This window comes from Streptomyces sp. NPDC050418 (assembly GCF_044458745.1).
Taxonomy (GTDB): domain Bacteria; phylum Actinomycetota; class Actinomycetes; order Streptomycetales; family Streptomycetaceae; genus Streptomyces.
Genome location: NZ_JBITIG010000003.1, coordinates 393,641 through 505,948 on the forward strand (window position 1 = coordinate 393,641; position 112,308 = coordinate 505,948).

Here is a 112,308-nt window from a genome sequence, read left to right on the forward strand (position 1 = left end):
TATGGCTCGCGCTCCTGACCGGCCTCCTCTACCTCAACCAAGTCCTCTTCACCGTCTACGTGTTGCGCGAACACGGCGGCGACCCGGGCTTCGTGGCGCGCCACCTCCCCGCGGGCTGGTTCGACCTGGCAACGGAGAACCCCGTCCTCCGGTCCCTGGCCGACCGGTTCCCGGCCCCCTGGCTGCTCGCACCGACCGCGCTCCGCGTCCAGGCCTTCCTGGAACTCCCCTTCGTCCTGCTGATGTTCATGACGGTGGTGCGGTGGCTGGACGCGGACCTGTACCGCCGGGTCGCCGCTTCGGCCCTGCTCCCGCTCGCGGCGGTCTCGTACACGACGGTGTTCTGCCTGGTCGAATGGGACCTGCACAACCCGTACACGACCGACGACATCGTCATCCGCGCGGCCTCGGCCCTGGTGACACCCCTTCTCCTCCGGCACCTCGCCCGACGCGACACGAGCACGGCGCGACTCCCGGCCACGGTGCCCGGCCTGCTGCTCCTGATCGCCCGGCTGGGCGCGCTCGGCGTCCTCGTCCTGGTCGTCTACGACACCGCGCTCCTCTACAACCTCGGCCGCCTCGACGACCGCCTCCCCCTCGCCCTGACGGCCACGGCCACCCTGCTCGCCCTCCACGCGGCAACCCCCCGCCTGCGCCCGGCCCGCACCCCAACCCCCCTCCTCTCCTTCGTCCTCGGCACCCTCACCCACTGGCTCCCGCTCTTCTTCCTCCCGGCCCTGGCCATCCGCTACGGCCTCCTCTTCGGAACCCCCGCACTGTCCCTGTCAGCGGGCGCCTTGACGGCCGCACTCGCCTTGCTCCGGTCCGCACGCGAGGCGCCGCCGAACACCCACTCGTCGACCACCCTGCGCGCCGGCCTCGCATGCGCAACGCTCACCGGGGCCGCCACAGCCGCCATGGCGGTCCGCCTGACACCCCCGTCGTACGAGGAGGCCGCCCTCCTGTCGGGACTGCTCGCGTTTCTGGTGGCGGGAGTCGGGGTGTGCGGGCTGATCGACAGAAGGCTCGGCACCACCCGCAACCAGGGGCGGTCATGCGCACCCGGCACCGGTGGTTGACACCGGAACCACCGGACGCGAACCTCACGCCCGAGGAGGTGACATGGGATTCTCAGGCCATCTGGTCTTCGCACGCAGTGAACGTCCGCTGCTGGCCGCGCCCGTATTCGACGGCATACGTCGGGAACAGCAGGACACCGCGCAGGAGTGGGAGCCGCGCCCAGGTGGATGGCGGACGCTTCAATTCGGCAGACGCTGCCCCTGGCAGGACGACTGGCTGGCCGCTCTGGTCGGCTGGACGCGAGCGCCGGCCTGTGTCGCAGAAGTCTCCGACAGCGACACGGCACTCGTGACCGGGATGACCCCCGACGGCCGGAGTTCGAGGAGGCGGCGCGCGACAAGCGCCGTGAGCTTGAGCGGGATGTACGGACCGACGCGGAGGGCGCGATGGCCTGGGCCGCCACCGCCGGTGTGACCACCACGGCGCGGTTGTCCCGGATCGAAGAGCTTCTGTGCTCGCACGAGACCTTCGTCGAGGAACTCTTCGATGCGCTGCTGGACGAGTTGGGGTTTCCCGCGTGCGCCACGATCGAGCCCTCGCTCCGCCGGACCTGGGGGTCTGCGTGAGAGCGTGACGTTTCCGTACGGTCTGGCGCAGTACCCACTGGGGAACACGGGCACGGTGTGCGGTGTCGCAGGGGTGGGTTGGGACCGTTTTGGGGCAGGCGGCGCGGGTCGGGGACGAGGAGCTGGGGGCTGCCGTCCTGCGGGCGCAAGGCGGGGACGAGGTCGCCTTCGCCGAGGTGTACCGGATGGTGCAGCCCGGACTGCTCGGGTACGTGCGCGGGCTCGTCGGTGACGATGCCGAGGACGTGGCCGGTGAGGCGTGGCTGGAGATCGCGCGGGATCTCGGGCGGTTCAAGGGCGATGGTGCCGGGTTTCGCGGGTGGACCGCGGTCATAGCGCGCCACCGCGCGCTCGACCTGCTGCGCCGCCGCAAGACGCGTCCACAGCAGGTGGCGTACGAGGGCGATGTGCTCCTGGAGATGCCGGGACCTGGCGACACGGCCGGCGAAGCGTTCGAGGTGCTCTCCACGCGGCGGGCGCTCGCGCTGATCGGTGAGTTGCCGCGGGAGCAGGCCGAGGTCGTCCTGCTGCGGGTCGTCGTCGGGCTCGACGGTCCGTCCGTGGCACGGGTGTTGGGCAAACGGCCGGGAGCGGTGCGGACGGCCGCGTACCGAGGGTTGAAGCGGCTGGCAGCGCGGCTGGCCGAACAAGGTGTGACGGATGGGGCGGCGGACGCGGCGCCCCGCACGCTTGGGGATGGGTGATGAAGGCGGCGGCCGGTTCCCCCGGTGATGGGGAGTTCGAGGGGCAGTACCCCTTCGGGGGCAGCGGTGAGGGCGCGTACGACGGTGAGTTCGCGCGGGGCGAGCAGGACGCTCTCGGGGCGCTCTTCCGCGGCGCGCGGCCTGATGCCGACGCGGCGGGTGAGCGCAGGGCCGTCGAGGCGTTCCGGGCCGCCCGCGAGGGCGGGGCGCACCGCAAGGCGCGGACCCGGCGGCGGGACGACTGGCGTCCGCGCGGCGCCGTGCGGCGGTTCGCCTGGCGCGCCGCGCTCGGGACGGTGCTCGCCGGGCTGACCGTCGGCGGGGTGGCCGTCGCCGTGGGCGGCGGGTCCGGTGGGAAGTCCGGTGCCGCGTCCGGTCCCTCGGTGAGCGGCCCGGAGGCGGGAGGGGACTCGGCGGTCCCGACGGACCCCGCCGATGCCTCCGGCCCGGGCGAAGAGCCGGGCGGACCGTCCGCACCGCCCGGCGGACCGTCCGTACCGCCCGGATCCGAGCAGAGCGAGCGCTCTCTTTGCCGGACCCTCCTGGAGGGGCAGGACCGCGTGGACGGGAGCGGTAAGTCCGTTGCGTCCGCCTCGCGGCGGCGGCTGGCCGAGGCCGCCGGCGGTGAGGGCGGTGTGCAGGACTACTGCGCGCGGGTGTTGAAGCGCGAGGGCCAGGATCATGATCAGGGCCGGGGTGAGCCCGGAGTCCCGGGCGAGCCGGGCGACAAGAGCGCCAAGGGGCAGAACGGGAACGGCAACGGCTGACCCGGCCCCGTACCCCCGAAAGCCCACCTCACAAGCGAACAGCCGAAGGCCGCCACCCCCCACAGGAGAGGCCTTCGGCTGTCGCCGTGTGCGGGCGGTCCTTGGGGGGAGCCGCCCACATTCAGTACAGCGCCGCGCATGCGCTTTCTGTCACACCGCACTGTGTGAGTCATTGGTTGCACGCTGTACAAACATGGACGGGGCACGGGTTGACGTCGTAGCGTGCTGGATCGCACGGGGCTGCTACATGGGCAGGATGAGGCATTGCTGGGGGATGACGCGGAGCTGACCGCCGCGGTGCTCGCGGCGCAGGGTGGGGACGAGACCGCGTTCCGCGCCGTGTACCGCGCGGTGCATCCGCGGCTGCTCGGCTATGTCCGCACCCTGGTCGGCGAGCTGGAGGCCGAGGACATCACGTCCGAGGCCTGGCTGCAGATCGCGCGCGACCTCGACCGGTTCGAGGGGGACGCGGACCGGTTCCGCGGCTGGACGGCGCGGATCGCCCGCAATCGCGCGCTCGATCACATACGGATGCGGGGGCGCCGGCCCGTCATCGGCGGCGACGAAACCGAACTCACCGGCACACCGGGCGAGTCGGACACCGCCGACGAGGCGATGGAAGCCCTCGCGACCGGGCAGACGATGGCGCTGATAGCCCAGCTTCCGCAGGACCAGGCCGAGGCCGTGGTGCTGCGCGTCGTCGTCGGGCTCGACGCCAAGAGCGCGGCGAAGACGCTGGGCAAGCGCCCCGGCGCCGTCCGCACGGCGGCGCACCGCGGCCTGAAGCGGCTGGCCGAAATGCTCGGAGCGGACGAGCAGCCGGAGGGCCACGCGGCGGGCCGGCCCGCGGGCCGCGGGGCGGCACGGTCCGGCTCCGCGCTCGACGCCGTGCCCGGCCAGCGCACCGGACACCCCACCCGGGCCCCGCGCGGGCACGACCGGGTCACGCACGAACGTCCCGACGATGCGGAGCACGGCCGGTCCGGCGGTGTGACGCATTCGCGGATGCGGACGCAGAAGGACATGTGATGGCGGACGAGTACGACCGGTGGCTGACGAAGGACGCCGCGGAGCGATTGCTTCGTGGCGAGCCTCTCGATGCCGTCGACGACGCCCGCCGCGCGCACGGCAACCGGAACGCGAACCGGAACGCCGACGGCTCCCGGACCGACGGCTCCCGGAGCAACGCCGGCCCGAACGGCTCCCCGGCAGACGGCGCCCACCCGGGCGACGACCCGGCCACCCGCCTCGCCCGCGCCCTCGACGCCGTACGCCCGTCCACGGCACCGGCCCCCGGCGAACTGCCCGGCGAGGCCGCCGCCTTGGCCGCCTTCCGCGCGGCCGGTCACGGCAGCGCGGCCAGGGCGCCGCAGGGCGTCCGCGCGGGGGACGGCACCCGCGAACTCTCCGCCGTCAGCTTCTCGCCCGAGCCGGGCCTCTCGTCCGGCACACCGGGCCGTACGGGCCGGGGCGGCGCCCATGCCGCCCCCGGCCGCACAATCTGGGGCCGCCCGCTGCGCTTCGGCGTGGCGGCCGCGCTCGCCGTGTGCACCATCGGCGGTGTCGCCGTGGCCGCGGGCACCGGAGTGCTGCCGACCCCTTTCGGGGGCGGTGATCCTTCGCCCGCCACGTCGGTCTCCGCCGAGGCGAGCGCACAGCCCGCGTCGCCGCTGCCCGACATCACCTCGCCGGACGGCTCCGACGCTCCGTCCACGACGCCGGGCGAGCCGGACGAGTCCGGTGACGGCCGCGGCGCGGACTCCGGTGGCGGCAGCGAGGGCGGACGGGACGAGGACAAGGACGACGACCGCGGCGAGGACAGGCAGGGCGACTGGTCCAAGGGCGACTGGTACGTCCGCATGGTCCAGAGCTGCCGCGACCACCAGGCCGGGCGCCCGCTCGACGGAGACCGGCGCAAGCGGCTGGTGAGCGCGGCGAAGGGCTCCGAGCGCGTGGCCAAGTTCTGCGCGGATCTGCTCGAGCAGGACGAGGACCGCGGCAGCGGCGGCAGCAGTGGTGAGTACGGCGGCAGCGGCAGTGGCAGCGGCGGCGGTTCGGGTGACGAGGACGGCGACGGTTCCGGCGAGGAGGGGGGCTCCTCGGGCGGCGACGGGGAGGGCGAGATACCCCCGCCCGAGTCGTCGGGCGCTCCCGAGGCACCCGACCCCACCCCGACCACGATGACGAACGACCCGTCCCCGACCGCGACGGACGACGCCTCCGCGAGCTGAGCGCCCCACGGGCCGAGCAGCACCCCACGGGTTCCCAAACCTGCCCTGACCTGCGCGTTCACCCCACTCCGCAAGCCCGCGAAAAAAGTTCTCCCCAGGGTGTGACACTTTTCCGCGACCCGGCGCAGTTAGAAGTGAGCCGACTGGTCATCGGCGTGCACGAGCCGGGGTTCCCCCCGTACCCCAGGACTCGGTGCAGATAGGCGCGGGTGGGACACGTTCCCCCGGTCCCACCCGCGCCCCTCAAAACGACCCGGCCTCACCAGTAGACGACGACCTTGTCGCCGGCCTTCACCTGCTCGAACAGCGACGCGATCTTCGCCTCGTCGCGCACGTTCACACAGCCGTGGGACGCCCCCGTGTAGCCGCGGGCCTTGAAGTCCGACGAGTAGTGCACCGCCTGGCCGCGGCTGAAGAACATCGCGTACGGCATCGGGGTGTCGTAGAGCGTCGAGTGGTGGTTGCGGGACTTGAAGTCGACCTTGAAGACACCCTCACGCGTGGGCGTCATCTCCGAGCCGAAGCGGACGTCGACCGTGAGCTCGGCCTTCCCGTCGATCATCCACACCAGCGTGCGGCTGGTCTTGCTGATGCACAGCACCCGGCCCTTCAGACACCGCGGGTCCGGCTTCGCGGCGGGCTGGTCGCCGCCCGCGTACAGCTCGAAGTGGCCCGGCTTCGAGGTCATCCCGAGCAGCTTCTTCCAGGTGACCGGGTCGACCTCGCCGGTCTTCGGCAGCCCGCGCTTGCCCTGGAAACCCTTGACCGCCTTCACGGTCGAGTCCCCGTACACACCGTCGGGGTACTCGAAGAGCCACGCCACCTGCCGCAGCCGCGCCTGCAGTTCGCGCACCTTCTTGCCCTTGTCGCCCGGGCTGAGCACCGCGCTCTGCGCCTCGGGGCCCTTCGGCTCCTCCTTGCCCGAAGGCGTCGACGACGGCTTGTCGTCCGCGGGCTTCGACGGCTTCGCGGCAGGCTTCGAAGGAGCGGAGCCCGCCGGACCCGAGACCGAGCATCCCGCACTCACGCCCACCACCACGGCGGCGGCGAGAACTCTCCGTATGACGGCGTTCCGCTTCATCTGTGTCCCCCCAGAGTCGGACCACACCAGGCCCCGTACCTGCCGCGTGTCCGTGTAGATGATTCCCGCGCATGATTGGTTGCGAACGCCCTGCGGGATCCGTGATGCGTTACCGAAGGGAGACAAGGCCATGGCACGGGAGTCGGAATCGGGGCTGCCGATCGATCCGGTCTACGGCCCGGACGCGCTCGCGGGCTGGGATCCGGCCGAGCGCCTCGGGGTGCCGGGCGGGCCTCCGTACACGCGGGGCGTCTATCCGTCGATGTACACGGAGCGGCCCTGGACGATGCGCCAGTACGCGGGCTTCGGCACGGCCGCCGAGTCCAACGCCCGCTACCGGCAGCTGATCGCCGCGGGCACCACGGGCCTGTCCGTCGCCTTCGACCTGCCCACCCAGATGGGCCACGACAGCGACGCCCCGCTCGCGCACGGCGAGGTCGGCAAGGTCGGCGTGGCGATCGACTCGCTCGACGACATGCGGGTCCTCTTCGACGGGATCCCGCTCGGCGAGGTGTCGACGTCGATGACGATCAACGCACCCGCCGCCGTGCTGCTGCTCCTCTACCAGCTGGCCGCCGAGGAACAGGGCGTCCCCGCGGCCGCGTTGACGGGCACCGTCCAGAACGACGTGCTCAAGGAGTACATCGCTCGCGGCACGTACATCTTCCCGCCGGAGCCGTCCCTGCGCCTGGTCGCCGACACCTTCCGCTACTGCCGCGCGGAGCTGCCGCGCTGGAACACCATCTCGATCTCCGGCTACCACATGGCCGAGGCCGGTGCCTCGCCCGCGCAGGAGATCGCGTTCACGCTCGCGGACGGCATCGCGTACGTACGGACGGCGCTCGCGGCCGGGATGGCGGTGGACGAGTTCGCGCCCCGGCTCTCCTTCTTCTTCGTGGCGCGTACGACGCTCCTGGAGGAGGTCGCCAAATTCCGCGCCGCGCGACGGATCTGGGCGCGCGTGATGACGGACGGCTTCGGCGCGCGCGAGCCCAGGTCACGGATGCTGCGCTTCCACACGCAGACGGCCGGGGTGCAGCTGACCGCGCAGCAGCCGGAGGTCAATCTCGTACGGGTCGCGGTGCAGGGCCTCGCGGCGGTGCTCGGCGGCACGCAGTCGCTGCACACCAACGCGTACGACGAGGCCATCGCGCTGCCCACCGAGAAGGCGGCCCGGCTCGCCCTGCGCACCCAGCAGGTCCTCGCGTACGAGACCGATGTGACCGCGACCGTCGACCCCTTCGCGGGCTCGTACGCGGTCGAGGCGATGACCGACGCGATCGAGGCGGAGACCGTGCGGCTCATGGACCGCATCGAGGAGCTGGGCGGTGCGGTCGCGGCGATCGGGCAGGGGTTCCAGAAGGCCGAGATCGAGCGCAACGCGTACCGGATCGCACGCGAGACGGAGGACGGCGAGCGGGTCGTGGTCGGCGTCAACAGGTTCCGCACCGAGTCCGAGGAGCCGTACGAACCGCTGCGCGTGGACCCGGAGATCGAGGCGCGGCAGCGGGAGCGGCTCGGGCGGCTGCGGTCCGTACGCGACGGGTCCGCGGTGGAGCGGACGCTGCGGGCGCTCGGCGAAGCGGCCCGCTCGGCGGACGCCAACGTCCTGTACCCGATGAAGGACGCGCTGGCCGCGCGGGCCACCGTGGGGGAGGTGTGCGGGGTGCTGCGGGAGGTGTGGGGGACGTACGTGCCGGCCGAGGTGTTCTGAGCCCTCCGTAGGGTGTCTTCCGAGCCCTCGGGAGGGTGGCCGTCACCGCTCACGGAGGCCATGATTCCGGTATCCGGAACGCCCGTGACCCGTATCCCCCTTTCGTGCGACACTCCGGCCATGCTGGGTGTCATAGATCTGCCGACCTACCTCGCGGGACTGATCGTCATCGTCCTGCTGCCGGGTCCGAATTCGCTGTACGTCCTGTCGGTCGCCGCCCGCCGGGGCGTGCGCGCGGGCTATACCGCCGCGGCCGGTGTGTGGGCGGGGGACACGGTCCTCATGACGCTCTCGGCGGCCGGTGTGGCCACGCTGCTGCAGGCCAACGCGATCCTGTTCTCGATCGTCAAGTTCGCCGGCGCCGGCTATCTGACCTGGCTCGCGATCGGCATGCTGCGGGCCGCCTGGTCGATGTGGCGCACCCGGCGCGAACGCCTGGAGCGCGCGGCCGAGGAGGCGCCGGCGGAGAAGGCCGAACGGCCCTTCCGCCGCGCGTTCGTGGTCAGCCTGCTCAACCCGAAGGCGATTCTGTTCTTCATCGCCTTCTTCGTTCAGTTCGTTGATCCTTCGTACGCCTACCCGGCCCTGTCCTTCGTGGTCCTCGGCGCCTTCGCGCAGCTCGCGAGCGCGCTCTACCTGTCGGTGCTGATCTTCAGCGGCACCCGCCTCGCGGCCGCGTTCCACCGGCGGCGTGCGCTGTCGGCGGGGGCGACCTCGGCGGCGGGTGCGCTGTTCATCGGGTTCGCGGTGAAGCTGTCCGTCAGCAGCGTGTGAGGTAGCCGGGGAGGCCGTCCGGTGCCGGGGCGGCCCAGCTCGGGGCGGCCCAGCCGATGTAGCCGTCCGGGCGGACCAGGAACAGGCCGTCGCCGTACGCCTCGTACGAGCCGACGCGGGCCGTCCGCAGCCCCTCCCGCCCCGCGTCGGCGGGCAGTTCCACGCCCACCGCGAGCAGCGTGAAGTGCGGGCCGCGGAACAGGTCGAAGAGGCGGACGCCGTCGAGGACGCCGTCCGGGGCGCGGTCGCCCGCGTGCAGCGCGCCCGCCGCGCCCGCGGAGAGGGAGGCCTCCCGGTAGCCGAGGCCCAGTTGCTGGGTCGCGCGGCCGCGGGCCTGTTCGCCGCGGTGGATGCGGGTGGAGAGGCCGAGCATCTCGGCGGCGAGCGGGCGGCGTTCCTCCTCGTAGGTGTCGAGGAGTGCGGCGGGCGCGCCGCCGCGCAGGACCCGGCCGAGCTTCCAGCTCAGGTTGTACGCGTCCTGGACGCTGGTGTTGAGTCCCTGGCCGCCCGCGGGCGAGTGGACATGGGCCGCGTCCCCGATGAGGAACACCCGGCCGGCGCGGAAGCGGTCGGCGAGGGCCGCGCGCGGGCGGAAGTCGGAGGACCAGCGGACCTCGGTGACGTCCTCGGCCGCCAGCTGCGTCCGCTCGGCGATCAGCTTGCGGACCGCGTCCGGTGCGGTGTCCGGGGTGCCCTCCTGGAACTGGGCCATCAGCTGGAAGTCCGCTGTCCCGGGCAGCGGGCACAGGGCGAGCATCCCGGCGGGTGAGCCCGGGAAGAAGTGCCAGTTGTCGCGGTCGAGCGCGGGGATCCGGACGTCCGCGACGAGCGTCGGTGACGGGTCCACCTCCTCGCCCGTCATCGAGATGCCGAGCAGCCGCCGCATGGTGGAGCGGCCGCCGTCCGCGGCGACGGCGTATCGCGCGCGCAGCTCCGTACCGTCGTCGAGCGTCACCGTCACCGCGTCCGCGTCCTGCCGCAGGCCCGTGACGCCCCGCCCGAAGTCCACGTCACCGCCGAGCGCGCGCAGCCGCGCCAGGAGGATCTCCTGGGTGCGCCACTGCGGCAGCATGCAGGGCCGTCCCGCGTACGGCTCGGCGGGCGTCGGCTCGATCGTCTCGTCCGCGAACATGTCGTGCTCGCCCTGTCGTACGCCGTCGGCCCAGACCATGCCGACCGGCGCGGGCCCGGCTGCCGCGAGCACCTCGTCGAGGACGCCGAGGTCATGGAAGACCTCGAGGGTGCGCGGCTGCAGTCCCTTGCCGCGCGAACCGGGGAACAGGCCGTCCGCCTGCTCCACGACCCTCGCGGAGATCCCGCGCCGGGCCAGGTCGAGCGCCGCCGTCAGACCGGCCGGGCCCGCTCCCACCACCAGGACGTCGAGCATCGCCACCACTCTCCTTAACGCTGTTAAGTAAGCTGTTGTGCCGATGATGCACTTAACGGCGTTAAGGAGTCAACCCTTAACACCGTTAGAGACAGGCGGGGCACAATGACCCTGTGCCTCCCGCCAAGATCGACCGCCAGCGCGTCGCCGACACCGCCCTGCGGCTCCTGAACGACGTCGGCCTCGACGGCCTGTCCCTGCGCGTCATCGCCAAGGAGCTCGACGTCAAGGCGCCGGCGCTCTACTGGCACTTCAAGGACAAGCAGGCGCTCCTCGACGAGATGGCCACCGAGATGCTGCGCCGGATGACGGCCGACATGACGGCCGCGGCCACCTCCGGCGACTGGCACGCGGTCCTCACCGGCGCGATGCGCGGCCTGCGCACGCATCTGCTGCGCTACCGCGACGGCGCGAAGGTCTACAGCGGTACGCGCTTCACCGACACCTCGTACGCCGAGCCGATGGAACGGATGCTCGCGGCCCTGGCCGTCGCGGGCTTCACCCCGCGCACCGCCGCGCGCGCCTGGTTCACCGCGTACAGCTACACGATCGGGTACGTCATCGAGGAGCAGGCCATGGGTCCCGGCCCGGGCGGCGGCGAGGGCTACGACCTGGAGGCACGCGCCGAGCGCCTCGCCTCGTACCCGCACGCTTCCGCGGCGGGCGACGCGATGTTCCGCGAGCACGACGCGGGCTTCGAGGAAGGGCTCGCGGCGGTGGTGACCGGGATCGGGGCGGTGCTGCTCACCGACGGGTGAGACCAACGATTGTCCGGCCGTCCCCGGCCAGTTCACCCTCGCGTCGCTTTCGCTTCCTACGTTCGTCGGCACCCCCCACGCGCTGAACGACACCGGGAGAACCATGACGAGGGCCCTCACCAAGCGTGCACGGGGCGGGGAGCTGGAGGACTGTCTGCGGGCCTGTGCCGCGCACAGCACCAAGCTGGTCGCCAGCGAAGACCGCCGCCGGACCGAACTCGCCGAGCAGTTGCGCAGACTGCTCGTCCTGTGGAGCACCGCGCCCGTCGCCGAACCGGCCCCCGCCGCCGTCGGCGCGACCGCGAAGCTCAAGCGGGCCGTCAAGGGCGCCGCCCCGTCCTCCCCGCTGGACAGCGGGCTGCTCGACGCGCTCCTCGCCGTCGCCGACCGCGCGCTGCGCTGCGGATACGGCGACGAGCTGGAGCTCGCCGCCACCATCGCCGACACCGTGCTCGGCCTGCGCAAGAACTCCCGCGCGGGCTGGCGCCTGCGCGGCCGCGTCCTGGAGGCACAGGGCCGGCCGGCCGAGGCCGTCGAGGCGTACGAACGCCATCTGGAGCTCGTCACCGAGGACGGCTACGGCGTGCGCGCCCGCGTCGCCGGGATCAACGCCGCCACCGGCGCCCGCGCCGGACTCCTCGCGCTGCTCCGCACGTCGGTCGACGGGGCGGACGCGCACAGCACGGGCCCGGCCACCGGCACCTGGGCCGAGGGCCTCGCCGCGTACGACGCCGGTGACCACGCGGGCGGCCGCGCCCGGATGGCGGGCGCGCTGCTCGCGATGGACCGCACGGGCGCCCCCGACCACGAGGTGCAGGAGGCGCTCGGCCACTACCTGGACCTGACCACCGGTCCCGGCACCCGCCCCACTCCCGAGCACACCGAGATCCTCGCCCTGTACGCCGAGGCCCGCCGCAACCGCATGCGCGGCCCCGTGCCCGACCCGCTCTTCGGCGGGGTGCAGTGGCTGAGCCTCGGCGAGTTCCGCAACCGGATCGCGGGCAAGTCCGTCTGCCTGATCGCCAATTCGGGCCGCGTCGGCGAGAGCCGGATGGGTGCGGCGATCGACGCGTACGACCTGGTGGTGCGCTTCAACTCGTACCGCATCGACGCGCAGCACACCGGTTCGCGCACGGACGTGCACGTCACGATCCACAAGCACGCCTTCAACTGGGACCAGCGCGTGGACACCCGGCTCGTCTTCGGCGGCAACTCCGCGGACTGGAAGTGGTCCGTGCGCAACAAGCTCGTGCCCGGCGCCCAGGACTGTGTGAACGACGAGTCGCTGCGCTGGCCCGTGCGCGGCATCGGCGCCGCGTCCACCGAGCATCTGCCCGGCATCCCCACGTCCGGCTTCAACATGGCCTGGCTGCTCGACTTCCTCGACGTCAGCCCCGCCATCGACCTGATCGGCTTCGACTTCTACGAGAGCGGCGCCTACCGCCTCCAGGAGGCCATGAAGCTCGCGATCACCAATGTGCACGCATACGGCAGCGAGAAGGCCTGGGTCATGGAGCGGGCCCAGAGCGTCTCCGGCGACGGCATGAGGATCTCCCTGCGATGACCATCCTGAACCCCTCGATCACCACGGCAGCCCCGGCCACCACGGCAACCCCGTCCGCGGGACCCGACGCCGCCGCGCTCACAGGCAAGCGCCGGATCGCCTTCGCGAGCTTCGTCGACGAGAACTACCTGCCGGGCTTCCTCGCGCTCCTGCGCTCCCTGGCCCTGTCCAACCCGGGCGTCTGCGAGGACTTCATCGTCCTGCACGACGGACTGCGCCCGGCCTCCGTCGCACAGATCCGCGCCCTGCACCCGCGCGTCACGTTCCGCCCGGTCGACGCCGCGCGCTACGACACGTACGCCAAGGGCGACCAGGACAACTACCTGGTCCGCAAGGCGTACTTCATCCTCGACGTGTTCCGCATCCGCGACTACGACACGGTGATCACCCTCGACACCGACATGGTCGTCCTCGGCCCGATCGGCGAACTTCTCACGCTGCGCCGCGGTCTCGCGGCCGTCCCGCAGTTCTTCTACGGGGACACCACCCGCAAGCTCAACAGCGGACTCCTCGTGATCCAGCAGGAGTTCCTCACCGACGCGTTCTGCGCGCGGATCGACGAGACAGGGCGCAGCGGCGCGTACGAGCTGGACAAGCACGACCAGGGCATCCTCAACGCCGTCCTGGACGGGGACTTCGTCGACCTCGACTCGACGTACAACTACGTCAAGCGGCGCCTCTCCGGCGATCTGCCGGTGCCCGACGACGTGTCCGTCCTGCACTTCACCGGCCGCCACAAGCCCTGGCAGGGCGGCGAGGCAGGCTACGGGCAGGCACAGGAGCGGTGGGCCGAGTACGACCTCGACGACGCCGCGCTGCACTCGGCCTACCTGGAGTCCGACGGTGAACTCCACCGCGACCTCCTGGTCCACTTCGGCACCCCGCACGTGCGCCGCACCCGCGACGCCGTCACCGCCCGCAAGGTCGCCCTCGCCCGGATCGGCGCCGGCGACTACCAGGCCGCCGTCGACGTCCTGGAGGCGGCGGACCTGCCGGTCGACGACGCCTGGGTGCACGAGGTGTACGGGCACGCGCTGATGAGCGTCTCGCGCTACGACGAGGCCCGCGCCCAGCTGCTGCTCGCCACCGCCGCACCCAACCGGGCCGCGACGGCCTTCGGCCGGCTCGCCCAGATCGCCTGGGTGCACGGCGACGACACCACCGCCGCCGGGTACGCGCGCGACGGTCTGACCACCGACCCGACCCACCGCGCGAGCCGCCTGTGGCACCAGCGCACCGCGGGCCACGCACTGCCCGCGCAGCAGACGGGCAGCCCGGCGGACCAACTCGCGCACGTCGCCTTCTACATGGACCGCCAGGGCAACGCGGGCGACAAGCTGCTGCCCGAGAGCGTGCGGCGCGCGGTCGGCGGCGCCTTCACCGGCGCGCCGAGGGACACGGGCGCCCGCGACTGGCACTCCGTCCACGCCCACCGCCTCTTCGACGAGGCGGCGCTCGCGCGCGTCAACGCGCGGCGCGGCCTGGTGATCGGCGGCGGCGGACTGTTCATCCCGGACACCATGCCCAACGGCAACAGTGCCTGGCAGTGGAACGTCCCGGACGAGCTGCTCTCCCGGATCGACGTGCCGGTCGCGGTCTTCGCCGTCGGCTTCAACGCCTTCGACGGCCAGTCCTACCGGGCCGGACGCTTCCGCGAGTCGCTGCGGCTCCTCGTCGAGAAGTCCGCGTTCTTCGGGCTGCGCAACCACGGCTCGATCGAGAAGGTCCGCGCGATGCTCCCCGCGCACCTGCACGACAAGGTGCGCTTCCAGCCCTGCCCGACGACCGTCACCCGGCAGCTGACCCCCGGCTGGCGGGACCCGGCGTCCCGCGAGGACACCATCCTGCTCAACGCCGCGTACGACCGCGCGGGGCTGCGCTTCGGCCATGACTACGGCTACTTCCTGGCCCAGATGGCAGCGTCCGTACGGGAGTTGGGGCGCCTGGCCGAGGTGCGGTGCGTCGCGCACTCCCTCGACGACGAGAAGCTCGCCTTCGACCTGCGGCGCGAACACGGCGTCTCGCTGCCCGTGATCCCGATGTACGACTTCGACAACGAGCAGATCCTCGACACGTACAAGCGGACCAAGCTGGTCATCGGGATGCGCGGGCACGCGGGCATGATCCCCTTCGGCTGCGGCACGCCCGTGATCTCGCTGATCTCGCACCCGAAGATGGCGTACTTCCTGCGGGACATCGAACGCCCCGAGTGGGGCGTCTCGGTGCACGACCGCGACCTCGCGGCGCGCCTCGTGGAGCAGGCCGGCGCGCTGCTCTCCGACCACGCGGCGACGGTCGCGGACGTGCACGGCAGGCAGCAGGAGCTGTGGAAGGTCACGGAGGCCAACCGGGCCGAGCTGCGGGAGATCTTCGGCGGCTGAGCGGCTGAGCGGCTGAGCGGCCCGCGCGAAGCGGAAGGGGGGCGGAGTACGAACTCCACCCCCCTTCCCGTTGCCCAGCCGCTACCTGCGCACGGCCCGCTTCAACCGCCGCGCCTGCCGCACCACCCGCCGGGCGGCAGGATTACGGGACAGCGAGCTCAGCCGCGACGGAAGACCGCCCGGCAGCCCGAGCGAGGTGAGCCGCTTGCGCTTGAAGTACTTCCACGTCGCGTCGTCGAGATGCCGCGCCAGATGCGCCTCGGCGGCCGGCCGCAGCTGCGGGTAGATCTGCGGCTGCATCGCGAAGCCGATCGCCGTGAGCAGCCCCGTCAGCTCCGCCCCGGCCGCGTCGGTCTTCTGCGCCTCGACGCCCGCCGCGTCCGTCACGTCCGGGAGCAGGGCGTGCACGATCGACAGCGGGATGCGGTTGCTGTTCTGGAACGGGGCGAGCCTGTCGAGCAGCCGCTCCGTGCCGACCCGGGCGACCGGGATCCCGTAGAACGTGGCGGCGGTGAGCAGCGCGGTCGAGAAGCAGCCGACGACCAGCGCGGGCCGCATCCGCTCGTACACCACCTCGGCGAGCACGGGGGAGTCGAGCACGGTCAGCTCGACGCCCAGCCGCTCCGCCTCCGCCTCGATCAGCTGCACCTGACGCTCGGGCGCCGACGGGTGCGGCTTGAAGACGATCGCGCGATGGCCGAGGTCGTACGCGCCCTTGACCATCTGGACGTGCAGCTTCTCCTCCTCCTCGGCGGAGAGGATCCTCAGCGCGGACAGGTACTGGCCGAGCAGCAGCGCCGGGTTGCCCTCCGGCAGCCTCAACTCGTCGTCCAGAGCACTGAGTTCGCCGAGGACCCGGACGAAGTCATCCGAGGGGATGAGCTCCGGCTCGACGCCGAACTCGGAGAGCAGCAGCGGCTTCAGACCGGCGACCAGGTCGAGATGGAGCAGCCGCCGCACCCGCGTCCCGGTCAGCGGGTCCAGTTTGTTGCGGGTGGGCCCGTAACTCATCAGGCCGTCCGCGTACACATGGATCGGCGCGCCGTGGAAGATCTGGCAGAACGCGAGCGCCGGGTTGACCTGGATGGACTCCACGGCCAGCTCTATACGGTCGTCCCCGAGGTCCCACAGCAGCCGGAAGTACCGCTCCCACATGGGGACGTCGTCCGCGCGCGGCGCCCAGTCGCCCGGGTGGAAGGGGCGGATCGCCTCGTTGTACGAGACCACCCGGTCGAAGCGGGTGCGCAGGAGCGCGAAGCCGGGCATCGCGTCCAGCGGCGTCGAGGTCTCGGGCGTCATCGTGTTGTTGAGGACGACGAGCACCCGCCGGTCCGCCGGCGTGAAGCAGCCCGCGTCGAGCGCGGCGGCCAGGGTCGCGGCCCCGTACAGCGTGGAGGCGCAGAAGAGCTGGGTGGTTCTCGGACGGGCCGATGGTGCGGTGGACATCAGACAGCTGCCTCCCCGGCGGGCACCGGCCGCTTGCGCAGCCGGCGGAGTTGAGTGGACCGCTCGTGGTCCATGGAGTCGAGTACGTCGTCGAGCAGCGGCTGCGGCATCCGCTTGAGCGCCGCCGCCGCGAGCGCCCGCAGCCGCTTGGCCACCTGGGGCTCGAACTTGTCGATGGTGCCGAGGTGATGGGCGATGATCGCGCAGTACGTACGGACGGCCTTGGGCAGATAGCGGTCGGCCTCGCGGTCCTGCGCGGTGTCCGCGAGCACCTGGTCGAAGGAGCGGATGAAGTCGAGCTGGCGGGTGTCGCCGATCTGCGTGAGCGAGGTGGCGACCCCACGCCGGTAGAACACCCCGAGCAGCCCGGTGACCGCGAACGACGCGGCCTCGCGGTGCAGCTTCCAGATCCACGGCCGGTCCTCGGCGGTGCGCAGCCCGTCCATGAAGTGCAGGACGCCCTGGTCGAGGAGGCGTCGGTGGTAGATCCCCGCCCACGCGTACGCGTAGTCGACGGAGGTGGAGCGGTGCGCGGGCAGGATCACCTCGCGCGGATCCATCACCACATCGCGCAGGCCGTGCGGGACGCGGTGGATGGTGCGGCCGCGGCCGGTGAACTGGACATGGTCGGTCCGGACGAAATCGCAGTCCAGCTGCTCGATGGAGGCGACGAGCTGCTCGAAGTAGCCGGGGGCGACCCAGTCGTCGCCGTCCAGGAAGGTCAGATACGTGCCGCGCGCCGCGTCGAGCCCGGTGTTCCGTGCGGTCGCCAGGCCCCCGTTCTCCTCGTGCCGCAGATACACGGCACCCGGGATCTCCTTCGCCGCGCGCTCCAATAGCTCGGGTGTCCCATCTCTGGAGCAGTCGTCCACGAGAAGGAATTCAACATCGGAACGCGCGTTCGCCATAAGGCTTCTGAGGGTCTCGGGCGCGTATTGCTGGACGTTGTAGAACGGCACGATGACGGAGAGCTTAACCACGCGGGGGACATTAGGTGTCCGGATCTCATGCGGACTTGCCCGCATGGAAATGCCGGATGAACGAAGCGTGGCAATCATGTGAACCAGCCCGCGACCTGGGCTGATTCGCCATTCGTCGTCGTTCTGTTAACCCGCTGTTGTTTTTCGATTAGGCCCGAGTCCCGAATGGCTTCCTAGCGTCTGCGACGTGCCAAGCAAGAAGCAGACGCAGCGAGTTGCCGTACTCGCGGATTCCGACACCCGCTGGAAATGGGGTGCCCTCACCGCTCAGCGCATCGTAGCCGCAGGTGGTCCCGATACCCGGTTTGACGGATTTCTCCTGCGCGGCCGCTCCACCCCCACCGCGCGCCAGCTGCGGGAAGTGGGCGTCCGTGCGGACGAGCTCCGCGAGGTCACCGGCGCGGAGTTCCTGCACGCGATGGAGCCCAGCGGTGCGCCGGGCGAGTCCGAGGGGTACGACGTGGTCGTCCTCGCCCTCGTGGGCGGGGCCGTCCAGGCCATGCTGCACGGACTCGCCCGCGTGTGGGAGGGCCGCGCCGAGCGTCCCGTCGTCGTCACCGGCTACGTCGGTGTCGTCTACGAGAAGCTCGCCGACGGACTCCTCCTGCGGCACGGCGCCGACGTGGTGCTCGCCAACTCCCGCCAGGACGCGGAGCGTTTCCGCGCCGTGTACGAGGGCGTGGGCGCGGACGCCGGCGCGGTCACCGAGTGCGCGCTGCCGTTCCTCGGCGGTGCTCCCTACCGGCCCGGCACGGACCCGTACACCGTCTGCTTCGCCGCGCAGCCCTCCGTGCCGGAGAGCCGTGCGGACCGTACGTACCTGCTCAAGCGCATGGTCCGGCACGCCGAGCTGCACCCGGAGCGCGAGGTCCTGATCAAGCTCCGCTCCAAGCCCGGTGAGCACACCACGCACATCGAGGAACTCCCGTACCAGAAGCTCGCCAAGGCCCTGGAGCTCCCGCCCAACTGCCGCCTCGTGTACGGGCACATGGGCGAGGTCCTCGACCGCACCGACCTGCTCGTCACCATCAGCTCCACCGCGGCGCTCGAAGCGCTGCACCGGCGCATCCCCACCGCGGTCCTCACCGACCTCGGGGTCCGCGAGGCGCTCGGCAACCACCACTTCACCGGCTCCGGCTGCCTCGCGTCCTGGACCCACCTCGACGAGGGGCACGTCCCCGAACCCGACGAGGAGTGGCTGGCCCGCCAGGGCGTCGCCGCCGACGGCTCGTACGCCACCGCCTTCGACACGGCACGCGACCGCATCGCCGCACTGCGCGCCAAGCCCCACCTCCCGCCGCTCACCCCCTACTACACGCTCGCGACGGCCCCCGGGTATCTGCCGGGCATCCTCGCCCGCCACCACCTCGCCCCCGACGGCCGGCCGCTGCCCGGCGCACCGGCCACCGCCAAGGAGCCGGGGCCTGTACGGCAGATCGTGCGCCAGGCCGCGCGCGGCGCGTACCGGCACGGCGTCCAGCGCGTCGCGCCCGTCATCCGGCGGATGGGGGAGCTGTGACCTCCGGCCCTTCGCCTTCGCGTTCCGCCTCCCCAGCCCCCCAAGGAGACCAGCCCATGACAGCCACGGACCCAGCCCTGGACCCGGCCATGGACCCTGCCCTGGACCCGGCCATGGACCCTGCCCTGGCAGGTGTTTCGGCCCTGCGTCGCGTACTCGCCGTGATCCCGGCGCGCGGCGGCTCCAAGGGTGTTCCCGGCAAGAACCTGGAGTCCGTCGGCGGGGTGCCCCTCGTGGTGCGCGCCGCCCGCGAGTGCCTGGCGGCCCGCCACATCACCGACGTCGTGGTCTCCACGGACGACGAGGCCATCGCCGAGGCCGCCCGCGGCGCCGGTGCCGAGGTCGTGCTGCGTCCGGCGGACATCGCCGGGGACACCGCGACCTCCGAGACCGCCGTCCTGCACGCCCTCGACGCACACGAGGCGCTCCACGGCACGCGGGTCGACGTGGTCCTGCTCGTGCAGTGCACCAGCCCGTTCCTCACCCGCGAGGACCTCGACGGTGTCGCGTACGCGGTCCTCGGACAGGGCGCCGACTCCGCCGTGACCGTCGCCCCCTTCCACGGCTTCGTCTGGCGCGACGCCACGGACGTCCTGGACCCGGCCGAAGGCACCGTCGCAGCCGCGGAACGCACCCTGACCGAGGGCGGTGCCACCACCACGGCCGTGCGCGAGCGCACCGGCGGCGGCCACGGCGTCAACCACGACAAGTCCTTCCGGCCCCGCCGCCAGGACCGCCCCCAGGACTACCTGGAGACCGGCGCCGCGTACGCCATGGAAACCGCGGGCTTCCGCGCCTGCGGCCACCGCTTCTTCGGCCGTACGGACCTCGTGCGCACCGACCCCGCACGCGTCCTGGAGATCGACGACCCGCACGACCTCGCCCGCGCCCGCGCGCTCGCCCCGCTCCTCGACGCGGGCCGTCCCGGCGCTTCCCCAAGTCCTTCGGACAGGGGAGGCCCCATGCCGTGCCGCGACGACGTGGACGCGGTCGTCCTCGACTTCGACGGCACCCAGACCGACGACCGGGTGCTGATCGACTCCGACGGAAAGGAGTTCGTCACCGTGCACCGCGGCGACGGACTCGGCATCGCGGCGCTCCGCAACTCCGGAATCCCGCTGCTGATCCTCTCCACGGAACAGAACCCTGTGGTCGCCGCCCGCGCCCGGAAGCTCAAGCTCCCCGTGCTGCACGGCATCGACCGCAAGGACCTCGCGCTCAAGCAGTGGTGCGAGGAGCAGGGCATCGCGCCCGAGCGCGTGCTCTACGTCGGCAACGACGTCAACGACCTGCCCTGCTTCGGCCTCGTCGGCTGGCCCGTGGCCGTCGCGAGCGCCCACGACGTCGTACGCGACGCCGCCCGCGCGGTCACCGCGCACGACGGCGGCGACGGCGCGATCCGCGAGATCGCGACCTGGCTCCTGGGCCCGTCCCTGCGACCGGACCCCGCCCTCTGAACGAGGCCGCCGCACCTACCCGGCGGCCCATGAACTCCCTTACACCGCACACCAGTTAGGAACGACCTGCCATGAGCTCCAACTCCAGCACCTCCCGTCTGCGCACCCTCGGCAAGAAGACCGCGGGCCCCGGCCGCCCCGTCTACGTCACCGGCGAGATCGGCATCAACCACAACGGTGACCTCGAGAACGCCTTCAAGCTGATCGACGTCGCCGCCGACGCCGGCTGCGACGCGGTCAAGTTCCAGAAGCGCACCCCCGAGATCTGCACGCCGCGCGACCAGTGGGACATCGAGCGCGACACCCCCTGGGGCCGGATGACGTACATCGACTACCGCCACCGCGTCGAGTTCGACGAGACCGACTACCGGGCCATCGACGAGCACTGCAAGAAGCGCGGCATCGACTGGTTCGCCTCCCCGTGGGACACCGAGGCCGTCGCCTTCCTGGAGAAGTTCGACCTCCCCGCCCACAAGGTGGCGAGCGCGTCGTTGACGGACGACGAACTCCTGCGCGCGCTCCGTTCGACCGGCCGCACGATCATCCTCTCGACCGGCATGTCCACTCCCCGCCAGATCCGCCACGCCGTGGAGGTCCTCGGCTCGGACAACATCCTGCTCTGCCACGCCACGTCGACGTACCCGGCGAAGGCCGAGGAGCTCAACCTCCGCGTCATCAACACCCTGCAGGCCGAGTACCCGAACGTCCCGATCGGCTACTCCGGCCACGAGACGGGCCTGCAGACCACCCTCGCCGCAGTCGCCCTCGGCGCCACCTTCGTCGAGCGCCACATCACCCTCGACCGCGCGATGTGGGGCTCCGACCAGGCCGCCTCCGTGGAGCCGCAGGGCCTGAGCCGCCTCGTCCGTGACATCCGCACCATCGAGGCCTCCCTCGGCGACGGCATCAAGAAGGTCTACGAGTCCGAGCTCGGCCCGATGAAGAAGCTGCGCCGGGTCTCCGGCGTCGTCGCCGACGCGGGCGACCGTGAGCCGGTCGCGGTCTGACCCTCTGATGCCCACCCCGAACGGGCCCGCCGCACCCACCACCCCGGGTGCGGCGGCCCCGGCCCCCACACCGGACTCGACGCTCGCGTTCGTCGAGAGCCCGGTCCAGCTCCTGAACGTCCTGGAGTGGGCCCACACCTGTGCGCACTCCGCTCCTCTCACCGTCATCGTGCTGTCCCCGACCGACCCGATGACCCGCGGCCAACTGCGCCGCATGGCCGAACTCGCCCGCGACGAGGGGCACTCGGTCCGCTGGGAGGAGGCCCGCGGCGGATCCACGGCCCCCCTGCGCACGATCGGCGGCCTGACGTCCCTCCTGCGCGCCTCGCACCGCATCGTCATCGGCGACCCGTTCTCGCGCTACGTCCAGCTGCTCCTGACCCTGACCCGGGCCCGCGAGTACGTGGTCGTGGACGACGGCACCGCCACGATGGAGTTCCTCGCCCAACTCGCGGGCGGCGAACGCCTGGTGCGCTGGCACCGCAAGGGCGGCCGCCGCGGCCCCCGCGACCTGGCCTTCGCCCCGTTCGCCTCGGCCACCCGCCACCGCCTGACCCCGTCCCGCGCCCGCAAGGTCTCGATCTTCTCCTCCATGCCACTATCGGAGGCCCCCGAGGGCATCACGCTCGTACCGAACGACTTCCTCTTCACCCGCACCCGCTTCGGCCCGCCCCGCATCACGAAGGGCGCGGACCTCGTCGGCACGTCCCTGGTCGAAACGGGTGTCGTGGACCCCGGCCACTACCTGACCGCGGTCCGCACCCTCGCCAGGACCCACGGCGTGACCCGCTACTTCGCCCACCGCCGCGAATCCGTCGAAAAACTCCACGAGCTGGCGACGGTCACAGGCCTGGAAATCGTCCGCCCGGACCTCCCCCTCGAACTCATCGCCCGCAGAGGCCCGATAGGCCACCGCATCCTGAGCTTCCCTTCGACGGTGGTCCACACCCTTCCCCTCGCCCTGGCGGGCACGGGCGTGGAGGTCGCGGTCTGCGACATCGACCCGACGTGGCTGACATCGCACGCGTCGCCGCGGGCGGAGGGATTCCTGGCGGGGGTGACGGGGACGGCGCGGGATGTCCACCGGTTGCGGTCGGTGGGGACGGCCTGAGGCTCAGGCCGGCTCGGGACCGCCGCACAACACCCGCGTCAGCGCCATCACTTGCCGCCGCACCTCCCTGTCGTACGCCTGCTCATGAGCCCGGACGTCCGAGAACTGGTCGAAGTAGCGGCCGGTGGTGGAACCCAGACCGGGGTCGACGAGCAGGCGCACGGTCGGCCGCATCCCCTCCTCGACCGTCGTCGCAGGAGTCAGGCCATAGGCACGCACCGCGGCCGTGTCCATCAGATGCGCGGGATGCAGGGCGTTCACGGTGACACCCGTCCCCTCCAGCTCCTCGGCCAGCTCGAACGTGGCCATGATCAGCGCGAGTTTGCTCCTGCAGTAGGCACTCAGCCCTTCGTACTCCCGCTCCCGCATGACATCGCCCAGATCGATGGCCTCCTGCCCGATCGAGGCCACATTGACGACGCGCGCCGGCGCCGACGCGGTCAGCAGCGGCAGCAGGCCGCGGACCAGCGCGTACGGGGCAAGGTGGTTGACGGCGAAGCGCAGCTCGTGTCCCTGTCGGCTGAGCTGCCGGACATACGGCTCGGGACCGCCCCCGACAACGGCATTGTTCACCAGCCCGTCAAGCCGCGGCTCGTCCGCGCGCACCCGGTCGGCGAGCGCGTGGACCTGATCGAGGTCGGCGAGATCCGCGAGGTAGGTACGGACGGTCGCCCCCGGCGCTCCCGCCCGGATCTCTCCCGCAACGGCATCCAGACGGCGCTGATCGCGCCCGTGCAACAGAACGGTCTGCCCGCGGGCGGCGAGGTCGAGCGCGATGGCGCGGCCCAGGCCCTGGGTGGCTCCGGTGATCAAGGTTGTGCGTGAGTCCATGGTGACCATGCTGGCGGGAAATGGCCGGCGTACGGGGGAGTGCATCGACCCTGGTGTTCCCACCACCAGGAAAGCTGCTCCGCGAACGCGATCTCCACGTCTCAGCGGTTCACTGTCCGCGCTCGTACTTGTACCGGTTGGGGTGCCCGTCCAGCATCGGCGTACTTCCGTCCAGGCATCCCGTCCTATACGCCTCGCGCTCCGCCCCGAAGTAGTCCGCCTCCCGGACCCACTGGCCGCACGCGTACTCGGCCACCCTCCGGTCAGCCTGCACCGCACCCAGGGCGCTGTCGTCGGAGGCCGTCCCGTCGAACCCGGGCGGAACCTCGATCCGCTCGCCGCTCTTCAACGCCTCCTCACCCCGGGCGAAACCCTCGTCGTACGCCTCGCACTCGGACGTCGTACACGGGGGCGGGGGCGTGCTGGACGCGGCGTCAGCGTCAGTGCCGCTGCTCGTCGAGCAGCCGGTGAGCAGCGCTGCCGCGAACAAAACGGCTATGCACGGGCGTCCGACCACGGTGAAATGCCCCTCCAGGAGCGGCCACGGATCCTTGTCTGCCGGCACGCCGTGTGCCTGCCGACGGGTAGGCAGACCCTACCCGTGACCGCGAACGGGCCGGGTCTTCGCTGCATGGCCCGCCTCGATCGAGTCGTGCCCGTGTCGGCGAAGCGGACGCTCCCGAGTACTGGCACCGCCTGCGCGAGATGGCTCAACTGGTCGCGGACTCCCCGTATTTAGCGTTGTTGGACAAGAACAACTGGCCTGAAGGATTCAAGACCGTGTGAGAAGTCATCCGACGGACCAGCAGTCTTGACGCTGCATACGGGTGTCGCTACGGTCGCCGATCAGCGTCCCTGAGCAGGGAAGTTACTCAGGACGGGACGGTGAAGTCAGTTGTCGGTGTGGCGACGTTCCAGGTGGCTGATCAGCGTCTCTGTCGTGCCGCTCATGCTCAGTGCATGCCACGCGCAGGCCGAACGCATCGACTTCGGGTATCGCCTGAAAGGTGACGGCACGATCGAGGTGGCGTACCCGGTGTGCCCGGACTCCGAAGTGCTGAGTGCGGAGATCATCAAGATGACCAAGGCCGAAGGAAAGCTGACGTACACAAGCTTGTGGAAGGCAGATCGCCCCTCCAGCAAGCGCGCGGCGGACGGCGTGTTCACCATTGGCGGGCGCCAGAGCTTCGAGCGTGAGGTCACGATGCTGCGGGAGGATATTCCGCAGAGCTTCTATCTGCACGTCCGGGAGGGTGGAGGTCCGGAATCAGGCAGAGAGCGAGAGGCCTCGGTCAGCTTGGACCTTCTGAAGTCCAGGAAACTTGAAGCGGGCGAGTTCATGACTAGTAGCGGGAAGGTGATGGGGCGCCGCGAAATCAACGAACAGGTGGCCTGCTGACCGTCTCGCGCTGTCGACCGACCTCTCGGTAGCCTCGCCCGATGCTCACCGTCCAGATCCTCAGTGAGAGCGGCGTGATCCAGGTCCGCGCGCGGCACGGCGTGGAATGGAGCCCGGAGCTGGGCGGACTCGATCAGTCGGCCTTCCCGATGTTCGGACATCTCCTGCCGTACGCGGACACCATGTTCAACTCCCGGCAAGTGGCGACGCTGTTGAACGAGATTCCGCGCCTGCCACCAAGTGTGCTGACGGACGAGTGCGCACAAGAACTCACCGGACTGGCGCTGACCGTTCTCGATGGGCAGGGCTTATACCTGTGGTTCTTCGGCGACTGAGGTCGCGATCGTGGGCTCCCCGTCGCCGGAATCCCTGAACTCGTGGAGCGGATAGTGGACCGGTTGGAGAGCACCCTCTTGTGGCTCGGCGTCGAGGACTACACCGGGCTCTGGGAGGCTGCCCTGGAAGCAAGTGCCGTTGGCGGTCCCTGCTCGCCTCCCGAAGTGCAGGAGCGTGCGCGGCGCACCATCGAGTCTCTCCTGGTCAGCGGGTTCATCGAACTGTTCGCGTGCCGGGAACCGATGAACAACGACGGCGTACGCATCGTGTCGCCGGACCACTGGGCCGAGATCCTGGGACGAGAGACCTGCTGGACGTCTCCCGAGCCGGGAGGGGAATCGATCCGATTCGCCTCCACGGATCGAGGCTTCGCCGCGTACCGGGAGGTGACGGGCTGGTCGGTCACCTGACGCGGGTGCGCCGACAAGCCTTCTCACTCCGAGAGTTGGGCGAATGGTCGCCCTCCACGATCAGGCTGCACGGAGATCCCGGTTACGCCCCTCGACGGAAAGTAGACCGCTAGCATTCCGCCCGAGATAGCGGCCGTTTCGCCACCGGCCGGGGTGTACCGGAGGGAGAGCGGTGGACCAGCGTGTGCTGCCTCAGCAGGACTTCTCGGTGTTCGCCGATTCCGTGCGGAAATCCGGCCCGGAGCGGCTGCGGGTGACGGAGGCGATGACGCGCCTGGAGGCCGAACGGCTGCGGATCGTACGGGCGATGGAGCGTGGGCAGCCGGTCGCCGCGCGTGTCCTCGGACGAGGCGGCGAGGAGATCAACCGGAACCTCATCCGCGAGGTCCCGGACTGGTGCACCCTCGACTCCGTCAACATCAGCGGTTCCGTGGAGCGACTCGCCGTAAGCCTCCCGAACAACACGTTCGCGATGGACTCCGGTCTCCGGATGATCAGCGTGTGGCACCGCGACGCGCTGAGCCCGGAAGTGCGGCTCGTATTGTCCGGCGAGGACCCGGAGGTCTACTTCTTCGGCTACGGGCCGTTGCAGATGAAGATCGTCGATGGGGCGGAGGTGCTCCTCGAAGGGCCCGTCGTCCGCAATCAGACGACCGTCGTCGTCGTGCGGGACGCCGCGTGCATGGCCGCAGCGCGCCACTACTGGGATGCGGTGCGCGCGACGACGTACCCGTGCGCCGAAGAGGTGCCTCTCGCGGACGGCCTCACCGATCGCCAGCGCCGCGTCGTCGCGCTCATGCTCACGTGCTCGTCGGACGAGCAGATCGCCCGCCGTCTCGACTTGAGCGTCCGTACGGTACGGACGGAGGTGGCTGTGATCCTCGACCTCCTCGACGCCCCGACCCGTTTCGTGGCGGGCGTCCGCCTCCGCGAGCGCCTGACGAGTGCCTCCTAGCCGGAGAGGGCATCGAATCGGTCGCGTGCCGGGAGGCGAAACAGAGCGCTAGCATTCCGCCCGAGATGACGGCCGTTTCGCCACCGGCCGGGGTGTACCGGAGGGGGAGCGGTGGACCAGCGCGCGCTGCCTGAGCAGGACTTCTCGGCGTTCGCCGATGGGGGGCGGTTCTCCGGACCGTCGCGGCTGCGGGTGACGGAGGCGGTGACGCGGCTGGAGGTCGAACGGCTGCGGGTGGTACGGGCGTTGGAGCGTGGGCAGCCGGTCGCCGCACGGATGCTCGGGCGGGGCGGGCAGGAGATCAACCGGAACATCGCCCGTGAGGTCCCGTCCTGGCGCACCCTCGACTCCGTCAGACCCACCGGTTCCGTGGCGCAGCTCGCCGTGACCCTCCCGAACAATACGTTCGCGATGGAGGCGGGCCTGCGGATGGTCAGCGTGTGGCACCGCGACGGGCTGAGCCCGGAGGTACGGCTCGTGCTGTCCGGCGAGGACCCGGAGGTCTACTTCTTCGGGCACGCGCCGGTGGAGATGAAGATTGTCGACGGGGTCGAGGTGCTCCTCGAAGGCCCCACCGTCCGCAATCAGACGACCGTCATCGTCGTACGGGACGCCGCGTGCATGGCCGCCGCCCGCCACTACTGGGATGCGGTGCGCGCGACGACGTACCCGTGCGCCGAAGAGGTGCCACTCGCGGACGGCCTCACCGATCGCCAGCGCCGCGTTGTCGCGCTCATGCTCACGTGCTCGTCGGACGAGCAGATCGCCCGCCGTCTCGACTTGAGCGTCCGTACGGTACGGACGGAGGTGGCTGTGATCCTCGACCTCCTCGACGCCCCGACCCGCTTCGTGGCGGGGGTCCGTCTCCGCGAACGCCTGAGCGGGACCACCGCCTGACCTGCCCGCAACCGCCTGCGGCTGCAGGTTGCTGCAACTTTCCACCGACGCCGCCCGCCACTCTCCTGCCATGCGAAAGAACGGAAAGTTCATGAGCGGCCTGACGGCCGTCGTCGGCTCCGCGCTCGGGGTCACCATGCTGTCTGCGGCACCGGCGTCCGCCACCCAGATCGAGCACGAGTGCGTGGGCAGCGAGGTCGTCCGCTGCGCCAACCTCGAGATGGGTTCCACCGGCGTCTTCAACGCGCACGCCCGGGTGACCGACACCGCCAACGGGGGCAGCTACCAGGTCCGAGTCCTCGACGTGCTGCTGGAGCAGAACTGGGGTGCCGGCTGGGAAACCCTCCGCTCCGCGCCCACGGATTCGTCCTGGGAGCCCTACCAGGATGTCGACCGCAGTGACACGTTCTCGTGCGGTTCATCGCCTCGAAGGACCGTCCGCGCGACGGTCCGCGTGCAGTGGATGAACACCAACGGGGTCATCAGCAGCGACTGGATCTCGACACCGTCGGCGTACATCTGCCCCCGCGCCTGACCGCAAGCCCCGCCACGTCCCCACCACACGGGCACCCGCTCTCCAGGAGCGGGTGCCCGCAGTCGCCCCCTCCCCGCGTGCCGCCCCCTGCACACCCACCCCGTACGCGAGGATCACCCCGGTGACCGCAGGGCGTAACCGTGGAGAGTGGGCGTCGCAATGACCGGCATGTCCGACCGGGGCTGGCACTGGTACCTGACCCGCAGGCGGCTGCGGCTGCTCCCGGTCTGGCGGATCCCGCTCGTGATGCTGGTGCTGGCCCTCTTCCTCTCCTGGCTGCTTCCTTTCATCGACCGCCACCTCGTCCTCGGGGACGGCGACGTCGGCGGCGTGCTCTTCGTCGAGATCGACGACAGCGCGATGTCCAACCTGCTGAGCGCCATCGCGGGCGGCATGATCACGCTCACCGGCCTCGTCTTCACCGCGCTGACCCTGGCCATGCAGTTCGGCGCGGCCCAGCTCTCCGTGCGGATCGTGCCGATCCTCCGCCAGGACCCGGTGATGCGCTGGTCCATCGGCCTCTTCCTCGCCACGTTCGTCTACACCCTGCTCGTCTCCGTACGCCTCGCCGTACGCGAGGAGGACTACCGCCCGCTCCTGTCCGTCCTCTGCGCGATCGGCCTCTCGGTCTGCTGCGCGGTCCTCTTCCTCGCGCTGGTCACGCGGGTGACGGGAGTTCTCAACTCGGGTTATTTGCTGCGGTCGTTGGCGGCTCAGGGGCGGCAGGCGGTTCTGCGCAACTTCCCCGACGTAGCACCGGAAGCATCGGTGGGGCCAGGCGGGCCGGAAGCCCCTGAGGCATCCTCACCGGCCACCCGCACCGAACTACCGCACACCACCCTCCGCCTGGGCACCCCGCCCTACAGCGGCCAGGTCCTCCTCGCCTTCGACAGCGACCGCCTGGCCTCCCACGCCCGCAGCTGGGGCGTGGAACTCGAACTCGTCCCGGTCACGGGCGACTTCATCGCTCTCGAAGCCCCGCTCTTCCACGTGTACGGACCCGCCGACAAGGTCGACCGCGACACCCTCGTACGCTGCCTCCTCTTCGGCGAGACCCCGAGCGCGGCCACCGACCCCGCCGGCGCCCTCCGCGCCCTGGTCGACATCGCCCTCAAAGCCCTCTCACCCGCGATCAACGACCCGGGCCGCGCCGTCCAGGCCCTCGACCACATCGAGGACCTCCTGGTCCTCCTCGCTCCACGACTCGCGGCCACACCCCCACCCACGACCGGCGCTTTCACCTGCCGCACCCGCTCCTGGACGGACTACGTCTGCATCGGCACGGACGAAATCCGCCACTTCGGCACGACGTCCCTCCAGGTCCAACGCCGCCTACGCGCCTTGTACGCCACAGTCGCCTTGGTCTGCACCCCCGCCCAAACCCCACCGTTGGCAGCCCGCACCGCCACCATGGACGCCGACCTCCCCACCCACTGGCCCCAGCCCCTGGACCGGGAGCTGGCTCGCCAGGCAGATCCGCAGGGGCTGGGGACGGAGCAGGGGAGCGGTGTGCAGGGGGTGTGACCACCCTGGGCGGCACACCCGCCGAGTGCCGCTGTGCAAGCGACATGGGTGTCAGGACCCATGGACACTTGTGGCGTGCAATGGTCAAGCTGTTGCCCGCTACTCGCTGACCTGCGGGTTCGAGGGGTGGGTTGCTTGACTCTCTTGCGTGACGGCCTGTTCGCAGTCGCCTGCCTTGTTGTGGTTTTCAACGTGCGCGATGCGGCTTACAGAATCCATGAGTTCGCCATGAATCGCGGCCCCTTCGCTCCTGGCCGAGGCTTCAGTCCGGCCCTGATAAGGGGTGCATGTGGATTCCTGGGGGCCGCAGCAATAGTGGACATGATCTCGACTGTGAGTTGATATTTCCCCATTGGGTCATAACTGCTGGTGGCTGCGTCGTGGCATTCCGCAGAGTGTGACCGCCCGCCGCCCTCTTGGTCGGGTCCTCGAAGCAGAGGGGTATCAGCAGCCCTGCGGCGCCGCCCGCACCGCTGCAGCCCCGCGCAGCGTCACGCCCTCCGGAGCGCGACCGGTCCCGCACCGGACAGGACCCCGGCCCAAGGTCCCCCAACCCCCGCGTAGGCAATCCCTCAGGGCTCCTGCGGGAACCGCTGGCATATAACACCTAAGCTATATAGCATCGAAGGTATGACCGGTGAGCGGTACACCATCGAGATCGAGCCCGAGGTCCGCCTCTGGCTGGAGAACCTACCCGCCCACCACTACGTGATAGCCGAACAGAAGGTCGACCGCCTCGCCGAGAACGCGACCACCCTCGGCGAGCCCTATAGCCGTCATCTCGGTGGCAAGGTCCGCGAGTTGCGATTCGATCTCGGTGAGAATGCGCAGCGCGTCACCTACTGGCTCGCACCCGGTCGACGTGTCGTCCTGCTGACCGTCTTCCGCAAGACGAAGATGCGTGAGAAGGCCGAGGTCGACCGGGCCCGCGCGGTCCAGGCCGCATGCGAGGCCAGCCATGCGCCGGCCTCCGAGCACAACATCTACAGTCGCCCGATCAAGGAGGAACTGCTGTGAACCACGCCGAGTGGAAGACCCGCCGCCACCGCAAGCTCCTTGGCGAGTCCGTGGAGGAGAACACCGAGTACGACCGCCTGTACGAGGAGGCCGAACTGGCCCACGACCTCGGCCAGCTCGTCTACGACCGGCGGACGGCCCTGGGCTTGTCCCAGACCGAGCTCGCCGAACGCTGCGGGATGAAGCAGCCCCAGATCTCCCGGATCGAAGGCGGCGGCACCGTGCCCACCATCCCGCTCTTGCGCCGCCTGGCGCGCGCCCTCGATGCAGAGCTGACGATCGAACTCACTCCGCACCACCAAGCAGCCTGAGTGTCCGCCCGACGGCTGGCAGTCCGAGGAATCTCCTGATCCGGGAATCCATCCGAGTCCGTGGAGGAAGCGGAGCCGCTACGCGGCCCGTTCCTCGAAACGGAATTCCGGGGTGTGTCCCGGATCAATGCGTGCGCCGGATTCCAGTGCGGCCGCGAGTCGCTCGATCAGTTCGAGGGTGGGTTCTACCCCGCTCTCCTCGATGGACTCGATCTCGGCCTCCGTCATGCCGGCGCGCCGAGCAAGCTCCGCCACATCCCACCCGAGGACCGCCCGCCGCTCGTACGCGGCCTGAGCGAAGTCCATGCGTCGTCCGGTAGCCCGGTAGGCAGGGTCCTCGCGGTGTTCGGGCGGGACCTTCCAGCTGGTTCGGTATCCGCGGCTCATCAGTAGCCCCGCAACGCTGCCCGCACCGCAAGCGCACCGAGTTGCGGGCCGTTGGTGTCAGGGAGCTGAGTTGTGGCTTGGGCAGTGCGGCATGCCCCGCAGTGGGTCTCGTCGGCGATAGGGCGGAAGAGCAAGGGCTGGACGTGGGTACTGCTCGCGCATTCGCGCATCGAGGCCACCCGGGGCTCGGCCCGTACGCGCACCGGTGACACATCCCTGAGGAGGTAGCGGAGGAGGCCGCCGGGGCGGAGGACTGGGCGGCCGGTGGAGGGGAGGCTGAGGGTGATGTGTTCGCGTACGGCGTCCGGGGTGTGGCCCGCGGTGAGCCACGCGGCGAGGTGTGCGGTGAGTTCGTCCTGTATGCCGCGTGGGATTCGGGCCAGGCGTCTGTCCAAGTCGCCGAGGGTGGAAAGGAGTTCGGCGGCTGCTGCGCGCGGAGGGTTGGAGGTGTTGTCCGGTAGGTCTTCGCTTGGATGACTGCCGACGGACCGGGCAGTCGGCTCACCGACGGTCGGGGACAGCGCAGTCGGTGGGAGGGCGGTCGGATGTACGTCGGCGGGGGCGACGTGCTCGTGGGTGCCGGGCTCGCCGCCGCCGTCCCGTAAGCCCGCAGCCTCCGTCGCGCTCAGCGGCACGTTCGAGACCAGCTGGCGGGTCCCCCAGCGGCCGCGTCCGCACTGCTCGCGCCACTCGTGGAGGTAGCCCTCCGCCTTCAACTCCCGCTTGGCGCGGGCGAAGGAGGCGCGCCCGATGCCGGCCTGGGCGGCGGTTTTCGAGAGGGGGGAGTTGTCGCCCTCCGGGAGGGAGAGTTGCCAGGTCAGGAGGCGTACCGCGTCCGACGAGAGCCGTGGATGGCGGAGGATTTCGTTCGGGACCTGGGAGAAGAAGCGGGCAGGCGGGATAGCATGACGAAGCATTTCGGGTGCTCCTAGGGATAGCCACTCGAGGTGAAGGCCCTCGCCGCTGGTGCCAGCCAGCACGGGGGCCGATTTGCGATCACCGTACAGCAACTTCCGTATGCGGATGGCTACTTCGAGTAGTCGGGTGGGCGGCTTCACCAGGCTCCGCCGTAGCGCTCGGACTTGAGGCGCAGCCACTCCCGCACCTGCGCCTGCTCCTCCTCCGGCGCGGCCCGCAGATCCGCCGCATCGATGCTGGCCACGAAGTACACGAACCGCACCCGGCGCCATTCGCCCTCGACGCCGATGACCTTCCCGGGGCCGTATACGTCCGTGCCGGTGTGCGCGACGTACGCGCCCGTCTCGTGCATCACTGCCGTCCACCTCTCGCTCTGCGTGCTGATTCGCTCACACACTGAGGCGGCCCGCCTTACTCTCGGTAGTGGTTTGCGTGTGACAACGGCATCCGCACATCCGGGAGTTGGTCGGCATGGCGATCCAGGACAGCCCGCAGTCCCGTCAGGAGTACGGGAGGGAGTTGCGGCGCCGGCGTGAGGCCGCGGGGCTCTCGCAGGAGGAGTTGAGCGTGCGGGCGGTCATGTCACGTACGCATATCGCGCATATTGAGGGTGGGCGGCGGCGGCCGGATGCCGAGGATGCGCGGCGCTTGGATGAAGTGCTGGGTGCGGGTGGGGTGTTGGTGCGGTTTCTGCCCACGCTCGGGGAGGGCCGCGTCGCGGAGCATTTCGCGGAGGCGCTGGAGCTGGAGCGCCAGGCCACCGTGATCCGCGTATATGGCCCCAAGCTGGTGCCGGGGGTGCTTCAGACCGAGGCGTATGCCAGGGCCGTCCTCGGCTCCGGCTTCCCCGCGAAGACTGCCGACGAACGTGACAAGCTCCTTGTCACACGTCTTCAACGCGGTCGGATCCTGCGTGATTTCCACAGCCCGGTCTATTGGGCACTGCTGGATGAGGCGGTTCTGCGCCGTCCTGTCGGCGGCCCGGCCGTGATGTGCGAACAGCTTTGTCACATCGCCAAGTTGGGGGAGCATGACCGGATCCGGGTTCATGTGCTTCCGTTTGCCGGCGGGCTGCACGCATTGATGGAGGGCGTCGTGTCACTGATGTGGTTCGACGACCTGCCTCCGGTCGCGTACGTGGAAGGCTTGAGTGTGGGGCGGGTGCTCGAAGTCCCCTCCGCTGTGAGTGCGTGCCAGGCGGCATACGATCACGCCTTGGGGGACGCGCTCTCGCACGGCGCCTCTCTGGCCTTGATCAAGTCCGCCGCGAAGGAGTACGAGCATGCGTGAGCACGTGACCATCCCGGACGCCTCGGTTCTGCCCGGCTGGCGCAAGTCGTCCTACAGCGGCGGCGAGAGCGGCCAATGCCTCGAAGTGAACGACACCCACCCCGGCACCCACATCCCCGTCCGAGACAGCAAAACCCCCACCGCCCCCGCCATCCCCTTCACCCCCACCGCCTGGCGCACCTTCATCACCGCCCTCCACCAGGGCGATCTCACCTAGCGCGGCCAAAGGCAAACAGGCTGTCATACCCCTCCGCGGGGGTCGCCATGCGCAACCCGGCTGATTTTCTTACGTCAATCTGGCTGAAGTTTTGTTGATCGAGGCTTAGTTGCCCCTTGCATCGCCTTACGCTTGCGAGGGTGAACCAAGTGATGTCCCGTACGACCGACACCCCAGAGGGTGACTCCGCAGCCGCGGCAAGTCTGCCCGGCACGCTGCCCGAGGGGCTGCGTGCCGAGCTCATCGCGTTTCGGCGTGATCTGCACATGCACCCTGAGCTGGGCAATCAGGAGTTCCGGACCACGGCCGCGCTGAAGCGGCGGCTGGAGCAGGCGGGGCTTGTGCCGCGTGTGCTCGACACGGGGACCGGGCTCGTATGCGACATCGGTGCGTGGGACGGCGTACGGCCGATGCTCGCGCTGCGGGCGGACATCGACGCGCTGCCGATTCCGGACACCAAGACCGAGGCGCCGTACCGGTCCACCGTGCCGGACCGGGCGCACGCGTGCGGGCATGACGTTCACACCACCGCCGTGCTCGGCGCGGGGCTCGTCCTCGCCGGGCTGCACGCCAAGGGGGAGCTGCCGCGTCCGGTGCGGCTGCTGTTCCAGCCCGCCGAGGAGGTGCTGCCGGGCGGCGCCACCGATGCCATCGCGTCCGGGGTGCTCGACGGGGTCGGGAAGATCATCGCCGTGCACTGCGATCCGAAGGTCGACGCCGGGAAGATCGGGCTGCGGCACGGGGCCATCACCTCGGCGTGCGACCGTCTGGAGGTCGCCCTCGACGGGGCCGGCGGGCACACCGCGCGCCCGCATCTGACCACCGACCTGGTGACCGCCGCGGCCCGTGTCGCCACCGACGTGCCCGCGATCGTCGCGCGCCGGATCGACGCCCGCGCCGGGCTCGCGGTCACCTGGGGCCGGATCGAGGCGGGGCATGCGCCCAACGTGATCCCGCAGCACGCCGAACTGTCCGGGACCGTACGGTGCCTGGATCTCGACGCGTGGCGCAGCGCGCCCGACCTGGTGCACGCGGCGATCCAGGAGGTCGCCGACCTGCACCGCGCCAAGTCCGTGATCAACTACATCCGCGGTGTCCCGCCGGTCGTCAACGATCCGGCCGTGACCGATCTGCTGCGCGACGCGATGGTGGCACGCCGCGGTCCGCTCTCCGTCGAGGACACCGAGCAGAGCCTGGGCGGTGAGGACTTCAGCTGGTATCTGGAGCACGTCCCCGGCTCCATGGCCCGCCTCGGCGTCCGCCGCCCCGGCGACCGCAGCTCCTGCGATCTCCACCAGGGCGACTTCGACGCGGACGAGTCGGCGATCACGGTGGGGGTCGAGCTGTTCACCGCTGCCGCGTTGCTGGACGCGGGTGGGCGGCACGCCGTCTGACCACCCGCGCCATCCCCCGTATCAGCCCTCCTTGAGGAAGTGGAACGTCGGCCGCGGGTGCATCAGGAAGTCGTGGTGCGAGATGTTCCACGCGTACGCGCCCGCAAGCCCGAACGCCACCCGGTCGCCCGCCCGCAGCGCGGCGGGCACCGGGACGTTCCGTGCCAGGACGTCCTTCGGCGTGCAGAGCTGCCCGGCGAGCGTGATGCGGTCAAGCCCCGCTGAAGGGCGGGGCCATGGGTGGGGCCAGGGCCGGGCGCTCGGCAGGAACGTGGCGGGCTGGTCGTGGCCCTTCGTGGCCGGGGTGCGCAGATGGTGGGTGCCGCCGCGCACCACCGCGAACTCCTCGCCGTGGCTGCGCTTCACATCGAGCACCTCGGTCGCGTACCAGCCGCAGTACGCGGTCAGCGCGCGGCCCGGCTCGATGCGCAGCGTCAGGCCCGGGTGCGGGGCGAGGAGGGTGCTGAGGCCGTGCCCGTACGCCGTCCAGTCGAAGCGGTCGTCAGGGCGGGCGTAGTCGACGGTCATGCCGCCGCCCACGTTGATCTCCTTGAGGCGCACCCCGTGCCGCGCGGCCAGGTCCAGGGACTGGGTCATGACCGACGAGGCCAGGGCGAGCAGCCGGGGCGCGTCGAGGCCGCTTGCCAAGTGGGCGTGCACACCCAGGAGTTCGAGGTGGGGATACGTGCCGTCGGTCAGGAGCCGTACGAGCGGGTCGGCCTCGGCGGGATCGAGGCCGAACGGCGTCGGGCGGCCGCCCATCGCGAGCGCGCTGCTTTCGAGGGAGTCGGACGGCAGCTGCAGGTTGAGGCGGAGCAGGACGCCCGGGCGGGCGCCGGGGACCGTCCGCTCGGCGAGCGCGGCCAGCATATGGAGTTCGTACGCGCTCTCCACATGGAAGCGGCGCACGCCCAGCTCCAGCGCGGTGACGATCTCGGCGGGCGTCTTGCCCGGCCCGCCGAAGGCGAGCGCGCGGCCCGGGACCGCCTTGGCCACATGGGTCAGCTCACCGCCCGAGGAGACCTCGTACCCGTCCACGTGCGCGCCGAGCGCGGTCAGGATCTCCGGCTCGGGGTTCGCCTTCGCCGCGTAATAGAGCTCGACCTGCCCGGGCAGGGAGGCGCGGACGGTGCGGGCATGGGCGCGCAAGGCGTCCAAGTCGTAGACATACGCGGGGAGTTCCGACGGTGGCAGCGACTCGATGCGGTCGCGTACGGCAGCGGTGGGTGTGGCGGGGGTGGCTACGGCAGCGGTGGGTGCGGCGGTCATCGGGTGCTCCAGGGATCGTGCGGGGCGAAGGCGCCCGACGGGTGGACGTCCTCGGCGAGTGGTGACGGCAGCGGTACGTAGCCGGCGGCCCGGTCCGCCTTGCGTTCCCAGCGCGTCAGGAGGTTGGCCTTCGCGGGCAGCGGGACGCCCGCGAGGAGCGCGGCGAGGCGGGGCGGGCAGCCGTGCAGGTCGGCGTGGCGGCGCAGGACGGCGCGGACCTCGGCCCACAGCGCGGGCTCCGACTGCGGGTGCAGATCGGCGAGGGCGGCCAGCATTTCGCTGACGTGGTTGACGAGCAGGCAGTACACGACGCGGTCCCAGCCGCGCCGGGCGTCGTACGTCATCGGCTGCGCGACCTCGGGCGGCAGGCCCGCCAGGGTCGTGGCGTGCTGCCCCGGCAGCAGCTTGGTGCCCTCCAGGTCGCGGAAGAGGACCTGGGCGGGCAGGCCGTCGGCGTCGACGCAGACGAGGACGTTCTGCAGATGCGGTTCGAGGACGAGCCCGTGGTCGAAGTACGCGGACAGGACCGGGGGGATCAGGAGCCGCAGATACGCGCGCCACCAGGCGAGCGCCCGCTCCGGGCCCGCGCCGTCCAGGAGATGGGACACATGGCCCGGGCCGCCGGGGTACTCGTCGGCCACCGCGCCCGCGAGCAGCGGGGTGAGGCCGGGCAGCAGCCGCCGCGACAGGCCCTCGCGGACGATCACGCCGAAGCCCTCGAAGAGCGCCGTGTCGGGCGTGCCGTCGGCGCCGGGCAGCGCCAGCGTGCGGTAGGCGGGCTCGCGGAGCATCGCGCTGCCGGGGAAGCGGGCCGCGAGGTCGTCCAGCGCCCCGTCGAGGACACGGGTCAGGGCCACGGCGCCCGCGAGCTCGTAACGGGCGTTCTTGCGGACGCAGTTGGTGATCCGCACGTTCAGGCTGAACTTCAGGAACGCGTCCCCGTCGAAGAGGGTGCGCACCGAGGCCGTGGCCGCGAAGCGCCGCGTGCTCGGCCCGAGGTCGACGACGTCGCCGCGCTCGCGGGCGGCCCGCAGCGCCGGGTGGTCGGTCAGCATCGACAGCTGCCAGGGGTGGGCCGGAAGGAGCCGGTAGCCGGCGGGCACGTCGGGGTGGAGCCGGTCGAGGGGTGCGCCCGCGCCGGGTTCCGCGGTCTCCTCGGCGATCAGGTGCTCCCGTACGGCGAGGAGCCGCAGCGGGAACGAGGCGCCCGACTCGGGGGAGTACGCGGCCCAGTGGGCGGGATTGCCGCTGCGGGCCTTGGGTGTGGGGTGGAAGCGGTGGCCCAGGCGCAGGGACTGCTCGGAGGCGAGGAACGCGGCCGTTCCAGGGACGGCGCCCGCGTCGGGTGCGGTGAGCGGCGGGTCGGTGCTGAGCGGCGGGTCGGTGCTGAGCGCCGCGGCGGCGCCGAGCGCGGACCGTACGCCCTCGTGGGTGGAGGCGACCTGGTCGAGGAACTCCTCGTTGCGCACCCCCGTCCGCAGCGACAGCTCGGTCTCGGTGTACTCGGCCAGACGGCGCCAGTCCGCCTCCACCCAGCCGCCGTCCTCCTGGACCTGGACGGGGCCGGTGAAGCGGTGGGCGCCGAGCAGCGAGGTACGGCGCAGGGCGACCCGGAGCAGCACCCCGGCGCGGGGCAGCCGCAGCAGCAGCCGGCCGTCGGCGACGGCCGTCTGGTGTTCGGGTCCGGAGACCTCGCGCAGGAGGCAGTTGAGGAGGGTGTGCGCCACGGCCCGGTCGGCGCTGGGCAGTTCGACGGGGGTGGCGGGGACGGTGCCCGTGGGCAGCGACATCGAGGTCTCCAGCGGGGTGCGGAGGGTGCGGACAAGGGGGTGTGCGTCGGGTCAGCGGCGGTACGCGGCGTGCAGCGCGACGGCGCACGCCGTACCCAGGGCGACCGCGGTGCCGGTCAGCACCGGCGCGGTGGGACCGAGCAGGCTGTTGCCCGCGGCGGCGGCGAGTCCGGCGGCGACGGCGCCGCCCTTGGAGACGAGTTCGAGCGAGCCGAACATCCCGCCGGGAGCGCGCCCTTTGGCGCAGTCGGCGGCGAGGACGGACAGACAGACGAGGCCGAGGGTGAGGCCGACGCCCAGAAGCAGCCGTACGGCGGTGAAGGCGGCGAGCGAACCGGCCACGCCGTGACCGGCGAGACCGAGCGCGATACAGCCGAAACCGAGCGCGATGCCCAGGCGCGGACGTTCCACGAAGCGGGCGTGCACCCGCAGGGCGCACAGCAGATAGCACAGGTGCGGCAGGGCGAAGAGCAGCCCGGAGACGACCGGCGAGACGCCCGGTATTCGGTCCTCGACGAGGGAGATCAGATACGGGAAGGAGATGACGGTCGAGAAGACGAAGGTGAATTCGTAGGCGTACAGGGCTGTCAGCGGCGCTGCGGGCCCGTCGGGCGAGGCGGTGTCGGCCACCTCGTCGGAAGCCTGCGGGAGCGCGGGCTCCGGCAGCAGACACAGCATCGCCGCCGCGGCCAGTGGCAGGACCGCGAGCAGCGCGTACTGGCGGTGCGGCGAGAGCCACGGGGAGAGCGCGCCCACCACGATCGGCGCGAGGACGAGCGCGGCGCGGGCGCTGCCCTGCATCAAGGTGAGCGCCTTCGACAGGCCGGGGCCTTCGAGAGCGGCCGCCAGATAGCCGTTGGACGCGGCGAACGTGCCGCCGAGGATGCCTTGCAGCACGAGGGCCGCCGTGAACATCCCGAGCGAGTCCGCCCATCCCGCGAGCAGGAAGGAGAGGGCGAGCCCGAGCTGGGCGCGCAGCAGCAGCCGTTTGCGCCCGAACCGGTCCGCGAGCCGCCCCCACAGGGGCGCGCCGAGCGCGCCGAAGACGGTCGGCACGACGTAGAGCAGCCCGGCCCAGCGGGCGTGCTCGTCGCCGAGCCCCGGCAGGATCTCGGTGAGATACGGCGGCAGCCCGAGCGCGGCGAACGACGCCACGAAGTAGCACCCGGCCACGGCGTGCACCTGGCGGCGGTCCAGCGCTTCGGGCCGCGGACCCGCACCGGCCGCCCGCACGGACGGGGTCGTCGCGGTCATCGCGCGGCCCTCAGCAGGTAGTTGGGGCCGGACGTGTAGTGCTTGTTGATGTCCGCGGCGCCCGAACGCTCCTTGCTGAGCAGCGTGCCCGCGGTGACCATCGCCTTGACGGGCAGCCGGTCCGCCTCCAGTACGTGTTTCCTCAGGACGGCACCGGCGTCCGCCTCCATCCCTGCGACAGCTTCGTCGAGCCGCGTACGGACCAGACCGAGCAGGGCATCGAGCGGGGCGCGTCCGTGGCGGGCGAGACCGAAGGCGTACGCGCCCGCGCACAGGTGCAGGGTGATCGTGGTGAAGAGGGCCGTGACCGCGTCATCGCTGGTGCTGAAGATGCGCGGGTCGTCGAACTCGCCGGGGTCCGGGGCGTGTCGACCGAGCCGCTCCCGCAGCCGTACGAGGTTGATCCGCGGCCCGTCGTTGTCCTTGAACAGCAGCCGGAGCCGGGTGCGGCCTTCGTGCGTGTCCAGGACCAGCGAGATGTTCTGCTGGTGCGACTCCAGGGCGATTCCGTACGCGAAGAGCGTGGTCTGCCAGTCGAGGAGCAGCGTGAGCAGGGCATCGAGGAGCTCGAGCGGGTCACCGGCGTAGAAGCGGTCGGCGAGGAGGTCGATGAGGAGCCGCTCACCGGGGGCCTGGAGTCGCTCACCGGGTGCCTGGCCGAGCAGCGCGGCCAGCGGCAGGACCACGGCATCGTCGAGCCCCGCCGGGTAGCGGCGCACGAGCAGGGCGAGCAGCTCGTGGCCCGCATGGGCGTACGTGGTCTCGTCGGCGTGCAGGATCACGTCACGGAAACGGGGTTCACGGGCGATGACCGTCTCGGTCAGACGCTGGCCCGCGGCGCCGTCGACGAGCGTGCCGGGCTTGATCGTGCGGCGGTTGCGCAGGCCCAGGGTCGCGGTGGCGAGCGGGAGTTTGAGGTGGGTGCGCGGGTCGTCGGTGAGGGCGACGGTGCGCATGGAGAGGGTCGGGACGACGTCGGCGTACGACTGCCCGGCGAGGACGGCGCGCGCGTCGAGGCCGGTGGTGCGCAGCGCCTCGCGCAAGGGCTCGCCCGCGGTGAGCGGATGCACGGGGAGGGCCACGTGCGAGGCGTCGAGCCGGGGCAGGCCGAGGTCGCCGGGGGTGGGCCATGCGGCGGGCAGGTCGCCGCGCAAGGTCAGGGACTCCTCGGGGACGGCGATCCAGCGCAGGGCGAAGGTGGGGTGGAACTCCGGCGCGTACGAACGCAGTTGGTCCTCGCTCAGGCCCGAGCGCCCGCGCGCGGTCGGGTAGACGGGGTGGTCGAGATACGCGGCGAGCGTGTCGTACGCGAGGGAGCGGGCGAGTCCGGACCAGCGGGCGGGATCCGTGCCGTATCGCGTGGTCAGGCCGCGCAGCACGCCGGAGCGCGTGTGCGCGTGCAGCCGTATCGTCGCCAGGGTCTGGCGGCACTCGGCGGCGAACGCGTCGAAGCCGGGACGGTCGACGGGGTCGGCGAGCTCGCTCAGGGCGGCCAGGATGCGGTCCGGGCCGGTGAGCTGCTCGCCGCCCGATTCCCGTACGAGATACGGCAGCCGGGCCGCGTACTCGCTCTGGAAGCCGTCCTCGGTGAGGGGGAGGAGGAGGGCGTCGTCGCGGGCGGGGGAGGGCGTCGTGGGCAGCCGCAGCCACGGCCCGTCCTCGCGGTGCACGATCACGCCGCGGGTCCGCAGCCCCGCCACGTCCTCGCGCAGCAGCGCGCTGAGGACGCGCAGGGTCAGCTCGACCTGGGCCTCGTCACCTTCTTGCGGCGCCCCAGCAGTGCCCACCGTCTCCGCAGCCGACCGCTGCCGGCCGACCCGCGCCTCCGACCCGACCGCCCTCACGCCGTGATCTCCCACCGCTGCCCGCCCAGGAAGCCGGCGACCACCCGGTCCACCGCCCCCTGATCGGTCCCGATGGCCCGCAGCACCCCGAGGTAGTCCCGGTTCGTCCCGTACAGCTCGTGCCGTTCGCCGAGCTCGCGCAGCGGCCGGTACGTCAGATGTACGCCGTCCACGGAGAGGTCCTGGGCGGACGGTGCCTGCGTCAGCGTTCCCGCGCGGGTGGCGCAGGGGTATTCCAGGCGGGCGCGGCCGTCCGTACGCGCGCCGAGCGAGGCGGGCAGCGGCGTGCCCAGGTGGGTCCGCAGGACGTGCTCGAAGAGCGGGATGTCCAGGAGCTGGGCGAGCAGCAGATCGCACTGGTCGCCGATCGCGCGGTAGTTGACCTCGATGAGGCGGGCCCGGCCCTCGTGCACCACGAACTCGGTGTGGCAGATCCCGAATCCGACACCCAGCGCGTCGAGCTGCGCGAGCACCTGCTCCACGAGCGGCGCGGGATGCGCGGGGACGAACGTGAGGCGCTCCTCGATGAACACCGGGGGAGGCGACACCTCGGTGTGGAAACCGCCGAGGACATGGCGGCGCGTGCCGTCTCCTAGCGTCTCCAGGGTGTACAGCTCGCCGGGCAGATACTCCTCGACGACCAGCGAGGCACCCGGACGCCGGTCCCGGATCTCCTTGCAGCGCAAGGCAAGTTCGGACGGGCCCTCGACCAGCACCACATCCTCGCTGGCCACCCCCTCCCGCGGTTTGACCACGCAGGGATACGGGGCGTCGAGCGCGGCCGGGTCCTGGTCCGGGGCCAGTTCGGCCGACCGGACCGTGTCGGCCCCGGCGGCGGCCAGCCGGCGCCGCATCTCCGCCTTGTCCTTCGCCCGCAGCGCCGCCCGCCAGTCCTTGCCGGGCAGACCGAAGTACGCGGCGGCCAGGGCGGCCTGGGTCTGCAGATGGTCGCTGTTGGTGAAGACGGCGTCGGGCCGGTGGTGGCCGGCGATCCGGGTGATCACCGCACGGAAGTCGCGTACATCGCAGGGCAGGATCTCCACGGATGCGGAGAAATCGCGCCCGGCGTAGGCCTTCCGATGCAGCTCGGGCGACTCGGTGAGCAGGGTGACCGGGAGACCGAGCCGCGCGGCGGCCGGCAGGAAGCCTTCGGTGACCGAGTCGGTGGGGACGGTGGCGAGCAGGTACAGCCGCATCGGCTGGACACCTTCCAGGAGTGGGGGGAGAGGCCGGGCCGCCATGGGGGAGATGCGGCCCGGCCGGGGGGAAGGCGTTACGCCTTCAGGAGCCGGGGAGGCCCTACGCCTTCGGCAGCTCGACGCCCGTCGCCTTCGCGACGTCCTCGAGCATGTGCTCGGCGGCCTGGACCCCGATGCCGGACATCCAGGTCTCGTCCGGCACGGTGTGGACCTTGTCGTTCTTCACGGCGTCGAGGGACTTCCAGACCGGGTTGGACGTGACGTCCTTCTGCTTGGTCTTGGACGGCTCGTCGGCCAGCGTCACGAACACCAGGTCGGCCTCGGCCTTGTCGATCTGCTCGGGGCTGACGTCGACCATGGTGACCTCGGGGTCGGTCGACGCCTGCGACTTCGGGCGCTTGAGGCCGATGTCGTCGAGGACGACACCGCTGTACGCGGACCGCTGGTAGAGCCGGGTCGGACCCGCGACGAACCGGACGACGGACGCCGACGGCATCGTGCCGTCGTACTTCTCCTCGATCGCCTCACCGAGCGCCTTGGCACGGCCCTCGTACGCCTTCAGCGCGTCGCCGGCCTCCTTCTCCAGACCGAGCGCCTCCGCGTGGACCTTCAGGTTCTCCTTCCAGGGTCCGCCGGTGGTCTCGGTGAAGACGGTCGGGGCGATGCCCTTGAGCTTGTCGTAGACCTTCTCGTGGCGGACCTTGGAGGACAGGATCAGATCCGGCTCGAGCGAGGCGATCAGCTCCAGGTTCGGCTCCAGGAGCGGGCCGACGTCCTTGGCGCCCTCGACCTTGTCGCCGAGGTACTCGGGGAAGCCGCGCGCGGTCTTGAAGTGCGGGGAGACCGCGCCGACCGGCTTGATGCCGAGCATCGTCACGGAGTCGAGCTCACCGGTGTCGAGGACGACGACGTTCTTGGGCTGTGCCGGTATCTCGGTCGAGCCCATGGCGTGCTCGACGGTCCGCGGGAACGCCTCGCCCGCGGCGCCGGCGTTCTCCTTGTCCTTGCCGCCGTCCTCCGTCGCGCCGCTGCCGCAGCCCGCGAGCGCGGTGGCGCCGAGTGCGAACGCGGCGAGAGCGGTACCGAGGCGGCGCAGGGCGCGCGGCGATGAGGTTCTGGTGCGCATGAGGGTTCCTTCTGTGTGAGCGGCAGGGGAGTTGAGCCGGGTGGGGGGCGTAGGGGACAGGGGTCAGGCGGAGGGTGGCCGTGCGGCGTGTCTGGCCCTGGGGATGACCAGCGGCGTGCCCGACTCCGGGTCGGGGATCACCCGGCAGTCCACGTCGAATACGGACCGCACGAGCTCCGCGTCGAGCACGTCGGCGGGCGCACCGGCGGCGGCGAGCTTCCCGTCCTTGAGGACGACGAGGTGGTCCGCGTACCGGGCGGCCTGGCCGAGGTCGTGCAGCACCATCACGACGGTGCGCCCGGCCGCGGAGTGCAACTCGGCCACCAGGTCGAGGACATCGAGCTGGTGGCGCAGGTCGAGGAACGTGGTGGGCTCGTCGAGCAGCAGCAGGTCCGTGTCCTGGGCCAGGGCCAGCGCGATCCAGGCACGCTGGCGCTGACCGCCGGAGAGCCGGTCCACGGGCCGGTCGCGCAGCGCGGCGGTGCCGGTGCGCTCAAGGGCCTCGTCGACGGCGGCCTGGTCGGCGGCCGACCAGGGGCTGAGCAGCCGCTGGTGCGGATAGCGCCCGAGCCGTACGAGCGCCTCGACGGTGATGGCCTCCGGCGTCACCGGCTGCTGCGGCAGCAGCCCCATCCGGCGGGCCAGCGCACGGGCCGGCATCCGGTGGATGTCGGTGCCGTCGAGGGCGACGGTGCCGCGCGCGGGGGCGAGCAGCCGGGTCAGTCCGCGCAACAGCGTGGACTTCCCACAGGCGTTGGGGCCGACGATGGCGGTGATCGCGCCGCCCGGCAGCACCAGATCGAGGTCATCGACGATCACCTGGTCGCCGTAGCGCAGACCGAGGCCGCGAGCGGACAGCTCGTTGCGCGCGGCGCCGGCCGGCGCGTCCGCAGCCGGGTCCGCCTTCGCCTCAAGGGCGAGCTGCTCGGACGTCATACGGAGCTCCTGTTCACGGGCGTGCTCTGACGGATCATCAAGACGAGGAGCCAGGGCGCGCCGAGCGTCGCCGTGACCACGCCCACGGGCAGCCCTTCGACGGGCAGCAGATGCTGCACCACGAGGTCGGACGCGAGCAGCAGCGCCGCTCCCACCAGGCAGCACAGCGCGGTGGTCGCCGCGGTCGGCGGGCCCGCGACGAAGCGCACGAGATGCGGTACGGCGAGGGCGACGAAGGCGACGGGCCCGGTGAGCGCGGCCGCGAGCGAGGCCAGCGCGACCGCGGTGATCAGGAGCTGGAGCCGGGCCGCGGAGACACCGACGCCGAGCGCGCCCGCCGATTCGTCCCCGAGGTCGAGCACCGCGAGCCGCCGGTGCAGCACGAATGCGGCGAGCAGCGCGGCGGCGCTCGCGGCCGCGGCGGCACTCACCTCGGTCCAGGTACGTCCGTACAGCGAACCGGTCGTCCACTGCAGCGCCGCCCCGGCGAGCTCCGCCGGGAACCGTACGACCATGAGGTTCACCGCGGCGGCGAGCCCCGCCTGCACGGCGAGGCCGACGAGCACCAGACGCGTCACGGTCAGCCCGGAGCTCCAGGCGAAGACCCCGAGCAGCAGCGCGGCGAGCATCCCGCCGCCGAGCGCGCCGAGCGGGATCAGGGTGGCCGAGGCGCCGGTGGCGAGCAGCACCACCGAACCGAAGGACGCGCCGCCGGTGATGCCCATGACGTCCGGCGAGGCGAGCGGATTGCGGAACAGCCGCTGCAGCAGCGCACCCGCCACTCCGAGCCCCGCACCGGCGATCAGCGCGGCGGCGAGCCGGGGCGCACGGAACTCCTGGACCACGAACACATCGCCCTGGTCGCCGAGTCCGACCAGCGCGCGCAGCGCGACGGACGCGTCCATCGGCATCTGCCCCTGCGTGAGCGAGACGACGGACAGGGCGAGCAGCACGGCCGTGGCGAACGCGCCGAGCAGCAGACGGCGGCGTACGAGGACGGGGGCCCGGGTCTCCCGCTGCGGAGACGCGGCGGGCGCGGGCGCCTGGGCGAGGCCGGTCATCGGGCCGCCTTCCGGGCGAGCAGGGCGAGCAGGGGCGCGCCCAGGAAGGCGCTGACGATGCCGACTTCGAGTTCCGAGGGGCGGATGACGACCCGGCCGAGGACGTCGGCGGCGAGCAGCAGCGTGGGCCCGGCGATCAGACAGCCGGGCACGAGCAGCCGGTGGTCGCCGCCCAGCAAGGGCCGTACGAGGTGGGGCGCGGCGAGTCCGATGAAGGCGATGGGCCCGGCGACGGCGACCGCGGAGCCCGCGAGCAGCACCACCGCGAGGGCGCCGGCCAGCCGGATCCGGGCGACGGGGACACCGAGGGACTGCGCCGTCTCGTCGCCCAGCGCGAGTGTGTTGAGCGCGGGGGTGAGGGCGAGCGCGACCAGGAGCCCGAGCACCAGGGTCGGCAGCACCGGCTGGAGCACGTCCAGCGGACGCTCGGAGATCGAGCCGGCCAGCCAGAAGCGGGCCTCGTCGAGCGTGCGCTCACTGGCCAGCATCACGGCGGACGTCCAGGAGAGCAGGACGAGTTGGAGGACCGTACCGCCGAGCGCGAGCCGCACCGGGTCGATGTCCCCGGAGCGGCGGGCGAGCAGCAGCGCGAGGAACAGGGCACCCGCGGCGCCCGCGAAGGCGAACCACACGTATTCGAGGGGCCGGTTGAGCCCCAGCGCATAGATGGCGACGACCACGGCGAACCCGGCACCGGCGTTGATGCCCAATGTGGTGGGCGCGGCCAGCGGGTTGCGGGTGATGCCCTGGGCGAGCGCCCCCGCCACACCGAGCGCGGCACCGACGGCGATGCCGACCACCGTGCGGGGCAGCCGCAGGCCGGTGACCACGAGGGCGTCCTTGCCGTGCGCGTCCCCGGACAGGGCGTCGACGACGGTGGTCAGCGGAACCGGCCGGGCGCCGAGAGCCAGGCTCAGCGCCGCGCAGATCACCAACAGGGCCGTACCGGCGACCAGGAGGGTGATCCGCCGGGCGGATGCGGGGGGACGACCGGAGATGACACCGGGTGCGGACGTGGACACGGCGAGTACCTTAGGTTAGGCATACCTAAGTCTGTCAACTTGCTGTGAGTGGTCCCGGGTGCGCGAGGCGTGCCGGGCGTCGAAGGCCGCTTGTGCATCGTTAAGGTAAGGCTCACCTTATGGTGCCGTCGATCAAGGAGGGGTGTTGAGGGCAAGACCGGCCATCTCGCCGAGGCTTTCGGCTGGAAAGGGCGCCCCGCCACCGTCCCCTTGCGCACCGTCGCTGTCGGAGACGTACCAACTCCTCACGCGCACCTGCGAGTCACTGCAGGTCGCCATCGCCCCGGACGGCGGCGGTGACCCTTCGGTGCCGGACGGTCAGTGGGTCGACGGGGCCGCACTGGCCGCACGCCCTGACCTCCTCGACGCCGCCATCGACGGCGAAGCCGCCCGCATCCAGGGCCGGTTCGGCACGGAACCCCGCCGCGAGGTCGCCGCCTCCCGGTTCATGCACCACTACCTGTGGAGCGTTGGCCTGCTCATCAGCGGCCCCTGGTACCTGGCGCGCCGCGTGCCCAGGATCCGCCCGCGCGACCTCCGTATCCACCCCGCCACCGCCGAACTCGCCCTCGCGCCCGGCGGGTTCACCTGCTTCCCCGACGATCCCGCGGCGGGACGGCCTGGCGTGCGCACGGTCGCGCACGAGGAGGCGCTGCGCGCCGAGCTGCGGTCCGCGTACGCCGACCACGTCCGCCCGCTGATCGCCGCGGCCGCCCCCGCGATGCGGCGCGGGCCGCGCGCCCTGTGGGGCATGGCGGGCGACGATCTCGTCTCCGGCGTCTGGTACCTGGGCCGGATGCTCGACGAGGAGGACCGGTCCGTACGACGGGCCGGGCAGCTCCTGCCGACGGCCGTCCCGCCCTTCCCGAAAGGCGCCGACTTCCGTGCCCTGTACGGCAGTTCGGGCCGGGAGTGGCCGACGCGGACACGTGCCGGATGCTGCCTCTACTACGCCATCCGGCCCTCCGCCGCCTCCGGCGAGGAGCAGCCGCAGGCCTGCGGCACCTGTCCACGCGTCACGGACGCCGAGCGCGTGCGGCGCCTGGAAGCGGAATGACGCCGGAACGGCCTCGGCACGTTTCGATAACGTCCCGGTGAAATCCCGTTCCCCTGCAGGTCTACGCGCGTTACTGTGCGCCGCAATACAGCGCCTCGGCGCGCCCGAAACGGCGTCGGGAACGGTGCGTTGGAGTGTTGGGGTCGTTGGGGATGAAGGGGATGTTTCCAGTGCGGCAGAAGCGTCGAATATCGAGACTCTCCAGCGTGGCCGTGGCGGTCTCCGCCCTGGCCCTCGTGGCGAGCGCCTGTGGCAAGACCAGTACCGAGGCCAACACGCCCGAGGACAAGGGCGGCGAGACGGGTGCGTCGGACACGTACAAGGGCAAGGGCATCGGGCTCGCGTACGACATCGGCGGCCAGGGCGACCAGTCGTTCAACGACGCGGCGTACTCGGGCTACGAGAAGGCCCGCGCCGAGTTCAAGATCGGCGGCGTCGACATGGAGCCGTCCGCCGACGAGTCGGACGCCGACAAGGTGCAGCGGCTCACGAAGCTCGCCAGCGAGGGCTACAACCCGGTGATCGGCGTCGGCTTCGTCTACGCGAAGGCCGTCGGCGAGGTGTCGAAGAAGTTCCCGAAGACCACCTTCGGGATCATCGACGACTCCACCGTCAAGGAGGCGAACGTCGCCGACCTCGTGTTCAGCGAGGAGCAGGGCTCCTACCTCGCGGGCGTCGCGGCGGCCAAGGCGACCAAGACCAAGACCGTCGGCTTCATCGGCGGTGTCGAGACCCCGCTGATCAAGAAGTTCGAGGCGGGCTTCGTCCAGGGCGTCCAGGACACCGACAAGTCCGTGAAGATCAAGCGCCAGTACCTGACGCAGCCGCCGAACTTCGACGGGTTCTCCAAGCCCGACCTCGGCAAGGAGGCCGCGAAGGGCCAGCTCGACGACGGCGCCGACGTGATCTACCACGCCGCGGGTCTCGCCGGGCAGGGCGCGATCGAGGCCGCGGCCGCCGAGAAGAAGTGGGCGATCGGCGTCGACTCGGACCAGTACAACCAGAAGGCGCTCGACAAGCAGAAGGCGTACATCCTCACCTCGATGACCAAGGACGTCGGCGGCGCGGTCTACTCGCTCACCAAGTCCGTCGTCGAGGGCAAGCCGCTCAGCGGCGAGCAGCGCTTCGACCTCAAGGCCGGCGGTGTCGGACTCGCCGATTCCAACCCCGCGTACAAGGAGATGACGGACGTCGTCGACGCGGTCGAGAAGGCCAAAAAGGCTATCGAGGACGGCACCATCACGGTGAAGTCCGCGCCGTAACGAAGAGTTACCGCCGAATGACCCTCTGCGCCGGGCCGGCCGTTTCCGCTGGTCCGGCGCATTGCTTTGGCAGATGGGACATATGGTGCAAGGTGTGAGACCAGGCACAGAGCGATAACAGGTGTTCCTCAACGGTTTTATGTTTTGTCTACGCGCGTTACGCTGCGGCGAAACCTGCGCCACTCACCGGCGCTTGCACAAAGGAGTACGACCCATGCACCGGGTGTCCCGATTCGCGGTTGCAGGCGCTGCTGCCACCGCGCTCGCCGTCTCCCTTGCCGCTTGTGGCGGCAAGTCCACTGATTCGTCCTCTTCGTCCTCGGATGACTCCAAGGGCAAGGGCGTCGCCATCGCCTACGACATCGGCGGCAAGGGCGACCAGTCCTTCAACGACGCTGCTTACGCGGGCATGGAGCGCGCGATGAAGGAGCTCAACATCGGCGGCGAGGACGTCGAGCCCTCGGACGGCGAGTCGGACGCCGACAAGATCCAGCGCCTCACCTCGCTGGCCAAGCAGGGTTACAACCCGGTGATCGGCGTCGGCTTCGCCTACGCGCCGGCCGTCAAGGAGGTGGCCGCGAAGTACCCGGACACCACCTTCGGCATCGTCGACGACGAGACCGTCAAGGCGAAGAACGTCGCGGACCTCGTCTTCTCCGAGGAGCAGGGCTCCTACCTCGCGGGTGTGGCCGCCGCCAAGACCACCAAGTCGAAGACCGTCGGCTTCGTCGGCGGTGTCGAGACCCCGCTGATCAAGAAGTTCCAGGCCGGCTACGAGCAGGGCGTCAAGGACACCGACCCGTCGGTCAAGGTCCGCGCGCAGTACCTGACCCAGCCGCCGAACTTCGACGGCTTCTCCAAGCCGGACCTCGGCAAGGAAGCCGCCAAGGGCATGATCGACGGTGGCGCCGACGTGATCTACCACGCCGCGGGTCTGGCCGGTCAGGGCTCCATCGAGGCCGCCGCCGCCGAGAAGAAGTGGGCGATCGGCGTCGACTCCGACCAGTACAACCAGCAGGCCCTCTCGAAGTACAAGGACTACATCCTGACCTCGGTCACCAAGGGTGTCTCCGACGCGGTCTTCAACCTCGCCAAGTCCGTCCAGGACGGCAAGCCCGAGACCGGCGTCATCCGCGCCGACCTCAAGTCCGGCGGCGTCGCGCTGGCCGACTCCAACCCGGCGTTCATGAAGATGACCGAGGTGCAGGAGGCCGTCAAGAAGGCCGAAGAGGGCATCAAGGACGGCTCCATCAAGGTCAAGACCACCCCGTAATACCTGAACGTCACGCCGTTCACGGTCGTGACACGGGACGGGAACGGGGTACGGCGAGCATCATCTCTCCGTACCCCGTTCCAGTCCCCGCAGCCGTTTTGCCGGGGGAAACCCCGGACCCCTGAGGGGCGTTGCGCAGGACGCCCCTCCTCTTTGAGGAGAGTCGCCATCAAAGCGTCCAGCAGCCCCCCGGCCGCCGGCCAGGCGCCTGCCGTAGAACTGGCGGGCATCACCAAGCGCTTCCCCGGTGTCGTGGCCAACCACGACATCCACTTCAGCGTCCGCAAGGGCACCGTGCACGCCCTGGTCGGCGAGAACGGCGCGGGCAAGTCGACGCTGATGAAGATCCTCTACGGCATGCAGAAGCCGGACGAGGGCACCATCGCGATCAACGGCGAGAAGGTGACCCTCAGCACCCCGGCGGACGCCATCTCCCGCGGGATCGGCATGGTGCACCAGCACTTCATGCTCGCCGACCAGCTGACGGTCCTCGAGAACGTGGTGCTCGGCAGCGAGAAGCTGCACGGCATCGGCGGCCAGGCCCGTAAGAAGATCAAGGAGATCTCCGAGGCGTACGGACTCGGCGTCAAGCCCGACGCCATGGTCGAGGACCTCGGAGTCGCCGACCGCCAGCGCGTGGAGATCCTCAAGGTCCTCTACCGCGGCGCCCGCACGCTGATCCTCGACGAGCCCACCGCCGTCCTCGTGCCGCAGGAGGTCGACGCGCTCTTCGACAACCTGCGCGAGCTCAAGGCCGAGGGCCTCTCGGTCATCTTCATCTCGCACAAGCTGGGCGAGGTCCTCGCGGTCGCCGACGACATCACCGTCATCCGCCGCGGTACGACGGTGGGCACGGCGATCCCGTCGGAGACGACCCCGCGCCAGCTCGCCGAGCTGATGGTGGGCTCGGCGCTGCCGACGCCGGAGACCAGCGAGTCGACGGTCACCGACCGCGCGATGATCCAGGTCGAGGGCCTGCGCCTGGAGGGCGAGGGCGGCCGCGCGCTGCTCGACGACATCTCCTTCACGATCCACGAGGGCGAGGTCCTCGGCATCGCCGGCGTCGAGGGCAACGGCCAGACCGAGCTGATCGACGCGCTCATCGGCCTCAAGGGCGCCGACTCCGGCGTCATCACGATGGCCGGCAAGGACATCACCGCGGTGCCCACGCGCAAGCGCCGCGAGGACGGCATCGGCTACATCCCCGAGGACCGCCACCGCCACGGCCTCCTCCTCGAATCCCCCCTGTGGGAGAACCGCATCCTCGGCCACGTCACCGAGAAGCCCAACGCCAAGGGCCCCTGGCTGGACATCAAGGCCGCGCAGGCCGACACCAAGCGGATCGTCCAGGAGTACGACGTCCGCACCCCCGGCATCGACGTCACCGCCGCCTCCCTGTCCGGCGGCAACCAGCAGAAGCTGATCGTCGGCCGCGAGATGAGCCACAAGCCGCGCTTCCTGATCGCCGCCCACCCCACCCGCGGTGTGGACGTCGGCGCGCAGGCGCAGATCTGGGACCAGATCCGCGAGGCCCGCCGCGAGGGACTCGCGGTGCTCCTGATCTCCGCGGACCTGGACGAGCTGATCGGCCTCTCCGACACCCTGCGCGTGATCTACCGCGGCAAGCTCGTCGCGGACGCCGACCCGGCCACCATCACGCCCGAGGAGCTCGGCTCCGCCATGACGGGTGCCGCCACCGGCCACCTGGAGGTCGACGAGGCCGAGGTCGCGGCCGAGCAGGCCGCACGCGACCTCGTCGAGGGCCGCGACTCGGCCGCCATGGAGGCCGCAGGACTCGACGCGGACACCCCGGTGGCCGAGCAGGACGCCGGCACCCCGGCCGCCGGCACCGAGCAGGACGCAGACGCCCCGGAGGACGAGGCACGATGAAGAAGTTCGACAAGGAGCGGGTGCTGCTCGCACTCGCCGGACCGGCCATCGCGCTGGTCGTGGCCGTGGCACTGACCTCGATCGTGCTGCTCGTCTCGGGCAAGAGCCCCTTCGAGCCGTACTCGATCATGTTCGAGCAGGCCACGTTCTCCGACATCCAGGTCCTGATCATCAACCAGGCCACGATGTACTACCTGGCCGCCGTCGCCGTGGCGGTCGGCTTCCGGATGAACCTGTTCAACATCGGCGTCGACGGCCAGTACCGCCTCGCCGCGATGACCACCGCACTGGTCGGCGCCCACGTCGCGCTCCCGGCCTTCCTGCAGGTGCCGATGCTGATCCTGGTCGCGATGCTCACCGGCGCCTTCTGGGCCGGTATCGCGGGCATCCTCAAGACCACCCGCGGCGTCAGCGAGGTCGTCGCCACGATCATGCTGAACGCCATCGCGACCAGCGTCATCGCCTGGCTGACCCTGCCGGAGAACTTCGGTGTCCTGGAGGGCAACAACTCCACGACGGGCCCGATGAACGAGTCCGGCTGGATCCCCGGCTTCCAGATGGCAGGCGGCGAGATCTACGGCCTGATCGTCCTGGCCGTCCTCGTCGGCATCGCGTACTGGCTGGTCCTCGGCCGTACCCGCTTCGGCTTCGACCTGCGCGCCACCGGCGCCTCCGAGTCCGCGGCCGCGGCCAGCGGTGTCAACGCCAAGCGCATGGTGCTCATGGCCATGCTGATCTCCGGTGCGCTCGCCGGTATCTCGGGTCTGCCGATCCTGCTCGGCGACTCCCACACGTACGGCCTGACCTTCCCCGCGGGCCTCGGCTTCACCGCCATCGGCATCGCGCTCCTCGGCCGCAACCACCCGGTCGGCATCGCGTTCGCGGCGCTCCTGTGGGCCTGGCTCGACAAGGCCTCGCAGGACCTCGACTACCGCGGTTACGACAAGGAGATCGCGGTCATCATGCAGGGCCTGATCGTCCTCGCGGTCGTCATCTCGTACGAAGCCGTACGCGTCTGGGGCCTCAAGCGCCAGCAGCAGCGCGTCGGCGAGGAACTCGCGGCGGCTGCCCGTAAGACGAAGACCGACAACTCATCGGAGGTGGCTGCCCGATGACGACGGCAACCGACGTCAACAAGCCGAAGGTGCAGCCGCGCCCCGGCGGCCGCAAGCTCTCCCTGCCCATGATCATGATCGGTGTCGCGGGCCTGCTGGTCCTCGTCTCGATCACCCGCGTCATCACGGGCGCCGACGGCATCGACTCCGTCGGCCAGATGTCCACCGCGCTCAAGCTCGCCGTGCCGATCGGCCTCGCCGGCCTCGGCGGTCTGTGGGCCGAGCGCGCGGGCGTCGTCAACATCGGCCTCGAAGGCATGATGATCCTCGGCACCTGGTTCGGTGCCTGGGCCGGTTACCAGTGGGGTCCGTGGACCGGCCTCCTGTTCGGTGTCATCGGCGGCGCGATCGGCGGTCTGATCCACGCCGTCGCCACGGTCACCTTCAAGGTCAACCACATCGTCTCCGGTGTCGCGATCAACATCCTCGCGATCGGCGCGACCCGCTACATGTCCACGTTCGCCTTCGAAGGCGTCGAGGGCGGCACCTCGAAGCAGTCCCCGCCGGTCGACTCCCTCGGCACCTTCTCGGTCCCGGGTCTGTCCACCTGGCTGGACTCGCTCAACGAGAAGGGCTGGTTCCTGATCTCGGACATCGCGGGCCTGCTCGGCGGTCTCGTCACCAACCTGTCGCCGCTGACGGTCATCGCCATCGCGCTGATCCCGTTCACGTGGTGGGCGCTGTGGCGCACGTCCTTCGGTCTGCGCCTGCGCTCCTGCGGTGAGCACCCCGTCGCCGCCGAGTCCCTCGGCGTCAACGTCTACAAGTACAAGTACCTCGCCGTGATCATCTCGGGCGGCTTCGCCGGCCTCGGCGGAGCGTTCCTCTCCATCGTCTCGGCGAACATCTACCTCGAAGGCCAGACGGGCGGCCGCGGCTACATCGGTCTCGCCTCGATGATCTTCGGCAACTGGCTGCCGGGCGGACTCGCCCTCGGTGCGGGCCTGTTCGGCTACACCGACAGCCTCAACCTGCGCGGCGGCGGCACCAACGTCCACGCGCTGCTCCTGCTCCTCTTCTTCCTGATGGTCATCGCCGTCGCCTGGCAGATCTGGCGCAAGCGGTACGTCCCGGCGCTGATCACCTCGGTGATCGCCGCGCTGGTGCTCGTCTGGTACCTGATGACGAACGAGGTCCCGAGCCAGTTCGTGACCGCCACGCCGTACGTGGTGACGCTCCTGGTCCTCGCCCTCTCGGCACAACGCCTGCGCATGCCGAAGGCGAACGGAATGCCCTACTACAAGGGCCAGGGCAAGTGACGGCTCCCGACCCCTGGGAGAACCTTCGGGCCGCGGCCCGGGACGCCATGTCCCGGGCCTACGCCCCGTACTCGGGCTACCCCGTCGGCGCGGCGGCCCTGGTCTCGGACGGCCGCGTCATCACGGGCTGCAACGTGGAGAACGCCTCGTACGGCCTCGGCCTGTGCGCGGAATGCGGCCTCGTCTCCTCCCTCGCCGCAGGCGGAGGCGGCCGCCTCACGCACTTCACGTGCGTGGACGGCCGCGGCGAGATCCTGGTCCCGTGCGGCCGCTGCCGCCAGCTCCTGTACGAATTCGGCGGACCCGAGCTGCTGGTGGAGACCCCGGAGGGGGTTCTGACCCTGTCGGAGATGCTTCCGCAGGCGTTCGGGCCTGAGCACCTGAAGTCGTAGCCCCGGCTTCCGCAGAGAACCAACCGCACCAACGGAAGGATCCCCATGGACGCCATCACCGTCATCCGAGCCAAGCGGGACCGGGGCGAGCTGACCCCCGACCAGATCGACTGGATCATCGACGCGTACACCCGCGGCGAGGTCGCCGACTACCAGATGGCCGCCCTCAACATGGCGATCCTCCTCAACGGCATGAACCGCAAGGAAATCGCCCGCTGGACCGCCGCCATGATCGCCTCCGGCGAGCGCATGAGCTGGGACACCCTCTCCCGCCCCACCGCCGACAAGCACTCCACCGGCGGCGTGGGCGACAAGATCACCCTCCCGCTCGCCCCCCTCGTCGCCGCCTGCGGCGCCGCCGTGCCGCAGCTCAGCGGCCGCGGCCTCGGCCACACCGGCGGCACCCTCGACAAGCTGGAGTCCATCCCGGGCTGGCGCGCCCTGCTCTCCAACAAGGAGATGCTCGACGTCCTCGACTCGACCGGCGCGGTCATCTGCGCGGCGGGCGACGGTCTGGCCCCCGCCGACAAGAAGCTCTACGCGCTGCGCGACGTCACGGGCACCGTCGAGGCGATCCCGCTGATCGCCTCCTCGATCATGTCGAAGAAGATCGCCGAGGGCACCGGCTCCCTCGTCCTCGACGTGAAGGTCGGTTCCGGCGCCTTCATGAAGAACATCGACGACGCCCGCGAACTGGCCTCCACCATGGTCGAGTTGGGCACCGACAGCGGCGTCCGCACCGTCGCCCTGCTCACCGACATGTCCACCCCGCTCGGCCTCACCGCGGGCAACGCCCTCGAAGTCCGCGAGTCCGTCGAGGTGTTGGCGGGCGGCGGCCCGAAGGACGTCGTCGAGCTGACCCTCGCGCTCGCCCGCGAGATGCTCGACGCGGCCGGCCTCAAGGACGCCGACCCGGCGAAGGCCCTCGCCGACGGCTCGGCCATGGACGTCTGGCGCCGCATGATCGCCGCGCAGGGCGGCGATCCGGACGCGGAGCTGCCGACCTCCCGCGAGCAGCACGTGATCACGGCCCCGTCCTCCGGCGTCCTGTCCCGCCTGGACGCGTACGACGTCGGTGTCGCCGCATGGCGCCTCGGCGCGGGCCGCGCCCGCAAGGAGGACCCGGTGCAGGCGGCTGCGGGCGTCGAGATCCACGCGAAGCCGGGGGAGACGGTGGAGGCGGGCGCCCCGCTCCTGACCCTGCACACGGATACGCCCGAGCGCTTCGAGTACGCCCTGGAGTCCCTGACCTCGGCGTACGAGATCGCCCCGGCGGGCACGGCGGTCTCCCCGAATCCGATCGTGCTGGACCGGATCGCCTGACCCACGGTCCCCGCACGTACCGGAGGGGGTGATTGCGTCTCACCAAGCGGCCGATATGACCGTTTTGATGGGACGCAATCACCCCCTCCTACAACACCTCGGCCTCAGCCGCGCCCACCGCTTCCGCCAACCCCGTCAGCTGAAGCAGCCGCACCAACGCCGGCCCCGGATCCCGGATCCGCGTCCCCGCCCCCGCTCTGCGCGCCGTCAGCCGCAGCCGGGCCAGCGCGTCGACCACCGCGAAGTCCGCCTGGCCCGCGTGGTGGAGCGCGAGGGCATCCACGATGACCTCGACCGCACCGGTCAGCTCCAGCTGCCCGCGCAGATGCTCACACAGTTGGGGAACCTGGGCACGCGTCAGCGGCGCGGCCAGTCGGACGACGATGGGTTCGGGTCGAGTGGTCATGCAGGGATGACCGCGCCCGGCCCCGAAACTCATCGGCGCAGGGACGCGGTTTCCGCGCGACCGCCCGGCTCAGGCCCCCGCAGGCAGCCCCTCCGGCAGCCCGAACAGCGGGAACCACCGCTTCGTGTCGAGGAACGCATTGAGCCCCGAGATCTTCCCGTCCGTGATCTCGATGACCTGCAGCGCCCACGGCGAATACGTACCGTCCTCGTTGAGGTGGTACTGGCCGAAGGCCGGTGTCCCGTTGGCGACCGTGGCGATGAGCTTTCCGGCGCGGCACTTCGCGCCCTGCACCAGGTGCCAGTTGACGATGTCCTCGTGTCCGACCAGCCACAGGTCGAACGGGGGCATGGACATGATGGCGTCCTCATGGAGCAGCGACGTCAGCGCTTCCATGTCATAGCCCTCGAAGGCCGCCACATAGCGGTCGAGCAGCTTCTGCTGGTCGTCGTCGAGCGGATCGGCGGTGTCCGTCTCCTTCACACCGCCCGTGTCCGCGAGCGTGGCCCGTGCCCGCTGCAGCGCGCTGTTCACCGACGCCACCGACGTGTCGAGCAGCTCCGCGACCTCGGCGGCCTTCCACGCGAGCACCTCGCGCAGGATCAGCACGGCCCGCTGCTTGGCGGGCAGGTGCTGCAGCGCGGCCACGAAGGCGAGGCGCACGGTCTCGCGCGCGACCGTCGTCTCCGCCGGGTCCGCCGACGAGGGCAGCACCCGGCCGTCCGGCACGGGCTCCAGCCAGGTGATCTCGGAGCGCTCGTTGAGCACCGCGGTGGCCTGATGTGCCTGCTCGGTCAGATCCATGGGGCGCGCCCTCTTGTTGCCCGCATTGAGCATGTCCAGGCACACGTTGGTCGCGATGCGGTACAGCCAGGAGCGCAGCGACGAGCGGCCCTCGAACTTGTCGTACGCACGCCACGCGCGCACGAACGTGTCCTGCACGGCGTCCTCGGCCTCGAAGCCGGAACCGAGCATCCGGTAGCAATACCCCGTCAGCTCGGTCCGGTGCTTCTCCATCCGCAGGTCCAAGTCCCCCCTGGTCCCTGCCGCACCACTCAGATCAGACGATCCCGTCATTGGGTTCACCCCTGTAGCCCTCGACACTGCCACTTCGAAAACTACAGGCCCCCACTGACAATCGCCGGTGAGCAGCGAAAACCGGTCCGGGCCCTTGACAGCCCGGACCGCCCGCACCCGCCAGGCCGCCGTGTCACGTCCCGGGCTTGCGCCCGTACACGTACACGTCGTCGCCCTTCTTCAGAAGGTTCCAGTACGCGATCGCGTCCGTCTTGCGCATGTTCACGCACCCGCCCGAACCCGGCGGCGCGTACATGCTCTTGTCGACCTGGTGGAAGGCGATCCCGCCGTCGAAGAACTGCGAGTACGGCATCCATACGCGGTAGATCGTCGACCAGTGGTTGCGCACCCGGTAGTAGATCTTCTTCGAACCGGTCCTGGTCTCCGCCCCGTTGCGCCCCGTCCGCACCGGCACCGGACCGTACTTGAGCTTCGAACCGTCCTGGATCCAGCTGATCTGCAGCGTCAGGTCCACGCAAGCGATACGGCCCTTGTTGGTGGGGCACTTGCCCGCCGCGTTCGGGTTCTTCGCCGCGAGGGCGGGCTTCTGCTTGGTGATCAGGGTCATCACGCCCCAGGTGATGGGCCCCGCGTAGCCGATGTTCGGCTTGATCAGGTGCTTCGTCTGGAAGGCGCGTATCGCCGTGCAGTCGCCCGCGGACTGCCGCCCGTCCACCCTCAGCCCGAGGAACTTCTCGACCTGCTTCTGATACGGGCCCGTACTCCTGGTGCAGGTCGCCGCACTCGCCTCGCCGGCGCCCAGCGCCACACTCAGCGGTACCACCATGGCCGTGATCCCCGCGGCCGCCATCGCTCTGCGTGCTCTCCTCCGCATGGCCGTCGTCCCTTCGGCGCAGTGAGTCCCCCTGGCTGGGAGTTCTCTGCTGGTAGGACGGTCGTGAAGTAGCGGTGGTTGTACGGAAATCCCCGCCAATTCAAGGGAAATTCAGGCGAGTTGGGTACGTCGCGCCGGCATCAGCGCGCCGCGACGAGCATCCGCTCCTGCACCCGTGCCGCATGCGACCCGTAGAGCGTCACCGACACCACGCCGAGCACCGCGATGAGACCGAGGACGACGGTCGCGGGCCAGCCGCCCGCGTGGAAGGCGAGCGCGCCGAGCGTGCCGCCCGCGCTGGAGCCGATGTAGTACGCGGACTGGTAGAGCGCCGAGGCCTGCGCACGGCCCGTCGCCGCGGTCCGGCTCACCGACGAGGACGCCACCGCGTGCCCCGCGAAGAACCCGGCCGTGATCAGGACGAGCCCGAGCAGGATGCCCGCGAGCGCGTCGGTGAGGGAGAGCAGCAGCCCGGACGCGGTGGTGCCGACGGCCAGGTACAGCGCCCCGCGCCGCCCGAGCCGCTCCACGAGCCGGCCCGCGGTCGCCGACGAGACGGTCCCCACCAGATAGACGAGGAAGACCGAGCCGACGACACCCTGCGGCAGGCTGAACGGTTCGCCCACGAGCCGGTACCCGATCACCGTGTACACGGCACCGAACACCGTCATGAACAGCGCGCCGATCGCGTACAGCCGCACGAGCAGCGGATTCGCCAGATGCCCGCGCACCGTCCCGTACAAGGCGCGCGGATTGAGCGAACCGGCCTTGAAGTTACGGGGCTTCGGCAGCAGCGCGCGGAACGCGACCCCGCACACCAGCGCCATCACACCGACCGCGAGCAGAGCCGCGCGCCACCCCCAGGCCTGGGCGACCCAGCCGGAGAGGATCCGGCCGCTCATCCCGCCGATGCTGTTGCCCGCGACGAACAGTCCGACCGCGGCGACCAGCGCCTTCGGCCGCACCTCCTCCGCGAGATACGCCATCGCGGACGCCGGGAGCCCGGCGAGCGCCGCACCCTGCACGGCCCGCAGCACGACCAGCGAGCCGAGGTCCGGCGCGAACGGCACGAGCAGTCCGACGACGACGGCCACGCTCAGCGAGACCGTCATCAGCGTGCGCCGCCCGAAGCGCTCCGAGAGCGCGCTCAGGGGCAGGACGAAGAGGGCGAGGGCGCCGGTCGCCGCGGAGACCGTCCAGCTGGCGTCGTCGGCGGTGACCGCGAACTCGCCGGAGATGGCGGGCAGCAGTGCCTGCGTGGAGTAGAGCAGCGCGAAGGTCGCGAGCCCGGCCGCGAACAGCGCCAGGCTGACCCGGCGGTAGCCGGGGGTGCCCGGCGCGAGGCGGGAGTCGGTGGTGACGGTGGATTCGACGGCAGGGGACGGGGAGGCGAGGGCACCCGCGGGGTGGGCGGATGCCCTGCTACTGGCGGCAGGCATGCTCCGAAATTAGGCCGCGGCCGTTCATGCGTCCAATGCATGGACTGGCCATAATCGTTCCCATGGTGCATGAGCAGAGGCCACAGGCGTCGCTGTCACGAAGCAGTGAAACAAAAGACATTCCCGAGCCGGGTGCGCTCGCCGAACTCGACCCGGAATCGTGGCCGGCGATCCTCGCCCCGCGCCTCGCGTACTTCGCGGCGGTCGCCCGCGCGGAGCACGTCACGCGCGCCGCGCGGCAGCTCCAGGTCCCGCAGTCCACGGTCTCGCGCGCCCTGGTCCGCCTCGAACGCGACCTGGGCGTCGACCTGTTCGCCCGCCACGGCCGTACGGTCTCGCTCACCGCCGCGGGCCGTACGTTCCTGGCGACCGTGGAGCGCGCGCTCGGCGAGGTGGAGCGCGCCGCCGAGTCCGTACGGGCCGACGCGGACCCCGAGTCCGGCAAGGTCGCCTTCGGCTTCCTGCACACGATGGGCTCGGAGACCGTCCCGGAACTCATCCGCGAGTTCCGCGCCGACCACCCGCGCGTCCGCTTCACCCTCGTCCAGAACTACGGCGAGTGGATGCTGGAGCACCTGCGCTCCGGCGAGCTCGACCTCTGCCTCACCTCACCGGTCCCCGACGCCCCCGACCTGGTGGCCCGCCGCCTCGACGAACAGCGGCTGCGCCTGGTCGTCCCCGCGGACCACCGCCTCGCGACCCGCAAGCGCATCCGCCTCGCGGAGGCCGCCGACGAGGCCTTCATCATGCTGGAACCCGGTTACGGCCTGCGCCGCATCACCGACGACCTGTGCACGGAGGCGGGCTTCCGCCCGAAGGTCGCGTTCGAGGGCGAGGAGGCGGAGACACTGCGCGGCCTGGTCGCGGTCGGCCTGGGCGTGGCCCTCCTGCCCCCGCCGGCCCGCCCCCGCCCGGGCGTCGTCGACCTTGCGATCGTCGGCCAGCGCGCGGTCCGCGAGATCGGAGTGGCCTGGTTGGAGGGCCACCCGGACACGCCACCGGTGGCGGCGTTCAAGAAGTTCCTGCTGACCCGGAAGGGCCGTCTGCTCGCCTGACCGGCACGGCGGGCAACGCCCGCCCGCTCACCGCATCAACGCCCGCCCGAACCCCGAAGCCAGCGGCATCCGCAACCCCAGCGGAGGCGGAGCCGCGAACGCGTCCGCCACAGGACGCGAGAACGGCTCACCGAACAAGGCCCCCCGTACGAAATCCGCCGCGAGAGCGAACACTTCCGCCCGGTGCTGCATCAGCGCGTGCCCGTCCGAGTGCACCTCGAACCGGGCCGTGTTCCGGTTCGCCTTCTTCAGCCGCTCCGCGTACCCGAACGACAGCTCGGGATCGGTCCGCTCGTCGTTCGTCCCGTGCGCGATGAGCACCCACCGCCCCACGAGCTGCTTCACCGGCTCGGGCTCCCCGGAACCCGCCCCGGGCTCCGGCAGCCAAGGCGCCAGCGCCAGCACGGAGTTGACCGCCGTGTGCCCGCCCGCGTGCAGCGCCGCCCGCCCGCCCATGTCGACCCCGGCGAGGCATACGGGAACGTCCCCGTAGCGCCGTACGACCTCGTCCACCGCCCAGACCGCGTCGGCCGCGGGCTGCGCGTCCGCCCCGTTCCAGCCGCGCCGCCGGTAGTGCACGGTGTGCGCGACGAGGCCCTCCTCGCGCCCGGCGCGGGCCAGCCTGCGGCCGAGCGCGCGCACGTTGGCGAGCGCGAGCGGGTGCGCCCGCCGCGTGGACGTCTCGTCGCCGGCCGGGAGCAGCAGCACCACACCGCCGACGGCCCGCCCGGGAGCCGGCTCCTGCCCGATCGCCCGCCCAAGTCGGGCCCCGCGCACCGGCATTGCTTCCTGTGCCATGGCAGAACAGTCTCAGAAGTACGGGTGTACGGGACGTTGACCGGGGGTCACTGTTACGTATCGACGTAGGACGTCACCGGGAGGCTGCGCGAACGCACCCCGCGGCCGGCTCCCGGGACACCCCGGGGAGAGATTTCGTAACGGAGAGGAGCGCTCTACGCGCGTAGGCGTTAGAGTGCGCCAATGACGAGCCAGACCATTCCCTCCCCGACCCCGGACCAGATCCGCCGGGCCCCCAAGGTGCTGCTTCACGACCACCTCGACGGCGGCCTGCGCCCCGGGACGATCATCGATCTCGCCCGCGAGGTGGGCTACGAGAACCTCCCCGAATCCGAGCCCGACAAGCTCGGCATCTGGTTCCTCGAAGCCGCCGACTCCGGCTCCCTGCCCCGCTACCTGGAGACCTTCGCGCACACCTGCGCCGTCATGCAGACCAAGGAGGCCCTCTTCAGGGTCGCCGCCGAGTGCGCCGAGGACCTCGCGGAGGACGGCGTCGTCTACGCCGAGATCCGGTACGCGCCCGAGCAGCACCTGGAGCAGGGCCTCACGCTCGAAGAGGTCGTCGAGGCGGTCAACGAGGGCTTCCGCGAGGGCGAGCGCCGCGCCCGCGCCAACGGCCACCGCATCCGCGTCGGAGCCCTGCTCACCGCGATGCGCCACGCGGCCCGCGCCCTGGAGATCGCCGAACTGGCCAACCGCTACCGCGACCTGGGCGTCGTCGGCTTCGACATCGCGGGCGCCGAGGCGGGCTTCCCGCCCACCCGCCACCTCGACGCGTTCGAGTACCTCAAGCGCGAGAACAACCACTTCACGATCCACGCGGGCGAGGCCTTCGGCCTGCCCTCGATCTGGCAGGCCCTGCAGTGGTGCGGCGCCGACCGGCTCGGCCACGGCGTGCGGATCATCGACGACATCGAGGTCGCGGCCGACGGCTCGGTCAAGCTCGGCCGCCTCGCCGCGTACGTACGGGACAAGCGCATCCCGCTGGAGATGTGCCCGACGTCCAACCTGCAGACGGGCGCCGCCACGTCCTACGCGGAGCACCCGATCGGCCTGCTCCGCAAGCTGCACTTCCGCGCGACGGTGAACACCGACAACCGTCTGATGTCGGGCACGAGCATGAGCCGGGAATTCGAGCACCTGGTCGGCACATTCGGCTACACGCTCGATGACATGCAGTGGTTCACAGTCAATGCGATGAAATCAGCGTTCATTCCTTTCGACGAACGACTGGCCATGATCAATGACGTGATCAAGCCGGGTTACGCCGAGCTCAAGTCGGAGTGGCTGTTCCAGCAGACCGCTGCGACCAGCGGTTCCGAGGGCTGAGCAGGGAAAACCGCGAACGGGGAAACGGCCGGGAAGATCCATTCCCGGCCGTTTTTCATACGGCGGCGGTGTTTGCGGACGGCCCGCACGGATCGATAGCTTGCGGGACTGCTCAAGAACGCCCCGTAATTCCCCGTCTCCAAGGACGTATTCAAAATGAAGCAGTCTGCCAAGGTTCTCGGTGTCGCCGCTCTCGGTGCCGCTTTCGCTGCAGCCGGTGCGAGCACCGCGTCGGCAGCGCCCGCCCTTCCCGACCCCACCCAGGCCGTCGGCTCCCTCACCCAGGGTCTGCCGGTCGCCGGTCTCGCCGGCAACCTGCCGGGTGCGACGGAGGCGATGGGCGCCGGGCAGAACGCCGTGACGGGTGGCCTGAGCGCCGCGCAGCCCGCCGTCGGCAAGACGCTGCCCGCCGACGCCGACCCGGTCAGCGGCCTGCTCGGCGGTCTGCCGACGGGCGGCCTGCCGACGGGTGCGCTGCCGGTCCTCGGCGGCTGAAGCGCCTGAAGCGCCTGAACGCCTGAAGCGCACGAAAGGGCGCCCTCCGGAGTCGTATCTCCGGGCGGGCGCCCTTCGTGCTGTTCAGGGGGTGTCGGAGGGTGCTACCACGCAGGCGCGGCGTCCTTGTGGACGGAGTCCTTCTCGGCGGGCAGCAGCGCCCAGAGCGCCAGGTAGAGCAGGAACTGCGGACCCGGCAGCAGACACGAGACGAGGAAGATCACGCGCATCGTGGTCGCGGAGGTGCCGAAGCGCTTCGCCAGCGCTGCGCACACTCCGCCGATCATCCGTCCATTACGAGGGCGGGCAAGGGCGGTCATGGTGGCTCCTTCGCGAACCGTTGCTGAGGCTCCGTTCTCGGTGCCTCGATCTGCTTCAAAGTTACGGTCGCGAGCGGGACAAAACGTCAGGCTACGGTGCGATCCCGACCCTGGGAATCGTCGGGGTCGACCCCTGAGACGCCTCGTCCCTGGACAGTGGCACGGCTCGGGGAAGCCCCTTCATCCGGCGGATACGGGCCCGTGCGGCGGGCACCACGGAGAGGTGCGCGAGGGCGACACCGAGGGTGTTGAGCAGCAGCGAGTCGATGTCGACGACCTGTCCGGGCACGGCGGTCTGCAGCAGCTCGATGCCGAGCGAGAGCATCGCGCCCGCCGCGGCCGTCCGCAGGAACGATCCGACGGACGAGGCGTGCAGCCGCCCGCCGGCCATCGGGAGCAGTACGCCGAGCGGCGCGAGCAGCAGCAGCGCCTCGCCGATCCGCCGCGTGGCCTCACCGGGGCCGAGTGCGAGATCAGCCTTGATGCCGGCGAACGGCTGCAGATTGGTCGCGGCGACCCAGGGGACGTCCAGGGGACGCAGGGTGAACCAGCCGACGAAGGCGAGATGCGCGACGAGGAGGACGACTCCTGCCGCACGGAAGCGGATGACGGGAAGCCCGCCAAGTCCCTGACGCTGCACGCCCCCCAAGACGCAGGGTGATGTGGAAACGGTTCCGTGCGATGTGGAAGCGGAGTTCCACGGGCGCGGGATACGCCCCACCCGGGGGAGTGCGGACGCGGTCAGCCCACCGACTCCGACGGCACCGGCATGATCTCCGGCCGGGCACGCTCCGTGTCCGTGCACGGATAGGCCCGCAGCGCCGCGTCGTCGTCCGTGCCGCCGAGCAGTACGGCGTCCTCGCCCGCCCCCACGCCGTGCACCAGCGTGCACACGACCTGGGCCAGCGCGAAGGGCGTCAGGCGCTCCGGCGGGGTGCTCAGGCGCAGGGCCTGCTTCGGGTCGTCCGGACGCGCGCCCCGTACCGTGATCGCGGACTTCACGTCGGAGGTGAAGCCTGCCTTCTCCTCTGCCCCCGACGGCCGCTCCCGCAGCTCGTCGAGGAGCGCCTGCGCCACGAACACCCGGTCGTCCCGGGTCCGCCCGTCGCTCAGCGCGACCGAACGGTCGACGCTCACCAGCTGCGAGCCGCAGATCAGGAAGACCTGCACCGGCAGCCCGCCCGCCGCCTGCGGGGCGATCTCGGACGCCGACGCGGTGCACGGCACCCGTGAGGGAGCCGTGCCGAACTCCGTCGGCACCTCCGTCGGCCGGATCCCGCACCCCGCGAGCAGCAGCCCGGCCGCGAGCAGCAGCCCGGCCGCCGTACGCCGCCTCATCGCACGCCCTCCACGGCCTCGTCGGAGGACCCGTCCGCCGGCTCCTCCTCGGGGCGCTCCACCAGGTCCGAGGCGTCCCGCGGCAGCCGCAGCGTGAACACCGCGCCGCCGTCGGGGGAGTTCGCCGCGGTGATCTCGCCGCCGTGGATGTGCGCGTTCTCCAGCGCGATCGACAGACCGAGCCCCGAGCCCTCCGAACGCGGCCGCGACGCGCTCGCCTTGTAGAAGCGGTCGAAGACGTGCGGCAGCACCTCCTCGGGAATGCCCGGACCGTGGTCCCGTACCGAGATCACGATCCCGTCCTCACCCTCCAGGAGCTCCGTGCGCACGGAGACGCGCACCGGGGAGCCGCCGTGCTTGAGCGCGTTGCCGATCAGATTCGCCAGGATCACGTCGAGCCGCCGCGGGTCGAGCCGCGCCATGATGCCGCGCTCGGCGTCCAGGTCCACCGCGTCGAGCCAGGCCCGCGCGTCGATGCAGGCCGTGATCTGGTCCGCGAGATCCACGTGGTCCAGGACGAGACGGGCCGTGCCCGCGTCGAAGCGGGTGACCTCCATCAGGTTCTCCACGAGGTCGTTGAGCCGCCGCGTCTCGCTCACCACGAGCCGTACGGCCGGGGCGATCATCGGGTCCAGGGAGTCCTCTTCCTCCTCCAGGACCTCCGTCACCGCGGTGATCGCCGTCAGCGGCGTCCGCAGCTCGTGGGACATGTCCGCGACGAAGCGCCGGCTCGACTCCTCCCGCGCGCTCATGTCCGCGACCTTCTTCTCCAGCGACTCCGCGGTCCGGTTGAACGTGCGGGACAGTTCGGCCAGCTCGTCCGTCCCCGACACCCGCAGCCGCGTGTCCAGCTTCCCCTCGCCGAGCCGTCGCGCCGCGACGCCCAGCCGGTGCACGGGCTTGAGGACCGTGGTCGCCGCGGCCTGCGCGAGCAGCGCCGCCCCGATCAGTGCGAGCGTCGTCGCGATCCCCAGCGACCAGGCCAGCGAGCTCAGATCCTTCTGCTCGGGCGCCAGCGACTTCAGCATGTAGCCGGTCGGCCCGTCCCCGAGCACCCGCGTGCCGCCGACCAGGTACGGCGTCCCGTCCAGCTGCGTGCGCTGCCAGAACATGCGGTACGTGGCCTCGCCGCCGGACGCCGCCTGCTGCGGCTCGTTCACCGCGTCCTGCAGAGCGGCGGGCACGTCCGCGAGTGAGAACGTGGCGGGCACCCCGGACTTGGCGGGCATCCCGGCCTTCGCCGAGACCTCCTTGCCGTCCGGACCCTCGGCGATCAGGATCACGCTGTACTGCTGGCTGCTGCGCGCCATCAGCCCCGCCGCGTCCTGCAGCGCCGTCTGCCCCGGATCGGCGGGCAGCCGCGCCGCCCGGTTCTGCATCTCCGACTGGAAGTCCTTGAGCGCGGCGTCCTGCGTACGGGTCAGCAGCGCCTCGCGATTGAGCCAGTACGCGATTCCCGACGCCGACACCGCGGCCGTCAGCGCGACGAGACCGAACACCACGACGAGCCGCAGCCGCAGACTGGTGAAGCGCAGCTTCGCCGCCACCCGGCGGCCCCAATTCGGCGGCTGCCGGGCCTCGTCCGACGTCACTGAGGCGTGTCCAAGCGATAGCCCACGCCGCGCACGGTACGGATCAGCGTCGGCGAGGACGGCACGTCCTCCACCTTCGCGCGCAGCCGCTGCACACACGCGTCCACGAGCCGTGAGTCACCGAGGTAGTCGTGCTCCCACACGAGCCTCAGCAACTGCTGGCGGGACAGCGCCTGTCCGGGTCTGCGGCTCAGCTCGAGGAGCAGCCGCAGCTCGGTCGGCGTCAGCTGGAGATCCTCGCCGTTCTTCGTGACGGTCATCGCCGAGCGGTCGATCACCAGGGATCCGAACGTGGCCGCGTCATTGGCCTCGCGTTCGCCGCGCCGCAGCACGGCCCGGATCCGGGCGTCGAGCACCCGGCCCTGGACGGGCTTGACGACGTAGTCGTCCGCACCCGACTCAAGACCGACCACCACATCGATGTCATCGCTGCGCGCGGTCAGCAGGATGATCGGCAACTGATCCGTGCGCCGGATACGCCGGCACACCTCGAAGCCGTCGATGCCGGGGAGCATCACATCCAGCACGATGAGGTCCGGCCGCTGCTCAGCGAGCAGCTTCAGTCCGTCCTCGCCGGTGGCAGCCGTGGCCACGCGGTGACCCTGGCGTGTCAGTGACATCTCCAGGGCCGTCCGGATGGCGTCGTCGTCCTCGATCAGCAACAGGGAAGGCACGGAGGTCATTCTGGCCCATTGCATGCCCGCGTATCGACAGTTGGGCAGCTCCTGACCCCAACCCCCATAGGACCTACGTAAAGACACAGCGCCCTGTGACAGCTCTGTGACAGTCGGCTGACACCGCCGTCGAAGTGGCCGGGCAGGATTTTCACCACACCGCACACCACAGCACCACACACGGACTCCACGACGGGGGGCGCGAGATGAACACGCTGTCGCACAGCACCACCGCAAGCGCAGTTGTCACGCGTCTGCACGATGTCGCGAAGTCCAACGGGGGTTTTGAGAAGTCCGGCGCCGTGAGCGGGCGGGGGTGCGCTCGTGGGGCCGGACGTCAGCACACCGGTTTCATGACCGTGGTCGACGTTGCGCCGACCACGACGGGGGCTGACGGGGGAGCCGCGTACAGGGAGGACTCGGGGGAGCAGGCGCCCAGGTCGGAGGCGGAATTCACCGCCTACGTCCAGGAGCGCCGCGCCTCCCTGTACGCCACCGCCTACCACCTGACCGGTGACCGCTTCGAGGCCGAGGACCTGCTGCAGAGCGCGCTGTTCTCGACGTACAGGGCCTGGGACCGGATCTCCGACAAGGCCGCGGTCGGGGGCTACCTCCGCCGCACCATGACCAACCTGCACATCAGCGCGTGGCGCCGCCGCAAGCTGAACGAGTACCCGACCGAGGAGCTGCCGGAGACGGCCGGCGACACGGACGCGATGCGCGGCACCGAGCTGCGCGCGGTCCTGTGGCAGGCGCTCGCCCGGCTGCCGGAACTCCAGCGCACCATGCTGGTCCTGCGCTACTACGAGGGCCGTACGGACCCGGAGATCGCGGACATCCTCGACATCAGTGTCGGCACGGTGAAGTCCAGCATCTGGCGCTCGCTGCGCCGGCTGCGCGAGGACGAGGTCCTCGCACTCGGCCGTGACCAGGAGGAGTGCTTCGGCGAGCTCGTCGCCTGAGCAGCCAAGTGCCGGCCGTCGTCCCCGGGGGGAGGCGGTGGCCGGGGCGGGGGTCCGGCGTCCTGCGAGGGCGCCGGAAGGTCCGCTGGGATCACGGGGGATCCCGACGGACGCACCACGGGGGTAACGGGGAAAAGCGGGGGGAAACGGGGAGCTCCCACGGGGGACGTGGGGAGCAGACAGCGGGACCGGAGAGGCCGGGGGGTCTTGTCCGGTCCCGCTGCTTTTCCGTTTACGTGGCCGTACGGGCCTTCTGGCAGCGCCCTGCGGCCGCCGCGGCGAGGCGGCCCAGGGCCTCCTCCTTGTTGCAGGCGTGTGAGCCGAGGGCGACCTGGCGGGCCACGATCGTGCGTTCGGAGCGCATCAGGCGCCAGCCGCGGCGCAGCAGGAAGGGCACGGATTTGCGGCCCTCCTTGAGGTCCCGCAGGAACCGGCGGCGGAACGTCGTCGAAGGCCGCCCGCGCAGACAGAGCGCGTCCGCGAGGACGCCCAGCTCACGGCAGCGTTCGACCAGCTCGGCCGCGAACACGCCCTCCGCGATGAACAGCGGCGTCCGCTCGATGTCGAGGCTCTCCTCGCCCACCCGGGAACTCGTCGCGATGTCGTACGTGGGCACCTGTGTGCGTCCCGTACGGCACAGGGCGACGATCGCGGCCACGGCGGCGTCGGCGTCCCAGGAGGCCGGGGCGTCCCAGTCGATGTCCGTACCGCCTGCCACGACCGGCAGGGTCGGGTCGTCGCCGTCCTTGTAGAAGTCGTCGAGGCGCAGCACCGGCAGCCCGGAGAGTGCGGCGAGGCGCGTCTTGCCGCCGCCGGAGGGGCCGCTCAGGAGGACGACGCGGGTCGGAATCGGGGGATGGGAACTCACGGAACACCAGTGTGAGGCATGGTCTCGTTCGGCTCATCCCGGCGTACGGGCTTTGAAACGCAGCTCACACCTCAACTACGCTGCGTGGCTTCGCGATTACCGCGATGACTCATCCGGTGGACCGACGAGGTGGACCATGGCACGACGTAACGCACGGCACGCGGTGCAGGACGCGGCACGGGACGGAGCCCGGCACGCGGCGCCCCGGCGGCGCGGCAAGGTGGCCGCGCGCGTGGGCCTCGTCGCGACCGCGGCCGGGATCGCGCTGGGCGCCGCGGCGGGTGGTGCGGGGGCGGCCGACGAGGGCACCTCGGTCGGTGACGTCGACTCGGCGGCCTCGGCGCAGGCGCTCACGGACGCGGTCGGGTTCGCGGTGGCGCCCGCGAAGGATCTCCGTCTGGACCCGTTCGCGGGGACGAGCGTCGATCCGCTCGACAACGCGGTCGGCACCCAGCTCGCCGACTTCAAGCCCGTGAGCTCGGCGCTGCTCACGGGCCCGATCGCGTCGGGCGGCTCCGTGGAGGACGTGCCGGTGGTGGGGCGTGCGGCCGGGGTGCTGCCGGGCTGAGGTCGCGTACGGGGCCGGGCCGGGCCGCTCAGCTCACCAGAGCCAGGACCGCCAGGAGGATCGCGCCCGCCACCATCGGGGCCAGGACCTCGTAGGCCCAGCGCACCTCGACGGGACCCTGGGCGCCGGGCTCGCGGCCGTGGCGTTCGGCGAGCTCGCGCAGGTCGTCGACCGCCTGGTCGGCCGAGGCGCGGACCTCGCGGTCGGGGGTGGCCATCGCGGACGTACGGCCGCTCGGGTCGGCGGCGGCGGCGCGGGCCTGGCGGCGGTTGGCGGCCTTGCGGGCGCGCAGCGACACCGGGATGGCCCAGAGCTGGTACTTCTCCTCGCCGGCCAGGACCTCGCACGAGTACGCGGCGCGTACGTCGTCGACGGCCGACCAGGGCAGGACGATCGTGCGGAACGGGTTGCGGATCTTCAGACGCTGGTCGTTCGCGTAGACCGCGGGGCGCACCGTGTAGGCCACGACCAGCGGGACCAGGGCGATCAGGGCGGCCAGGGCCAGCCACGGGGTCGTGCCCGTGCCGCGGAACAGGGCGTCCCCGCCGAGCCAGGCGCCGAGGCCGAGGAGCAGGGCGCCGCCGGCGATACCGGCGCCCGAGCGGAAGACGCGGTCGGGCGCCGCGGGCTCGGGGGTCGGCTCGGGGCCGGGGGTCTCGGGCCCGTTCTCGGGCACGTCGGGGGAGCTCATGCCGTCGATTCTGCCGCACGGGTCGTGCGGGCGTTCGGTGCGATCCGGTTCGCGGGCGGCGGCCCGTGGCGGGCCGTCCTCGGAGGTGACCCTCACCGCAGGACTTCACAAGCCGCTACGCGCGTAGATATGCTGCCGTGGTGACCATGCCCCCAGTCCCCAAGTCAGACACGTCACCCGAGCCGCACCCCGCCGAGGTGACCTCGCACTTCACCGACGTGACAAGCTCCGGCGCCACCCTCCGCCGCTTCCTCCACGGCCTGCCCGGCGTGGACACGGTGGGGCTCGAGGCGCGGGCGGCCGCGCTCGGGACGCGGTCGATCAAGACGACGGCCAAGGCGTACGCCATCGACCTGGCCATCTCGATGATCGACCTGACGACCCTGGAGGGCGCCGACACGGCGGGCAAGGTCCGCGCGCTCGGCGCCAAGGCCGTCAACCCGGACCCGACGGACCGGAGCACGCCCAAGACCGCCGCGGTCTGCGTGTATCCCGACATGGTGGCCACCGCAAAGGAGGCCGTCGCCGGTTCCGGTGTGAAGGTCGCCTCCGTCGCCACCGCCTTCCCGGCCGGCCGCGCCGCGCTCGGCGTGAAGCTCGCCGACGTCAAGGACGCGGTCGACGCCGGCGCCGACGAGATCGACATGGTGATCGACCGCGGGGCGTTCCTCGCGGGCGACTACCTGAAGGTGTACGACGAGATCCGGGCCGTGAAGGAGGCCGCCGGGGCCGCGCGGCTCAAGGTGATCTTCGAGACCGGTGAGCTGTCCACGTACGACAACATCCGGCGCGCCTCGTGGATCGGCATGATCGCGGGGGCCGACTTCATCAAGACCTCGACCGGCAAGGTCGGCGTCAACGCCACCCCGGCGAACACGCTCCTGATGCTGGAGGCCGTGCGCGATTTCCGTGCGCAGACCGGCGTGCAGGTGGGTGTGAAGCCCGCGGGCGGGATCCGCAGCACCAAGGACGCGGTCAAGTTCCTCGTGCTCGTGAACGAGACGGCGGGGCCCGACTGGCTGGACAACCACTGGTTCCGCTTCGGCGCCTCCAGCCTCCTCAACGACCTGCTGATGCAGCGTCAGAAGCTGGCCACCGGACGCTACTCCGGTCCTGACTACGTGACGGTGGACTGATCCGACATGAGCAACTCCCAGAATCCCTTCGAGTACGCCCCCGCACCCGAGTCGCGCGCGGTCGTCGACATCGCCCCGACCTACGGCCTGTTCATCGACGGCGAGTTCACCGAGGCCGCCGACGGCAAGGTCTTCAAGACCGTCTCGCCGAGCACCGAGGAGGTCCTCTCCGAGGTCGCCCAAGCCGGTGCCGCGGATGTCGACCGTGCGGTGAAGGCCGCGCGCAAGGCCTTCGAGAAGTGGTCCGCGCTGCCCGGCGCCGAGCGCGGCAAGTACCTGTTCCGTATCGCCCGGATCATCCAGGAGCGCAGCCGTGAGCTGGCCGTCCTGGAGACCCTCGACAACGGAAAGCCGATCAAGGAGACGCGGGACGCGGACCTGCCGCTGGTCGCCGCGCACTTCTTCTACTACGCGGGCTGGGCCGACAAGCTCGGCCACGCGGGCTACGGCCCCGACCCGCGGCCGCTCGGTGTCGCGGGCCAGGTCATCCCGTGGAACTTCCCGCTGCTCATGCTCGCGTGGAAGATCGCCCCGGCGCTCGCGACCGGCAACACGGTCGTCCTCAAGCCCGCCGAGACCACGCCCCTGAGCGCGCTCTTCTTCGCGGACATCTGCCGCCAGGCCGGTCTGCCGAAGGGCGTCGTCAACATCCTTCCCGGATACGGTGACGCGGGCGCGGCGGTCACCGCGCACCCCGACGTGAACAAGGTCGCCTTCACCGGCTCCACGGCCGTCGGCAAGGAGATCGCGCGCACCATCGCGGGCACCGACAAGAAGGTCACGCTCGAACTGGGCGGCAAGGGCGCCAACATCGTCTTCGACGACGCCCCCATCGACCAGGCCGTCGAGGGCATCGTCGGCGGCATCTTCTTCAACCAGGGCCAGGTCTGCTGCGCCGGGTCGCGCCTCCTCGTCCAGGAGTCGATCCACGAGGAGCTGCTCGACTCGCTCAAGCGCCGCCTCTCCACGCTGCGTCTGGGCGACCCCCTCGACAAGAACACCGACATCGGTGCGATCAACTCCGAGGAGCAGCTCTCCCGGATCACCGCCCTCGTCGAGACGGGCGAGGCGGAGGGCGCCGAGCGCTGGTCGCCGGAGTGCGAACTGCCGTCCACGGGCTACTGGTTCGCGCCCACCCTCTTCACCGGCGTCACCCAGGCCCACACCGTCGCCCGCGACGAGATCTTCGGCCCGGTCCTGTCGGTCCTCACCTTCCGTACGCCCGACGAGGCCGTCGCGAAGGCCAACAACACCCCGTACGGGCTCTCGGCCGGCATCTGGACCGAGAAGGGCTCGCGCATCCTCGCCGTCGCCAACAAACTGCGCGCGGGTGTCGTCTGGTCCAACACGTTCAACAAGTTCGACCCGACCTCGCCGTTCGGCGGCTACAAGGAGTCGGGCTTCGGCCGCGAGGGCGGCCGGCACGGTCTGGAGGGCTACCTCGCCCCGTCGAGCCCGGAGGGCGAGCGCAAATGAACACAGTTGAGCGACTGAGTGTCCTGAAGACCTACAAGCTGTACGTGGGCGGGAAGTTCCCTCGTTCCGAGAGCGGCCGGGTGTACGAAGTGAGCGACGCAAAGGGCAACTGGCTGGCCAACGCCCCGCTTTCGTCCCGCAAGGACGCCCGTGACGCGGTGGTCGCCGCGCGCAAGGCGGCAGGCGGCTGGGCGGGCGCCACGGCGTACCTGCGCGGGCAGATCCTCTACCGCGTCGCGGAGATGCTGGAAGGCCGCCGCGAGCAGTTCGTACGCGAAGTCGCGGACGCCGAGGGCCTGTCGAAGTCCAAGGCGGGCGCGGTCGTCGACGCGGCGATCGACCGCTGGGTCTGGTACGCGGGCTGGACCGACAAGATCGCCCAGGTCGTGGGCGGCGGGAACCCGGTCGCGGGCCCGTTCTTCAACCTGTCCTCGCCCGAGCCGACCGGTGTCGTGACCATCGTCGCGCCGCAGGAGTCGAGCTTCCTCGGCCTCGTGTCGGTGCTCGCCCCGGTGATCGCGACGGGCAACACTGCCGTGGTCATCGCCTCCGAGGACCGTCCGCTGCCGGCCCTCTCGCTGGCCGAGGTGCTCGCCACCTCGGACGTCCCGGGCGGTGTGGTCAACATCCTCTCGGGCCGTACGGCGGAGATCGCCACCCCGCTCGCCGCACACCAGGACGTCAACGCGATCGACCTCGCGGGCGCCGACGAGCAGCTGGCCAAGGAGCTGGAGATCGCGGCCGCGGACAACCTGAAGCGCGTCCTCCGTCCACAGCCTGTGGACTGGTCCGCCGATCCCGGTACCTCGCGCCTGACGGCCTTCCTGGAGACCAAGACGGTCTGGCACCCGACGGGCTCGCTCGGCTCGGGCGGTTCGTCCTACTGATCAGCGGTGACGCGAAGGGCCCTCGGTACGCGTACCGAGGGCCCTTCGCGCAGGCCGGATGTCAGGGCGCGCTCGGCCACACAAGGAGCATGTAGCCGCTGCAGTACGCCGAGCCGAGCACCGCGAGCCCGATCACCAGAGCCGCCCGGTGGCGGGCCAGACCGGCCACGTACAGCGCGAGCGGCAGCAGCAGCGGGAAGCCGGGCAGAAGGAAGCGTGCCCGCGGGAAGTACACCCCGCCCGAGCCGAGCACGATCACCAGGAGCACCCCGCCGAACACGAGCAGCGGCAGCGGGTGGCGCTGTCCGAGGCAGACCGCGAAGAGGACCACGGCGGCCGCCATCACGAGCGTGACCATCACCAGGAACAGCTCGGGCGTCGAGTCGTACAGGAACAGCGCGCGCATGAAGCGCAGGGTCTCCACGCCGCCGTCGAGCTGGTTGTGCCACAGCTCCTGCACCGCGAAGTACCCGTCCCAGCGGCCGAGCCGCAGCCCCACCCAGCCCACGTACAGGAGCCAGCCGAGCGGGGCGAGCAGGGCACCCGCGACGGCACGCCACCCCAAGCGGCTCCGCAGCGAGAGCAGGGCCGTGAGCGAGACCGCCGCGGCGAGCGCGATCCCCGTGGGGCGCGTCAGGCCGGAGAGCGCGGCGAGCGCGCCCGCCCACAGCCAGTCGCCGCGCAAAGTGGCGTACAGCGACCAGGCGACGAAGGCCGTGAAGAGGGACTCGGTGTAGCCCATCCACTGCACGGCCGCGACCGGGAACGCACCCCACAGCACGGTCAGGAGCACCCCCACGCGCCGCCCGTACAGCCGGTCGCCGACCGCGAACACGCCCCACGCGGCGACGAACGAGGAGGCCACCGCGAGCAGCAGCCCGACGGTCGCGCGGGTGCCGGGAGTGAAGGCCGCGACAGCCTTCACGAGGACCGGGTAGAGCGGGAAGAACGCCAGGTTGTTGGCGTCGTACCGGGTGCCGAGCTCGCGCGCGTAGCCCTGGTCGGCGATCCCCAGGTACCAGTTGGCGTCCCAGTCGGAGGCCACCGTCTCCCACACCCCGACGCCTTCGGCGTGCGCCCACAGCCACAGCACCGCGAGCCCGGTCAGCCGGACGGCGGTGTACGCGGCGAGCGCGGGGGCCGCGTGCCGCAGGACGCCCGCGGGGCGCGGCGCCATGCGGGCGGGGGGACGGCGGCGCGAGGCGGGCAGGAGCCCGGTGGGGCGGTTCGCCTGGGTGGTCGCTGACACGGCTGCGGCTCCTGGATCGGTCCTGCGCTATCCGGTCAGCACTTCCTCGGGCCGGTGACGGCGGAGGGCCTCGTTGCGTCAACTGCCGCCAGGAATCACCCTCCCGACGTACGGCGGTACGCGAAAGGGCGGACCGCCGTGCGTACGGCGACCCGCCCTCATTACCGCTCCGGTTGCTCAGATCCCGGCAGCCACCGCCAGATCCCGCTTCAGACCGGCGATCAGCTCCTTGGCCTTCGCCCGGGCCGCGGGCACGCTCTCCACACCGCCGTCGACCGGGACGACGACCTCCAGGTAGCACTTGAGCTTGGGCTCGGTGCCGCTCGGGCGCACGATCACACGCGCGCCGTCCAGCGTGTAGCGCAGACCGTCCGTGGGCGGCAGCGTCTCGGTGCCCTCGGTGAGGTCCTCACGGCGTACGACGTCAAGACCCGCGAGCACCGACGGCGGCTCCTCGCGCAGCTTGCGCATCGCGTCCGCGATCACCGACAGATCCTCGACACGGACGGAGAGCTGGTCGGTGGCGTGCAGGCCGTGCTCGACCGCGAGCTCGTCGAGCAGGTCGAGCAGGGTCAGTCCCTGCTCTTTCAGCTCGGAGGCCAGTTCGGCGACGAGCAGCGCGGCCGTGATGCCGTCCTTGTCGCGGACGCCCTCGGGGTCGACGCAGTAGCCCAGCGCCTCCTCGTACCCGAAACGCAGTCCCTCGACGCGGGCGATCCACTTGAAGCCGGTCAGCGTCTCCTCGTACCCGAGACCGGCCTTCGCGGCGATCCGGCCGAGCAGCGAGGACGAGACGATCGACTCGGCGAAGACGCCCTCGACGCCGCGCCGCACGAGATGCGCGGCGAGCAGCGAGCCGACCTCGTCGCCGTGCAGCATCCGCCACTTCTCGCCGTCGTGGACGGCGACGGCGCAGCGGTCGGCGTCCGGGTCGTTGGCGATGACCAGGTCAGGACGCTCCCGCTCGGCCGCGGCGAACGCGAGGTCCATCGCGCCCGGCTCCTCGGGGTTCGGGAACGCCACGGTCGGGAAGTCCGGGTCGGGCTCGGCCTGTTCGGCCACGACGACCGGCGCGGGGAAACCGGCGCGCGCGAAGGCCGCGAGCAGGGTCTCCTTGCCGACGCCGTGCATGGGCGTGTAGACGGTCCGCGCGGTGCGGGCGGACCCGGGCTTCAGGACCGCGTCCGTACGCGCCAGATACGCGCCCACGACCTCGTCCCCGAGGGTTTCCCAGCCGCTCTCGGGGCGCGGGACGTCGGCGAGCGCGCGGACCGCCGCGATCTCGGCCGCGATCTCCGCGTCCGCGGGCGGCACGATCTGCGAGCCGTCGCCGAGGTAGACCTTGTAGCCGTTGTCCCGCGGCGGGTTGTGGCTGGCCGTCACCTCGACCCCGGCGACCGCGCCGAGATGCCTTATGGCGAAGGCGAGGACGGGGGTGGGCAGCGGCTTCGGCAGCACGGCGGCCCGCAGACCCGCACCCGTCATCACGGCCGCGGTGTCGCGCGCGAAGTCCGCCGACTTGTGGCGCGCGTCGTAGCCGATGACGACGAGCCCGCCGGACTGCCCCTTGCCCTTGAGGTACGCGGCGAGACCGGCGGCCGCGCGGATGACCACCGACCGGTTCATCCGCATCGGCCCGGCGCCGAGCTCGCCGCGCAGACCCGCCGTGCCGAACTGCAGCGTCCCGGCGAACCGCTCCGCCAGCGCGTCCGTGTCCGCGGCCTCGATGAGCTTGGCGAGCTCCTCACGCGTCTCGGGATCCGGGTCCTCGGAGAGCCAGGTCTGCGCGCGAGCGATCAGTTCTTCCGACACGTGCCTTGCCTTTCGTTTTCAGCTCGGTGGTCAGCCTTGGAGGTCAGCCTCGGAGGTCAGCCTCGGTGGGGCACCCACCCTCAGATGCGGTCCAGCACCTGCGTCAGCAGCTGTCCCATACGCGTCGCGGAGTCGCGACCCGCCTGAAGCACCTCTTCGTGGTTGAGGGGCTCACCGGTCATGCCGGCGGCGAGGTTCGTCACCAGCGAGATACCGAGCACCTCGGCCCCAGCCTCCCGCGCGGCGATCGCCTCGAGGACGGTCGACATGCCGACGAGGTCCGCACCGATGGTCCGGGCCATCCGGATCTCGGCGGGCGTCTCGTAGTGCGGGCCGGGGAACTGCGCGTACACGCCCTCCTCCAGCGTCGGGTCGACCTCCTTGCACAGGGCGCGCAGCCGCGGCGAGTACAGGTCGGTGAGGTCGACGAAGTTCGCGCCGACGATCGGGGAGGTCGCCGTGAGGTTGAGGTGGTCGCTGATCAGGACCGGCTGGCCCGGACGCATGCCGTCCCGCAGGCCGCCGCAGCCGTTGGTCAGGACGATGGTCTTGCAGCCCGCGGCGACCGCGGTGCGCACACCGTGCGCCACGGCGGCGACGCCACGGCCCTCGTAGTAGTGGGTCCGCCCGAGGAAGACGAGGGCGCGCTTGTCGCCGATCTTGTACGAGCGGATCTTGCCGCCGTGGCCCTCGACGGCCGGCGGCGGGAAGCCCGGCAGCTCGGTCACGGCGAACTCGGCCTCGGCCGAACCGAGCGCGTCCACGGCGGGAGCCCACCCGGAGCCCATCACGAGGGCGACGTCATGGGTCTCGGCCCCGGTCAGCTCCCGCAGCTTGGCGGCGGCGGAGTCGGCGGAGGCGTAGGGGTCGGTGGGGGGCGTATTCGAAGCGTTCACGCGTAGGAGGGTATCCGCTTATCGCCTACGCGCGTAGACATGCGGGGCACGAGAGTGGTGTTCCGGCCTTGTGGGATCCGCCAAGGGGTGGGTTTCGTCGTCGGGTGCGGGCGGGTGGTGGGCGCCTGCGGCGGGCTTTTCTCCCCGCCCCGCCCCTTCCCGAAACCGGGGGCTTTGCCCCCGGCCCCCCCCCACGCGGCGGAGCCGCAGAATGTCACAGCCGAGCTTCGCTCGGATCGCCTCAAACGCCGGCGGGGCTGAAAGGGGCTGGTTCAGCACGGCCGCTTACGAAGCTCCATCACGTAATCGTGCGGCGCCCCCGCCGACTCCGCCGCGTCCGCCAGTTCGCCCAGGTAGCGGGCCGAGGGGAGGCCGCCCTCGTAGCCGTTCAGGACGTATACCCATGCCGGCATCTCGCCCTCCAGGGTCTGCACCCGTACCCGCATCCGCCGGTAGATGTCGAGGCCGACACCCTCCCAGCGGTCCATGGAGTCCTCGTCCATCGGCGCGATGTCGTACAGCGCGACGAAGACCTGCGAGCGCGGCGCCTCGACGACCGTGGCCAGGGCGCCCTCCCACCCCATGGCCTCCCCGCCGAACGTCAGGCGCCACCCGTTCAGCCACCCGGTGGCGCGCAGCGGCGAGTACGGGGCGCGGCGGGACATGAGCCGCGGGTCGAGATTGCCGGCGTACGCGGCGTAGAGCGACATGGGACCGAGGGTACGGCAGTGACCCGTGGCGGTCGTGCGGACCGGGGGAGCCCGCGGGACCCAGGTCGGCCGGGGTGCCGACCCGGGCGGCGCCCCCGGGGGCGAAAGCCCTCGCGCCGTGCGGGACAATGGAGTACGTGACTCGGATCGTGATCATCGGTGGCGGACCCGGCGGATACGAAGCGGCCCTCGTGGCGGCTCAACTCGGCGCGGAGGTGACCGTCGTCGACTGCGACGGTCTGGGCGGGGCGTCGGTGCTGACCGACTGCGTACCGTCGAAGACTCTGATCGCGACGGCCGAGGTGATGACCACCTTCGACTCGTCGTACGAAGAGCTCGGCATCATCGTCGAGGACGACACCCCGGACCCGGACAGCCCGGCCCGTGTCGTCGGCGTCGACCTCGGCAAGGTCAACCGCCGTGTGAAGCGCCTCGCGCTCGCCCAGTCCCACGACATCACCGCCTCCGTCACGCGCGCCGGCGCCAAGGTGATGCGCGGCCGCGGCCGCCTCGGCGGTCCGACCGGCATCGACGGCACGCGCGACGTCCTCGTCACCACCGCCGACGGCTCCGAGACCCTGCTCACCGCCGACGCCGTCCTGATCGCCACCGGCGGCCACCCGCGCGAGCTGCCGGACGCCGCGCCGGACGGCGAGCGCATCCTCAACTGGACGCAGGTCTACGACCTCGACGAACTCCCCGAGGAGCTCATCGTGGTCGGTTCCGGTGTCACGGGTGCCGAGTTCGCGGGCGCCTACCAGGCGCTGGGTTCGAAGGTCACCCTCGTGTCGTCCCGCGACCGCGTGCTCCCGGGCGAGGACCCGGACGCCGCCGCGGTCCTGGAGGACGTCATGCGCCGCCGCGGCATGAACGTCATGGCCCGCTCGCGCGCCGAGTCCGCCAAGCGCGTCGGCGACCGCGTCGAGGTGACGCTCTCCGACGGCCGCGTCATCTCCGGCACGCACTGCCTGATGGCGGTCGGCGCGATCCCCAACACCGAGGGCATGGGTCTGGAGGAGGCCGGTGTCCGTCTGAAGGACTCCGGTCACATCTGGACCGACAAGGTCTCGCGTACGTCCGCTTCGAACGTGTACGCGGCCGGGGACGTGACCGGAGTGTTCGCGCTCGCGTCCGTCGCGGCGATGCAGGGCCGTATCGCGATGTACCACTTCCTGGGCGACGCGGTGCAGCCGCTGAACCTGAAGACCGTCTCCTCCAACGTCTTCACCGACCCGGAGATCGCCACGGTCGGCTACACGCAGGCCGACGTGGACGGCGGCAAGATCGACGCCCGCGTGGTGAAGCTCCCGCTGCTGCGCAACCCGCGCGCCAAGATGCAGGGCATCCGCGACGGCTTCGTCAAGATTTTCTGCCGCCCGGGTACGGGGATCGTGGTCGGCGGAGTGGTCGTCGCACCGCGCGCTTCGGAACTGATCCACCCCATCTCGATCGCGGTCGACAACAATCTGACGGTGGAACAGATCGCGAATGCGTTCACGGTCTACCCCTCGTTGTCGGGCTCGATCGCGGAGGTCGCCCGCCAGCTGCACACCCGCAAGGCGACCGGCGAGGGCTGAACCGCAGGTCGGTTACGGAGAGTTGGGGCCCGGTCGTCTGGCATAGGCCAGAGGACTGGGCCCTTATACCACTTCCGGTGTCCCTACATGCTCGTTTTCTGTAATTCGGCGCAAAGTGCTGAAAGCAGACGGACGTTGGGGTTACTGTCAGTTTCGTGTTCGCTGCAGAACGTCGCCAATTGATCCTCGAAATGGTGCGCGCCAACGGGGCGGTTTCGCTCCGTGAGCTCGCCCGCGTCGTCCAGACCTCCGAAGTGACCGTACGGCGGGACGTGCGGGCGCTGGAGGCAGAAGGACTCCTGGACCGCCGCCACGGCGGAGCGGTCCTCCCCGGTGGATTCACCCGCGAATCCGGCTTCCCTCAGAAGTCCCATCTCGCGACGGCCGAGAAGACGGCCATCGCCGATCTCGCCGCGGGACTCGTCGAAGAAGGCGAGGCGATCGTGGTCGGCGCGGGTACGACCACACAGGAGCTGGCCCGCCGGCTCGCCCGCGTGCCCGGACTGACCGTCGTCACCAACTCCCTGCTGGTGGCCCAGGCGTTGGCGCATGCCAATCGCGTGGAAGTGGTCATGACGGGCGGTACGCTCCGCGGCTCGAACTACGCGCTGGTGGGCAGCGGGGCCGAGCAGTCGCTCCAGGGCCTGCGGGTGTCCCGCGCGTTCCTCTCGGGCAGCGGTCTGACGGCCGAGCGCGGTCTGTCCACGTCCAACATGCTCTCGGCGTCGGTGGACCGGGCTCTCGTCCAGGCCGCCGCGGAGGTCGTGGTCCTCGCGGACCACACCAAGCTGGGCACGGACACCATGTTCCAGACGGTGCCGACGGATGTCATCACCCGCCTGGTCACGGACGAGCCGCCCGCGCACGACGAGCGTGCGGCGACCGAGCTCCAGGCCCTCGCGGACCAGGGCGTCCAGGTCGCTGTCGCGGGAGCGTCAGGTCCGGTGCAGGGCGCCGATCCCGTCCCGGCGGGGCGACCGCCACGCCGGGACGTGCCCCTTCCGGGGCAGCGCAGGGGAGTGCCGGGCGCACAGCCGGGTCTCCGTTCGGCCGGTGCCCTCGCGGGCGCGGGCGAGGCGCGGGTGGCCGACCTGCGGCGCAGGTAGCCGCAGGGCTCAGCTCGCGGGCTCCGGGTCGCCGCCGTGGAAGGGTGGGTAGCTCTCGCCGCCCACCTCCTCGGCCGCCTTGATGTACACGGCGAGTGCGTCGCGGGAGTGCGCGAGATCGGTGATCTGGTCGTCGATCCGCCGCAGCCGTGAGCGCATCGCGGCCAGGAGTTCGGGGCACCCGGGCAGGGCCGGGGCCTCGCCGAGCGCGCAGGGCAGCACGTAGGCGATGTCCTCGGAGCTGAGACCGGCACCGAGCAGGTGCCGGATCTGCTTCACGCGCAGCACGGCGTCCTCGTCGTACTCGCGGTAGCCGTTCGTGCCACGGTCCGCTTCGAGGAGTCCCTGCGCCCCGTAGTAGCGCAGCTGGTGGGTGCGGACTCCGGTCCGGCGGCTCAGTTCCCCGATGCGCATCGCGCCCCCCTCTTGACCTTCATACCGGTATCAACGTTGACGATGCTGCCATGAAGACCAAGACACCGGCACCTGTGACCGTCATCGGACTCGGCCTGATGGGCCGCGCTCTCGCCGCCGCCTTCCTCGAGGCCGGCCATCCCACCACCGTGTGGAACCGCACGCCCGCGAAGGCCGGCCAACTGGTGCGCGACGGAGCGCAGTTGGCGCCGAGCATCGGCGAAGCGCTCAAGGCGGACGCCCTGACCGTCCTCTGCGTCACCGACTACCCGGTCCTTTACGAGCTGCTCGGCGAGTACGAGGCCGAGCTGGACGGCGTGATGCTGGTCAATCTGACCTCGGGCAGCTCGGACCAGGCCAGGGAGGCCGCACGCTGGGCCGAGGAGCGCGGCGCCCGCTACCTGGACGGCGCCATCATGGCGATCCCGCCGGCCATCGGCACCGCCGACGCGGTCATCCTGCACAGCGGCCCGCAGGGCGACTTCGCGGCGTACGAACCGGTGCTCGGCGCGCTCGGCACGGTCACGTACCTGGGGGCCGACCACGGGCTCGCGTCGCTGTACGACGCGGCCGGTCTGACGATGATGTGGAGCGTCCTGAACGCGTGGCTCCAGGGCACGGCCCTGCTCCGCTCGGCCGGTGTGGACGCCGTGACGTACGCGCCGTTCGCCCAGCAGATCGCCGTGGGGGTGGCCGCATGGCTGCCCGGATACGCGGAACAGATCGACAAGGGCGCCTTCCCGGCCGACGTATCCGCCCTGGAGACCGACGCGCGGGCGATGGAGCACCTGATCGAGGAGAGCGAGGCGGCGGGCGTGAACGCCGAACTGCCGCGGCTGCTCAAGGAGATGGCCGACCGGGCGATCGCCGCCGGGCACGGCGGGGAGCAGTACCCCGTCCTGATTGAGGAGTTCGGCAAGCCGCGCAAGGCCTGACCGCGCGCAAGGCCTGACCGGCCCCCCCGCCCACGGAATGGCCCCGCCAACGGAAAGGGCCCCCGGCACACGCCGGGGGCCCTCACCTCGTACGGGAAGAAGAACTCACTCCTCGTACGGAAAAGGCACTCAGTCCTTGATCTCGCAGATGACCGCGCCGGACGTCAGCGAGGCGCCGACCTCCGCGCCAAGACCCTTCACCGTGCCCGCGCGGTGCGCGTTGATGGGCTGCTCCATCTTCATCGCCTCGAGGACCACGATCAGATCGCCTTCGGCGACCTCCTGGCCCTCCTCGACGGCGACCTTCACGATCGTGCCCTGCATCGGCGAGGCGAGCGTGTCGCCCGACACCGCCGGGCCCGACTTCTTCGCCGCGCGCCGCTTCGGCTTCGCGCCCGCCGCAAGTCCCGTACGGGCCAGGGTCATCCCGAGCGAGGACGGCAGGGAGACCTCGAGCCGCTTGCCGCCGACCTCGACGACGATCGTCTCGCGGCCCGCCTCGTCCTCGTCCTCCGAGGCGTCGGGCGTCACCGCGAACGGCTTGATCTCGTTGACGAACTCGGTCTCGATCCAGCGGGTGTGGACCTTGAACGGGTTCGCGGTGAAGGCCTCGTCGACCACGACGGCCTGGTGGAACGGGATGGCCGTGGCCATGCCCTCCACCTTGAACTCCGCGAGCGCACGCGCCGCACGCTGCAGCGCCTGCTCACGCGTGGCGCCGGTGACGATCAGCTTCGCGAGCAGCGAGTCCCAGGCCGGACCGATCACGCTGCCGGTCTCGACGCCGGCGTCGAGGCGGACACCCGGGCCGGTCGGCGGCGCGAACAGCGTCACCGTGCCGGGCGCGGGAAGGAAGCCCCGCCCCGGGTCCTCGCCGTTGATGCGGAACTCGAAGGAATGCCCGCGGATCTCCGGATCCCCGTAGCCGAGCTCCTCGCCGTCGGCGATACGGAACATCTCGCGCACCAGGTCGATGCCGGTGACCTCTTCGGTGACCGGGTGCTCGACCTGCAGACGGGTGTTGACCTCCAGGAAGGAGATCGTGCCGTCCAGACCGACGAGGAACTCGACGGTGCCGGCGCCGACATAGCCCGCTTCGCGCAGGATCGCCTTCGACGCCGCGTACAGCTCGGCGTTCTGCGCCTCGGACAGGAACGGCGCCGGAGCTTCCTCGACCAGCTTCTGGTGGCGGCGCTGCAGCGAGCAGTCACGGGTCGACACGACCACCACGTTGCCGTGGGAGTCGGCCAGGCACTGCGTCTCCACGTGCCGCGGCTTGTCGAGGTAGCGCTCGACGAAGCACTCGCCGCGCCCGAAGGCCGCGACGGCCTCACGCACGGCCGAGTCGTACAGCTCCGGGACCTCTTCGAGGGTGCGGGCGACCTTCAGACCGCGGCCGCCGCCACCGAACGCGGCCTTGATCGCGATCGGCAGCCCGTGCTCCTCGGCGAACGCGACGACCTCGTCGGCGCCGTTGACCGGGTCCGGCGTACCGGCCACCAGCGGGGCACCCGCGCGCTGCGCGATGTGCCGGGCGGCGACCTTGTCGCCGAGGTCACGGATCGCCTGCGGCGGCGGACCGATCCAGATCAGACCCGCGTCCAGGACCGCCTGGGCGAACTCCGCGTTCTCGGAAAGGAATCCATAGCCCGGGTGAACCGCGTCCGCACCCGACTCACGCGCGGCCTTCAGGACCTTGTCCATGTCCAGATAGCTGCTCGCCGGAGTGTCACCACCAAGGGCGAACGCTTCATCCGCGGCCCTGACATGCAGAGCGTCCCGGTCCGGGTCGGCGTAGACGGCTACGCTCGCGATCCCTGCGTCCCGGCACGCCCGGGCTACGCGGACAGCAATTTCGCCACGGTTGGCGATGAGCACCTTGCGCACGATGGCTCCCTCCTTGAAACAAGCTGAGTTTAGGGACTGCCGACACGGCCTTACGACCCGTCCCCAAGGGTGAGCTTGCCCACACGGAGTGTGACTCGAGGGCCGCTCTACTCGCGAAATCCCTTGTCGCACCACGGTACGCCGGGATTCTTGACGTCACGGTAACCGGCCGGTGTGGTGCAGGTCTCTGTCTTCGCGGCCAGCGCCGCCGCGCGTTTCTTTGTGGAGTCCCTACGAACGGCCCACGCAAACTTTGCCTTTGCGGGCGCGCCGCCGCGACCTGGGCGCTCTTGACCGCCCCCTAACCCTTGCCCTGACCCTTACCCGCCAGTAGCGTTCGCGGCGAATCGTAGGTGTAACCAGGGGTAGGGGTACGCGTGGTGCGCAGAACGGCGGCAATCGTGGCCGCGATCCTGCTGGTGGTCGAGGCCGTCGGCCTGATGATCGTCAATGTGGCGCTCGGGAAGATCGCCGACGCCCAGTCGATGTCCCTGGCCGGGATGGACCCGGACGTCATGGCGACGTCGTCGTTCGTCCTGGCCGGCGTCGTCCTTCTCTACCTCGGCGCCTGCGCCGTCGTCATCCTGGTCTCGGCGATCCGCCGCCGCCCGCACGGCCGGATCGCACGCGTCCTGCTGATCAGCGCGGTGATCCTGCACGTGCTGCTCGGTGCGCTGGCCGTGGGGCTGATCGGCTGGGCCGCGTTCGCGTTCATGATGGTGATGTTCGGGCTGCTGATGTTCAGCCTCATGGGATACGAGCCGAAGCCCGAGCCCGAGGACACGCCCCCTACGCCTGTGAACGGGGAGCCCCAGGCCGCGTGAGCCTGAGCCTGTTCGAGCGGCGCGGGGTCCTGACGGGGCGTCTCAGTCCTCGGAGGCAGGCACCCACAGGTCGGTGATGGCGACGCCCAGCTCGGCGAGGAGCTTGCGCAGAAGCGGGAGCGAGATGCCGATGACGTTGCCGTGGTCGCCGTCGATCCCGTCGAGGAACGGGGCGGAGCGCCCGTCGAGCGTGAACGCCCCTGCCACGTAGAGGGGTTCGCGGCTGGCCACGTACGCCGCGATCTCCGCGTCCGTCGGCTCGCCGAAGCGGACCGTGGTGGACGCGGTCGCCGAGACCTGGCGTCCGCTCGCCGTGTCGATCACGCAGTGGCCGGTCTGCAGCACTCCGGAGCGCCCGCGCATCGCCTTCCAGCGTGCGATGGCCTCCTCGGCGTCGGCGGGCTTGCCGAGCGCCTCGCCGTCGAGTTCGAGCACCGAGTCGCAGCCCACGACCAGCGCGCCCGCCGCTTCGGGACGCGCGGCGACCGCCTGCGCCTTCGCCTCGCCGAGCACCCGGGCGAGCTCGGCGGGCGTGGCCGCGGTGATCGCGTCCTCGTCGACCCCGCTGACGATCACCTCGGGCGCGAGCCCCGCCTGGCGGAGCAGGCCGAGGCGGGCGGGGGACTGGGAGGCGAGGACGAGGCGGCGGGAGGGCTGAGCAGTCATACGGGCCAGCGTATCGGGGCGCCCGAGGGCGCCCCGAACCGATGGTTCCTCTAGTTCTTCAGGAGCACGGCCCGCATCACGTCGGCCGCGATCGGCCCGCCCAGCTTGCCGCCCGCGATGTCGGAGCGCGGGATGTCCTGGCCCGGGTCCACGAACACGGCGACCGCGACCTTCTTGCCGTCACTGTTCTCGCCGTAGGAGATGAACCAGGCGTACGGCGGCAGCTCGTTGTTGGCGCCGTGCTGGGCCGTACCGGTCTTGGCGCCGACCTTCAGGCCGTCGACGAGGCCGGGCTGTCCGGAGCCGTCGGTCGCGGTGAACTCCATCGCCTCGCGGACCTTCGCCGCGGTGTCGGAGGAGATCGGTGTGCCGTACTCGGACGGCGAGGTGCGGGCGATTTCGTCGGCGTCGGGGCTCTCGAGACGGTCCACGAGGTACGGCTTCATCACCTTGCCCTCGTTGGCGATCCCCGCGGCCAGCATCGCGATCTGCAGCGGGCTCGCGGACACGGAGCCCTGACCGATGCCGCTGAGCGCGGTCTGCGGGCGGTCGATGTCCTCCGGGTAGACGGACTTTCCGGCGCGTACGGGGGTGTCGACCTCTTCGTCGTTGAAGCCGAAGCCCTCGGCGACCTCGCGCATCTTGTCCTTGCCGGTCTCGGCGGCGAGCTTGGCGAAGACCGTGTTGCAGGAGAACTGCATGGCGGTCTTCACCGACGCGTCCTCACAGGGGATGTTGTCGCTGTGGTTGGGCAGCCGCGTCCGGGTGTCCGGGAGGATGTACGGCTCCGGGGTGTCCGTCTTCGCGTCGATGTCGTCGACCTTGCCGGCCTCGATCGCCGCGGCCGCCGTGAGCACCTTGAAGGTCGAACCGGGCGGATAGGTCTCCTTGAGCGCGCGATTGAGAAGCGGCCCGTTCTTGTCGTCCTTGAGTCGGTTGTAGTTGTCGCCGTCCTTCTCGCTCATGCCGGCAAAGGAGGACGGGTCGTACGAGGGCGTCGAGGCCAGCGCGAGGATCTTGCCGGTCTCCGGCTCGATCGCGGCCACACCGCCCTTGAGGTCGCCGAGCCCCTCGAACGCGGCCTTCTGCGCGGCCGGGTCGATCGTGGTGATCACATTGCCGCCGCGCTGCTTCTTGCCCGTCAGCATGCCCACGGTGTTCTTGATGAACAGCCGGTCGTCCGTGCCGGAGAGGAACTCGTCGTTCAGCTTCTCCAGGGCGCTGGAGTCGAAGGCCTGGGACGAGTAGCCGGTGATGGGCGCGTACATCGGACCGTTCTTGAACGTCCGCTTGTACTTGAAGTCCTGACCGTCCACCGCGGCAGATCCGGTGACCGCCTTGCCGCCGACGATGATGTTCCCGCGGGGCTGCGAGTAGCGCTCGATGGCGACCCGGCGGTTCTTGTTGTTCTTGGCGAGCTCGTCGCTCTGCGCGTACTGGATCCAGTTCGCGCGGATCAGCAGTGCGAGTACCAGCAGCCCACAGAAGATGGCTATGTGCCGCAGTGGCTTGTTCACTTGGTGCGTCCCTCCCCGGAGTTGCTTCGGTAAGGACGATAGTGGCCCCGGGCGCGGTTGCGGCAGCTCGGCCTTCTCAGGCGGCCTTCTCAGCCGGCCCCGAGCACGAACATCGCGAGCACCATCATCACGGCGAGCACCAGGCCCGCGCGCCGCATCATCGCCTGTGCGTCGCGCAGTTCCTTGGGCGGCTTGTTCTCGGGGTCGGACCAGAGCATGGGAACGATCCTCCGGGCGGGGCGCTTGTGGCGCCTGAGTACGCATACTCAACTCATCAAACGGGATTGGGGTTTCGTTAACCCGCGTGGCAGTGCTACCGTCTGTCTCGCGCTAAAGGAACCCCAAACCCGTTAGAGAAGGTGTGTCATGAACAAGTACCTCCGTCGCCCCCTCGCCGTCCTCGCCACCGCCACGCTGGGCCTGACGCTGCTCGGCAGCACGGACGCCGCGGCCCGTGGCCCCGAGTGGACCGCAGCCTGGTCCGCGGCCCCGCAGCGCCCCAGTGAGGGCTTCACGCCGAACTGGGCGGAGCAGGGCTTCTCGCGTCAGACACTGCGCCAGGTCGTCCGGGTGACGGAGGGGGGTGAGCGCGTCCGGATCCGGCTCTCCAACGCGTACGGGGCGTCGCCGCTGCGGATCACCGGCGCGACCGTCGCGAGAGCCGGGGAGGGGGCCGCGGTCGAGAAGGGGTCCGTACGGCGGCTGTCCTTCGACGGGAAGGCGTCCACGGTGATTCCGGCGCGCGGGCACGCGGCGAGCGACGCGGCCGAACTGCCGGTCGGCGCCGAGGAGTCCGTCACCGTCACGCTCTATATCGCCGGCACCACCGGACCGGCCACCTTCCACGCCCAGGGCTTCGCCGACAGTTACCGGGCCGACGGCGACCACCGCGCCGACGTCTCGGGGCGCGCCTTCGACGAGAAGACGCAGTCCTGGTACTACCTGGCGGGCGTCGACGTCGAGGGAGGGGGCGGGCCGCGCGAGGAGGAAGGGGTCGTGCTCTTCGGGGACTCGATCACCGACGGCTTCGGCTCGACCTCGGGCGCCAACCGCCGCTATCCGGACGCACTGGCCGACCGCATCGACCGCCCGGTGCTCAACGCGGGGATCGGCGGCAACCTCGTCCTCAACGACTCGGCCTGGTACGGCGACCGGGGCACCGCCCGCTTCGGCCGGGACGTGCTCGACCAGCCGGGCATCGGCACGGCCGTCGTTCTGCAGGGCGTCAACGACATCGGCTTCTATGAAGCGCAGGCGGCCGGCCTGGACCGGCCCACGTACCAGCCCGCGCCGCGCGTGACGGCGGCCGAACTGATCGGCGGATACAAGGAGTTGATCCGCCAGGCGCACCAGCGCGGCGTCAAGGTGGTCGGTGCGACGCTGCTGCCGCTCGGCGGCTCCGACCACTACGGCCCGCACGCGGCGCGGGTCAGCGACGAGGTGAACGCGTGGATCCGTACCTCCGGCGCGTTCGACGCGGTCGTCGACTTCGACCGCGCCCTCGCGGACGGGTCCGACCCCGAGCGGATCGCGGCGCGCTACGACTCGGGCGACGCGCTGCACCCCAACGACGCGGGGTACGCGCGGATGGCCGCGGAGCTCGCGAAGGTGCTGTGAGACGAGTGCTGTGAGTCGCCTGAACACGCCACCGCCCGGCCCTCGTCACGGAGGGACTGGGCGGTGGCGCTTCGGTTCAGGCGGCGCGGGCTAGCCCGGCCAGTACGTACGGGCCCAGGACGTCGGCCCCGGTGCCGGCGTACGGCGCCGGGCCACGCGGGCCGGGTCCGACCAGGCGTCGGCCGGTGCGGGCGCGCCGGGTCCCGTCGCGCTCAGGGACGCGGCGCGCGCCTGGACCACCGCCAGGGCGGCGGCGAGCTCCTCCGGGGTCGGATTGCCCCGGACCACCTTGATCATCATCGTGGTCTCCTGACGGTCGCGACGGTCGCCTAGAGGGGGATGTTGCCGTGCTTCTTCGGGGGCAGCGACTCGCGCTTCGTGCGCAGTCCGCGCAGGCCGCGGACGATCTGGCGGCGGGTCTCCGAGGGCATCACCACGGCGTCGATGTAGCCGCGCTCGGCCGCCGTGTACGGGTTGAGCAGCGTGTCCTCGTACTCCTGGATGAGCCGCGCGCGGGTGGCCTCTGCGTTTCCGGCGGACTCGGCGTCCGCGAGCGTCTTGCGGTGCAGGATGTTGACCGCGCCCTGCGCGCCCATGACGGCGATCTGCGAGGTCGGCCAGGCGAGGTTGAGGTCCGCGCCCAGGTGCTTGGAGCCCATCACGTCGTACGCGCCGCCGAAGGCCTTGCGCGTGATGATCGTGATCAGCGGGACGGTGGCCTCGGCGTACGCGTAGATCAGCTTGGCGCCGCGGCGGATGATGCCGCCGTACTCCTGGTCGACGCCCGGCAGGAAGCCCGGGACGTCGACGAAGGTGAGGACCGGCAGGTTGAAGGCGTCGCAGGTGCGCACGAAACGCGCGGCCTTCTCCGAGGCGTTGATGTCGAGGCAGCCGGCGAACTGCATCGGCTGGTTGGCGACGATGCCGACCGGGCGGCCCTCCACGCGGCCGAAGCCGGTGAGGATGTTCGGCGCGAACATCGACTGCGTCTCGAAGAACTCGCCGTCGTCGAGGACGTGCTCGATGACGGTGTGCATGTCGTACGGCTGGTTCGCGCTGTCCGGGATCAGCGTGTCCAGGGCCCGGTCCTCGTCGGACAGTTCGAGGTCGGCCTCCTCGGGGAACGCCGGCGCCTCGGAGAGGTTGTTCGACGGGAGGTAGGAGAGCAGCGACTTGACGTACTCGATCGCGTCCTTCTCGTCGCCCGCCATGTGATGGGCCACGCCCGACGTGGAGTTGTGGGTGCGCGCGCCGCCCAGTTCCTCGAAGCCCACGTCCTCGCCGGTGACCGTCTTGATGACGTCAGGGCCCGTGATGAACATGTGCGAGGTCTGGTCGACCATCACCGTGAAGTCGGTGATCGCGGGGGAGTACACCGCGCCGCCCGCGCACGGGCCGACGATCAGGCTGATCTGCGGGATGACGCCGGAGGCGTGGGTATTGCGGCGGAAGATCTCGCCGTACATCCCGAGCGCCATCACGCCCTCCTGGATGCGCGCGCCGCCCGAGTCGTTGATGCCGATGACCGGGCAGCCCGTCTTGAGGGCGTAGTCCATCACCTTCATGATCTTCTGCCCGAAGACCTCGCCGAGCGCCCCGCCGAAGACCGTGAAGTCCTGCGAGAACACGGCGACCGGACGGCCGTCGACCGTGCCGTACCCGGTCACGACACCATCGCCGTACGGGCGGGTCTGCTCCAGGCCGAAGTCGGTGGAGCGGTGCCGGGCGAACTCGTCGAGCTCCACGAACGAGCCCTCGTCCATGAGCAGTTCGATCCGCTCACGGGCCGTCAGTTTGCCCTTGGCGTGCTGCTTCTCGACGGCGCGCGCCGAGCCCGCGTGGGTCGCCTCGTCGATACGTCGCTGCAGATCGGCGATCTTGCCCGCGGTGGTGTGGATGTCGATTTCTGCCGGCTCGGACATCGGGATGCGGCTCCCTGGCTGCTCGTATGAGAACGCTTGGCTACTGATGCGTAGCGTATCGGCGCGGGCCGGTACCGGCAGTGCGGTGTTCCCCACACCTAGTCTGTCTTGCATGACGAGCGAAAACCCTCCTGCGAACCCCTGGTCCGACCTGGAGAGGCCGCCGCTGAACGCCGCGGCACTGCGCCAGGCCCTGGTCCGCGACGGCGGACTGTTCCGCGAGGTGGAGGTCGTGCAGGCCACCGGCTCCACCAACTCCGACCTGGCGGCGCTCGCCGCCGCGGGCAAGGCGGACGAGGGCGCCGTCCTCGTCGCCGAGGAGCAGACCTCCGGCCGCGGCCGCCTCGACCGCACCTGGAGCGCACCCGCGCGTTCGGGCCTGTTCGTCTCCGTCCTCCTCAGGCCCGCGGACGTTCCCGTGGAGCGGCTCGGCTGGCTGCCGCTGCTCGCCGGGGTCGCCGCCGCCTCCGCCATCTCGCGTACGGCGGGCATCGACACGGCACTGAAGTGGCCCAACGACCTGCTCGTCGCGGTCGGCGGCGAGGAGCGCAAGGCCGGCGGCATCCTCGCCGAGCGCGCGGGCGAGGACTTCGTCGTGCTCGGCATGGGCATCAACGTCAGCCTGAAGGCCGAGGAGCTGCCCGTGCCGACGGCCGGATCCCTCGCCCTCGCGGGCGCCGTCCTGCACGACCGCGACCCGCTGCTGCGCGCCGTCCTGCGCTCGCTGGAGCAGTGGTACGTGCGGTGGCGTGACGCGGCCGGCGACCCCGCCGCCTCCGGGGTGCAGGAGGCGTACGCCGCCGGCTGCGCCACGCTCGGCCGCCGGGTCCGTGCCGAACTGCCCGGCGACCGCGTCCTGGTCGGCGAGGCGGTCGCCCTGGACGGCGACGGACGGCTGGTCGTCGCCGCGGAAGGCGGCGGGCGCGAGGCCGTCGGGGCCGGGGATGTGGTGCATCTGCGGGCCGAGTCGTAGGACGGCCCGGGTGACGGGTCGAACCGAGGACTTCCGTACCGACGTGAGCCAGCCCACACCTGCCGTATCGTTGAGCCCGTTCGTCCGTCGTTATGGGGCTGTGACAGATCATGTGGCGCAGTGGTGCGGCAACGGCAGCGAGTGCTGAAGGGCAGGGCAGCAGGCAGTGACCGTCGATGACTCGGGCGCCGGTACCGGTTCCGGCTCCGCGACCGCGCACGCGGACGGCCACGCCGACGGCCCCGACGAGGAGCCGGGCCCCCGGCCCGTCGACCACGCCGCGCAGCCGCCCGCCGGGGCCGAGCCCGAGACCGACCCGCTCGCGCTGCGGCTCGAAGGGCTGATCCTCGGGGCAGAGCGGCGCTACACACCGTTCCAGGCGGCGCGCACCGCGGGCGTCTCGATGGAGCTCGCCTCGCGGTTCTGGCGCGCGATGGGCTTCGCGGACATCGGCCAGGCGAAGGCCCTCACCGAGGCGGATGTGCTCGCGCTGCGCCGCCTCGCCGGTCTCGTCGAGGCGGGGCTGCTCAGCGAGGCGATGGCCGTGCAGGTCGCGCGCTCCACGGGGCAGACCACCGCGCGCCTCGCCGAATGGCAGATCGACTCGTTCCTGGCGGGCCTCACCGAGCCGCCCGAGCCGGGCATGACCCGCACCGAGGTCACGTATCCCCTGATGGAGCTGCTCCTGCCCGAGCTGGAGGAGTTCCTCGTCTACGTGTGGCGGCGGCAGCTCGCCGCGGCGACGGGCCGGGTCGTGCAGGCCGCGGACGACGAGGAGATGGTGGACCGGCGCCTTGCCGTCGGCTTCGCGGACCTCGTCGGCTTCACGCGTCTGACGCGCCGTATGGAGGAGGAGGAACTCGGCGAGCTGGTCGAGGCGTTCGAGACCACCTCCGCCGACCTCGTGGCGGCGAACGGCGGGCGGCTCATCAAGACGCTCGGCGACGAGGTGCTCTTCGCCGCGGACGACGCGGGCACGGCCTCCGAGATCGCGCTGCGGCTCATCGAGACGATGGCGGGTGACGAGACGATGCCGGAGCTGCGGGTCGGGATCGCCTTCGGCACCGTGACGACCCGGATGGGCGATGTGTTCGGCACGACGGTGAACCTCGCCTCGCGCCTCACCTCGATAGCCCCGAAGGACGCCGTCCTGGTGGACGGGGCGTTCGCGCAGGAGCTGCAGCGGGCCGGTGAGGCGCCGGAGTCCGAGGCGGAGGCGGCCACGGAGGCGGAGAAGGCGCTGGCCGCCGGGGAGACACCGCCGGCGTACCGGTTCGCGCTGCAGCCGATGTGGCAGCGGTCGGTGCGAGGGCTCGGGATCGTCGAGCCGTGGTTGCTCACCCGGAGGGGGTGAGCCTTCGGGGGCCTCGCCCTCGGACCCCCCACTCGGCGGAGCCGCAAAGTGTCACAGCCGGACTTCGTTCGGATGGCCTCGGACGCCGGCCGGGCTGATTCTGGGCAGATGGCAGAAGACGACCGTTTGGCCGGAGTTGTGCGGGTTGCGCAGGCGATGGCCGCCGCGCACAGTCCGCGTGAGTCCTGGCTGGCCGCGGCGCACGGGGCCCAGCGCGCGCTCGGGGGGAGCTTCGCCGCGCTGTCCGTGTGGGAGCGGGAGCGCGGGCGGCTGAAGGTGCTTGTCAATGCCGGGGAACGGACCGCGGGGGAAGAGGAGTTCCCGGACAACGAGACGTATCCCGTGCATCAGTTTCCGGAGATCACCGAGTTTCTGCATGAGCGCTGGGCCGGTGGCGGCGAGCCCAACGCGTGGGTGGAGACCGCGGACGGGCCCGCGGGCGGCGCGGCCGGGTACTGCCACCAGAGGGTCGCGGCCCTGCGGCGGCGCGGGCGCGGCTGCTGTGTCGTCGCACCGATCGTGCTGCACGGACGGGCCTGGGGCGAGCTGTACGTGGCGCGGCCCGCGCAGGCCCCGGTGTTCGACCGCGGCGACGCGGACTTCGCGACGGTGCTCGCGGCGGTGATCGCGGCCGGGCTCGCCCAGACCGAGCGCCTGGAGGAGGCGCGGCGGCTCGCGTTCACCGACGCGCTCACCGGGCTCGCCAACCGGCGTGCGGTGGACGCCCGGCTCGACGAGGCCGTGGAGGCCCACCGCCGTGACGGCACGGTGGTCTCGCTCGTCGTCTGTGACCTCAACGGCCTCAAGCGCGTCAACGACACCCACGGCCATGCGACCGGCGACCGTCTTCTTGAGCGCTTCGGCTCGGTGCTCTCGCTGTGCGGGGCGATGCTGCCGGGTGCGCTCGCGGCGCGGCTCGGCGGGGACGAGTTCTGCCTGGTGTCGGTGGGTCCTCCGGCCGACGAGGTGGTACGGGTCGCGGACGAACTCTGCGTACGGGCCCTGGACTTGGACCTCGGCGAGGGCGTCGCGTGCGGGGTGGCCTCGACGGGCGACCCCATCGGCCCGGTCCGCTCGGCCCGCCGCCTGTTCCGCCTCGCGGACGCGGCCCAGTACCGGGCGAAGGCGGCACGCTCGACGAAGCCGGTGGTGGCGGGGCGGGAGGGGCCGGACGATCCGGTGGTCCGCCTTGCCGACGCTCCAGAGCGGAAGAGGCCTGGGGAGCGGCGGCGGTTTCGGCGGTAACACCCAGCCCCGCCGGGGGCCCATGCAGGGCGCCTCCGGCGGGTGCCGCTGTGCCCACCCGTGCCGCCCTGCGGCACGACTGCCCACAGCTGGGTGAGCGGATTACGCCAGCGGCCCCGTCACCTTCTCCACCGCGGCCAGCAGCTCCCCGTCCCGTACGAACGTCTCCGCCGCCGCCAGGTCCGGCGAGAGGAAGCGGTCGGGGCCGGGGCCCGCCACGCCCGCCGCCCGGGCCGCCGCGATGGCCGCCGAGGACGCCGGCGCCGGGGTCAGGCCGGTGCGCAGTTCGATCGCGCGCGTCGACGCGTACAGCTCGATCGCGATCACCCGCGCGAGGCTGCCGACGGCCGTACGGAGCTTGCGCGCCGCCGACCAGCCCATCGAGACGTGGTCCTCCTGCATCGCGGAGGACGGGATCGAGTCCGCCGACGCGGGGACCGCGAGCCGCTTCATGTCGCTGACCAGCGCCGCCTGCGTGTACTGGGCGATCATCAGGCCCGAGTCCACACCCGCGTCGTCCGCGAGGAACGGCGGCAGGCCGTGCGAGCGGTTCTTGTCGAGGAGGCGGTCCGTGCGGCGCTCGGTGATCGACGCCAGGTCCGCCGCCGCGATGGCGAGGAAGTCGAGGACGTACGCGACCGGCGCACCGTGGAAGTTGCCGTTGGACTCGACGCGGCCGTCGGGCAGCACGACCGGGTTGTCCACCGCGGAGGCCAGCTCGCGCGAGGCGACGAGCGCGGCGTGCGCGAGGGTGTCGCGGCCCGCGCCCGCGACCTGCGGGGCGCAACGCACGGAGTACGCGTCCTGGACGCGTGGGGCGTCGTCCTGGTGGTGGCCGGTGAGGCCCGAACCCTCCAGGACGGCCAGCATGTTGGCGGCCGCGGCACCCTGGCCCGGGTGCGGACGGATCGCGTGCAGCTCGGGCGCGAGCACCTTGTCCGTGCCGAGCAGCGCCTCCAGGGAGAGCGCGGCCGTGATGTCGGCGCTCTTGTAGAGCTTCTGGAGGTCGTCGATGGCCATGAGCAGCATGCCGAGCATGCCGTCGGTGCCGTTGAGGAGGGCCAGGCCCTCCTTCTCGCGCAGCTCGACGGGCGTGATGCCGTGCGCGGCGAGCAGCTCGCCGGCCGGCCGGATCTCGCCGTCGGGGCCGTACGCGTCGCCCTCGCCCATCAGCGCGAGCGCGCAGTGCGACAGGGGCGCGAGGTCGCCGGAGCAGCCGAGGGAGCCGTACTCGTGCACGACCGGGGTGATGCCGGCGTTCAGCAGGTCCGCCATGGTCTGCGCGACCTCGGGCCGTACGCCCGTGTGGCCGGAACAGACGGTCTTCAGACGCAGGAACATCAGCGCGCGCACGACCTCGCGCTCCACGTGCGGGCCCATGCCGGCGGCGTGCGAGCGGACGATGTTGCGCTGGAGCTGTGCGCGCAGTTCCTGGCTGATGTGGCGCGAGGCGAGCGCGCCGAAGCCGGTCGAGACGCCGTAGACCGGCTCGGGCTTCGCGGCGAGCGCGTCCACGATCTCGCGGGCCTTCGCGAGGGCGGTGACGGCCTCGGCGGAGAGCTCGACGCGCGCGTTCTCACGCGCCACGGCGATGACGTCGGCAGGGGACGTGCCGGTGGTCCCGAGCACCACGGTGTGCATAGTCATATTCAGCACCCTACGGACTGAATCGCCTTCTGTCACGGGTGGATTCCGGGAGCACCCATTACAGCGGCGGAGGCGGGGTCGAGGAGAGGTTCCGTGTACGCCCGCGGCCTGCCATGATGCCGATGACCGTGAACGTACGTTAACGCGCGACCCGGAGGTCCCCATGTCCCCGACGTCCCCGGCGGAAGAGGCAGCAGTGCCGGAGGAGCGCTACGGCGAGTTCGTGGCCGTACGCCGCCACGGCCATGTCGCCGAGTTCGTACTCGACCGGCCCAAGGCCATGAACGCGGTGTCGAGCGCGATGGCCGCCTCGATCGGCGAGGCCTGCGCCGCCCTGGCCGCCGACCGCGACGCGCGCGTCGTCGTGCTCACGTCGTCGCACGAGCGGGCCTTCTGCGTGGGCGCGGACCTCAAGGAGCGCAACTCCTTCACCGACGCCGATCTGCTGCGCCAGCGCCCGGTCGCCCGGGCCGCGTACACCGGAGTCCTGGAGCTGCCGATGCCGACGATCGCCGCCGTGCACGGCTTCGCCCTCGGCGGCGGCTTCGAACTCGCCCTGTCCTGCGACCTGATCGTCGCCGACACCACCGCCGTGGTCGGTCTTCCCGAGGTCTCCGTCGGCGTCATCCCCGGCGGCGGCGGTACGCAGCTGCTTCCGCGCCGCGTCGGTGCCGCCCGCGCGGCCGAGCTGATCTTCTCGGCGCGGCGCCTGGAGGCGGCCGAGGCACGGGAGTCGGGGCTCGTGGACCAGCTCGCCGAAGCAGGGCAGGACCGTGCGGAGGCGCTCGCGCTCGCGGCCCGTATCGCCGCCAACTCGCCCGTCGGACTGCGCGCCGCCAAGCGCGCGCTGCGGCTGGGGCACGGGCTCGATCTGCGCGCGGGCCTCGAAGTGGAGGACGCGGCCTGGCGTTCGGTCGCCTTCTCCGGCGACCGGGCGGAAGGCGTCGCGGCGTTCAACGAGAAGCGTGCGCCGCAGTGGCCGGGTGAGTAGTGCTCACGCTCCGTGATCGCGGATCCGGGCAGCCCGACGGCTCAGACGCCGACGACGCGGCGCCGGCTGAGCGCGATGATCCCCACGCCGGAGATCAGGAAGGTGAGCCCGCCCGCGATGTACGGGGTCGTGTCCGTGGACCCCGTCTCCGCGAGACGCGTCCCGTCGGCCGTGGCGGGCTCGGCGGCGGCGGACTGCGCCGAACTCCCTCCGGCCTGCGGCCGGTCGGCGGCGGAGGAGTCCGCTACCACCTGTTCCTTCTGCTCCCCGCCGGCGGATGCCGAGGGGACGAACCACAGGGCGCCGAGCAGGGAACCTGCGGCGGTGGCGGTGAGCAGCGAACGGCGTGCGGATGACACGGAGTGATCCCCTTGTGGTGCCGGTGGTTTGGCCGTGTGCCGCGATGGTAGTGAACCCAGCGGGTCGCGCGAAAGTGGAGGGCGGCTTTCGACTTACTCTCCGTGCATGAACACCGCTGAGACATCCCGTTTCGTACGCCTACGGGTGGAACTCGTCCTCGAGGTCACCGACGAAGGCACCCTGACCGGCGCCGCACTCGACCGCATCGGCGAGGACGCCTATATGCCGGACGAGGAGCGCACCCACGCCGAGTCCGCCGTGCGCGAGGAGTCGGCCGAGGCCCTGGCCTATCTGGTGGACCCGTTCGACCTGGTCGCGGAGGTGCCGGGCATCGAGCTGCACCAGGCCTCCTGGAGCAGCGAGGCCGTGGACCACGATCCCGACGACCCCGACTGGGACGAGGACGCGGCGGACGACTTCGAAGAAGCAGACGAAGAGTACGAATCAGACGAACCGTCCGAACGCGATGAGAATCACACGCAGGCGTACGGAGCGACACCGATCGGGGCGTAGGCTCTGGGGATGAATCGGAACCCCGGCTCAGCGGACCTGTCGGACCGTTGGCCGGGGTTCCGTCGTCCGTGTCCTGCCTGTTGGAACGGCTGCGTACGTGTCCTGGACCACATCGGCTCCCGAGATGGAACCGGACGAACTGGTACGCGTGTTGTAAGGGTGTGCGGAGTTTGACTCCGTCCGGGGATAAACGGGGACATACAGGGACTTCCGGGGATTCGGCAACGATGGAGAAGCGTGTGAAGACGGACAGCAAGCGGCGCAAGGGTCTTGTGGCCGTGTCCGCCCTGCTCGGCGGCGTGCTCGTGCTCTCGGCCTGCAGCAGCGGGGACGACGGCGCGAAGGGCAAGGACTCCAAGCAGGAGAAGACGGACGAGGCAGCTGCGAAGGACACCTCGGCCGCCCGAATATCCGTCACGCCGAAGAACGGCAAGAAGAACGCGTCGATCAACAACGCCGGTCAGGTCACCGTCAAGGACGGCAGCCTCACCGAGGTCACGATGACGACCTCCGAGGGCACCGCGGTCGCCGGTTCGATCTCCTCGGACAAGAAGTCCTGGAAGCCCGACGCCCAGTTGGAGCGCGCGACCACGTACAAGGTCAGCGTCACCGCGAAGGACTCCGAGGGCCGCGAGGCGCACGAGAACGCCACGTTCACCACCGTCGCCCCGACCAACAGCTTCATCGGCAACTTCACGCCGGAGGACGGCTCCACGGTCGGCGTCGGCATGCCGGTCTCGATCAACTTCGACAAGGCGATCGAGAACAAGGCGGATGTCCAGAAGGGCATCACCGTCACCAGCAGCAGCGGCCAGGAGGTCGTCGGCCACTGGTTCAACTCGACGCGGATCGACTTCCGGCCCGAGGACTACTGGAAGGCCGGCTCCACCGTCACGCTCGACCTGAAGCTCGACGGGGTCGAGGGCTCCTCCGGTGTCTTCGGCGTCCAGCAGAAGTCGGTCACGTTCAAGATCGGCCGCTCGCAGGTCTCCACGGTCGACGCCAAGACCAAGCAGATGACCGTCACCCGTGACGGCAAGGTCATCAAGACCATCCCGATCTCCGCAGGTTCGCCCGAGAACAAGACGTACGAGGGCCAGATGGTGATCTCCGAGAAGTTCAAGGAGACCCGGATGAACGGTGCGAGCGTCGGCTTCACGGACGACGACGGCAAGGGCGAGTACGACATCAAGGACGTGCCGCACGCGATGCGTCTGTCGACCTCCGGCACCTTCATCCACGGCAACTACTGGGGCAAGGGCATCTTCGGCTCGGCCAACACCAGCCACGGCTGCGTGGGTCTCGCCGACGCCAAGGGCGCGAACGACAAGGGCACCCCGGGTGCCTGGTTCTACGACAACTCGATGATCGGTGACGTGGTCGTCGTCCAGAACACGGGCGACAAGACGATCGCCCCGGACAACGGGCTCAACGGCTGGAACATGAGCTGGTCCGAGTGGACGGCCGGCTCCCAGGCCTGACCCGGCACAAAGACCCCCTCGGGATCCCCCGGTGGCCCGTACCTCGTACGCGAGGTGCGGGCCACTTCCCGTACCGGGCCCGGCGTTCGAGCGGTGTCGGCGTTCTCATCGCGCTCTCACGCGGCCCTTATCCCGCCGTCACACACCGTTTCTACCTTCAGCCGCATGTTCTTCACCTACTTGCGGCGTGAGCTGCGCCGTCGCAGAAAGGCGGCGCTCGTCGTCGCCTCCGGGCTCGCGCTCGGCATCGCACTGGTCATCGTCGTCAACTCCGTCTCCGCGGGCATGAAGCAGGCGCAGGGCGAGGTCCTCGAATCGCTCTACGGGCTCGGTACGGACATGACCGTCACCAAGGCCCAGGAGGAGCCCGAGGAGGGCGGGGCCGTCAAGCGGCCGCGGTTCAAGTTCGACGCGAGCGACGGCGGTGAGCAGTCCAACGACCAGCTGATGGTGCAGGGCTTCGAGACGCTCAAGTCCTCGACCGTGGACACCGTCGCCGGGCAGGACGGCGTCGCGGACGCGGTCGGCGGGCTCAGCCTCACCAGCATCTCCATCAGCGGCGACTTCAAGCCCGGCCAGATGCAGCCGGCCCAGCCCGCGCAGCCAGGACAGCAGGGCGGCAAGGGCGGCTCCGGTGAAGTCCGGGGCGGCGGCGCCGACTTCGGCGTCAACTCCTTCACCGTCTTCGGCACGGACGTCACCGAGCCGGACCTCGGCCCGCTGACCTCGTCGACGCTGACGAAGGGCCGTACGTTCAAGGAGTCCGAGACCGACGCGAAGGTCGCCGTGGTCGACTCCGCATACGCGAAGAAGGAGGACCTGGCGACCGGGGACAAGGTCACCGTCAAGGGCGAGAAGTTCGAGATCGTCGGCATCGCGACCGCCGACAAGGGCCAGGCCGCCGCCAACGTCTACATCCCCCTGAAGCAGGCGCAGACGCTCGCCGACGCCAAGGGCAAGATCACCACAGTGTATGTGAAGGCCGCGGACTCGCAGGAGATCGCGGCGGTCAAGGACGCGATCCAGGACAACGTCCCGGACACCACGGTCACCACCTCCGAGGACCTCGCCGAGACCGTCTCGGGCTCCCTGGACACCGCGGCCGACCTCGCCTCGAACGTCGGCAAGTGGCTCTCGTACGTGGTCCTCGCGGCGGCCTTCCTGGTGGCGGGCCTGCTCACGTCCTCCGCGGTCAGCCGGCGCGTCCGCGAGTTCGGCACGCTCAAGGCGCTCGGCTGGAAGTCGGGCCGCGTCACCCGCCAGGTCGTCGGCGAGGCGCTGGTCAACGGGCTGATCGGCGGAGTGCTCGGCATCGGCGTCGGGCTCGCGGGCGCGTACGCCGTGACCGCGATCTCGCCGACCCTGACCGCGGAACTCGGCGGCGGCCTCATGGGCGGCGGACCGGGCGGCAGCGCAGGCGGCGGGCTGCGCGTGGCCGGGCCCGGCGGCGCGGGCGGCCCCGTGCAGGAGGCCGGTCAGCGCACCCTCGACATCGCGCTCGGCGCCCCCGTCAGCCTCGCGACGATCGCCCTCGCGGCCGGTCTCGCCATCGGCGGCGGTCTGATCGCGGGCACCTTCGGCGGCTGGCGCGCCGCACGGCTGCGCCCGGCGGACGCGCTGCGCCGCGTCGAGTAGACCCTCGCGGGCCCCCAACTCCCGTACCCCTGACGACCGTTCCAGGAGTCATCCACCATGTACCACCTCAGAGGCGTCACCAAGACCTACCGCCGCGGCAAAGCGACCGTGCAGGCGCTCGACGGCGTCGACCTGACCATCGAGGACGGCGGCCGGCTCGTCATCCAGGGCCCCACCGGCGGCGGCAAGTCCACGCTCCTGCAGATGCTCGGCGGTCTCGACCGGCCCACGTCCGGGCAGGTCGAGCTCGACGGCACCGACCTCGCGGCGCTGCCCGAGGCCCGGCTGACGCGGGTGCGCAGCGAGAACATCGGCTTCGTCTTCCAGTCCTTCAACCTCATCCCGACCCTCACCGCGCAGGAGAACGTCGAGACAGCCCTCGTCCCGCTCCGGCTCAAGGCGCGCGACCGCCGCGAACGGGCCGCCGAGGCCCTGGAGTCCGTGGGGCTCGGCGAGCGGCGCGGGCATCTGCCCGGCGAGATGTCCGGCGGCCAGCAGCAACGCGTGGCGATCGCCCGTGCGCTGGTCAAGCACCCGAAGGTGCTGCTCGCCGACGAACCCACCGGCAACCTCGACGAGTCGATGCGCGACGAGATCATGGAGCTGCTCGAAGGGCTCTGGAAGGAGCACGGTCTGACCTTCGTGATGGTCACGCACGACAGCGCCATCGCCCGCCGCGCCCCGCGCCTCGCGACGATCAGGAAGGGGCGGCTCACGGTCAAGGAGCAGGCTCAGGCCTGAAACGGTGGGCGAGCCCCACCGTCGTAAACCGGCCGTCACCTTCCTGACACCCTTGAGCTGCACATCTCCCCCCGGCATACTCCGTATCTCCGGGGGGAGCAGAGCACGTTGAGCATGGTGGGGACCTTGCGACCCCTGGTTCAGGGCGCGCCGATCGCGGCGCAGCAGCCCGCTGAGCTCCAGGGGGAGACGTGCGCAGACAGACGAAGAGAGCCGGTATAACGACGGTCGCCGTGGCGGCCGCCGTCGCGCTGGCGGCGGGCATGACCGGCCCGGCCGCGGCAGCGAAGCCGGCGGTGGCCGGAGCCGGGGCTCCGGCCGCCGAGTCCGGGCCCGTGCAGCGTATTCAGCTGATCACCGGCGACCGCGTGGTCGTCGATGCGAAGGGCGAGCCGGTCGGCTACGAGCGGGCCGAGGGCCGCGCGAAGATTCCCGTCTCGGTGAAGCGGGCGAACGGGCACACCTTCGTGGTGCCCTTCGACGCCCGCCGCCTGATCGCCGAAGGCAGGCTGGACCAGCGCCTGTTCGACCTGACGGTCCTCGCGAAGGCGGAGAACCGCAAGGTCCACAAGGACGGCCTGCGGCTGATCGTCGGCTACAAGGGCGCCGCGGCCGCCGCCAAGTCCGATGTACGGGACGCCGGCGACACCAAGGTCCGCAGGACCCTGAAGACCCTGAACGCCGAGGCCGTGAGCACCCCGCGCCATGACACGACCGAGCTGTGGGAGGCGCTCACCAACGAGCAGAGGAGCGGCGCCCGTACGACCGCCGCCGGCGTCGGCAAGGTCTGGCTCGACGGGGTCCGCAAGGCGAGCCTCGACAGGAGCGTGGCGCAGATCGGCGCCGACAAGGCGTGGGCCGCGGGCTACGACGGCACGGGCGTGAAGATCGCCGTGCTCGACACGGGCATCCGCGCCGACCACGCCGACCTGAAGGACCGGATCGTCGGCGCGCGGAACTTCTCGCCGCCGCCGCCCGCGGACGGCGAGACCGAGCCGGGACCGGTCGACCCGGACGCCACCGACGACAAGTACGGCCACGGCACGCACGTCGCGTCGATCGCGGCCGGTACGGGCGCGGCCTCCGCCGGAAAGTACAAGGGCGTCGCCCCGGGTGCCGGCCTGCTCAACGGCAAGGTGCTCAACGACCAGGGCTACGGCGAGGACTCCGCGATCGTCGCCGGCATCGACTGGGCCGTCGCCGAGGGCGCCGACGTGGTCAACCTCAGCCTCGGCGGCCCCGACAGCCCGGGCACCGACCCGCTCGAGGCGGCCGTGGACCGGCACTCGCGCGAGAACGGCGTCCTGTTCGCCATCGCCTCCGGCAACGACGGTCCGGAGACCCTCGGTTCGCCGAGCAGCGCCGAGACCGCGCTGGCCGTCGGCGCCGTCGACAAGAGCGACAAGCTCGCCGACTTCTCCAGCACCGGCCCGCGCGTCGGCGACGGCGGCATCAAGCCCGATGTGACCGCGCCCGGCGTGGACATCACCGCGGCCGCCGCGAAGGGCAGCCTGATCGACCTGGAGAACGGCGTCCCGCACCCGGCGCCCGGCTACCTCACGATCTCCGGTACGTCGATGGCGACCCCGCACGCCGCGGGCGCCGCGGCCCTGCTCAAGCAGCAGCACCCGGACTGGACGTACGCCGAGCTCAAGAGCGTCCTCGTGGCCTCCGCCAAGGGCGGCGCGTACACCCCGTTCGAGCAGGGCGCGGGCCGGATCCAGGCCGACAAGGCGCTGACGCAGACGGTGTACGCCGACCCGGTGTCGCTGTCGTTCGGCCTGGCCCAGTGGCCGCACACCGACGACCCGCTGCTCACCAAGAAGCTCACGTACAGGAACACGGGCGACGAGGACGTCACCCTCGACCTGTCGGTGAAGGGCCTCGACCCCAAGGGCCAGGCCGCTCCCGCCGGCTTCTTCGCGCTCGGCGCGGCCGAGGTGACGGTGCCCGCGGGCGGTTCGGCCGCGGTGGACGTCACGGTCGACACCAAGCTGGGCGGCACGCTCGACGGTTCGTACTCCGCGTACGTCACCGCGACCGGTGGCGGGCAGAGCGTGCGCACGGCGGCGGCGGTGCAGCGCGAGGTGGAGTCCTACGACGTCACGCTGAAGCACATCGGCCGCGACGGGCAGCCCGCGACGGCCTTCGACTCCGACCTGGAGGGCATCAGCGGCCTCGCCGCGCAGCGCAGCTTCGACGCCGACGACGAGGGTCCGGCGACGGTCGAGCTCCGCGTCCCCAAGGGCGGTTACCTGCTGAACGCCGCCATCATGACCGACCCGGCGGACTTCACGAAGGGCGCCGACTGGATCGCCCAGCCGAAGCTCTCGGTCACGAAGAACACCACGATCACCCTGGACGCACGCGCGACCAAGCCGGTGAAGCTGACCATGCCGGAGGCCTCCGCACGCGCCGAGTTCGCCTCGCCCGACTGGTCCTACGACACCGACCACACCTCGTACTCCTTCGGCTGGTTCCTCGACGGCTACCAGAACTTCCGCACGCTGCACCTGGGCCCCGAGGTCGCCGACGGCGCGCTCTCGCAGCGCTGGGACGGGCACTTCCTCAAGGGCGCGAGCACGCAGTACTCGGTGGTCTACGGCAAGAAGGTCACCAAGCTCGCGACGGGCTGGACCAAGACCGTCAAGAAGGGCGACCTGGCCCGCCTCAAGGTCGGCATGGGGGCGTCCGTCCCCGGCAAGCAGGGCCGTGTCTACGCGTACGGGACGCTGCCGGGCAGCTCCGGCTCCTCGGCGCTCGGCGCGATGACGGACCTGCCCGGCACCCGCACGCTGTACGTGTCCGTCGCCGACAAGGTGCGCTGGCGCCTGGACTTCGACCAGTTCGGCGGCCGGGTCGACGAGCAGGGCTGGCCGGTCGAGGAGGCGTCCTACACGCTGGGCGCCGCGCAGACGTACGCCGGCGGCAAGACGTACGAGAAGACCTTCAACAACGCGGTGTTCGGGCCGAAGCTCAACTCCGGTCTCGGCGTCTACCGGCAGGGCAACGAGATCTTCGGCTCCCTGCCGCTGCTCGGCGACGGCAAGAACCACACCGGTGGCGCCCCCTTCTCCTCGGTGAAGACGGTGCTCTACCGCAACGGCGCCAAGCTCGGCGAGAACGACAACCCGCTCAACGGCTACCCGAGTCAGGACGGCTACCCCGGCGAGGGCAGCTTCAAGGTCCCCTCGGGCGAGGCCTCGTACAAGCTCACCACCTCGGCGAAGCGGGATCTGACCGTCGCCCGGACCACCAGCAAGGTCAACGCGACCTTCACCTTCAAGTCGAAGAAGGTCACGCAGGCCAAGCTGCCCGTCTCCGTCGTCCGCTTCTCGCCGGCGCTCGCCCTGGACGCCACGGCGCCCGCGGGCAAGAAGACGACGATGCCGGTGACGGTGCAGGGCGCGGCTGCCGGGAAGAACCTCAAGTATCTGAAGGTGTACGTCAGTTACGACAACGGCAAGACCTGGAAGAAGCTGACCGTCACCAAGGGCAAGGTCGCGTTCAAGCACCCGGCCAAGGGCAAGTCCGTCTCCTTCCACGCGAAGCTCGGCGACAGGAAGGGCAACACCACGGCCATGTCGGTCTACGACGCCTACTACGGCAAGTAGCCCAACTGGCTTGCGCCTGACGCGAGTTGACGCGGCCCGCAGGAACCGGAGAGGTTCCTGCGGGCCGCTGTCGTGACGTAGCGTCCGGGGCATGAGCAGCAACCGGACGGTCGAATACATCCGCTACTCCCTGCCCGCCGACGACGCCGACGCCTTCATCGCCGCGTACACCCGCGCCGCCGAGTCACTCGCCGCATCCGAGCAGTGCGTCGACTACGAGCTGAGGCGCTGCGAGGAGGAGCCCGGGAGCTTCATCCTGCGGATCACCTGGACCTCCACCCGCGACCACCTGGAGACCTTCCGCGCCTCCGCGGAGTTCCGCGCGTTCTTCGCCGAGATCAGGCCGTACGTCGAGCAGATCACCGAGATGCGGCACTACGCCCCGACCGGGGTGGCGGGCCGCGGCGCGGCCGTACCGTCGCTCTACGCGTGGGCCGGGGGAGCGAAGGCCTTCGAGCGGCTCACCGAGGCGTTCTACGCCCGCGTCGTCGAGGACGACCTGCTCGGCGAGCTCTTCCGCGACCTGCCGCACGAGCACGCGGAGCATGTCGCGCTGTGGATCGCCGAGGTCTTCGGCGGCCCGGCCACCTACGGCGAACGCCTCGGCGGGCACGCCGGCATGGCCGCCAAACACCTCGGCAAACGCATCACCGAACCGCAGCGCAGGCGCTGGGTGAACCTGCTCCTCGACGCCGCCGACGAGGTCGGACTGCCCACGGACCCCGAGTTCCGCTCGGCGTTCGTCGCGTACGTGGAGTGGGGCACGCGGATGGCGCTCCACTACTCCAACGACGTACCCGCCGACTCCACGCCTCCCCACGAGCCCATGCCGCACTGGGGCTGGGGCGAGCCGGGCGGTCCCTACCAGCCCTGACCCCCGGGGTCCGGCCCGCTCAGGCCCGGTCCTCCGGCTGCGGGGTGCGCTCCGCGGCCGCGTCCGTGCCCCAGCTCATCAGGAGCCGCAGCGCCTCGGCCGACGGTGAGCCGGGCTCCGCGTGGTACGTGGACAGGCACTGCTCCGCGTCGTCCGCGAGGTTCAGCGTCTCGTACGACAGGGTCAGCTCGCCGACCAGCGGATGCTGCAGGATCTTCGTGCCGTGGCCCTTCTCGCGTACGTCATGGGCGGCCCAGATCCTGCGGAAGTCCTCGCTCTTCACGGACAGCTGCCCGACCAGCGCCGACAGCTCCGGATCGTCCGGGTGGCAGCCCGCGTCCATCCGCAGATAGCTCACGACATCGCTCGCCTTCTGCTCCCAATTGACCCGGAACAACGCCCTGACCTGCGGATTGAGGAAGATCATCCGGGCCCAGTTGCGGTCCTCGCGCTGCCACGACGCGAAGTCCCCGAAGAGCGCGGCGGCCGCGCGGTTCCACGCCAGGATGTCGGTGCGCCGGCCCACGACATACGCGGGCACCGCCTCCATCGCGTCGATCAGCTGCTGCAGCGCGGGCCGCACCTGCTGACGCGCGCCCGTGCGGCGCTTCTTCTTGTGCTGCTTCGGCTGCGTGAGATGCAGCAGATGCGCGTGCTCCGCGTCGTTCAGCCGCAGCGCCCGCGAGATCGCCTCCAGGATCTCCGTCGACACGTTCGCGCCGTTGCCCTGCTCCAGGCGCGTGTAATACGCGACGGAGACCCCCGCGAGCTGCGACAGCTCCTCGCGCCGCAGCCCCGGCACCCTGCGCCGGTGCCCGTAGTCCGGCAGCCCCACGTCGGCGGGCTTGAGGCGGGCCCGCCGCGTCCGCAGGAACTCGCTCAGCTCCGCCCGCCGGTCCAGCGGGGTCTCGGCGGGTGTGGGTTCCTGGCTGCTCATGCTTCCCAGTATCACTCCGGCATACGAGGCGATCCTGACCCTGCCAGTAGTAGGAACGCGGGACGTAGGCACACCAGAGGGCTGGGTAGCACGCTGCGGCTCAGGCAGGCTCGTGAGCGACCCGAAGACATTGCACGGGCCGGGTCCCGGCCCGGACCGACGCACCCACGAGGGGAACCCCCGAGCATGAGCACCACCGTCGCCGCGTACGCCGCCCCCGCCGCCAGCGCACCGCTGGAGCGCACCACCATCGAGCGCCGCACCGTGGGGGCGCACGACATCCTGATCGACATCAAGTTCTCCGGCATCTGCCACTCCGACATCCACCAGGCCCGCGACGGCTGGGGCGAGGGCATCTTCCCGATGGTCCCCGGCCACGAGATCGCCGGCATCGTCGCCGAGGTCGGCCCCGAGGTCACCAAGTACAAGGCCGGCGACCGCGTCGGCGTCGGCTGCTTCGTCGACTCCTGCCGCGAGTGCGAGTACTGCCTGCAGGGTCTGGAGCAGTACTGCACGCAGGGCATGACCGGCACGTACAACGCCCTCGACAAGAACGGCGAGCCCACCTACGGCGGCTACTCCACGCACCTCGTCGTCGACGAGAACTACGCGGTCCGTATCCCCGAGGGCATCTCCCTCGACGTGGCCGCGCCGCTCCTGTGTGCCGGCATCACCCTCTACTCGCCGCTCAAGCACTGGAACGCGGGCCCCGGCAAGAAGGTAGCCATCGTCGGCCTCGGCGGTCTCGGCCACATGGGCGTCAAGATCGCCCACGCGCTCGGTGCCGAGGTGACCGTCCTGTCGCAGTCCCTGCGCAAGAAGGCCGACGGCGAGCGCCTGGGCGCCGACCACTACTACGCCACCAGCGACCCGGCGACCTTCGAGGAACTGGCCGGCACCTTCGACCTGATCGTCTCCACGGTCTCGGCGCCGCTCCCGCTCGACCAGTACCTGTCGCTCCTGAAGGTCGACGGCGTCTTGGCCAACGTCGGCGCCCCCGAGGAGCCCGTCTCGCTCAACCTCTTCTCGGTCATCGGCGGCCGCAAGACCCTCGCCGGCTCGATGATCGGCGGCATCGCCGAGACCCAGGAGATGCTGGACTTCTGCGCCTCGCACGGCTTCGGCGCCGAGATCGAGGTGATCTCCGCCGAGCAGATCAACGAGGCGTACGAGCGGGTCCTCGCCTCCGACGTCCGCTACCGCTTCGTCATCGACGCGTCCACGATCTGATCAAGTCCCTTCTCCCTCTTGGGCGGGTACGGACCGGGTGATTGACTCGGTGCGGAACGCGAACCCCGTACGGGGACGCGGAACTCGACAGCAGTGAGGGAAACCCCATGAAGATCCTGGTAGTCGGAGCCGGCGCCACGGGCGGGTACTTCGGTGCCCTGCTCGCGCGCGCGGGCCGCGACGTCACCTTCCTCGTCCGCCCCGGCCGCGCGGAGACGCTGCGCACCCGCGGGCTGCGCATCACGGGCAAGGGCACGGAGGACTGGGCGCCGCTGACGCCGCAACTCGTCGTCGCCGAGGACCTGTCGGAGCCGTACGACGTCATCATCCTCGCCGTGAAGGCGACGACCCTCGACGAGACGGTCAAGACGCTCCGCCCCGCCGTCGGCCCCACGACGATGATCGTGCCGTTCCTCAACGGACTCGCCCATCTCGACCGGCTCGCCGCCGAGTTCGGGACGGACGCGGTGCTCGGCGGCACCGTCAAGGTCGTCACGAAGCTGACGCCCGAGGGCGACATCCAGCGCATGGCGCCCGTCTCGGAACTCACCTTCGGCGAACCGTCCGGCGGCCTCTCCGACCGCGTCACCGCCCTCCACGACACCCTCTCCGTCCCCGGTATCGACGCCATCGCCTCCGCCGACGTGCTGGAAGCGATGTGGTCGAAGTGGGCGTTCATCGTGACGATCGGCGCGCTGACCTGCCTGGGCCGCGGAACGGTCGGCGAGGTCGTCGCCGTCCCCGGCGGCGACCACCTCGGCCCGGCGCTCCTCGCCGAGGCCGCGGCCGTGGCCTCGGCATCCGGCCACCCGGTCCCCGAGCCGGACCTCGCCACCACGACCACCGTGGTCACCACCCCCGGCTCGCCCCTGGTCCCGTCCCTCTACCGCGACCTGGTGGAAGGCCGCGCCACGGAGGCGGAACACCTGCTCGGCGATCTCACCGCGCGGGCACGGGAGCTGGGCGTCGCGACACCGCTCCTCGACCTGGCGACGCTTCATCTGCGGGTGCATGAAGGGCGGATGGGGGAGCGGGGCTGAACGTGAAGGGGCGGAACGTCATGGGGCTGAACGTAATGGGGATCGGCAACCCCACCCGGTGAACACTGCCGGGACCCGGCATGTCCGCCCGCCTCCGCCGCGCCCTACCCTGCCCGCTGACCGGCAGGAACCAACGGAGCGGGCGGGAGACCGACGATGACCGAACCGAGCAGCAGCTCAGCCGCCCTCTTCTCCCTCGTGTGGAGCCTGGGCGCGCTGAGCTTCGGCCTGATCATCGCCACGAACTTCCGAGGCTCGGCGACCCGCTTCCACGCCATGTCCCAGCGATCCACGTACTTCGGCAGAAGGTCACGCTTCACAGGGGGCGTCGGCTTCCTCCGCCTCCTGGCCGGAGCCTTCTGCCTCATCGCCCCCTTCATCCTCATCAACGCCGTAAAGGATCTCCTCGAAGGCGTGGGGGGCGCGTACCGCATGCCCTACCTCCCCGCCCCGATGCTCATGTTCATGTTCGGTATCGGCGCGTTCGGCATGTGGATGATGTGGCGCCCCGACGGCCCCCTGCGCCGCGAGTGGCAGGCAGGCGCCACGCTCCAGCGCACCGCGGCCACACTGGCCACCGCAGCCGCGGCCGCCTTCTACCTCTCCCTCGCCCTCGGCTCCTTGCACGCGATGCTCGCGGTCTGGGCGATCGGAGGGGCAGCGGGCCTGACCCTGCTGGTCACGGGCCGTGCGGACCACGAGGGCCGGGGCTGAACCCCACACTCACCCGTCAGCCTTCGCAACCCCGATCGGGCAGGACACTCCCGTCCCGCCGATCCCGCAGTACCCCGCCGGATTCTTGTCGAGGTACTGCTGGTGGTACCCCTCTGCCACGAAGAACGGCCGCCCTTCCGCCGGGAGGATCTCCGTCGTGATGTCGCCGTAGCCCGACGACGTCAGGACCTTCTGGTACGCCTCGCGGGAGGCCTCGGCTGCCGTGGCCTGGGACGGGGAGTGGGTGTGGATGGCCGAGCGGTACTGGGTGCCCACGTCGTTGCCCTGGCGGAAGCCCTGGGTGGGGTTGTGGTTTTCCCAGAAGGTCTTGAGGACGGTTTCGTAAGGCGTCACGGACGGGTCGAAGACCACGCGGACCACCTCCGTGTGGCCCGTGAGGCCCGAGCAGACCTCGTCGTACGTGGGGTGCGGGGTGTGGCCGCCCTGGTAGCCGACCAGGGTCGTCCAGACTCCGGGGGTCTGCCAGAACTTGCGTTCCGCGCCCCAGAAACAGCCCATCGCGAAGTCGGCGACTTCGAGGCCCTCCGGGTACGGGCCGAGCAGCGGGTTGCCGAGGACCGTGTGCCGGTCGGGGACCGTGTACGAAGGCTCCGGGCGGCCGCGCAGGGCCTCGTCCGCGGTGGGGAGCTGGGGGATGCGCCCGAAGATCATGGAGGGGTTTCCTTTCCGAGGGCCGGGGCGGGGTCGTGTCCGGTCAACGTTCGTGGCCGCGGCAGGATTCCGCGGAACGATTCCGCGGCCACGAGAGGGCGCTCAGTGCGGCAGCGTCGCCGGGTTGCCGCCGTTCGCCTCGTAGCCGGCGACGGCCAGCGCGCGGAACACCGCGTACGCCGCGGCCGGGTCCTGGGACTCGGTCCAGGGCAGGGCGCCCACATGCCCGTCCACCGCGACGAGCTGCTGCATCGCCTCGCCCCAGCGCTCACTCCGTACGAGGAAGAAGACCAGCAGGTGCCGGACGTGCGCGGCCATCGGGTCGTCGGGCCGTGCCGAGTGGACGGCGAACTGGGCGCCCTCGATCGCGTGCCGCACGACCTCGCTCTCCCAGAAGCTGCGCACCGTCTGGACCTCCGGCAGATGGTCGTAGACCGCGAAGAGCGGGAGGGCGGAGAGCAGCGAGCCCTGGGGGGCGCGGGCGGCCGCGGCCTCCGCGAACTCGTACGACTGCTCGCGCGAGCCGTGCCATTTCTCGGTCCAGTAGTGCAGCGCCGCGAGATGCGCACCCATGTGCTGCGGCGCCCGGTCGAGGATCTTCAGCCACAGCTGGTCGAAGTCGGCCCGCGGGTAGCCGAGGGCGCGCGCGACGGCGAGCTCGGTGATGTACGGGACGGGGTCACCGGGGGCGAGCAGCGCGGCCTCGGCGGCGGCGGTCTTCGCCTCCTCCAGGATGATGCGGTGCTCGTCGGTGCCGGGTACGGCGGTACGGAAGGCCTGCTGGACCAGGAACTCGGCGTGCACGGCGGCCCCGCCCGCGTCCTTGGGCGCCTCCGCCCGCCAGACCCGCAGCCACTGCCCGCCGGGCGACTCGCTCACACCGCCGGGGTGGCGGGCCAGCTCCAGGGCGGCCGCGCCGGCGAAGGCCTGCACGCGCTGCCACCGCAGCTCGCCCTCGGCGGGGGTGCCGGCGAGCAGCTGGGAGGCGGCCTTCCAGCTCTGGGTGCCCTGGACGACGTTCAGGACGTCGAGCAGGTCGTGGTCCGGGCCCGGCATCCGGATGTCCAGTTCTTCCTGGAGCGTGAAGCCGTAGTTCGCCGGGTCGGCGGCGTCGGGCGCGCCGGGCGACGTCAGCCGGATTCCGCCCCTGGCGCGGCGCAGGAAGGGGGCGAGGGCGGCGCCCAGCATG

At 71.0% G+C, this 112,308-nt stretch carries 107 protein-coding genes (2 of these 107 only partly in view); 61 read left to right on the forward strand and 46 right to left on the reverse strand.

Going from position 1 to position 112,308, the window contains the following annotated elements:
- The 6 genes from ACIBI4_RS09235 to ACIBI4_RS09260 all read left to right on the forward strand — a co-directional run.
- On the forward strand, positions 1-1,079 hold the 3' portion of the coding sequence (locus ACIBI4_RS09235) for a hypothetical protein (RefSeq protein ID WP_399203019.1). The gene continues 127 nt to the left of window position 1, outside the view; the window shows 1,079 of its 1,206 coding nt (coding positions 128-1,206); the start codon falls outside the window, past its left edge; its stop codon occupies positions 1,077-1,079.
- A gap of 387 nt (positions 1,080-1,466) precedes the next feature.
- Positions 1,467-1,646 carry a hypothetical protein gene (locus tag ACIBI4_RS09240; protein ID WP_399203020.1) on the forward strand — a complete coding sequence of 60 codons (180 nt, stop codon included), beginning with the start codon at positions 1,467-1,469 and terminating at the stop codon, positions 1,644-1,646.
- 89 nt (positions 1,647-1,735) lie between these two features.
- Positions 1,736-2,350: an RNA polymerase sigma factor gene (locus ACIBI4_RS09245; RefSeq protein WP_399203021.1), complete on the forward strand. Its 615-nt coding sequence runs from the start codon at positions 1,736-1,738 to the stop codon at positions 2,348-2,350.
- Entirely contained in the window at positions 2,350-3,117 is a 768-nt protein-coding gene (locus ACIBI4_RS09250; protein WP_399203022.1) for a hypothetical protein, read from the forward strand. Before ACIBI4_RS09245 ends, ACIBI4_RS09250 begins: the two co-directional genes overlap by 1 nt.
- Positions 3,118-3,381: 264 nt before the next feature.
- Positions 3,382-4,146: an RNA polymerase sigma factor gene (locus tag ACIBI4_RS09255; RefSeq protein ID WP_399203023.1), complete on the forward strand. Its 765-nt coding sequence runs from the start codon at positions 3,382-3,384 to the stop codon at positions 4,144-4,146.
- The gene (locus ACIBI4_RS09260) at positions 4,146-5,348 is read left to right on the forward strand and encodes a hypothetical protein (RefSeq protein WP_399203024.1); all 1,203 of its coding nucleotides are present in this window, start codon (positions 4,146-4,148) and stop codon (positions 5,346-5,348) included. The genes ACIBI4_RS09255 and ACIBI4_RS09260 overlap by 1 nt, the downstream gene beginning before the upstream one ends.
- 259 nt (positions 5,349-5,607) lie before the next feature.
- Here ACIBI4_RS09260 and ACIBI4_RS09265 read toward each other — a convergent pair whose 3' ends face one another.
- Positions 5,608-6,429, reverse strand: a complete 822-nt coding sequence (locus tag ACIBI4_RS09265) for a L,D-transpeptidase family protein (protein ID WP_399203026.1) — start codon at positions 6,427-6,429, stop codon at positions 5,608-5,610.
- A 130-nt stretch (positions 6,430-6,559) separates the two neighbouring features.
- Between ACIBI4_RS09265 and ACIBI4_RS09270 the strand changes: the two genes are divergently transcribed.
- Positions 6,560-8,143: a methylmalonyl-CoA mutase gene (locus tag ACIBI4_RS09270; RefSeq protein ID WP_399203027.1), complete on the forward strand. Its 1,584-nt coding sequence runs from the start codon at positions 6,560-6,562 to the stop codon at positions 8,141-8,143.
- Between the two features lie 120 nt (positions 8,144-8,263).
- Positions 8,264-8,917: a leucine efflux protein LeuE gene (leuE, locus tag ACIBI4_RS09275; RefSeq protein ID WP_399203028.1), complete on the forward strand. Its 654-nt coding sequence runs from the start codon at positions 8,264-8,266 to the stop codon at positions 8,915-8,917.
- Here the strand turns inward: leuE and ACIBI4_RS09280 are convergent.
- Entirely contained in the window at positions 8,904-10,304 is a 1,401-nt protein-coding gene (locus ACIBI4_RS09280) for an FAD-dependent monooxygenase (RefSeq protein ID WP_399203029.1), read from the reverse strand. The two genes, leuE and ACIBI4_RS09280, sit on opposite strands and share 14 nt — an antisense overlap.
- Before the next feature lie 113 nt (positions 10,305-10,417).
- Here ACIBI4_RS09280 and ACIBI4_RS09285 point away from each other — a divergent pair, with 113 nt between their 5' ends.
- The 3 genes from ACIBI4_RS09285 (at position 10,418) to ACIBI4_RS09295 (ending at position 15,007) form a co-directional block, all read left to right on the forward strand.
- Complete coding sequence (locus tag ACIBI4_RS09285) at positions 10,418-11,062, forward strand: TetR/AcrR family transcriptional regulator C-terminal domain-containing protein (RefSeq protein WP_399203030.1); 645 nt, start codon at positions 10,418-10,420, stop codon at positions 11,060-11,062.
- 103 nt (positions 11,063-11,165) lie between these two features.
- Positions 11,166-12,626, forward strand: a complete 1,461-nt coding sequence (locus ACIBI4_RS09290) for a glycosyltransferase family 29 protein (RefSeq protein WP_399203031.1) — start codon at positions 11,166-11,168, stop codon at positions 12,624-12,626.
- On the forward strand, positions 12,623-15,007 hold the full coding sequence (locus ACIBI4_RS09295; protein ID WP_399203032.1) for a glycosyltransferase: 2,385 nt from the start codon (positions 12,623-12,625) through the stop codon (positions 15,005-15,007). The genes ACIBI4_RS09290 and ACIBI4_RS09295 overlap by 4 nt, the downstream gene beginning before the upstream one ends.
- A gap of 81 nt (positions 15,008-15,088) precedes the next feature.
- Here ACIBI4_RS09295 and ACIBI4_RS09300 read toward each other — a convergent pair whose 3' ends face one another.
- Entirely contained in the window at positions 15,089-16,453 is a 1,365-nt protein-coding gene (locus tag ACIBI4_RS09300) for a polysialyltransferase family glycosyltransferase (protein WP_399203033.1), read from the reverse strand.
- Positions 16,453-17,433 (reverse strand): glycosyltransferase family 2 protein, encoded by a 981-nt coding sequence (locus ACIBI4_RS09305; protein ID WP_399203034.1) that lies wholly within the window; start codon positions 17,431-17,433, stop codon positions 16,453-16,455. Before ACIBI4_RS09305 ends, ACIBI4_RS09300 begins: the two co-directional genes overlap by 1 nt.
- Before the next feature lie 187 nt (positions 17,434-17,620).
- Here ACIBI4_RS09305 and ACIBI4_RS09310 point away from each other — a divergent pair, with 187 nt between their 5' ends.
- The 4 genes from ACIBI4_RS09310 (at position 17,621) to ACIBI4_RS09325 (ending at position 22,527) form a co-directional block, all read left to right on the forward strand.
- Entirely contained in the window at positions 17,621-18,952 is a 1,332-nt protein-coding gene (locus ACIBI4_RS09310) for a DUF6716 putative glycosyltransferase (protein ID WP_399203035.1), read from the forward strand.
- 113 nt (positions 18,953-19,065) lie between these two features.
- Complete coding sequence (locus tag ACIBI4_RS09315) at positions 19,066-20,409, forward strand: cytidylyltransferase domain-containing protein (RefSeq protein ID WP_399203238.1); 1,344 nt, start codon at positions 19,066-19,068, stop codon at positions 20,407-20,409.
- A 71-nt stretch (positions 20,410-20,480) separates the two neighbouring features.
- On the forward strand, positions 20,481-21,416 hold the full coding sequence (locus tag ACIBI4_RS09320; protein WP_399203036.1) for an N-acetylneuraminate synthase family protein: 936 nt from the start codon (positions 20,481-20,483) through the stop codon (positions 21,414-21,416).
- 7 nt (positions 21,417-21,423) lie between these two features.
- Entirely contained in the window at positions 21,424-22,527 is a 1,104-nt protein-coding gene (locus tag ACIBI4_RS09325; RefSeq protein ID WP_399203037.1) for a hypothetical protein, read from the forward strand.
- A 3-nt stretch (positions 22,528-22,530) separates the two neighbouring features.
- Here ACIBI4_RS09325 and ACIBI4_RS09330 read toward each other — a convergent pair whose 3' ends face one another.
- Positions 22,531-23,358, reverse strand: a complete 828-nt coding sequence (locus ACIBI4_RS09330; protein WP_399203239.1) for an SDR family NAD(P)-dependent oxidoreductase — start codon at positions 23,356-23,358, stop codon at positions 22,531-22,533.
- A gap of 109 nt (positions 23,359-23,467) precedes the next feature.
- On the reverse strand, positions 23,468-23,923 hold the full coding sequence (locus ACIBI4_RS09335) for a hypothetical protein (protein WP_399203038.1): 456 nt from the start codon (positions 23,921-23,923) through the stop codon (positions 23,468-23,470).
- Positions 23,924-24,298: 375 nt separating this feature from the next.
- Between ACIBI4_RS09335 and ACIBI4_RS09340 the strand changes: the two genes are divergently transcribed.
- The 9 genes from ACIBI4_RS09340 (at position 24,299) to ACIBI4_RS09380 (ending at position 30,742) form a co-directional block, all read left to right on the forward strand.
- Positions 24,299-24,757, forward strand: a complete 459-nt coding sequence (locus tag ACIBI4_RS09340) for a hypothetical protein (protein WP_399203039.1) — start codon at positions 24,299-24,301, stop codon at positions 24,755-24,757.
- 41 nt (positions 24,758-24,798) lie between these two features.
- Complete coding sequence (locus ACIBI4_RS09345; RefSeq protein WP_399203041.1) at positions 24,799-25,092, forward strand: hypothetical protein; 294 nt, start codon at positions 24,799-24,801, stop codon at positions 25,090-25,092.
- Positions 25,093-25,155: 63 nt separating this feature from the next.
- Entirely contained in the window at positions 25,156-25,503 is a 348-nt protein-coding gene (locus ACIBI4_RS09350; protein WP_399203043.1) for a hypothetical protein, read from the forward strand.
- 172 nt (positions 25,504-25,675) lie between these two features.
- Positions 25,676-26,458, forward strand: coding sequence for a LuxR C-terminal-related transcriptional regulator (locus tag ACIBI4_RS09355; RefSeq protein ID WP_399203044.1), 783 nt, complete (start codon positions 25,676-25,678; stop codon positions 26,456-26,458).
- A gap of 111 nt (positions 26,459-26,569) precedes the next feature.
- Positions 26,570-27,355 carry a LuxR C-terminal-related transcriptional regulator gene (locus tag ACIBI4_RS09360; RefSeq protein WP_399203045.1) on the forward strand — a complete coding sequence of 262 codons (786 nt, stop codon included), beginning with the start codon at positions 26,570-26,572 and terminating at the stop codon, positions 27,353-27,355.
- Between the two features lie 70 nt (positions 27,356-27,425).
- Complete coding sequence (locus tag ACIBI4_RS09365; RefSeq protein WP_399203046.1) at positions 27,426-27,890, forward strand: hypothetical protein; 465 nt, start codon at positions 27,426-27,428, stop codon at positions 27,888-27,890.
- 159 nt (positions 27,891-28,049) lie between these two features.
- Positions 28,050-29,414 (forward strand): DUF2254 domain-containing protein, encoded by a 1,365-nt coding sequence (locus tag ACIBI4_RS09370; RefSeq protein ID WP_399203047.1) that lies wholly within the window; start codon positions 28,050-28,052, stop codon positions 29,412-29,414.
- A 630-nt stretch (positions 29,415-30,044) separates the two neighbouring features.
- Positions 30,045-30,431 (forward strand): type II toxin-antitoxin system RelE/ParE family toxin, encoded by a 387-nt coding sequence (locus ACIBI4_RS09375; protein ID WP_399203048.1) that lies wholly within the window; start codon positions 30,045-30,047, stop codon positions 30,429-30,431.
- Positions 30,428-30,742, forward strand: a complete 315-nt coding sequence (locus ACIBI4_RS09380; protein WP_399203049.1) for a multiprotein-bridging factor 1 family protein — start codon at positions 30,428-30,430, stop codon at positions 30,740-30,742. Before ACIBI4_RS09375 ends, ACIBI4_RS09380 begins: the two co-directional genes overlap by 4 nt.
- A 78-nt stretch (positions 30,743-30,820) precedes the next feature.
- On the opposite strand, the gene ACIBI4_RS09385 is transcribed toward ACIBI4_RS09380, so the two are convergent.
- The 3 genes from ACIBI4_RS09385 to ACIBI4_RS09395 form a co-directional block, all read right to left on the reverse strand.
- Positions 30,821-31,048, reverse strand: a complete 228-nt coding sequence (locus ACIBI4_RS09385) for a helix-turn-helix domain-containing protein (RefSeq protein WP_399203050.1) — start codon at positions 31,046-31,048, stop codon at positions 30,821-30,823.
- Positions 31,049-31,128: 80 nt separating this feature from the next.
- Positions 31,129-32,046 carry a hypothetical protein gene (locus ACIBI4_RS09390; RefSeq protein WP_399203051.1) on the reverse strand — a complete coding sequence of 306 codons (918 nt, stop codon included), beginning with the start codon at positions 32,044-32,046 and terminating at the stop codon, positions 31,129-31,131.
- 137 nt (positions 32,047-32,183) lie between these two features.
- Complete coding sequence (locus tag ACIBI4_RS09395) at positions 32,184-32,399, reverse strand: hypothetical protein (protein ID WP_399203052.1); 216 nt, start codon at positions 32,397-32,399, stop codon at positions 32,184-32,186.
- Positions 32,400-32,518: 119 nt separating this feature from the next.
- Between ACIBI4_RS09395 and ACIBI4_RS09400 the strand changes: the two genes are divergently transcribed.
- The 3 genes from ACIBI4_RS09400 (at position 32,519) to ACIBI4_RS09410 (ending at position 34,948) form a co-directional block, all read left to right on the forward strand.
- Positions 32,519-33,337, forward strand: coding sequence for a helix-turn-helix domain-containing protein (locus ACIBI4_RS09400; RefSeq protein WP_399203053.1), 819 nt, complete (start codon positions 32,519-32,521; stop codon positions 33,335-33,337).
- Positions 33,330-33,554: a DUF397 domain-containing protein gene (locus ACIBI4_RS09405; protein WP_399203054.1), complete on the forward strand. Its 225-nt coding sequence runs from the start codon at positions 33,330-33,332 to the stop codon at positions 33,552-33,554. The genes ACIBI4_RS09400 and ACIBI4_RS09405 overlap by 8 nt, the downstream gene beginning before the upstream one ends.
- A 152-nt stretch (positions 33,555-33,706) precedes the next feature.
- Complete coding sequence (locus tag ACIBI4_RS09410; RefSeq protein WP_399203240.1) at positions 33,707-34,948, forward strand: amidohydrolase; 1,242 nt, start codon at positions 33,707-33,709, stop codon at positions 34,946-34,948.
- Positions 34,949-34,969: 21 nt separating this feature from the next.
- Here the strand turns inward: ACIBI4_RS09410 and ACIBI4_RS09415 are convergent, their stop codons facing one another.
- The 9 genes from ACIBI4_RS09415 to ACIBI4_RS09455 form a co-directional block, all read right to left on the reverse strand.
- Positions 34,970-36,217, reverse strand: a complete 1,248-nt coding sequence (locus tag ACIBI4_RS09415; protein WP_399203055.1) for a type III PLP-dependent enzyme — start codon at positions 36,215-36,217, stop codon at positions 34,970-34,972.
- Positions 36,214-38,007, reverse strand: coding sequence for an IucA/IucC family protein (locus ACIBI4_RS09420; RefSeq protein ID WP_399203056.1), 1,794 nt, complete (start codon positions 38,005-38,007; stop codon positions 36,214-36,216). The genes ACIBI4_RS09415 and ACIBI4_RS09420 overlap by 4 nt, the downstream gene beginning before the upstream one ends.
- 51 nt (positions 38,008-38,058) lie before the next feature.
- A complete protein-coding gene (locus ACIBI4_RS09425; protein WP_399203057.1) occupies positions 38,059-39,261 on the reverse strand; it encodes an MFS transporter in 1,203 nt (400 codons plus the stop codon).
- Positions 39,258-41,048 carry an IucA/IucC family protein gene (locus ACIBI4_RS09430; RefSeq protein ID WP_399203241.1) on the reverse strand — a complete coding sequence of 597 codons (1,791 nt, stop codon included), beginning with the start codon at positions 41,046-41,048 and terminating at the stop codon, positions 39,258-39,260. The genes ACIBI4_RS09425 and ACIBI4_RS09430 overlap by 4 nt, the downstream gene beginning before the upstream one ends.
- 53 nt (positions 41,049-41,101) lie before the next feature.
- Positions 41,102-42,301: an acetyl-CoA carboxylase biotin carboxylase subunit family protein gene (locus ACIBI4_RS09435; protein ID WP_399203058.1), complete on the reverse strand. Its 1,200-nt coding sequence runs from the start codon at positions 42,299-42,301 to the stop codon at positions 41,102-41,104.
- 103 nt (positions 42,302-42,404) lie between these two features.
- Positions 42,405-43,430: an ABC transporter substrate-binding protein gene (locus ACIBI4_RS09440; RefSeq protein ID WP_399203059.1), complete on the reverse strand. Its 1,026-nt coding sequence runs from the start codon at positions 43,428-43,430 to the stop codon at positions 42,405-42,407.
- A 63-nt stretch (positions 43,431-43,493) separates the two neighbouring features.
- The gene (locus ACIBI4_RS09445) at positions 43,494-44,366 is read right to left on the reverse strand and encodes an ABC transporter ATP-binding protein (protein ID WP_399203060.1); all 873 of its coding nucleotides are present in this window, start codon (positions 44,364-44,366) and stop codon (positions 43,494-43,496) included.
- Positions 44,363-45,427: a FecCD family ABC transporter permease gene (locus ACIBI4_RS09450; RefSeq protein WP_399203061.1), complete on the reverse strand. Its 1,065-nt coding sequence runs from the start codon at positions 45,425-45,427 to the stop codon at positions 44,363-44,365. The genes ACIBI4_RS09445 and ACIBI4_RS09450 overlap by 4 nt, the downstream gene beginning before the upstream one ends.
- Positions 45,424-46,425: a FecCD family ABC transporter permease gene (locus ACIBI4_RS09455; protein WP_399203242.1), complete on the reverse strand. Its 1,002-nt coding sequence runs from the start codon at positions 46,423-46,425 to the stop codon at positions 45,424-45,426. Before ACIBI4_RS09455 ends, ACIBI4_RS09450 begins: the two co-directional genes overlap by 4 nt.
- A 169-nt stretch (positions 46,426-46,594) precedes the next feature.
- On the opposite strand from ACIBI4_RS09455, the gene ACIBI4_RS09460 reads away from it, so the two are divergent.
- The 8 genes from ACIBI4_RS09460 (at position 46,595) to ACIBI4_RS09495 (ending at position 56,020) form a co-directional block, all read left to right on the forward strand.
- Positions 46,595-47,506 carry an iron-sulfur protein gene (locus ACIBI4_RS09460; protein WP_399203062.1) on the forward strand — a complete coding sequence of 304 codons (912 nt, stop codon included), beginning with the start codon at positions 46,595-46,597 and terminating at the stop codon, positions 47,504-47,506.
- Between the two features lie 161 nt (positions 47,507-47,667).
- The gene (locus ACIBI4_RS09465; protein ID WP_399203063.1) at positions 47,668-48,768 is read left to right on the forward strand and encodes a BMP family protein; all 1,101 of its coding nucleotides are present in this window, start codon (positions 47,668-47,670) and stop codon (positions 48,766-48,768) included.
- Between the two features lie 214 nt (positions 48,769-48,982).
- Positions 48,983-50,041, forward strand: coding sequence for a BMP family protein (locus tag ACIBI4_RS09470; RefSeq protein ID WP_399203064.1), 1,059 nt, complete (start codon positions 48,983-48,985; stop codon positions 50,039-50,041).
- A gap of 153 nt (positions 50,042-50,194) precedes the next feature.
- Positions 50,195-51,931 carry an ABC transporter ATP-binding protein gene (locus ACIBI4_RS09475; protein ID WP_399203065.1) on the forward strand — a complete coding sequence of 579 codons (1,737 nt, stop codon included), beginning with the start codon at positions 50,195-50,197 and terminating at the stop codon, positions 51,929-51,931.
- Positions 51,928-53,046: an ABC transporter permease gene (locus tag ACIBI4_RS09480; RefSeq protein ID WP_399203066.1), complete on the forward strand. Its 1,119-nt coding sequence runs from the start codon at positions 51,928-51,930 to the stop codon at positions 53,044-53,046. Before ACIBI4_RS09475 ends, ACIBI4_RS09480 begins: the two co-directional genes overlap by 4 nt.
- Positions 53,043-54,305 (forward strand): ABC transporter permease, encoded by a 1,263-nt coding sequence (locus ACIBI4_RS09485; protein ID WP_399203067.1) that lies wholly within the window; start codon positions 53,043-53,045, stop codon positions 54,303-54,305. Before ACIBI4_RS09480 ends, ACIBI4_RS09485 begins: the two co-directional genes overlap by 4 nt.
- Entirely contained in the window at positions 54,302-54,697 is a 396-nt protein-coding gene (locus tag ACIBI4_RS09490; RefSeq protein ID WP_399203068.1) for a cytidine deaminase, read from the forward strand. Before ACIBI4_RS09485 ends, ACIBI4_RS09490 begins: the two co-directional genes overlap by 4 nt.
- A 45-nt stretch (positions 54,698-54,742) precedes the next feature.
- On the forward strand, positions 54,743-56,020 hold the full coding sequence (locus tag ACIBI4_RS09495) for a thymidine phosphorylase (RefSeq protein WP_399203069.1): 1,278 nt from the start codon (positions 54,743-54,745) through the stop codon (positions 56,018-56,020).
- Between the two features lie 88 nt (positions 56,021-56,108).
- On the opposite strand, the gene ACIBI4_RS09500 is transcribed toward ACIBI4_RS09495, so the two are convergent.
- The 4 genes from ACIBI4_RS09500 to ACIBI4_RS09515 all read right to left on the reverse strand — a co-directional run bounded on the left by ACIBI4_RS09500 (position 56,109) and on the right by ACIBI4_RS09515 (position 59,777).
- The gene (locus ACIBI4_RS09500; protein ID WP_399203070.1) at positions 56,109-56,426 is read right to left on the reverse strand and encodes an STAS domain-containing protein; all 318 of its coding nucleotides are present in this window, start codon (positions 56,424-56,426) and stop codon (positions 56,109-56,111) included.
- A 69-nt stretch (positions 56,427-56,495) separates the two neighbouring features.
- Positions 56,496-57,503 carry a sigma-70 family RNA polymerase sigma factor gene (locus tag ACIBI4_RS09505; RefSeq protein WP_399203071.1) on the reverse strand — a complete coding sequence of 336 codons (1,008 nt, stop codon included), beginning with the start codon at positions 57,501-57,503 and terminating at the stop codon, positions 56,496-56,498.
- Between the two features lie 133 nt (positions 57,504-57,636).
- Positions 57,637-58,338 (reverse strand): L,D-transpeptidase, encoded by a 702-nt coding sequence (locus tag ACIBI4_RS09510; protein WP_399203072.1) that lies wholly within the window; start codon positions 58,336-58,338, stop codon positions 57,637-57,639.
- A 140-nt stretch (positions 58,339-58,478) separates the two neighbouring features.
- Entirely contained in the window at positions 58,479-59,777 is a 1,299-nt protein-coding gene (locus tag ACIBI4_RS09515; RefSeq protein ID WP_399203073.1) for an MFS transporter, read from the reverse strand.
- A gap of 62 nt (positions 59,778-59,839) precedes the next feature.
- On the opposite strand from ACIBI4_RS09515, the gene ACIBI4_RS09520 reads away from it, so the two are divergent.
- A complete protein-coding gene (locus tag ACIBI4_RS09520; RefSeq protein WP_399203074.1) occupies positions 59,840-60,832 on the forward strand; it encodes a LysR family transcriptional regulator in 993 nt (330 codons plus the stop codon).
- A gap of 27 nt (positions 60,833-60,859) precedes the next feature.
- Here the strand turns inward: ACIBI4_RS09520 and ACIBI4_RS09525 are convergent, their stop codons facing one another.
- Positions 60,860-61,630, reverse strand: coding sequence for an alpha/beta hydrolase (locus tag ACIBI4_RS09525; RefSeq protein WP_399203075.1), 771 nt, complete (start codon positions 61,628-61,630; stop codon positions 60,860-60,862).
- A gap of 183 nt (positions 61,631-61,813) precedes the next feature.
- On the opposite strand from ACIBI4_RS09525, the gene ACIBI4_RS09530 reads away from it, so the two are divergent.
- The gene (locus ACIBI4_RS09530; RefSeq protein ID WP_399203076.1) at positions 61,814-62,959 is read left to right on the forward strand and encodes an adenosine deaminase; all 1,146 of its coding nucleotides are present in this window, start codon (positions 61,814-61,816) and stop codon (positions 62,957-62,959) included.
- Positions 62,960-63,115: 156 nt separating this feature from the next.
- Positions 63,116-63,454, forward strand: coding sequence for an ATP-binding protein (locus ACIBI4_RS09535; protein WP_399203077.1), 339 nt, complete (start codon positions 63,116-63,118; stop codon positions 63,452-63,454).
- A gap of 104 nt (positions 63,455-63,558) precedes the next feature.
- Here the strand turns inward: ACIBI4_RS09535 and ACIBI4_RS09540 are convergent, their stop codons facing one another.
- From ACIBI4_RS09540 to afsQ1, 5 genes are all read right to left on the reverse strand, one after another.
- Positions 63,559-63,774: a PspC domain-containing protein gene (locus tag ACIBI4_RS09540; protein ID WP_399203078.1), complete on the reverse strand. Its 216-nt coding sequence runs from the start codon at positions 63,772-63,774 to the stop codon at positions 63,559-63,561.
- 91 nt (positions 63,775-63,865) lie between these two features.
- Positions 63,866-64,414 (reverse strand): VanZ family protein, encoded by a 549-nt coding sequence (locus tag ACIBI4_RS09545; protein WP_399203079.1) that lies wholly within the window; start codon positions 64,412-64,414, stop codon positions 63,866-63,868.
- A 101-nt stretch (positions 64,415-64,515) separates the two neighbouring features.
- Positions 64,516-65,112, reverse strand: a complete 597-nt coding sequence (locus tag ACIBI4_RS09550) for a hypothetical protein (RefSeq protein ID WP_399203080.1) — start codon at positions 65,110-65,112, stop codon at positions 64,516-64,518.
- Positions 65,109-66,704, reverse strand: a complete 1,596-nt coding sequence (locus ACIBI4_RS09555) for an ATP-binding protein (protein ID WP_399203081.1) — start codon at positions 66,702-66,704, stop codon at positions 65,109-65,111. Before ACIBI4_RS09555 ends, ACIBI4_RS09550 begins: the two co-directional genes overlap by 4 nt.
- A complete protein-coding gene (gene afsQ1 / locus ACIBI4_RS09560; RefSeq protein WP_399203082.1) occupies positions 66,701-67,378 on the reverse strand; it encodes a two-component system response regulator AfsQ1 in 678 nt (225 codons plus the stop codon). Before afsQ1 ends, ACIBI4_RS09555 begins: the two co-directional genes overlap by 4 nt.
- Positions 67,379-67,584: 206 nt before the next feature.
- On the opposite strand from afsQ1, the gene ACIBI4_RS09565 reads away from it, so the two are divergent.
- Positions 67,585-68,340, forward strand: coding sequence for a SigE family RNA polymerase sigma factor (locus tag ACIBI4_RS09565; RefSeq protein WP_399203083.1), 756 nt, complete (start codon positions 67,585-67,587; stop codon positions 68,338-68,340).
- Positions 68,341-68,572: 232 nt separating this feature from the next.
- On the opposite strand, the gene ACIBI4_RS09570 is transcribed toward ACIBI4_RS09565, so the two are convergent.
- Positions 68,573-69,208 (reverse strand): ATP-binding protein, encoded by a 636-nt coding sequence (locus tag ACIBI4_RS09570; protein ID WP_399203084.1) that lies wholly within the window; start codon positions 69,206-69,208, stop codon positions 68,573-68,575.
- A gap of 136 nt (positions 69,209-69,344) precedes the next feature.
- On the opposite strand from ACIBI4_RS09570, the gene ACIBI4_RS09575 reads away from it, so the two are divergent.
- Complete coding sequence (locus ACIBI4_RS09575; RefSeq protein ID WP_399203085.1) at positions 69,345-69,776, forward strand: hypothetical protein; 432 nt, start codon at positions 69,345-69,347, stop codon at positions 69,774-69,776.
- Positions 69,777-69,804: 28 nt separating this feature from the next.
- Here ACIBI4_RS09575 and ACIBI4_RS09580 read toward each other — a convergent pair whose 3' ends face one another.
- Positions 69,805-70,467 (reverse strand): PH domain-containing protein, encoded by a 663-nt coding sequence (locus ACIBI4_RS09580; protein ID WP_399203086.1) that lies wholly within the window; start codon positions 70,465-70,467, stop codon positions 69,805-69,807.
- Between the two features lie 146 nt (positions 70,468-70,613).
- Here ACIBI4_RS09580 and deoC point away from each other — a divergent pair, with 146 nt between their 5' ends.
- From deoC to ACIBI4_RS09595, 3 genes are read left to right on the forward strand one after another with little or no spacing between them, the layout of a single operon-like run.
- On the forward strand, positions 70,614-71,603 hold the full coding sequence (gene deoC / locus ACIBI4_RS09585; protein WP_399203243.1) for a deoxyribose-phosphate aldolase: 990 nt from the start codon (positions 70,614-70,616) through the stop codon (positions 71,601-71,603).
- Positions 71,604-71,609: 6 nt separating this feature from the next.
- On the forward strand, positions 71,610-73,079 hold the full coding sequence (locus tag ACIBI4_RS09590) for an aldehyde dehydrogenase family protein (protein ID WP_399203087.1): 1,470 nt from the start codon (positions 71,610-71,612) through the stop codon (positions 73,077-73,079).
- Positions 73,076-73,966 (forward strand): aldehyde dehydrogenase family protein, encoded by an 891-nt coding sequence (locus ACIBI4_RS09595; RefSeq protein WP_399203088.1) that lies wholly within the window; start codon positions 73,076-73,078, stop codon positions 73,964-73,966. Before ACIBI4_RS09590 ends, ACIBI4_RS09595 begins: the two co-directional genes overlap by 4 nt.
- Positions 73,967-74,027: 61 nt before the next feature.
- Here ACIBI4_RS09595 and ACIBI4_RS09600 read toward each other — a convergent pair whose 3' ends face one another.
- The 4 genes from ACIBI4_RS09600 to ACIBI4_RS09615 all read right to left on the reverse strand — a co-directional run bounded on the left by ACIBI4_RS09600 (position 74,028) and on the right by ACIBI4_RS09615 (position 78,633).
- Entirely contained in the window at positions 74,028-75,143 is a 1,116-nt protein-coding gene (locus tag ACIBI4_RS09600) for a hypothetical protein (RefSeq protein ID WP_399203244.1), read from the reverse strand.
- Between the two features lie 249 nt (positions 75,144-75,392).
- Positions 75,393-77,027, reverse strand: a complete 1,635-nt coding sequence (locus ACIBI4_RS09605; protein ID WP_399203089.1) for a phospho-sugar mutase — start codon at positions 77,025-77,027, stop codon at positions 75,393-75,395.
- An 80-nt stretch (positions 77,028-77,107) separates the two neighbouring features.
- Positions 77,108-77,923: a purine-nucleoside phosphorylase gene (locus ACIBI4_RS09610; RefSeq protein ID WP_399203090.1), complete on the reverse strand. Its 816-nt coding sequence runs from the start codon at positions 77,921-77,923 to the stop codon at positions 77,108-77,110.
- 272 nt (positions 77,924-78,195) lie between these two features.
- Entirely contained in the window at positions 78,196-78,633 is a 438-nt protein-coding gene (locus ACIBI4_RS09615; protein WP_399203091.1) for a gamma-glutamylcyclotransferase, read from the reverse strand.
- Positions 78,634-78,761: 128 nt separating this feature from the next.
- Here ACIBI4_RS09615 and ACIBI4_RS09620 point away from each other — a divergent pair, with 128 nt between their 5' ends.
- Both ACIBI4_RS09620 and ACIBI4_RS09625 read left to right on the forward strand, forming a co-directional pair.
- Positions 78,762-80,210 (forward strand): NAD(P)H-quinone dehydrogenase, encoded by a 1,449-nt coding sequence (locus ACIBI4_RS09620; protein ID WP_399203092.1) that lies wholly within the window; start codon positions 78,762-78,764, stop codon positions 80,208-80,210.
- A gap of 155 nt (positions 80,211-80,365) precedes the next feature.
- The gene (locus tag ACIBI4_RS09625; RefSeq protein ID WP_399203093.1) at positions 80,366-81,316 is read left to right on the forward strand and encodes a DeoR/GlpR family DNA-binding transcription regulator; all 951 of its coding nucleotides are present in this window, start codon (positions 80,366-80,368) and stop codon (positions 81,314-81,316) included.
- Positions 81,317-81,325: 9 nt separating this feature from the next.
- Here the strand turns inward: ACIBI4_RS09625 and ACIBI4_RS09630 are convergent, their stop codons facing one another.
- Positions 81,326-81,730 (reverse strand): MerR family transcriptional regulator, encoded by a 405-nt coding sequence (locus ACIBI4_RS09630; protein ID WP_399203094.1) that lies wholly within the window; start codon positions 81,728-81,730, stop codon positions 81,326-81,328.
- Between the two features lie 50 nt (positions 81,731-81,780).
- Between ACIBI4_RS09630 and ACIBI4_RS09635 the strand changes: the two genes are divergently transcribed.
- Positions 81,781-82,665 (forward strand): NAD(P)-dependent oxidoreductase, encoded by an 885-nt coding sequence (locus ACIBI4_RS09635; protein ID WP_399203095.1) that lies wholly within the window; start codon positions 81,781-81,783, stop codon positions 82,663-82,665.
- 129 nt (positions 82,666-82,794) lie between these two features.
- On the opposite strand, the gene ACIBI4_RS09640 is transcribed toward ACIBI4_RS09635, so the two are convergent.
- Positions 82,795-84,552, reverse strand: coding sequence for an acetyl/propionyl/methylcrotonyl-CoA carboxylase subunit alpha (locus ACIBI4_RS09640; RefSeq protein WP_399203096.1), 1,758 nt, complete (start codon positions 84,550-84,552; stop codon positions 82,795-82,797).
- Between the two features lie 377 nt (positions 84,553-84,929).
- Here ACIBI4_RS09640 and ACIBI4_RS09645 point away from each other — a divergent pair, with 377 nt between their 5' ends.
- Positions 84,930-85,376 carry a hypothetical protein gene (locus tag ACIBI4_RS09645; protein ID WP_399203097.1) on the forward strand — a complete coding sequence of 149 codons (447 nt, stop codon included), beginning with the start codon at positions 84,930-84,932 and terminating at the stop codon, positions 85,374-85,376.
- A 42-nt stretch (positions 85,377-85,418) separates the two neighbouring features.
- On the opposite strand, the gene ACIBI4_RS09650 is transcribed toward ACIBI4_RS09645, so the two are convergent.
- The 3 genes from ACIBI4_RS09650 to mmpB form a co-directional block, all read right to left on the reverse strand.
- On the reverse strand, positions 85,419-86,042 hold the full coding sequence (locus ACIBI4_RS09650) for a Maf family protein (protein WP_399203098.1): 624 nt from the start codon (positions 86,040-86,042) through the stop codon (positions 85,419-85,421).
- A 50-nt stretch (positions 86,043-86,092) separates the two neighbouring features.
- Positions 86,093-87,559, reverse strand: a complete 1,467-nt coding sequence (locus ACIBI4_RS09655) for a penicillin-binding transpeptidase domain-containing protein (RefSeq protein WP_399203099.1) — start codon at positions 87,557-87,559, stop codon at positions 86,093-86,095.
- An 89-nt stretch (positions 87,560-87,648) separates the two neighbouring features.
- Positions 87,649-87,777, reverse strand: a complete 129-nt coding sequence (mmpB, locus tag ACIBI4_RS09660; protein ID WP_399203100.1) for a morphogenic membrane protein MmpB — start codon at positions 87,775-87,777, stop codon at positions 87,649-87,651.
- Positions 87,778-87,925: 148 nt separating this feature from the next.
- Between mmpB and ACIBI4_RS09665 the strand changes: the two genes are divergently transcribed.
- The gene (locus ACIBI4_RS09665; RefSeq protein ID WP_399203101.1) at positions 87,926-89,176 is read left to right on the forward strand and encodes an SGNH/GDSL hydrolase family protein; all 1,251 of its coding nucleotides are present in this window, start codon (positions 87,926-87,928) and stop codon (positions 89,174-89,176) included.
- A 90-nt stretch (positions 89,177-89,266) separates the two neighbouring features.
- On the opposite strand, the gene ACIBI4_RS09670 is transcribed toward ACIBI4_RS09665, so the two are convergent.
- Together ACIBI4_RS09670 and ACIBI4_RS09675 are read right to left on the reverse strand one after the other, a co-directional pair.
- Positions 89,267-89,476: an acyl-CoA carboxylase epsilon subunit gene (locus ACIBI4_RS09670; protein ID WP_399203102.1), complete on the reverse strand. Its 210-nt coding sequence runs from the start codon at positions 89,474-89,476 to the stop codon at positions 89,267-89,269.
- A 29-nt stretch (positions 89,477-89,505) separates the two neighbouring features.
- Positions 89,506-91,098, reverse strand: coding sequence for an acyl-CoA carboxylase subunit beta (locus ACIBI4_RS09675; protein WP_399203103.1), 1,593 nt, complete (start codon positions 91,096-91,098; stop codon positions 89,506-89,508).
- Between the two features lie 112 nt (positions 91,099-91,210).
- Between ACIBI4_RS09675 and ACIBI4_RS09680 the strand changes: the two genes are divergently transcribed.
- The 3 genes from ACIBI4_RS09680 to ACIBI4_RS09690 all read left to right on the forward strand — a co-directional run bounded on the left by ACIBI4_RS09680 (position 91,211) and on the right by ACIBI4_RS09690 (position 94,670).
- Entirely contained in the window at positions 91,211-92,071 is an 861-nt protein-coding gene (locus tag ACIBI4_RS09680; protein ID WP_399203104.1) for a biotin--[acetyl-CoA-carboxylase] ligase, read from the forward strand.
- 166 nt (positions 92,072-92,237) lie between these two features.
- Positions 92,238-93,425 (forward strand): adenylate/guanylate cyclase domain-containing protein, encoded by a 1,188-nt coding sequence (locus tag ACIBI4_RS09685; protein ID WP_399203105.1) that lies wholly within the window; start codon positions 92,238-92,240, stop codon positions 93,423-93,425.
- Positions 93,426-93,533: 108 nt separating this feature from the next.
- Positions 93,534-94,670, forward strand: a complete 1,137-nt coding sequence (locus tag ACIBI4_RS09690) for a diguanylate cyclase domain-containing protein (protein WP_399203106.1) — start codon at positions 93,534-93,536, stop codon at positions 94,668-94,670.
- Between the two features lie 102 nt (positions 94,671-94,772).
- On the opposite strand, the gene hutH is transcribed toward ACIBI4_RS09690, so the two are convergent.
- Positions 94,773-96,311, reverse strand: a complete 1,539-nt coding sequence (gene hutH / locus ACIBI4_RS09695) for a histidine ammonia-lyase (protein ID WP_399203245.1) — start codon at positions 96,309-96,311, stop codon at positions 94,773-94,775.
- Between the two features lie 169 nt (positions 96,312-96,480).
- Between hutH and ACIBI4_RS09700 the strand changes: the two genes are divergently transcribed.
- The gene (locus ACIBI4_RS09700) at positions 96,481-97,308 is read left to right on the forward strand and encodes an enoyl-CoA hydratase/isomerase family protein (RefSeq protein ID WP_399203107.1); all 828 of its coding nucleotides are present in this window, start codon (positions 96,481-96,483) and stop codon (positions 97,306-97,308) included.
- A 41-nt stretch (positions 97,309-97,349) separates the two neighbouring features.
- Here ACIBI4_RS09700 and ACIBI4_RS09705 read toward each other — a convergent pair whose 3' ends face one another.
- Positions 97,350-97,667, reverse strand: a complete 318-nt coding sequence (locus tag ACIBI4_RS09705; protein WP_399203109.1) for an LAETG motif-containing sortase-dependent surface protein — start codon at positions 97,665-97,667, stop codon at positions 97,350-97,352.
- 106 nt (positions 97,668-97,773) lie between these two features.
- Here ACIBI4_RS09705 and ACIBI4_RS09710 point away from each other — a divergent pair, with 106 nt between their 5' ends.
- The 6 genes from ACIBI4_RS09710 (at position 97,774) to ACIBI4_RS09735 (ending at position 106,526) form a co-directional block, all read left to right on the forward strand.
- Positions 97,774-98,181, forward strand: coding sequence for a hypothetical protein (locus ACIBI4_RS09710; RefSeq protein ID WP_399203110.1), 408 nt, complete (start codon positions 97,774-97,776; stop codon positions 98,179-98,181).
- Positions 98,182-98,408: 227 nt separating this feature from the next.
- Complete coding sequence (locus ACIBI4_RS09715; RefSeq protein ID WP_399203111.1) at positions 98,409-99,662, forward strand: Ig-like domain-containing protein; 1,254 nt, start codon at positions 98,409-98,411, stop codon at positions 99,660-99,662.
- A 165-nt stretch (positions 99,663-99,827) separates the two neighbouring features.
- Entirely contained in the window at positions 99,828-101,297 is a 1,470-nt protein-coding gene (locus ACIBI4_RS09720) for an ABC transporter permease (protein WP_399203112.1), read from the forward strand.
- Positions 101,298-101,354: 57 nt separating this feature from the next.
- Positions 101,355-102,038 carry an ABC transporter ATP-binding protein gene (locus ACIBI4_RS09725; protein ID WP_399203113.1) on the forward strand — a complete coding sequence of 228 codons (684 nt, stop codon included), beginning with the start codon at positions 101,355-101,357 and terminating at the stop codon, positions 102,036-102,038.
- Between the two features lie 191 nt (positions 102,039-102,229).
- Complete coding sequence (locus tag ACIBI4_RS09730; RefSeq protein WP_399203114.1) at positions 102,230-105,652, forward strand: S8 family peptidase; 3,423 nt, start codon at positions 102,230-102,232, stop codon at positions 105,650-105,652.
- A 91-nt stretch (positions 105,653-105,743) separates the two neighbouring features.
- Positions 105,744-106,526, forward strand: a complete 783-nt coding sequence (locus ACIBI4_RS09735) for a group II truncated hemoglobin (RefSeq protein WP_399203115.1) — start codon at positions 105,744-105,746, stop codon at positions 106,524-106,526.
- A gap of 19 nt (positions 106,527-106,545) precedes the next feature.
- Here the strand turns inward: ACIBI4_RS09735 and ACIBI4_RS09740 are convergent, their stop codons facing one another.
- The gene (locus tag ACIBI4_RS09740; protein ID WP_399203116.1) at positions 106,546-107,463 is read right to left on the reverse strand and encodes a helix-turn-helix domain-containing protein; all 918 of its coding nucleotides are present in this window, start codon (positions 107,461-107,463) and stop codon (positions 106,546-106,548) included.
- A gap of 186 nt (positions 107,464-107,649) precedes the next feature.
- Here ACIBI4_RS09740 and ACIBI4_RS09745 point away from each other — a divergent pair, with 186 nt between their 5' ends.
- From ACIBI4_RS09745 to ACIBI4_RS09755, 3 genes are all read left to right on the forward strand, one after another.
- Positions 107,650-108,693: an NAD(P)-dependent alcohol dehydrogenase gene (locus ACIBI4_RS09745; RefSeq protein WP_399203117.1), complete on the forward strand. Its 1,044-nt coding sequence runs from the start codon at positions 107,650-107,652 to the stop codon at positions 108,691-108,693.
- Positions 108,694-108,800: 107 nt separating this feature from the next.
- Positions 108,801-109,733: a ketopantoate reductase family protein gene (locus ACIBI4_RS09750; RefSeq protein WP_399203118.1), complete on the forward strand. Its 933-nt coding sequence runs from the start codon at positions 108,801-108,803 to the stop codon at positions 109,731-109,733.
- Between the two features lie 156 nt (positions 109,734-109,889).
- Positions 109,890-110,447 (forward strand): hypothetical protein, encoded by a 558-nt coding sequence (locus ACIBI4_RS09755; protein WP_399203119.1) that lies wholly within the window; start codon positions 109,890-109,892, stop codon positions 110,445-110,447.
- A gap of 9 nt (positions 110,448-110,456) precedes the next feature.
- Here the strand turns inward: ACIBI4_RS09755 and msrA are convergent, their stop codons facing one another.
- Both msrA and ACIBI4_RS09765 read right to left on the reverse strand, forming a co-directional pair.
- Entirely contained in the window at positions 110,457-111,119 is a 663-nt protein-coding gene (msrA, locus tag ACIBI4_RS09760) for a peptide-methionine (S)-S-oxide reductase MsrA (protein ID WP_399203120.1), read from the reverse strand.
- Positions 111,120-111,221: 102 nt separating this feature from the next.
- Positions 111,222-112,308: the 3' portion of a hypothetical protein gene (locus tag ACIBI4_RS09765; RefSeq protein WP_399203121.1), read on the reverse strand. Its footprint extends 32 nt past the window's final position; 1,087 of the gene's 1,119 nt are visible here — the last part of the coding sequence; the start codon falls outside the window, past its right edge — the gene reads right to left on this strand; its stop codon occupies positions 111,222-111,224.

Coding starts and splice junctions, on each gene's coding strand:
- ACIBI4_RS09240 (WP_399203020.1), top strand. CDS start 1,467: ATGGCCTGGGCCGCCACCGCCGGTGTGACCACCACGGCGCGGTTGTCC.
- ACIBI4_RS09250 (WP_399203022.1), top strand. CDS start 2,350: ATGAAGGCGGCGGCCGGTTCCCCCGGTGATGGGGAGTTCGAGGGGCAG.
- ACIBI4_RS09260 (WP_399203024.1), top strand. CDS start 4,146: ATGGCGGACGAGTACGACCGGTGGCTGACGAAGGACGCCGCGGAGCGA.
- ACIBI4_RS09265 (WP_399203026.1), bottom strand. CDS start 6,429: ATGAAGCGGAACGCCGTCATACGGAGAGTTCTCGCCGCCGCCGTGGTG.
- ACIBI4_RS09270 (WP_399203027.1), top strand. CDS start 6,560: ATGGCACGGGAGTCGGAATCGGGGCTGCCGATCGATCCGGTCTACGGC.
- leuE (WP_399203028.1), top strand. CDS start 8,264: ATGCTGGGTGTCATAGATCTGCCGACCTACCTCGCGGGACTGATCGTC.
- ACIBI4_RS09280 (WP_399203029.1), bottom strand. CDS start 10,304: ATGCTCGACGTCCTGGTGGTGGGAGCGGGCCCGGCCGGTCTGACGGCG.
- ACIBI4_RS09290 (WP_399203031.1), top strand. CDS start 11,166: ATGACGAGGGCCCTCACCAAGCGTGCACGGGGCGGGGAGCTGGAGGAC.
- ACIBI4_RS09295 (WP_399203032.1), top strand. CDS start 12,623: ATGACCATCCTGAACCCCTCGATCACCACGGCAGCCCCGGCCACCACG.
- ACIBI4_RS09300 (WP_399203033.1), bottom strand. CDS start 16,453: ATGTCCACCGCACCATCGGCCCGTCCGAGAACCACCCAGCTCTTCTGC.
- ACIBI4_RS09315 (WP_399203238.1), top strand. CDS start 19,066: ATGGACCCTGCCCTGGCAGGTGTTTCGGCCCTGCGTCGCGTACTCGCC.
- ACIBI4_RS09320 (WP_399203036.1), top strand. CDS start 20,481: ATGAGCTCCAACTCCAGCACCTCCCGTCTGCGCACCCTCGGCAAGAAG.
- ACIBI4_RS09325 (WP_399203037.1), top strand. CDS start 21,424: ATGCCCACCCCGAACGGGCCCGCCGCACCCACCACCCCGGGTGCGGCG.
- ACIBI4_RS09330 (WP_399203239.1), bottom strand. CDS start 23,358: ATGGACTCACGCACAACCTTGATCACCGGAGCCACCCAGGGCCTGGGC.
- ACIBI4_RS09345 (WP_399203041.1), top strand. CDS start 24,799: ATGCTCACCGTCCAGATCCTCAGTGAGAGCGGCGTGATCCAGGTCCGC.
- ACIBI4_RS09365 (WP_399203046.1), top strand. CDS start 27,426: ATGCGAAAGAACGGAAAGTTCATGAGCGGCCTGACGGCCGTCGTCGGC.
- ACIBI4_RS09370 (WP_399203047.1), top strand. CDS start 28,050: ATGACCGGCATGTCCGACCGGGGCTGGCACTGGTACCTGACCCGCAGG.
- ACIBI4_RS09375 (WP_399203048.1), top strand. CDS start 30,045: ATGACCGGTGAGCGGTACACCATCGAGATCGAGCCCGAGGTCCGCCTC.
- ACIBI4_RS09385 (WP_399203050.1), bottom strand. CDS start 31,048: ATGGACTTCGCTCAGGCCGCGTACGAGCGGCGGGCGGTCCTCGGGTGG.
- ACIBI4_RS09390 (WP_399203051.1), bottom strand. CDS start 32,046: ATGCTTCGTCATGCTATCCCGCCTGCCCGCTTCTTCTCCCAGGTCCCG.
- ACIBI4_RS09395 (WP_399203052.1), bottom strand. CDS start 32,399: ATGCACGAGACGGGCGCGTACGTCGCGCACACCGGCACGGACGTATAC.
- ACIBI4_RS09400 (WP_399203053.1), top strand. CDS start 32,519: ATGGCGATCCAGGACAGCCCGCAGTCCCGTCAGGAGTACGGGAGGGAG.
- ACIBI4_RS09405 (WP_399203054.1), top strand. CDS start 33,330: ATGCGTGAGCACGTGACCATCCCGGACGCCTCGGTTCTGCCCGGCTGG.
- ACIBI4_RS09410 (WP_399203240.1), top strand. CDS start 33,707: ATGTCCCGTACGACCGACACCCCAGAGGGTGACTCCGCAGCCGCGGCA.
- ACIBI4_RS09415 (WP_399203055.1), bottom strand. CDS start 36,217: ATGACCGCCGCACCCACCGCTGCCGTAGCCACCCCCGCCACACCCACC.
- ACIBI4_RS09420 (WP_399203056.1), bottom strand. CDS start 38,007: ATGTCGCTGCCCACGGGCACCGTCCCCGCCACCCCCGTCGAACTGCCC.
- ACIBI4_RS09425 (WP_399203057.1), bottom strand. CDS start 39,261: ATGACCGCGACGACCCCGTCCGTGCGGGCGGCCGGTGCGGGTCCGCGG.
- ACIBI4_RS09435 (WP_399203058.1), bottom strand. CDS start 42,301: ATGCGGCTGTACCTGCTCGCCACCGTCCCCACCGACTCGGTCACCGAA.
- ACIBI4_RS09440 (WP_399203059.1), bottom strand. CDS start 43,430: ATGCGCACCAGAACCTCATCGCCGCGCGCCCTGCGCCGCCTCGGTACC.
- ACIBI4_RS09445 (WP_399203060.1), bottom strand. CDS start 44,366: ATGACGTCCGAGCAGCTCGCCCTTGAGGCGAAGGCGGACCCGGCTGCG.
- ACIBI4_RS09450 (WP_399203061.1), bottom strand. CDS start 45,427: ATGACCGGCCTCGCCCAGGCGCCCGCGCCCGCCGCGTCTCCGCAGCGG.
- ACIBI4_RS09465 (WP_399203063.1), top strand. CDS start 47,668: ATGTTTCCAGTGCGGCAGAAGCGTCGAATATCGAGACTCTCCAGCGTG.
- ACIBI4_RS09470 (WP_399203064.1), top strand. CDS start 48,983: ATGCACCGGGTGTCCCGATTCGCGGTTGCAGGCGCTGCTGCCACCGCG.
- ACIBI4_RS09480 (WP_399203066.1), top strand. CDS start 51,928: ATGAAGAAGTTCGACAAGGAGCGGGTGCTGCTCGCACTCGCCGGACCG.
- ACIBI4_RS09485 (WP_399203067.1), top strand. CDS start 53,043: ATGACGACGGCAACCGACGTCAACAAGCCGAAGGTGCAGCCGCGCCCC.
- ACIBI4_RS09495 (WP_399203069.1), top strand. CDS start 54,743: ATGGACGCCATCACCGTCATCCGAGCCAAGCGGGACCGGGGCGAGCTG.
- ACIBI4_RS09500 (WP_399203070.1), bottom strand. CDS start 56,426: ATGACCACTCGACCCGAACCCATCGTCGTCCGACTGGCCGCGCCGCTG.
- ACIBI4_RS09505 (WP_399203071.1), bottom strand. CDS start 57,503: ATGACGGGATCGTCTGATCTGAGTGGTGCGGCAGGGACCAGGGGGGAC.
- ACIBI4_RS09510 (WP_399203072.1), bottom strand. CDS start 58,338: ATGCGGAGGAGAGCACGCAGAGCGATGGCGGCCGCGGGGATCACGGCC.
- ACIBI4_RS09515 (WP_399203073.1), bottom strand. CDS start 59,777: ATGCCTGCCGCCAGTAGCAGGGCATCCGCCCACCCCGCGGGTGCCCTC.
- ACIBI4_RS09520 (WP_399203074.1), top strand. CDS start 59,840: ATGGTGCATGAGCAGAGGCCACAGGCGTCGCTGTCACGAAGCAGTGAA.
- ACIBI4_RS09525 (WP_399203075.1), bottom strand. CDS start 61,630: ATGGCACAGGAAGCAATGCCGGTGCGCGGGGCCCGACTTGGGCGGGCG.
- ACIBI4_RS09530 (WP_399203076.1), top strand. CDS start 61,814: ATGACGAGCCAGACCATTCCCTCCCCGACCCCGGACCAGATCCGCCGG.
- ACIBI4_RS09535 (WP_399203077.1), top strand. CDS start 63,116: ATGAAGCAGTCTGCCAAGGTTCTCGGTGTCGCCGCTCTCGGTGCCGCT.
- ACIBI4_RS09540 (WP_399203078.1), bottom strand. CDS start 63,774: ATGACCGCCCTTGCCCGCCCTCGTAATGGACGGATGATCGGCGGAGTG.
- ACIBI4_RS09550 (WP_399203080.1), bottom strand. CDS start 65,112: ATGAGGCGGCGTACGGCGGCCGGGCTGCTGCTCGCGGCCGGGCTGCTG.
- ACIBI4_RS09565 (WP_399203083.1), top strand. CDS start 67,585: ATGAACACGCTGTCGCACAGCACCACCGCAAGCGCAGTTGTCACGCGT.
- ACIBI4_RS09575 (WP_399203085.1), top strand. CDS start 69,345: ATGGCACGACGTAACGCACGGCACGCGGTGCAGGACGCGGCACGGGAC.
- ACIBI4_RS09580 (WP_399203086.1), bottom strand. CDS start 70,467: ATGAGCTCCCCCGACGTGCCCGAGAACGGGCCCGAGACCCCCGGCCCC.
- deoC (WP_399203243.1), top strand. CDS start 70,614: ATGCCCCCAGTCCCCAAGTCAGACACGTCACCCGAGCCGCACCCCGCC.
- ACIBI4_RS09590 (WP_399203087.1), top strand. CDS start 71,610: ATGAGCAACTCCCAGAATCCCTTCGAGTACGCCCCCGCACCCGAGTCG.
- ACIBI4_RS09595 (WP_399203088.1), top strand. CDS start 73,076: ATGAACACAGTTGAGCGACTGAGTGTCCTGAAGACCTACAAGCTGTAC.
- ACIBI4_RS09600 (WP_399203244.1), bottom strand. CDS start 75,143: ATGGCGCCGCGCCCCGCGGGCGTCCTGCGGCACGCGGCCCCCGCGCTC.
- ACIBI4_RS09615 (WP_399203091.1), bottom strand. CDS start 78,633: ATGTCGCTCTACGCCGCGTACGCCGGCAATCTCGACCCGCGGCTCATG.
- ACIBI4_RS09620 (WP_399203092.1), top strand. CDS start 78,762: ATGGAGTACGTGACTCGGATCGTGATCATCGGTGGCGGACCCGGCGGA.
- ACIBI4_RS09630 (WP_399203094.1), bottom strand. CDS start 81,730: ATGCGCATCGGGGAACTGAGCCGCCGGACCGGAGTCCGCACCCACCAG.
- ACIBI4_RS09635 (WP_399203095.1), top strand. CDS start 81,781: ATGAAGACCAAGACACCGGCACCTGTGACCGTCATCGGACTCGGCCTG.
- ACIBI4_RS09650 (WP_399203098.1), bottom strand. CDS start 86,042: ATGACTGCTCAGCCCTCCCGCCGCCTCGTCCTCGCCTCCCAGTCCCCC.
- mmpB (WP_399203100.1), bottom strand. CDS start 87,777: ATGCTCTGGTCCGACCCCGAGAACAAGCCGCCCAAGGAACTGCGCGAC.
- ACIBI4_RS09665 (WP_399203101.1), top strand. CDS start 87,926: ATGAACAAGTACCTCCGTCGCCCCCTCGCCGTCCTCGCCACCGCCACG.
- ACIBI4_RS09670 (WP_399203102.1), bottom strand. CDS start 89,476: ATGATGATCAAGGTGGTCCGGGGCAATCCGACCCCGGAGGAGCTCGCC.
- ACIBI4_RS09675 (WP_399203103.1), bottom strand. CDS start 91,098: ATGTCCGAGCCGGCAGAAATCGACATCCACACCACCGCGGGCAAGATC.
- ACIBI4_RS09680 (WP_399203104.1), top strand. CDS start 91,211: ATGACGAGCGAAAACCCTCCTGCGAACCCCTGGTCCGACCTGGAGAGG.
- ACIBI4_RS09690 (WP_399203106.1), top strand. CDS start 93,534: ATGGCAGAAGACGACCGTTTGGCCGGAGTTGTGCGGGTTGCGCAGGCG.
- hutH (WP_399203245.1), bottom strand. CDS start 96,311: ATGCACACCGTGGTGCTCGGGACCACCGGCACGTCCCCTGCCGACGTC.
- ACIBI4_RS09700 (WP_399203107.1), top strand. CDS start 96,481: ATGTCCCCGACGTCCCCGGCGGAAGAGGCAGCAGTGCCGGAGGAGCGC.
- ACIBI4_RS09710 (WP_399203110.1), top strand. CDS start 97,774: ATGAACACCGCTGAGACATCCCGTTTCGTACGCCTACGGGTGGAACTC.
- ACIBI4_RS09715 (WP_399203111.1), top strand. CDS start 98,409: ATGGAGAAGCGTGTGAAGACGGACAGCAAGCGGCGCAAGGGTCTTGTG.
- ACIBI4_RS09720 (WP_399203112.1), top strand. CDS start 99,828: ATGTTCTTCACCTACTTGCGGCGTGAGCTGCGCCGTCGCAGAAAGGCG.
- ACIBI4_RS09725 (WP_399203113.1), top strand. CDS start 101,355: ATGTACCACCTCAGAGGCGTCACCAAGACCTACCGCCGCGGCAAAGCG.
- ACIBI4_RS09735 (WP_399203115.1), top strand. CDS start 105,744: ATGAGCAGCAACCGGACGGTCGAATACATCCGCTACTCCCTGCCCGCC.
- ACIBI4_RS09740 (WP_399203116.1), bottom strand. CDS start 107,463: ATGAGCAGCCAGGAACCCACACCCGCCGAGACCCCGCTGGACCGGCGG.
- ACIBI4_RS09745 (WP_399203117.1), top strand. CDS start 107,650: ATGAGCACCACCGTCGCCGCGTACGCCGCCCCCGCCGCCAGCGCACCG.
- ACIBI4_RS09750 (WP_399203118.1), top strand. CDS start 108,801: ATGAAGATCCTGGTAGTCGGAGCCGGCGCCACGGGCGGGTACTTCGGT.
- ACIBI4_RS09755 (WP_399203119.1), top strand. CDS start 109,890: ATGACCGAACCGAGCAGCAGCTCAGCCGCCCTCTTCTCCCTCGTGTGG.
- msrA (WP_399203120.1), bottom strand. CDS start 111,119: ATGATCTTCGGGCGCATCCCCCAGCTCCCCACCGCGGACGAGGCCCTG.